Raw genomic sequence first — 115343 nt, 5'->3', positions numbered from 1 at the left:
AAGTGGTGCCGTTCAGCACCATTGAAGGCTTTAAAGCATTTTACGATGCCAGCAACGGCGATTTCGTCGCCGCCACCAAATGGCTGGCCGAGCAGGTCACCGCAGCGGAACCGGAAGTGCACTTCCTGCTGCAGCTGGATAATCCGGCCAATCCGGCGGTGCATGAGCGCACCACCGGGCCGGAGATCTGGCGCGACAGCGGCGGCGAGCTGGATATCTTTATCGCCGCCGTCGGCACCGGCGGCACGCTCTCCGGCACCGGACGCTATCTCAAACAGCAACATCCGGGATTACAGGTGATCGCCGTCGAGCCGGGCGTGGGTTCACAGCCGAGCGAACTGCGTCCGGATCCACTGGAAATTACCGGCGTGCATGCGTTCAGCAACCAGACGCCTGAGCGTATTCCTGCCAATCTCGATCACCGCGTTTACGATGAAGTGATCGCGGTGGAAACCTGGCAGGCGTACACAGCAGCGCGGCAGCTGGCGCTGAGCGAAGGTGTGCTGGTGGGGGATTCCTCCGGGGCAGTGTTGTGGGCGGCCCAACAGGTTGCAGCGCGACTGGAGAACCGCGGCAAGCGCATTGTGGTGTTGCTGGCCGATGGCGGCAGCAGTTATTTAACCACCCAGCTTTTCGCGCATCAGGTACCAGCCGAATCGCTGAAGCTGGCGAGCGCCGTGCAAACCTCCAGGAAAATCGCCTGAAATAATGCGCGATAAATCGAGCCGCTACAGAATCCTGCATGTATTCGTAGCGGCGCGATTTCAATTTAAACCAGCACGTTGCTGGTAATCCCCTTAGCAAACAACAGCGGATCGGTTTCCGGTCGTAACACGTTGATCGCCTTTAAATCACGCGCATACACGTCGATCTCATTCACAAACGCGTTCCCCACCGAATAGTGTCCGTGCGTATGTGTTTTCAGCACGCTGGCGATCTCTTGCGGCGTGGTGTTGAGTGCCTGGCCGTTAAACTCGCTGCCAATCGCTTCGGGATGTTTGGCCGCATAAGCATGCGCCTGCAAAATCGCGTGGGTGATCGCCGCCGCCACTTCCGGCTGCTCGCGAATCAAACTGCCGCGCGTGCCCACCACACAGCAACTCAGTCTGGCGTACTCGTCCATTAAGTTGGTGCCAATCTCACGGTAGCCCGGCTTCTGGGTTAAGCGCCACATCACCGGATCGGAACCGCTGGCGGCCTGAATCTCGCCCTTCTCCAGCACCATCGGCAGCAAATCCTGCGGGAACACGCGCCAGTCGACATCGGTATTGGGATCGACGCCGTGCTTTTTCAGCATCAGCGAGAAGAAGAAGTTTTTATCCGCGCCCGCCATGTCGGTGACGCCAATGGTTTTGCCTTTCAGTTGCTCCAGCGTGGTCGGCCCGCCATCGCGCGCCAGTAGGCGCATACAGCCGCCGTGCGTGCCGGCGGTGAGTTTGACGTCAAAGCCCTGCTCCAGCGCTTTCAGCCAGCGCAGCGCCATGCCAATCGCGGCTTCGGCTTTGCCGGTGGCGATGGATTCCAGCAGCAGTTCGGTGGAGTTGCCGAAGTTAACGAACTCCACTTCAAGGTTGTGCGCTTTAAAGAAGTTATGCTGATCGGCCACCACTACCGGCGCAAGGCAGATGGCGTTGAGATTGACCGCCAGACGCACATGCGTCGGCTTTGCCAGCGCCCATTTTCCGGGGCCATCTTGCAGTAAATCGCCGGGCATCTGCATGCCCGCCATATGATCATCGGCAAACACGCGGCCCGGTAACGTTGCCGCCATCGCCGCAGCGGCGGAATATCCCAAAAAATGCCGACGGGAAACTAAATAATTATTTGGCATTAAATGACTCCCAAAAATAAATGCAGGTGAAGGTGTTGACCCTAATTAATGGCTCGCACAGAAACAGCCATTGCAAATTAACACTTCCACCGGCGGCAGAATTATGCCGATTCCGCATGTATATAGCCGGTTTATTGCTTTTACAGCGGTGGCAGAACAGGAAACAATTAAGCCTGATTTAATAAGGGGATTAATAACGCATGACAAATAACCCGCCCTTTCTGGCTGAAATATTGCCGGTGATTATTCAGGCCTTAGAAAAAGACGCTGAAGAGGTTGATCGCAGCGGCGAATTTCCCAAAACCGCTTTTAGCGTGTTGCAGCAGCATGGCTTGCTGCACTTTGTATTGCCGAAGGCGTCGGGCGGCAGCGGCGGCGATCTGCTGGCAAGCCAGGCGATTATCCAGGCCGTGGCGCGCGGCGAACCTTCTGCGGCGCTGATTCTCATCATGCAGTATCTCAACACGCGTCGCCTCGACGACAGTTCAAACTGGCCAGACGCGGTGCGCCGCAGGGTGGCGGAGAGCGTGATTCGCGACGGTGCGCTGATTAACGCATTACGTGTCGAACCCGAATTAGGCACGCCCGCGCGCGGCGGATTGCCCGCCACCCGCGCACGCCGCACCGCCGAAGGCTGGCGCATCAGCGGCGAGAAGATTTACTCCACCGGCAGCTATGGGCTGAGCTGGTTTCTGGTGTGGGCCAGCAGCGACGATGCCGATCCGCTGGTCGGCAGCTATCTGGTGCCGGCCAACGCGCCCGGCATCCACATTATTGATGAGTGGGATCACCTCGGCATGCGCGGCACCTGTAGCCATCGCGTGGTGCTGGACGAGGTGCTGATCCCGCTCGATCACGCGGTCAACGTCGCGCCGTGGAGCACGCCGCGACCCGGCCTCAACGAAGAGGAATCGCTGTGGATGGCGGTGCTGCTCGGTTCGTTGTACGACGCCATTGCGCATAGCGCACGCGACTGGTTTATCGCCTTTTTGCAGCAGCGCGTGCCGGCCAATCTTGGCGCACCGCTGGCATCATTGCCGCGCTTCCAGGAGCTGGTTGGCCGCATCGATACGCTGCTGTTTACCAGTCAAACTATGCTAAGCAGCGCCGCTCACGGCCACATCGCCAGCGTACATGCCGCGCAAATCAAACAGGTGGTGACTGAAAATGCCATTCGCAGCGTGCAGCTGATGGTGGAAAGCATTGGCAACCACGCGCTGACGCGCCACCATCCGTTACAACGTCACCTGAGAAATGTGTTGTGCGGTCGCATACATACGCCGCAGGACGACGCCATTTTCACTTCCGTGGGCAAATCCGCCCTTTCTGCTGAGAGGAGTAAATCATGACGCTGGAATTTATTGGTCTGGTTGGGGCGCAGGAGAGCAGCGAATCGCTGGCGGCGCATGGGCCGACTGTCGATGTGCCGTTTATCAAAGCCTTTTCCCACGCGCAGCAGTACGCCGGTTTTGACAAGGTGCTGCTGGCGGTGAATACCCGCGCGCCGGATTCGATGATCATCGCCAGTTATGTGGCGGCTTTTACCGAAAAATTGGGCTTGCTGGTGGCGCATCGACCCGGCTTTCAGGCACCGACTTTTGCCGCCCGCCAGTTTGCCACGCTCGATCAGCTCAGCCAGGGACGCGCGGCCATCAATGTGATCACCGGCGGCGACAGCGGCGATTTGCAGCGCGACGGCGATTTCCTTAGCAAAGATGAGCGTTACGCGCGCACCGGCGAGTATCTCGACATCATGAAACTGACGTGGGAATCACGTACGCCGTTCCGCTATGACGGCAAGTTTTACCAGGTGGAAGATAATCTCACCGAGGTTAAACCCTGGCAGCAGCCGCGCGTGCCGGTTTATTTCTCCGGTGCTTCAGAAGCCGCCATCGATATCGCCGCGCGTCACGCCGACGTGTATATGATGTGGGGCGAACCGCTGGAGCAGGTGAAAGCGAGAATTGAGCAAGTGCGCGCGGCAGCGAAGAAATATGGCCGCGATAAACATATTCGTTTCAGCCTGTCGCTGCGCCCGATTCTCGGCGATAGCGATGAACAAGCCTGGGCGCGCGCCAATCGACTGCTGCGGGATGCGCAGGCCAACATTGGCGGCAAGGCGATTCAGCCTGATAGCAATACCGGATCGCAGCGACTGTATCAGCTCGCCACCGCACGCAAAGTATACGATAGCTGCCTGTGGACGGAGATTGCGGCGCTGTCCGGCGCGGCGGGCAATTCCACCGCGCTGGTGGGTTCAGCGGATACCGTGGCCGATGCCGCGCTGGAGTATTACAAGCTCGGCATCACCACGTTCCTGTTCCGTGGATTTGATCAGCTGCGCGATGCCACCGATTACGGACAACATTTGTTGCCGCGTATCCGTGAGCGGGTGAAGACGTTAGCGGCCGCGGCGGCGTAGAAGGCCAATGGCGCGCGATAAATCGCGCCGCTACGGAGGTGCGCAAGGGTCCGTAGCGGCGCAATTTATTGCGCCATTGCGGATTAAGATGCGACGCCGCACCAGCGCACTAACGTCAATGCTATGGCTTTGGTGCAGGCTACCAGATCGGCGATTGGCACATGCTCGTTGGGTTGATGCGACATCGCCGGATCGCCCGGTCCAAAGTTAACCGTTGGCGTCTGCCCTAATGTGCTCGGCAAACCAATGTCGCTGTGCGCGCCGAATCCGGCCAGTTGCGGATTCAGTGCCGCATCACTGACGCCCTGCTGGAAGGTGGTGACAAACGGGTGATCCGCTTCGATTTCGGCGCAATCGGCATCCAGAATCCATTCCACTTTGGCCGGATGTTGCGCCAGATAAGGATCTAACGCACAGACTTTAGCAACGTGCGCCTCAATCTCTTTTTTGACGTGTCCGCCCAGCCCCATCTCATCTTTCTCGCCCGGCAGATATTGCACATCAATCACAATCTCGGCGCGGCCCGCAATCGAGGCCGGATGTTCACCCACTTTCAGCTGCGTAACGATAATCTGGTTTGGTAATTCCATCAGCGGATGGTTTTTGCTCGGCTGCGTCTGCCAGCGGCGATTCAGCACATCCAGGCCATCGAGCATCTGGCGGCACAGCGTCACCGCATCCACCGGGCCGCTGCTGTCCCAGCTGTTGGGCGTCAGCTCCGCGTGGCCGCCGATGCCGTCGAGAATAATGCGGCCCCACAAAATGCCGTGGCAGATTGGCGAGATGCGGTTGGCGGTCGGTTCCGTCATGATGCCCGCATCGGCTCTGAATCCGCGATCGACCATCGCCAGCGATCCCATGCCGCCGATCTCTTCATCCACCACGGTGGTAAACACCACGTCGCCCGCCAGACGAATGTTGAGATCCTGCAACAACTCGACCGCCATCAACATGCAGGCCACGCCGCCTTTCATATCCACCGCGCCGCGACCGTACACCGCTGCGTTTTTGATCTCCGGCACAAAGGGGTCGGTGAGCCAATGTTCCGGCGGCCCCGGCGGCACCACGTCGATATGACCAGTCAGCATCAGCGATTTGCCGCCGCCCGCGCCAGTTAACGTGCCGCCGAGATTGGGGCGACCTTCAAAGGTGCGGCCTTTATTGGCGCCCGGTCGGCCCTGATATTTGGCGTAGAGCGCCGGACCATCCGGATCCCACAGATCGGTTTCCATGCCCAGCGATTCCAGACGCTGCTGCAGATAGCGCTGGCAGTCGCGCTCGCCCGGCCCAGCTTCGCGCGGATCAACTTTGACGATCGAGGGAAACGCCAGCAGATCGCACAGCGTGTTGGCGATGCGTTCGGCGCTCGCCTCAACGTGCGCGCTGATTTGTTCAGTCAGATTCATTAGTTATCTCCGATAGATAAAAAGTCGTTGTGCCATCAATACGATAATCAACAGAATGCCCACCACGCCGAGTTGCCAGACGCTGTTCAATCCCAGCTGCAACATGCAGGTTTTGAGGGTGACCAGCATCAGCGCGGCGGCTAACACGCCGATTACGCTGCCGCGTCCACCAAAGATCGCCACGCCGCCGAGCAGAGCCGCGGTAAGGGATTCGAGCTCCAGATTGACGCCGATTTCCGGGCGCGCGCTGCCCAGCCAACTGAGCGAAACGAATCCCGCGCAGCCCGCCAGCAAGCCGCTCAGGCAGTACGCGAGAAAGCGCAGGCGATCGACCGGAATGCCGACCAGCCGCGTGGCGTGTTCGTTGAAACCACAGGCGTAGATCCATTTGCCCCATGCACTTTTGCTGAGAATCAGCCAGGCGATGAGGAATGCCGGAATCACGCAGGTGAGAAACGGCAAAGGAATAAAGAACTGCGCGCCGCGTCCCCATTGCGTCAGTTGCGCAGGCACGCCGGCGACGGCGGCGCCGCCGGTTAGCGCCAGCGCCAGACCGGAAAACAAGTAGAAGCTGCCGAGCGTGACAATCAACGGCCAGAGACGCAGCCGCGCGATCAGCCAGCCGTTAATCGCGCCTGCCAGCGTGCCGGTGATCAGGCAGATCGGCGGCAGCCAAAGCGGATTGATGCCCTGATTGAGCGCCAGCATGCCGATCACCGCTGAGAGCGAAACGTTGCCGCCCACCGAGAGATCGATACCGCCGCCGCCGCTCATCACCACCAACGATTGGCCGAGCGCCACCAGCGACAGCAAGGTCGCGAACTGCAGTATCGAGGTGATTGACCAGCCAGCCAGCATATGCGGCAGCACCAGCACAATGCCGATGGCCAGCAGCAGCCACAGCGCGCTGAGCAGCGTCAGGTCGGGAGATTTGCGCCACAACCTCATGCGATCCTCCTGAAGGCAAAAACGCGACCGCTTGCCGCTTCACTGCTCAGAACGATGAGCAGCACCGCGCCGGTGACCACGGTTTGCCACAGCGACGGAATGCCCACCAGCAATAAGCCGTTTTGCAGAATGCGCAGCAGCAACACGCCGAGCAGCGTGCCCAACAAACTGCAGGCACCGCCGGTAATGCGCGTCCCGCCGAGCACCACCGCCGCGATGGCTTCCAGCGCCAGACTGCCGCCGACCGTCATTTCGACGTTGCGATAGGTAGCGATGTAACAGGTAGCGGCGATGCCGCACAGCAGGCCGCTGATCATAAAGGTCGCGATGCGCACCTGAGTGACCGGAATGCCCGCCAGCCGCGCTCTCTCCTCTGAGTTGCCCGCCGCCAGCAGCCACAAACCGTACGGCGTGTGACGTAACACCAGCCAGACGCTCGCCCACACCAGCACGATGACCCACGCCATCACCGGTAAACCCAGCAGCGGATGCATCAGGCCGCTGGTTAAGCTGCCGGGCAACCCGGATAACCACTGTCCGCCCAGCAGCGCAAACAGTCCGGTGCGCCATACGCCGAACAGACCAAGCGTGCCAACAATCGCCGGAATGCGGCCTATCACCACCACCAGCGCGGTCATCAAACCCAGCAGCAAACCGAGCAGCGGACCGGCCATTGCTGCCAGCCACGGCGATTGCAGCAGCAACAGCTGGCCGACGCCCCATGCGGCAACGCCCATCACCACGCCCACCGAGACATCCACGCCGCCCATGGCGATCACCAGCGTCATTCCCAGCGCAATCAACAACAGTTCACTGCTGTTGCGCAGAATAGTGAGCAGGTTATCGACGGTGGCGAACCAGGGTGAAAACCAGGAAAAACCGGCGATGGCTAACATGGCAATCGCCAGCAAGGCGATCTCCCGTGAAGTCATGTGCATGCGAAGCCCCGTTAGAATTTGAACTGATCGACATTCTCTTTGGTGAATACCGCTGGCGAACCGAGCAGCAGCACGCCGGTTTTGCTGTCAAACTTCACCGCTTCGGCGAAGCCCGGCACGCGGTTTTCCGCGCTGAAGGCTTTGCCATCAATCAGCTGTTTGCCTGCCCAAACGGTGAGATAACCGAGCTTCTCCGGATCCCACAACACGGTGTAACCAAAGGCGCCGCTTTTCAGGTAGGCGCGCGCGGTGTTCGGGCTGCAGAAACCGCTGCCGATCACTTTGCCATTTTTGCCTGCGGTCTCAATCGCCTGTGCCACGCCAGGGCAAGTGGTGGAGGCCATAGCGATCAGGCCTTTGATATCCGGATTCGCCGACATCAAATCGGTGGCGATCTGCGCCGCGCGGCTGGCGGAACCGCCGGCATATTGCGGTTTCAGCAAAGTGATATGGGGATATTTGCTCTTCACCCGCTGCTGCATAAAGCCAATCCAGCTGTTGAGGTTGGAGGCGGTGGCTTCGCCGGAGACGATGCCGATTTTGCCGTGATCGCCGACGCGCTTGACCATCTCATCAATGATGGTGTCACCCAAACCCTGATCGGTGGCCTGCGCCACATAAACCGGGCGTCCGCTGTCGGGCGCGTCGCTGTCGCTGGTAAACAGATGCACATTGTTGGCTTTCGCCTGCGCCAACACCGGCGCGATGCTTGAGGCATCGAGCACGCTGATGCCAATCGCATTCACTTTCTGCGCGATCAGGTTCTGCACAATCTGCAATTGATCCATGGGATTGGTATCCACCGGACCGCTGTAAACGAACTCGACGCCCAGGTCGCTGGCCGCGCGTTTACCGCCCGCTTCCATCGCCTGAAAATAGGGAATACCGATGATCTGCGGCACAAAGGCCACTTTCTCGGCGGCGAGGGCATAACCTGAAAACAGTAATGAGAGAGAACAGACTGCAGTGGTAATTCGACGCATCTTTATTTCCCCTGGGTTAATGAGACAACAATTACTGATTCTCAAAGGCGCGCGCATCGGGATGCGCACCGGTAATTAATGAAACGATTTCATCGGGCGAGGTTTCGGCGTGACGGCGCTCAGCAATTTTTCGCCCCCGGCGGAACACCACCATGCGATCGGCTACCGCGAACACATCGCTGATGTTGTGGCTGATCAGCACCACCGCGCAGCCGCGTGCGGCGAGTTTGCGGGTGAGCTGTAACACCTTCTGCGTTTCAGCCACCGCCAGCGCGGCGGTCGGTTCATCCATGATCACCAGCTGCGCGTTAAGGTTGAGCGCACGACAGATCGCCACCGCCTGGCGCTGTCCGCCCGAGAGGCTGCCAACCGAGGCTTCGGCATCGGAGATATGCGCGTCGAGATCCTTTAACAGCTGATCGACCTGCTCGCGCATTTCCCGGCGACGCAAGAACGGTATGCCCAGCACGCGCCGCTTGAGCTCACGGCCAAGAAACACGTTTTCCGCGATGCTGAGGTTCTCCGCCAGCGCCAGCTCCTGATAAATGGTGGCGATGCCGTGTTCAGATGCCTGGCGCGGCGAGGTGAATTTCACCGCTTTACCATCGATCCACAATTCGCCGTCGCTGGCGCTGTAGGCGCCCGACAACACTTTGGTAAAGGTGGATTTGCCCGCGCCGTTATCCCCCAACAGCGCCAGTACTTCACCGCGATGGATGCTGAGATTGACCTGATTGAGGGCGGTTAAGGCGCCAAAACGTTTGCAAATGTTGCGCGCTTCAATAAAACAGCTGCTCATCTCGCCTCCCCGCTGCTGAGATAGGCGGCGCTGTGGAAATCGATTTCCCACTGCAGCACCTGCGCGTAGAGATTGGATAAGCGCTGCTTCTCCTCTTGCGTCAATGCCAACGCGGCGCGATCCAGCTCAGCTTTCAGCCACCGCGCCTGCTGGTGAAACTCCTCTTCGGCATGCATATCGACCCAATGGCGAATGTCGTCATCCAGCAGCGGCTGGGCACTAACGCGCGCGCACCAGTGGTAATACATCCACTCGGCACCAAACATCAGCGTGAGGATCTCGGCGAAACTGCCCTGCTTTGCCACGTTAAACATGCCATCGCGAAAGGCGGTGACGCCGGGCAGATCGTCGGGATAATCCAGTGGGTTAATATTGCGGCGCGCCAGCACCGCTTCAAACCAGGCGATTTGCGTGTCCACCAGCGCATTCAGCACGCCGATTAACCAGCGCTGCTGACGGATATCCGGCGCTTTGCTTACCGCCAGCGCGAAGATGTTGATGGCGGTGGCGACAAAGTTGCCTTCGAATACCAGATAGCGATTGAATACCGCGTCGGGCAGCTGATTGCGCTCGATATCCAGCACAAACGGATGCTGCTGCATCGCCTGCCACAGCGTGTGGTGCTGCTGCAAAAGCTGGTCAGTGAAGCTGTTCATTACGCCTCCTCCAGCGCCGCTTGCGCCACGGACATAAAGTGCTTCACGCGTTCCAGCTCGACCTCATTCCACCACACGCCATCAAATTTCAGGGTGCTGGCGACGATCACGCCTTGAGTACGACCAAGAATCTGGCAGACGTTGGCAGGCGTGACGCCGGAACCGACCAGCAGCGGCAGCTCGGTGGCGGCGCGGATTTCGTCGATCTCATCCAGCGTGGCGCTGTCGCCGGTGCGTTGCCCGGTAGCGATCACCGCATCGGCTTCAAAGAAATCGACGTCGCGCGTCAGCTCCTGAATCGAGCGATCAGCCACAATCGCGTGGCTGCCGTGTTTGACGTGGCTGTCGGCAAACACGCGAATGTGTTCGGCGCGCAGCTGACTGCGGTAGCGCAGCGCTTTCGCCGCCGCACCTTCAATAAAGCCTTCGTTGGCGATATAGGCGTTGGCCCACTGATTGACGCGCACAAAATCCGCGCCGCCGGCTAAAGCGGTGGCAAAGGCGGGAATCGCGGCGTTCGCCAATACGTTAATGCCCAACGGCACGCCAAAACGCTCGCGGATCTTTTCGGTGATCACCGCCATAAAAGCGGCAGTTTCCGGCCCAATATCGTCTGGTTTGGCAAACGGAATATCGCCGTGGTTTTCGATAATTAACCCATGCATGCCACCGGAAATATAATTATCGGCATCACGCAGTGCGCGCTCAATAATAGCCGAGAGCGGTTTACCGCGATATTTAGGTGCACCCGGAAAAGCATCACAATGCACTACGCCAATCACTGCTTTCTTTCTGGAAAAAATATCTTGTATTGCGCTGGTTTTTCCTGCTGATATAGAAACCATCTTCTCCACCTTATTAACGAGAACCATTATGCAAATTTATGTTGCAGGGAATATTGTTGTTGATGAAACCTGGTCGATTGGCGATCTGCCGCAAAAAGGCGCATCGATCCACGGCGTAAAAACCTCGCAGGATATTGGCGGTAAAGGCGCGAATCAGGCGATTGTTATTGCACGCTGTGGTCTCGATACACGATTAATTGCCGCAATCGGTCACGACAGTAACGGACAATGGCTGCGTGAGAAAATAGCGCATGAGCCGGTTAAGCTATTTCCCACTCAATATTCTTCACCACACAGCGACTCCTCAATTATTCTTAACAGCAGCGATGGCGATAACGCCATTATTACTACCACCGCTGCGGCAGATGCATTAACCGTCGAACAGATGCTGCCTTATTTAGCCGATGCAAAGAAAGGCGATATAATGCTGCAACAGGGCAACTTCTCGGTTGAGAAAACCCGTGTTCTTTTTATCTGGGCAAAAGCCAACGGCATGAAAACGGTCTTTAATCCTTCGCCGGTCAATGCTAATTTCGCCCAACTTTGGCCGCTAGTGGATATCGCGGTGGTTAACCAGCTGGAAGCTGAGCGGCTGCAACCGGCTGGCGTCAGCACCTTAGTGATCACCCAAGGCGCACAAGGCGCGTGGTTGATCACCGAAACCGAGCGCCACTTCTGTCCGGCAGCGCCGGTAAACGCGGTGGACAGCACTGGCGCGGGCGATACCTTCCTCGCCGTGCTGCTCGCCTCCTCGCTGTTACGCGAAGTGGAGCCCGATGCGCTTGCCCTGCAGCATGCCAGCCAGGCCGCCGCTATTACCGTGAGTCGTACCGGCACCGTTAACGCTTTCCCCACACAACAGGAACTCGCTGCGCTGCTGGCTACGCGCAGCGAGTGATCGGTTACTTAAACAGCGAACGGTAACTGTCGACGTTCGCTTTGGTGACCACGGTGGCCGGCACCAGAATAGTTTTGTTCACCGTTTTGCCTTCGGAGAGCGCGTTGAGTGCTTTCAGCGCCTCTTCACCCATCTTTTTCGGATCCTGCTGCAATACGGCGGTGACGTAGCCGCCATCGATCCCGCTGATGGCTTTGGCCGTCAGATCCCAGCCAAATACTTTGATATCTTTCTGACGGCCCTGGTTTTCCACCGCCGCAATCGCACCCAGCAATGCCGGTTCGCCGGTGGCGTAAATTGCGGTTAAATCAGGATTGCCAGTGATCAGATTTTCTGCGGCCGTCATGGCGTTGTCCTGAATATTCTGGCCATCTACCACATCGGCAACGGTGATTTTGCTGTTGGTTTTGATAGTCTCTTCGAAGCCTTTCTGACGCTGGTTCTGAATCGCCGAGTTCAATGCACCAACAATGCCGAGACGCGCTTTGCCGCCCATCTCTTTCGCTACGTAATCGACGAAATATTTACCGAGGATTTTGCCGCCTTCGAGATTATCTACGCCAACCTGCGCTGCTTGTGGACCGGCCGGTAATACAGCATCAATGGCGATGACCGGAATGTTAGCCGCTGCGGCTTCTTTAATGGCGGGCATAATGCCGTTGACGTCAATGGCATCAACCAAAATACCTTTCACACCTTGCTGAATATAGTTTTCAATTGCATCGTTCTGCGCCACTGGATTATCGGTGGCGTTAAAGATAACCAGATCTTTTCCGCTGGCTTTTGCGGCTTCCTGTGCGCCCTGATTCATCAGATTAAAGAACAGCGCCTGCTGATTAATTTGCACCAACGCATACGTCGGCGCAGCCTGCGCCAGCGAGAAAAATGAACCCGCAGTAATTAAGGTGGAAGCCAAAACCAATGAACGCAGTTTTCCGGTGAAAGATAACATCATGGTGTTCCTCGTCGGGAATAAATAATAATCAGCGTTTCCCAGCGTTAAGCACTGAGATTATTTTTGGCGGGCAAATATCGATGACGTGATATACACACTGCATAAGTGCAGTGTTTTTATAGCGACCTGCTTAAGTTTGTTTCGGTAACCCATCCGCTAGGAATACCCGGTGAAATAACTTAAGTCGGCTTGGGAAGTGATTCCCGGTAATGCGGTAAACTGTGCATACAATTCGCTGAGTAAATATTTTTGTCAAGTGTTTATTTGGTTGGCGATGTGTAATGATTAACGCGTAAGGTCGCCATTCATGGCGACCTTGTAACCACCACACGATGATCCCGATGTAATAATGGCGAGGAACATGAATTCAAAACGCGTGTTGTTATCCGACGTGGCACAATTAGCCGGGCTCTCTAAAGCCACGGTCTCTCGCTATATGAATCACAGTATCGTGTTGCCGCAGGAGACAATTGACCGCATCGAAGCGGCGATTCGCCAGCTCGATTATCGCGGCAACAGCCTGGCGCGACGCCTGAGCAAAGGCGGCAGCGAAACCCTGGGTTTGGTGCTGCCCGATATCACCAACTCCTTCTTTGCCGAACTGGCTGATGCCGCAGAAGAGGCGGCGTCGGCGCGCGGTTACAGTTTGGTGCTGTGCATCACCCGCAACAATCCCGACAAAGAAGCGCAGTTCATTCGCTGGCTGGATACGCGCCAGGTGGATGGCCTGCTGTTCACCACCAACCGACCGGATAACGGTTTGTTGCGTAAAGAGATTCAGCGCCATCAGCATATTGTGTTGCTTGATGAAGATATTCCCGGCAGCAGCGTGCCGAAAGTGTTTGCCGACAACGTGCAGGGCGGACGCATCGCCACCGAACAGCTGATCGCCGCCGGACATCGCCACATCGCCTTTATCGGTGGCCCGGAACAGTTGATGAGCGTGCGCGAACGTTATCTCGGCTTCTGCACCGCCATGAAGCAGGCCGGTTTATCGGTGCCTGCAGAATGGGTGATGTACGGCAACTACGAGCGCGAGTTCGGTCAGCAGGCTTTGCAGCGGCTGTTCAGCCAGTCGCCGCGCCCTTCCGCAGTGTTTGCGGCCAGCGATTATCTGGTGCTGGGATTGCTGGACGGTTTACGCGCCAGCGGCTTGCAGGCACCGGATGCCCTTTCGCTGGTCGGCTTTGATGATGCTAACTACACCGACCTGACGCAGCCGCGCATCTCCACCATCCGCCAACCCGCGCGCGAACTGGGTTATACCGCCGTGGACATCATGCTGCGCCTGCTGAATAACGACGTGAATATCCCGCTGGAAACACGCTTACCCGTTGAATGGGTGGGACGCGATTCGATTCAAATCCGCCTACCCTGATCCACCGTGGCGCAAAATTGCACAGCTTTGGCGCAAAAGTTGATCAATCAAGTGAAGTTCAGTACTTCGAGGTAAACCGGTTTACTGAACAATAAAATTTTAACCTGCTGAATTTTCTCGCATTTGATGCAGGCCAAACTGACTAAATTCTAACCTGGCACAGAAGCTGCAACGTTCCCAGCGGCAAACAAATATCGTTGTAACCCATTGCTCTGGAAGTGCGGCCAGTGTTTTAACTGACAGGTAAACCGGTTTACTAGAGGGTAAATCGTGTCAGTTAAAGCATTGCTGCGCTAACAGGCCAAGTTCCCGGTAACCGATTGGGAGTGTTCAGATGCAGCAGCCTCATGCTACCCCAGCGCGGGTAGAGATGATTAACATCACCAAAACTTACGGTTCGATACGATCCCTACGCGGCGTCAATCTTCAACTGGCACCGGGCGAAGTGCTGGGCTTAGTCGGCGACAACGGCGCGGGTAAATCGACGCTGACCAAGGTGCTCTCCGGCGCGGTGGTGCCCACCAGCGGCACCATTCGCATTGACGGTGAACAGCAACACTTCACCAATCCGGCCGATTCGCGCCGCTGCCATATTGAAATGGTCTATCAGGATCTGTCGCTATGCGACACGGTGGATGTCGCCGGCAATCTGTTTATGGGACGCGAGCCGATGAAAAGCGTGCTCGGCATTCCCTTTCTCGATCAGGCAAAAATGCACGCCGAAGCGCGCGAGATGCTGAAAGGTTTGGGCATTTCGATTCCGGATACGCGCTTGCTGGTGCGCAATTTGTCAGGCGGACAACGCCAGGCTATTGCCATTGCGCGCGCCGCCGCCTTCGAACCGAAAGTGCTGATCATGGATGAACCGACCGCTGCCTTAGCGGTGGCAGAAGTGGAAGCAGTGCTGGAGTTGATTCGCCGCGTCTCGGCGCGCGGCGTCAGCGTTATCCTCATCACCCATCGCCTGCAGGATCTGTTCCTGGTGTGCGATCGCATCATGGTGATGTACGAAGGCACCAACGTGGCGGACCGGCGAGTGGCGGATACCAGCTTAAGCGATATCGTTAATTTGATCGTGGGTGAGAAATTTACCGCTCACTCAGCGGCTGCACACTGAGGTAACGGGATGAGCATCATGAATTTAAGCAGTTCGCGCATGATCCAGCATTCGCTACCGCGTCGCCTGTTGCACAACCATTCGGGCGTGGTAAGCATTGCGCTGTTTTTCATCTTTTGCTGCGTGGTGTTTTCGCTGATCACCAGCAATTTTCTCTCCAGCACCAACTGGCTGAACATCATTCGCCAAAGCGCCCCGCTGCTGATCGTCGCCACCGCGATGACGCTGGTGATCACCACCGGCGGCATTGATTTATCGGTGGGTTCAACACTGGCGCTGGTGGGCGCGCTTTCGGCTATCGCGCTGAATAACTGGGGATTGCCGTGGCCGGTGGTGTTAATTGGCGGACTGCTGCTGGGCGGATTGGTTGGCGCCATCAACGGCTTCTTTATCGCCTTTGAGGGGATTCCGGCGTTTATCGTCACCCTGGCGACGTTAGCAGTGGTGCGTGGGATCGCGCTGCTGGTCACTCAGGGTTATTCGATTCCGGTGCCGGCCGACAGCCTGTTTACCTTTATGGGACGCGCGTGGGTGCTGGGCATTCCGATGCCGGCGCTGATTGGCATTGTGGTGCTGTTCGCCGGGCATATTGTGCTCAACCACATGCGCTTTGGTCGCTACGTGACGGCGATTGGTTCGAATGCCGAAGGCGCGCGTCGCAGCGGCATCAATACTAAATCGGTCACCATGAAGGTCTACATTATCAGCGGCATGGCGGCGGCGCTGGCCGGGATGATTATCACCGCGCGTCTCGGCAGCGGCTCATCCAATCAGGGCGAAGGCTTTGAGTTGCAGGTGATCGCCGCCGTGGTGCTCGGCAGCACCAGCCTGTTTGGCGGCTTCGGCACCATTATCGGTACGCTGCTGGGCGCGCTGTCGATTGCGATTATCCAGAACGGGCTGATCCTGTCGCACATCTCGCCGTTCTATACGCAAATCGCAACCGGCACCATCATTCTGCTCGCCATCTGGCTCAACACCCGCATTCTCAATCCCACTCGCGCACCGGCAAAAGGATAGCTCATGAAAGGATCGATTTTTCGCCATGCGGATCCGTTACCGCTCGGCGTGAGCAGCGGACATGTGATGACGGTTTTAGGGCCGCTGCCGCTGGCCGAGATGGGCGTTACCTTGATGCATGAACACATTCTGTTGGATGCATCCGGCAAGTGGGTGCCGCCCTGCTGTTGCAGCGATCGTCATATCGCTGAGATGCCGGTGAAAATGGAGAATCTCGGTGAACTCAACATGAACCCGCTGATGAGCCGCGATAACTGCCAGCTGTTTGACGTCGATATGGCGATTGACGAGCTGATGAAGTATCGCGCGCTGGGCGGCGAAACCATCGTCGATCCTACCAACATCGGCATTGGCCGCGATCCCAAAGGGCTGCAACGCATCGCGCGCTTAACCGGACTCAACATCGTGATGGGCACCGGCTTGTATCTGGAGCCGTCGCATCCGGAATGGGTGAAGAGCATCAGCGTTGAGCAACTCACCGAGAAGCTGATTTTTGACCTTGGCGGCGCAGCGGAGAAACCCGAGGTGATCGCCGGATTGATCGGCGAGATCGGCATCTCCAGCCGCTTTACCGCCGATGAAGAGAAATCGCTGCGTGCCGCCGGACGCGCCAGTGCGGCAACCGGCGTGCCGATTCAGGTGCATCTGCCGGGTTGGGAACGTTTGGGTCACAAAGTGCTGGATATTCTGCAGCAGGAAGGCGCCGATCTGCGTCACACCGTGCTGTGCCATATGAATCCCAGCTTTGCCGATAAGACCTATCAGCGTGAACTGGCCGACCGCGGCGTGTTCCTGGAATACGACATGATCGGCATGAACTATTACTACGCTGATGAATCCGCGCAATCGCCTTCCGATGAAGAGAACGCGCGCGCCATCTGCGAGCTGATTGATGACGGCTACATTCAGCAGATTTTGCTGTCGCAGGATGTGTTCCTGAAAACCATGCTGACGCGCTTTGGCGGCCACGGTTATGGCTACATCCTCAAACATTTTGTCCCGCGTCTGAAACGTCACGGCGTTAGCGGCGAACAACTCGAAACCTTAATGATTGCTAACCCGCAGCGCGTATTTGGCGGGTAAAAGGGAAAATATCATGCAGAAACAAGTCTTGCTGGTGGGCGAATCCTGGACCAGCACCTCGAACCACATCAAAGGCTTTGACCAGTTCTCCACCGCCACCTGGCACAGCGGTGCCAGCGATTTTATCGCGGCGCTGAAGGATAGCGATTACGCCATTACCCACATGCCAGCGCATGCCGCCGCCACCGATTTCCCGCTGACGCTCGAAGGGCTGCAAAAGTGGGATGTGATAATTCTTTCGGATATTGGTGCCAATACGCTGCTGCTGCATCCCGATACCTGGCTGAAAAGCCGTCGTACCGCCAATCGCCTGGCATTGATCCACGATTACGTCGCCGCTGGCGGCAGCCTGATGATGATCGGCGGCTACTTCAGTTTTCAGGGCATCAACGGCGGCGCGCGATTCCGCAATACGCTGGTGGAAAAGGTGTTGCCGGTGCGCTGCCTCGCCTGGGATGACCGCATTGAAACGCCGGAAGGTTCTACGCTGGAGATGACGCAATCACATGCGCTGTTCGATAACATCTCCGGCGAATGGCCGTGGATGCTGGGCTACAACGAGGTGGAGATGCAGCCCGAAGGCACGCTGCTGGCGACCGTCGCCGGAACAGCGCATCCTTTATTAGCGGTGCGGGAATATCAGCAAGGCCGTTCGCTGGTGTGGACTAGCGATATGTCGGCGCACTGGCTGCCGGAAGAGTTCACCCAATGGCCCGGCTATCGCCAGCTGTGGGTTAACTGTTTCGACTGGCTGACGGAGCGCGCCTGATGCATCCCGCTTCACTGGCACTTGCTCAGCAACTGCTCGGCTTCGACACCATTAATCCACCGGGCAACGAAGCCGCATGCATGGCGTTTTTTGCCGCGTGGCTCAGCGATCAGGGTTTTGAGGTGCAGCTATCGTCGTTTGGCGAAGGTCGCTGCAATCTTGTGGCGCAGATGCGCGGTACCGCTGCGGGCAAACCGCTGGCATTTACCGGACATCTCGACACCGTGCCGCTCGGCAATCAGCCGTGGCAGCACGATCCTTTTGGTTCGAAGATTGAGGACGATCGGCTTTATGGGCGCGGTTCGAGTGACATGAAAGCGGCCATCGCCGCTTTTGCCCACGCCTGCATCGAGCAGCAACCGGCGATTCGCGCCGGGCGTGGCGTGGTGTTGCTGATTACCGGCGGTGAAGAGACCGGCTGCGATGGCGCACAGGCGCTGATTGCGGCCGGAACGTTGCCAGAGATTGGCGCATTGATCGTTGGTGAACCCACCGCCAACTATCCGGTAATTGGTCACAAAGGCGCGCTGTGGCTGCGCTGCGAGACGCGTGGCAAAACCGCGCACGGTGCGATGCCGGAATTAGGCATTAACGCCATCTATCTCGCTGCCGATGCGTTAGGCAAAATCCGCCACTTCTCGCCGGGCGCGCCGCATCCTTTAATGAAGCAACCGACGCTGAACGTTGGCCGCATTCAGGGCGGCCTGAATATTAACTCGGTGCCGGATCGCACGGCGTTTGATGTTGATATCCGCAGCGCGCCAAACCTGCAACACGCCGCTATTCGCCAGCGGTTAGGCGAATTAATGGGCGAAGCAGTGCACATCACCACTTTGGTCGATCTGCCTGCGGTGGTGAGTTCCGAAGAGAATCTGTGGATTCAGTCGATCTATCGTCATTGTCAGGCGTTTTTCGAGCAGCCGTTGCAAGCGCGCGTGGTGCCCTACTTTACCGATGCATCGTTGCTGTTGCCCGCGCTGGGTGATCCGCCGTGCATTATTTTAGGTCCGGGCGAACCGACGATGGCGCATCAAACCGATGAGTATTGTCTGGTGAGTAAGCTGGGGGAAGCCGAGCAGCTGTATGGGCAGATTATTGTGGAGTGGATGAAGGGTTAATATCGGTCGCCATGAATGGCGACCGCCGAGAATTGCTGGGTACACAGTCCTGCGCACCCAGCATCTTTATCAGAAACGATAGCTCGCCGAGACGGAGAAATTACGTGGATCGCCGTACACGATGCCGCCGTTGCTGACGTTGGTGTCGTACTCTTTGTCGAACAGGTTGTTGATGTTTGCCTGCAGTGAGACGTTTTTGGTGACGTCGTAGCGTGCGAACAGATCCACCACCGAGTAGCTGCCCTGACGTGCGCGCCAGGTGCCTTCGCCGTCTGGACCGCCAATGTCGCCGTAGGTTTTCGACTGCCATGTCACGCCACCACCCAGGGTCAACTGATCCAGCATCGGCAAGCGATAGCTGGTGAAGAGGTTGAATGAGGTGCGTGGCAGCTGAGAATTGTAATTCTCGCCTTCGCGATCTTGCGCCACATAACTGGTACCGCCGAAGGTCATCTGCCAGTTATCGGTTACCGCACCGTTGACTTCAAACTCCACGCCACGGCTCACTACGCCACTTTTACCCACATAAATGGCATTGCCCGTTTCCGGGTTGGTTTGTCCGGTCGCTTCGCCAACGTTATCCAGTTCAGTGCGGAATACGGAGATCGAGGTAGTCAGACGGCTGTTAAACCAGTCTGATTTCACGCCCGCTTCGTAGTTTTTACCAATCACCGGCGCCAGGAATGCACCTGAGGCATCCTGATAATCCTGCGGCTGGAATACCGAGGTGTAGCTGGCATACGCCGACCAGTTGTCGTAGAAGTCCCAAATCACACCACCGTACGGCGTGATGTTGTTCTTCTCCATCTCTTCGCTCAGCGTCTGACGATTCCAGTTGGTATAACGCGCGCCCAGAATCACATGCAGCGGATCGGCCAGCGAGATGCGTGTTGCCAGATAAGCAGATTTCTGACGTACCAGCTGTGTATCTGAAGCCGGTTCGCGCGGATCCCAGTTGGATTCCGGGAAATCGCCGTTGTAGTTATTGAAGTTACCCAGCTCTGCTGATGAGATGTTCTCCCACGAGCTGTAGTACTTGTTGTCCTGACGACTGTAGTTAACGCCAATCATCAGCTCATGCTGACGTCCCAACAATTCGTATGGGCCGCTGGCGAAGGCATCCACCGCATCCACTTTACGTTTGCCGGTGTTATAGCCGGTGCCGCCGATAACCGGATAGCCGGCGTAAGAGGAAGAGCCCGCGCCGGTGGTTTTATCAAAGAAGCCATCGATATACAGCTGTTTGCTGTCGAGGAACATTTCGTTGTGCGTGCCGTTAAGCGTGATGTTCCAGCCGTTATCGAAGTTTTGCTGCAGGTTAACAAAGACCTTTTTGTTTTCTTTGTTGTTGTAAGCCCAGTCTGGCGCGGTGTTGTAACCACGACGCGCTTTGATCTGAGAACCGTCGGTATACCAGCGCGGGGAACCGCTCCACATTGGCGAATCGGTGTTTACCTGGGTAAATTCGTAACCAACCGACAATTTGGTGGAGTCGGTCAGATCAGCGTCAACCACGCCATAAACGAACTTTTTGTCTGCGCCGTAGCGTTCGATAAAGCTGTTTTTGTCTTCATAGCCCGCAACTAGCCGACCACGTACGTTCCCTTCAGGCGACAGCGGTGCAGAGAGATCGGCAACGTAACGCTGCTTGTTCCAGCTGCCGTAGCTGGCGGAAACATCACCGGTGAACTCTTTGCTATCGGCGTGCTTGCGCACCATGTTGATGGAGGCGGAAGGATTACCTGGGCCAGTCAGCAAGCCGGTGGCACCGCGCACCACTTCGACGCGCTCATACAGCGCCATGTCGCTCTGCGCGTCGCCAAGGTTCCAGCGTGAGGCGAAGGCAGTTGGAATACCGTCGACCATATAGTTGTCGATCAGGAAACCGCGCGAATAGTAGTTGGTGCGGTCCATATCGGAAGAGACGCCGTGGATACCGGTGGTGTTCTTCAGCACATCGTTCAGCGATTGCAGCTGTTGGTCTTGCATACGCTGCTTGCTGACGATTGAAACCGATTGCGGAATATCGCGCGCGGTGAGCGCCATTTTGGTACCGGCACGCGTCACCGGTACGCTGTAATCCTGTGCCGCCTGCTGTTGCTGATCGGCGTTGGCGCTGGCATCCACGTTCAGCGTCTGTTCGATGGTGGTGGTCTCTGCTGCCTGCGCGATACCTGACGCAACCATCACAGCCAGTAAAGAGAGACGTAACGCACGCTGAGGCGCACTGCCGGGTTTCCTGACGCGCAAATCACTGAAAGACATACGATTCCTCAATCAACTTATCGTTATTTTTTTGCGGCACCGCTGCTGACGTCGGAAAGAGGAACGACAGTAAGGAAGCCGTTAAGAAAGCAAATGAGAAATATACGCATTAAGATTTCCAATGCAAGAAATTGTTACCAGTTTACTGACACTTTTACACTTGGTGAAAAGCCTTATTCTTCAACGAGTAATAGTTGACTTACGTTATTTTCAGGAAGGTTCATGGCGGGGCTTTCGGCAACTATGTGAAATTGAACAGATTCTTATGTGTACGGTAACCATTTATGGCGACCTTCACACGCACCGCATACACACGCATATTAAATCACCCACTATTATTCTCCTTACTCTCACGCGTCACGTGAATAAGCCAAATAGCTCGATAAAGCGTCACGGAATATAAAGGAATCTCTGATCACCCGGATATTTTACAGACAATTCCGCCCACGTTTGATTATTTTAATTTGGCAAAAAATCTCGTAGAATGCTTCCCTTTACACCAGTCAAATAAGTAATAAGGATTAATACATGAGCGATGCACTTAAAGCATTGAACAATCTTCGTACGCTGCGTGCCGAGGCGCGTAATATTGACGTCGCAGCATTAGAAGAGATGCTGGAAAAATTCGCCGTGGTCGTCGCAGAGCGCCGTGAAGAAGCGGAAGCAGAAACTGCAGCCCAGCGCGAAAAAGAAGAAAAGCTGGCGCTTTATAAAGAGATGTTGTTGAAAGACGGTATTGATATTAGTGACCTGGCGCAATTAACTACCCAGGAAAGCAAACCCAAGTCGAAACGTGCTCCGCGCCCCGCGAAGTATAAATTCATCGACGAACAGGGGAACGAGAAATTGTGGACCGGCCAGGGCCGTACGCCATCACCGATTAAAGCCGCACTGGAAGCGGGCGGTTCAATGGATGATTTCCTGATTTAATCGGTGACTTGCTGTACAGCGCATGAACAGTAAAAACGCAGCGTAAGTGCTGCGTTTTTTCGTTATTACTTCTGAGCGTTAATCTGTTTGATATACGCTTTTAAAACGTCGTAAACATAATCCTGGCAAGCGATACCGTATTGCGCATCATACTTGCCGTTAAGTCAGATAATCCCCCGGAAATATCTGACGTCTTTTACTAATAAGCTTATTTCAGAACCGCACAGGCCTGCGCAATTCTGCGGCCCGCTTCACGTACCGTTTCAATGTCGGTGGCAATCGACAAACGGAAATAAGGTGATAATCCGTACGCGCTGCCCGCCACGCCAGAGACACCGCTTTCCAGCAGATAATTCATCACATCCTGCTCGCTTTCGATCTTCTGACCATCGGGACGCGTTTTACCTAATAAACCGGCGCAGCGACAGAAAATAAAGAACGCGCCATCAGGATTAAGCACGTCAATTTCCTGCACCGGCTTTAACAGCGCCATAATCGCATCGCGGCGATCCTGATAAGCCGTGCGTTGCGGCGGCAGGAAGTCGAGTCCACCGTTATACGCCGCCACCGCCGCAGCCTGGCTGATCGCGCTGGCACCGGAGCTGTTTTGCGACTGCACCACCACCATCGCGTCGATCAACGCTTTAGGCCCGGCACCGAAACCGATGCGCCAGCCGGTCATGGCGTAGGTTTTCGACACGCCGCCCACCAGCAGAATACGGTCGGCTAAATCCGGCGCAACGTGCAGCAGGCTAATATGTTCACGGCCATCAAACAGAATATGTTCGTAGAGTTCATCCAGCATGATCAGCACATCAGGATGATCGCGCAGCACCGTCGCCAGCGCGGTCAGCTCATCTGCGCTGTACACCATACCAGAAGGATTGCCGGGATTGTTCAGCACCAGCCAGCGGGTTTTGGCGGTGATCGCCTGCGCCAGCTGTTGCGGCTGCAACTTGTATTCCTGCTCCAGCGGACACGCCAGCAGCACCGCTTCGCCGCCGTTGAAACGCACGCTATCCGGGAACGTCGGCCAATAAGGCACAGGCACAATCACCTCATCGCCTTCATTCAGCGTGGCGGCAAAGGCGTTGAAGATAATCTGTTTGGCACCGTTGGCGATGCAAATTTGCGCCAGCTCATAATCGAGCTGATTTTCATTTTTCAGCTTAGCCAGCACCGCTTTGCGCAGCGGCGTGGTGCCGTTGGTCGGCGTGTAGCGCGTTTCACCGGCTTCCATTGCCGCCACCGCCGCCTGGCGAATATGCGCGGGCGTATCAAAATCTGGCTCACCGGTGGTGAGATCGAGAATATCCACGCCCTGCTCTTTCAGCTGGCGCGTCAGTTGACGCGCCGCCGCATTGGCAGAGAGCGACACGGACTGCACACGCTTTGATAAGGTGACCATGTTGAGCTCCTGAATGGGTTAGACCACCGGCAAGCCGAGGTTTTCACGCAGCGTGGCGAACTCGTAATCGTCACGGAACAGGCCGCGACGGCGCAGTTCAGGGATCACCAGCTCAACAAACAGATCCAGCTGCTCGGACATGATCGCCGGCATAATATTGAAACCATCCGCGCCGCTCTCGTTCATCCACAGCTCGAAATCGTCAGCGATATCTTCGGCGGTACCGACAATCACGCGATGTCCGCGTGAACCAGCAGCCACCGCCGCCAGCTCGCGCAGCGTCAGATTTTCGCGTTTCGCCATATCGGTCATCAGTTTAACGCGGCTCTGGTTGCCCTCGCCCAGAGGCACTTCTGGCACCGGACCATCCAGCGGGAACTGGCTGAGATCCATGCTGAAACGCAGCGACAGCTGACGCAGACCGTTTTCGATGTCCACCAGCGTGTTGAGCTCTTTCCACAGTGCTTTGGCCTCTTCACGCGTGCGGCCCACAATCGGCATCACGCCCGGCATAATCACCACATGATCCGGATTACGACCAGCGGCAATGACCTGATCTTTCTGCGAACGGTAGAAGGTTTGTGCTTCTTCGAGGCTGGCAGCCGCGGTGAAGATCACTTCTGCGGTTTCCGCCGCCAGTTTCTGACCATCGGCGGAGGAACCGGCTTCGATGATCACTGGACGACCCTGCGGCGAACGGGTGATATTCAGCGGACCCTGCACCTGGAAGTGCTCGCCTTCATGGTTAATCGGCTGGATTTTTTCATCAACAAAGTACGCACCGGTCTCTTTGTTCGGCTGCACCGCGCCCTCTTCCCAACCGGCCCACAGCTTGTCAGCCACTTCGAGGAATTCGCGCGCACGCGCATAACGCTCGGCATGGTTTGGCATATCGTTGCGGCTAAAGTTACGCGCTACATCGGTAGAGAACGAGGTCACCACGTTCCATGCCGCGCGACCACGGCTGATGTGATCCAGCGAAGAGAAGCTGCGCGCCATGGTGAACGGATCGCTAAAGGTGGTGGACGCCGTTGCCGCCAGACCGATGCGTTTGGTATTCACCGCCAGCGCCGACAGCATGGTCAGCGGCTCAAGGCGCGCCATGGTCGAGGGCAGACGATACATGCTGGTGGCCAGCGCATCGCCTACGAAGAACAGATCGAATTTACCGGCTTCGGCTTTTTGGGCGATGGTGATCAGCCAGTCGATGTCAGTTGGATCGCCGAGCTTTTCCGTCAGACGCCAGCCGCTGACGTGTTGTCCTACCGGCTGCACGAAAAGGCCTAAACGGATGCGGCGTTGTTGTTTTGAGTTAGCCATTAATTTGTCCTGGTCAATAAAAAGTGGTGCGATTTAAAACGTGTTCTCGGTCGCCAGCAGCGCCTGTTCCAGCGCATCGGCAGAGATGCGGAATGGCAGACGTTCGGCGCTGGCCGCCGGGAATTTAATCTGTTCTGCGATGGTGCGAATCGTCGCCGCGCGGTCACCGGTTAACGGCGCTAAGGTCAGCGGCATGTCGTACGCACGCAGCAGCGTCAGCAGATCGGCATCCGGCACGCCGTCATGCTCAATCAGCGATTGCACCAGCAGGCTGTAACCCACTTTTTCACCGTGCAGCCATTGATGCAGATCCGGCAGATGCGTCAGACGATTGTGAATGGCGTGAGCAAAACCTGGCGTCGGCAGCACATCGCGCACGCTGTTGGCTAATCCGGCCAACACGATATTGGCATCGATGATTTTCACCAGCTCCGGCGTGACCTGCTGTTGCTGGTTAGCGGCTACCGCCGCCGGGCCCAGCTCGCGATAAAGATCCAGCGCGCGTTTGGCGGTCATCACTTTGAGATCCAGCGCCAGATCGTTGGGATTGTTACGCTGATACGGATAGAACTCATAATATTTTGCCAGCGCATCAACGATGCCGGCCTTCAGGTAACGCACGTCGCTGCGCGCGATAATCTCGCTATCGACCAGTACCAAATCCGGCATTTTGCCCAGCGGCTGGCTGCGCACATGGCCGCCCTGCTCGTTGTAAACAATCGCCACCGGCGACCAGGCAGCGCAAGTCGCGGCAACCGTGGCGAAGTTGATCACCTTGAGATCGGGCAGCTGGCTACCCACCGCTTTTGCCGCATCCAGCACGCGCCCGCCGCCAATCGCAAACAGCAGTTCAGCGCCCTGCTGCTCGACATTGTGCTTCAGGGTTTCAATCGCGGCATCGGTGCATTCACCGGTCAGAAACTCTATTTCCCAGCGAATATCATTGGCTTCAAGGCTCTGGGTTAATTCCGGATTAACGGCCTGCCAGGCGCGGGGGGAAGTAAAGACGCGAATATGGGAAGCGTAAGGTTTGATTAATTCACCGGCGTGCGCACGCAAACCGGGTTCATGTGCATATGCACGCGGAGATTTGATCGCTAACACGGCGTCACCCTGATTAAGAATAAGGCTATAACGGATTAAATTAAGATAATTCAGAGGGTTAATACAGAATAGTTATAGCGCTATGTATTTTCTGCATACTACGGTAAATAACGATTTAAGCAATGCAAAAGGGGCGATTTCATTTTCACAAATTCGCATTAGCTTAGTTATTTTTCACATATAGCGGGGAATGGCTTTGCTGGTAATCTGAACCCTTATAACAGACGAGCACCTTGCGTAGCGGCGCAATTTATTGCGCGATGAATCGCGCCGCTATGGAAGGTGCCTGTTTTTTGATTCTCCGCCTGATGGCGGTTTTTTCCCGGGGATGTCTATGTCACTTGAATTTCGTCAGGTTAGAGAAGACGAGGTGGAAACCTATCAGGCGCTGATGCATGCCGCGTATGCACCCACGCTGGCGCTCGGTATTAAATTTGATGCAGCCACCGCCGATCTTGCCAAAACGCTGCGTCATCTGCAGAGCCACGGTGTTTATGCCCTGTATGCCGATGATGTGATGGTCTCATCCGTTACCGTACGCTATCCGTGGGGACCGCTGCCCGGCCCGTTTGGCCTGCCGCATATCGGCTGGTTTGGCGCGCATCCCGATTATCCCGGCCAGCAATTTGGTCGTCAGGTGCAGGATCGTCTCGAGCAGGAGATCTTGCTGGGCCAGTTACGCGCGCCTGCGGTGTCGCTCGGCACCGCCACTAGCCATCCGTGGCTGATCGAGATGTACAAAAAGCGCGGTTTCCAGCTGATGCACACCACCGATCTCGGCAAAGGGCATATCACGCAATATATGAAGAAAGTACTGGATGAAAGCGCCCACGATGCGTGGTTAACACGCCAGGCGGCACAACAAGGAGTAAAAGCATGAGCCAATCTCTCGACACCTTAGGCGAACAGCTGATCGCTTTCCGCCATGAACTGCACCGTTTTCCCGAGCTCTCCAATCAAGAGTTTGAAACCACCGCACGAATTCGTCAGCAATTAGAGCAACACCAGATTCGCGTGCTGGATCTCCCGCTCAAAACCGGTTTAGTGGCGGAAATCGGGGCGGAAAAAGGCCCATTGATGGTGTTACGCTCCGATATTGACGCGCTGCCGATTGAAGAGCAGTCAGATGTGAGCTTCCGATCTGAACGGCCCGGCGTGATGCACGCCTGCGGCCACGACTTTCACAGTTCGGCGGCGCTGGGGGCAGCGATTCTGCTCAAACAGCAGGAAGATACGCTGCCAGGTCGCGTGCGTATTCTGTTCCAGGCCGCTGAAGAGACCGGCCAGGGCGCGCCCGATGTGATCGCGACCGGCGCGCTGGATGATGCGGTGGCAATCTTCGGCATTCACAACGATCCGTCTCTGCCGCCAGGCGTGATTGGCAGCAAAGCCGGTCCGCTCACCGCAGCGGTCGATCGCTTTTATATCAGCATCACCGGCATGGGTAGCCACGCCGCCAAACCGCATCAGGGTAACGATCCGATTGTGATTGCCGCGCAAATTGTCTCGGCCGCACAAACGTTGATTAGCCGCAATGCCCCATCCGGCGATAACGCGGTGGTCTCGATTACCCAGATTCACAGCGGCAGCACCTGGAACGTGATTCCTGATAGCGCCTGGCTGGAAGGCACGGTGCGCTCCTTCTCGCAGGAAACGCGCGAACGTCTGGAGCAGCGCTTCCGTGAAATCGTGCAAGGTATCGGCGCCGCTTTCGCCGCCGAGGTGAAATTCAACTGGCACGCGGGTCCGCCATCGGTGGTAAATGATGCGCATTGGGCGGATTTTGCCTTGCAGCAGGCCAGCGCCAGCGGCTTTGAGGCGCGCGTGGTGGAAGCCAGCCCAATCGGCGAAGACTTCGCGTTCTATCAGCAACAGCTGCCGGGCGCGTTTATGATGATTGGCACCGGCGAGCCTTACGCGCTGCACCATCCGGCGTTTCGCATCAATGATGATGTGCTGTTGCCGACGTCGCGCTATCTCGCCAATCTGGCGGTCGCAGCGCTGAAGAGCGTGAGCTGATGAGCCTCACTGCCGCGCTGGCTGAGCGCATTGTTCACAGCCAACCGGACGCCGCCGCACGTAATGCGGCGCGCGAAGGGGTGCGTGATTTCCTCGCTGTCAGCTGGCCGGTACTGCAAGGTCAGGTGCCAGACAGCGGATTACCGGCGCTGCGCAGCGTATATGGCGACGGCAGCGCGCGAGCCAACGCCCTGCTGCTCGGATATGCCAGCCACGCGCTGGATTACGATGATTTCCATGCGGATTTTCGCGGGCATCCCAGCGTGGTGATTCTGCCTGCGCTCTTTGCCTGGCAGCAGTTGCAGCCCTCTGAGCTGGATCAGTTTCTTGATGCCTATGCGGTCGGCGTGGAGGTTGCCGGACGTTTAGGCCTCGCCGTCAGCCAGCAGCATTACGCCTTAGGTCATCACAATACCGCGACGCTTGGCACAGTCGCCGCTGCCGCCGCTCTGGCGCGTTTGCTGGCGTTGGATGTGGCTGCCACCGCAACGCTGCTCGGCATCGCCACCACGCAGGCCAGCGGCTTACGCGCGCAGTTTGGTTCGGCGGTAAAGCCGCTGCATGCCGGGTTTGCAGCTGAACGCGCGGTGAGCGCCGCACAGCTGACGCTGGCAGGCTTTGATGGCAAGCAGGACGGCGTGATTGACGCTTTCATCTCCGCCACCAGCAATGGCCAGGCGCAGCCGGAAAAACTGATTGAGCATTGGGCGCAGCCGTGGCGCATCGTCGCGCCTGGGTTGGAATTTAAACCCTTCCCCACCTGCGCCGGTACGCACAGCGCCGCCGAAGCCACGCGCATCTTGCGCAATCAATGGCTGGCGAGCGGTAAATCACTGGAAAGTTTGCTGGAAAACATTAGCGAAATTAGCGTGGCGTTTCCGCCGGGCGGTGATATTGCGGCATCGGTGCGCGTTCCAACCAACGGCATCGAAGCGCGTTTCAGTCTGGAATATGTGATCGCCGCGATGCTGATGTATGGCGATTTGCGTTTGCAGGATTTTGCCGAAGGCGAGTTGAATCAAGAGGTGATGCCGCTGGCAGCAAAGGTGCGTCGTACGCCAGATGAAGGTGCGCCACCGGATGCGATTAACCCGGCGCTGCGTTTTCATCTGGTGACGATTACGCTACGCGACGGCTTGCAGATGCAGCATCACCGCACTCGTCAGCAATCGCTGGCCGATGCGGTGGATGTCGCAGGCAAGCTGCGCGCGGCACTGCAGCAGGAGTCTCCGCTGCGTCAGCAACAACTGCTGAACAGCAGCGAGTTGGCTAACAGCGCGCATCTGGCGCAGTTAACCCAACTGCTCGCTTAAAGCGTTTCAACCGGCTCCAGCGCATCCTGAATGGCATCGGCCAGATTTGCAATCTCATTGGCAACCGCCTGCAAATCCCACGATGCCTTTGATCCGCTGGCAGAGGTTGAGGCGCTAACTGACTCTTTTGCCACCGCTAATGCCGCCGCAACCGCAACGGTGCGTTTATGCTGCTCAACCGTGACGCCAATCGGTGGCTGTGTGAAATAGTCGTTGACCATCGTATCTCTCCCTTAAGTGTTAAAAAAATAAATGAATCCTGGAGAGGTATTATGGGGGAATTACAGCAGAGTGCACTCTAAATAGTGAGCCGCCAGCGGCGGCTCGACCGATTTTCAGATTTTAGGTTGCTGATCTTCAGGGAATTCAGTATCGCGGGGTAAATCATCATCTTCGTCGGGTAATGTTTCATCATCACCTGGCAGTGGAATTACATCATCATCTGGACGTTCTGACATACGTACCTCCGTAAACCCGAATTGGGTTAATTAAAGTGTAGTAATGAAATAAATTAAACATCGCCCTTCTTTTCATTATGTGAGTTAAGCGTAAGAAATCGCGCAACAATAATATCTTCATTTCTTTGCACCGCTTCACTTAAATAAGCAAAACTCACGCTGGGCTTATTTTCTTTTCAGCTCAGCCATTTGCGCTAAGCCAAAGCGTGGTTATAATTCGAATTAGGTTCAACAGTCGATTTCCCTGGTTGCCTTAAATGGCGCCCCTATAACACGATTAACTTCTTTTATTTATTGCTATTTCCTGAATGTTATTCCGGGGGAACATCATGTCGCCATTTTCCAGCTTTTGGCAAGCCGGTTATGAGGGAGCGGATCATATCAATCCCTTCGGCGAGCGGCTTTCAATGAATGCGTTGACCGACCATTTATCGCAATACCCTAACGATTACGCCGCGCTGCAGCAGTTTGGCATTACCTCCGCCCGCGAAAGTATTGGCTGGCGACTGGCGGAAATGGAACCGCAAACCACGCTCGAAAGTTTAAAAAAACGCATGAATTCGGCGCGCTCCTTTGGCGTGCAAATTAACTGGACCTTTTGCCATTACGGCTGGCCGGATGACTTAACCTTATTTTCCAGCGAATTTGTGCCGCGCTTCGCCGCTTTTTGTCAGCGCATGGCGGGCTTCCTCGCGGAATATTATGAAGACGCACCCATTTATTCGCCGATGAATGAAATCTCGTTTTTGGCGTGGGGAATTTCTGTCGGCCTGTTTGGTAATAATGCCCATACCGATCCCGATGAGATTAAACGTCAATTGATTCGCGCCACGCTGGCGGGTTGCGCCGCCATTCGCCTTGCAGATCCGCGTGCGCGTTTCCTGCACTGCGACCCGATTATTCACGTGGTGCCGGATGAAGACAGCGATGCATGCCGGCAGCGCACCCGGGATATCAACGCTTCGCAATATCAGGCGTGGGACATGATCGTCGGTTTGCGCGAGCCGGAACTCGGCGGCAAACCGCACTATCTCGATGTGGTTGGCGCCAATTATTACCACGGCAATCAGTGGCTCACCGGGTCCGGCTGCCGGCTGGAGTGGCATCTGGGCGATGCGCGCCGCGTGCCGCTGCATCCGCTGCTGGCGCAGTTAACTAAGCGTTATCAGCGGCCCATTTTGCTGGCGGAAACCAGCCACGTCGGCAGCGGACGCGCCGCCTGGATTGCCCAGGTCACCGCCGATGTCGCGCAGGCACAGCTCAATGGCTGTGATATCCGCGGCATCTGTCTTTATCCGATTATCGATCGCCCACTTTGGGAAGATCTCGAACACTGGCCACGCAGCGGATTGTGGGATGTCGATCCCCACAAAAAGCGTCTACTGAACCCGGTTTATGCCGCGTCATTACAGCAATCACAACGATTATTAGCCCGTTTTCAGGGTCTTATCACCGCGGCCAGCAGGCCAGAGGAAAGCGTCATGAAACAATCCGTATTAGTGGTATTCAGTCATTTACGTTGGGGATTTGTCTTTCAACGTCCACAGCATCTATTGTCGCGCCTCGCCCAGTTCCACCGCATTGTGTTTATCGAAGAGCCGATTTATCAGCCCGGTGAAGCCGCGTTACGCCAATATCAGCCCGCACCAAACGTGACGGTGATCGAACCGCATACCGATGTGGCCGCGCCTGGCTTTCACGATAGCCAAATCGCCGTGCTGCAACCGCTGCTGGCTGAACTGCTTGCTGACGATGAAACGCCGATGGTGTGGTTTTATACGCCGATGGCGCTGCCGCTGCTGGCCTGCTTTACACCGAGCGCGATTATCTATGACTGCATGGATGAACTCTCCGCCTTTAACCAGGCGCCGCGCCAGCTTCAGCAGCGTGAATCGGCGCTGTTGAGCCGCGCCGATTTGGTGTTCACCGGCGGCACCAGCCTGTATGAAGCGAAGAAACATCGCCATCCGCAGGTTTTCTGCTGCCCAAGCAGCGTCGATGCGGGACATTTCGAACAGGCGCTGGACCGCACTAACAGCCATCCGCTGCAGGAAAACCTGCCAAAACCGCGCCTCGGCTATTACGGCGTAATTGATGAACGCCTCGATTTGACGCTGATTGCCGCGCTGGCCGATGCGCATCCCGACTGGCAGATCGTGATGGTCGGTCCGGTGGTGAAAATTGATGCCGCCAGCCTGCCCCAGCGCAGCAATCTGCACTGGTTCGGCCAGCAACCGTACGCCGCCTTGCCGCACTTTCTCGCCGGCTGGGATCTATGCCTGATGCCGTTCGCGCTCAATGCTTCGACGCGCTTTATCAGTCCTACCAAAGTGCTGGAGTACATGGCAGCGCAGCTGCCGATTGTCAGCACCGCGATTGCCGATGTGGCGCGACACTATGCCGACGTGGTGAGCATCGCCGACTCGCATCAGAGCTTTGTTCAGGCCTGTGAAGCGGCGCTCAGCATGCCGGTGGAAACCCGCTATCAGCTAGCGAAAAACATGGCGACACGCGTTGCGGAAACCTCGTGGGATCGCACTGTCGATGAGATGCAGGCGCATATCGTGGCACTGACCCAACGTCAGATTTCCCATCCCGAAATAGCCGCCGCCCCTCCGCCCGCGCTGGCGCACAACACCGTTGCGTGCTTGATTTTGGGGGCCGGGCCAACGGGGTTGAGCGCCGGTTATCACTACGGCGCGGGCGCAGTGGTGCTGGAGAAAAATGCCACCGTGGGCGGCTGGTGCCGTTCGGTCGAGGATCAGGGATTCACCTTCGATCACGCCGGCCACATTATGTTCTCCAACGATCCTTACGTGTTGCGCCTGTACGATATCCTGCTGGGCGACAATCAGCACTGGCAAACGCGTGAAGCCTGGGTTTACAGCCATGATGTTTACACCCGCTATCCGTTTCAGTCGGCGCTGCATGGTTTGCCTGCCGAAGTGATTGGCGAGTGTGTGTTAGGCGCGATTGAAGCGCGCTATGCGTCGCCTCCCGCTTTACAGGCGGTGGCCACCGAGGCGCGGCGTGATTGCTGCGCCGATGGCGCCATCCCGGATGGTGAAAGCCTGGTCTGTCAGCCGGAGAGCGAAGATTTCGAAAGCTTTATTTTCCGTACCTGGGGCAAAGGCATCGCCCGACATTTCGCCCTGCCGTATAACCAGAAACTGTGGAAAACCCCGCTGGTGAATATGGAAACCTCATGGCTCGGCGGACGCGTGCCGCTGCCGGATTTGGAGCAGATCATCTCCGGCGCGCTGGCGCCGCTGGATAAGCCGGTCGGCCCCAATGCGCGCTTTGGCTATCCGCTGCGCGGCGGTTTTCAGGCGCTGATGGAGGGATTTCTGCCACATCTGGACTGCACGCTGGAGATGGAAGCGGGCGTCAGCGAAATTCAGCCGTTGCAACGGCGCGTGCTGTTAAGTGATGGCCGACAGTTTCATTATGACCAGATGATCAGCACCTTGCCGCTGCCCGAACTGGTGCGATTGATGGGCAGCTTTGCACCAGAAGCGGTGCAGAAAGCAGCGAAGCAACTGCGTCATATCTCGGTGCGCTGCGTCAATCTGGGCATTGGCCGCGCCAATATCAGCGACAAACACTGGATTTACTATCCCGGCAACACGCTGTTCCACCGCATCTTTTTACAGGGCAACGCCAGCCCGCACTGCAATCCAGAAGGCGGTTTTGGCCTGACCTGCGAAATGACCTATCGCGACGATCAGCCGCTTCCTTGCGAAGGCGATGCGTTGATTGAACGCTGCATTGCGGATTGTATTCGGGTCGGCATCATTAATGCCGATGATGAGATCGTTACCGCCAGCGAAGTGGATATGCCGTACGCCTATGTGGTTTACGACCATCAACGTACCGCCAACGTCACGCTGATTCGCAGCTGGCTGGCAACGCAAGGCATCCATCTTTCCGGGCGCTACAGCGAATGGGAATATTACAACTCGGACCACGCGTTCCTTGCCGGTAAACGTGCAGCGGAAACGGTGAAAGATTTGACCCATAACCGGAAAACCACGGCGTGAGATGAAAAAGCTAGTCAGTTAGGGTGAACGGGGCGGCATTCATGAGTGGCTGCCCTACGATTGTCATCGTGATTTTCGTAGGGTGCGCATTCAGGTTTTTAACGCGGATCAATCAAATCCACTACCATCGACAGGATTTCATCCATGACGTGCGATTCAACTTTCGCGGCGAAACTTGCCTTCCGCGCGGTCAGGTCAAGAGAACGAAGTTGGTAGCACAACGCTACGCCAGTTACGCTGCCGGTATCCGTGCTGCTGCCATCCAGATACACCGCAACAGCCCTCGAGCGTGATGCGCCGCCACCGCTGGTTACCGGAATGCAAACTGCTGTCCCTAAAGCAGCGACGAGTTCCCGTCGTGAAATCACCAGATAATAATGCGGCCCTTTAAACTCCCTGCCTTCAACGGGATCACCGTTGACGTGCCAGATTTCACCTAACTGCGGAACTCTGCGCGATAACATCAGATAGCCTCCTTGCCCTGCGGTTTATCCTGCAAATCATCGCTGACGGCTTCATTAAACTGGCGAATCTCTTCCTGATCAATGCCAGCTAACAGTTGGTCCATCGTTTTCCTGCCGCGTGCGAGCCGGTTAACAGGTTTGATGTTGATTGACTCGTCAGTTGCAGTGACATCTAGCTCAATCCCCACATGCCAACCCGCTTTGGTCGCGATGTCACTGGGAATCGTTAGCACAACGGCTCCGCCTTGCTGACGCAGTTTGGTTAAAGCCATACATCCTCCAAAGTGTAACTTTGTCTCACTGAGTCTATCACTCGGTGAGACAAAGTCACACTTTGATTTATTGAGATGCGTCTGCTTTTAGGCAGGCGGAATAAACGCCTGTACAGGCGTCACTTCGCCGCGATATTTACGCACCTGCACGACGGTGATTTGTCCGCTGCAACCTTGTGCCAATGAAGACGTGCCGATATCCAGCGTCAACACATTGGGATTACCGTGACGGCACAGCGGACGCAGCGCGGTAGGATCGACCGGATCATACCAGGCGCCGGTCGGCAACTGCACCACGCCGCGCATGATGGTTTCGGTGAGACGCGCACTGGCGAGCACGTGGCCGCGCGCGTTGTAGAGCTCGATAATATCGCCATCATTAATGCCTGACGCCGCCGCATCCGCCGGATGCAAACTGCACACTTCGCGGCCATGGCGTTTGCCGCTCAGGCTGTAATCACCAAAATCGAGCTGGCTGTGCAAGCGCGTCGCCGGCTGATTGGCGATCAACCAAAACGGATGATCGGAATTCGGTTTTTGCTGCGGTTCACGCCACACCGGATGTCCCGGACAGTTTTCGTAGTTAAAGCTGGCGATGGTGGCAGAGAAAATTTCAATTTTCCCGCTCGGCGTCGGCAGCGGCGACGCTTCCGGGTCGGCGCGAAACGCGTTAATCATACGGCCGCCGTCTTTCAGCTGCGGCAACTCCAGCACGCCTTGTTGCCAAAACTTCTCGAAGTCGGGGATCTCAACCTGATGCGCCGCCAGCTTTTGCTGCAGCTGGGCGTAATGATGCTGCAACCAGCCGCGCGTATCGCGCCCTTCGGTGAAGGCCTCTTCGCGGCCTAAACGGCGCGCCAGCTCGGTGAAAATCGCGTAATCATCTTTGGCTTCACCGAACGGTTGCGCCACCGGTTGCATGGCAAACAAGTGGCGATCGGTGGGTGCGCCGCCAATGTCTTCGCGCTCCAGCGTCATGGTGGCGGGCAAAACGATATCGGCATGGCGCGCGCTGGCGGTCCAGGCGATCTCATGCACGATCAGCGTATCCAGCTGACAAAAAGCCTGACGCAAGCGCGCGAGATCCTGATGATGATGGAACGGATTGCCGCCGGCCCAATATGCCAGACGGATGTGCGGATAGGTTAAACGGCGGCCATTGTAATCAAACGGCTTGCCGGGATTGAGCAGCATATCGGAGATACGCGCCACCGGAATCAGACGATCGATACCGTTTTTACCCTGCGGTAGCGCCGGAAAACTCACCAGATTGTGATGCTTACCGTAATGGCCCAGCGCACCCAGCGCATAGGTGTAGCCGCCGCCCGGCAAGCCCGGCTGACCAAGTGCGGCCGCCAGCACCAATCCCAGCCACACCGGCTGTTCGCCGTTTTCGGCGCGCTGCAAGGCATGCGCCACCGTCACCAGCACGCGTTTGCCGTGCAGCTGGCGAGCAAAATCGCTGATGAACGCAGCACTCACGCCGCAAATTTCTGCTGCCCACGCCGCATCGCGCGGCGTGCCATCCTCTTCGCCACGAATGTAGGCCGCCATTTCTGGCCAGCCCACGGTGTAGCGCGCGAGGAAAGCCTCATCGGTCAGCTGTTCAGCGATCAATACCGATAACACGCCGAGGATGAAGGCCGCGTCAGTGCCCGGACGCAGCGCCAGCCATTCGCCCTGCGCTTCTTCAGGGAGATCGCTTTGCAGCGGGCTGACCGAGATAAAGCGAGTGCCGCGCTCAGCCGCCTGCTGCATAAAGCCGCGCTCGGTGTGTTCGCTCAAACCGCCGCTGGCGACCTGCGAGTTTTTCAGCGCCAAACCGCCAAATGCCACCACGATTTCGCTGTGCTGGGCGATCTCTTCCCAACTGACGCCGCGACGGGCAATTTCATTCATGTCGCCGACGATATGCGGCAGCAACACCGATGCGGAGCCGGAACTGTAGCTGTTGACTGAACGCACGTAGCCGCCGAGCGTGGTGTTGAGGAAGCGATGCACCTGACTTTGCGCGTGGTGGAAGCGCCCCGCGCTTGACCAGCCGTAAGAGCCGCCGAAGATGCCTTGCGGGCCGTACTTATCGCCGACGCGTTGCAGTTCGCGCGTGACCAGCGCGTAAGCTTCATCCCAGCTCACCGCGACGTACTCATCGTTGCCACGACGATCGTCCGCGCCCGGGCCGTTCTCCAGCCAGCCACGGCGCACCATCGGACGGGATACGCGCGCCGGATGGTTTAACGCAGTGTGGAAATTTTGCAGCAGCGGGCTGGGATCGGGATCGCCCTTGAACGGTTCGATGGTGAGCCGATCGCCCTGTTGCTGGGCATGAAAAGCGCCCCAATGGGCGCTGTGCATTACCGGTTTTTGTGTCATCACTGTTCCTGGCATCAAAAAAGAAAAACGGTGCCTAAAGCACCGTTGCAATAAAGTTTCTTACGCGCCCGTTTTCCGGGTCGTCGAGCACTTGCTGGGTTGGCCCCGCCGCCACGATTTTGCCGCTTTCCATAAACACAATGTTGTCAGCAACCTCGCGCGCAAAACCAATCTCATGCGTCACCACCACCATGGTAATGCCGGAGTGCGCCAGCTGTTTGATCACCTGCAGCACTTCGCCAACCAGTTCGGGATCGAGCGCTGAAGTGGGTTCATCAAACAGCATTACGCCGGGATCCATCGCCAGCGCGCGGGCAATCGCCACACGCTGCTGCTGTCCTCCGGAGAGATTCTGCGGCCACTCATCTTCGCGGCCAGACAAACCCACTTGCTTCAGAAGCGACAGCGCTTTGCTGGTCGCCTGCTGACGACTCTGCTTCTTGACGCGCATCGGCGCATCGACGATGTTTTGCAACACGGTACGGTGCGGGAACAGGTTGAATTGCTGGAACACCATGCCGATTTCGGCACGCTGACGCGCAACTTCACCGCTGCTTAACTCGTGCAGCGCCTGGCCTTTCTGCCTATAGCCGATGATCTCGCCGCCGATGCGAATGGTGCCGCCATCCAGTTTTTCCAGGTGGTTTATGCAGCGCAGCAGCGTGGATTTCCCCGAACCCGACGGCCCAAGGATCACCGTGACTGAACCGGCCGGAATATCCAGATTCACTTCATCCAGAATGGTGACGCCAGAGAAGCGTTTAGTGACTTTACGTAAGGCGATCGCTTCACCCATTGCTGACGCTCCTTTCTGCTTTTGGCGCTGAGAAGCCCGGCAGCGATTTCAACAGGCTGCGTTTTTCCCGGCGCGAAACGCCACGGCCAAAATAGCGTTCCACATAGAACTGACCCACCGACAGCACCGAAGTCATCAGCAGATACCACAAGGTAGCCACCAGCAGCAGCGGAATCACTTCATAGGTGCGCTGGTAAATAATCTGCGCCGAGAACAGCACGTCCTGCAGCGAGATCACTGAGACCACCGCCGTGGTTTTCAGCTGACCAATGATTTCGTTGCCGGCGGGCGGCATGATGGCGCGCATCGCCTGCGGCAGCACGGTGTGACGGAAAATCTGCGAAGGGCGATAGCCGAGCGCACGCGCGGCTTCCAGCTGGCCGTTGCCGACGCTTTGGATACCCGCACGCACAATTTCGGCGGCATAGGCAGATTGGTGCATCACCAGCGCGATCACTGCCGCACTAAATGGGCTCACCAGCGCGTTCGATTGCGTGCTCCAGATTTCGCCGAGGCCCGGAATCGACAGAGCGATGGTGGGATAAAGCGCCGCGATGTTGTACCACAGGAACAGTTGCACCAACATCGGTACACCACGGAAGAACCAGGTGTAGAACCAGCTCACGCCCACCAGCACCGGATTGGAGGAGAGGCGCATCAGCGCCAGCACCGTACCGAAGGCAAAACCCAGCACCACAGAGATCGCAGTGAGCTGCAGCGTCATTAATACGCCTTGCAGGATCGATTCGCCGGTAAAGTTCTCCGCAATCACGCTCCATTCGAAGCGTGGATTGTTAATCATCGAGTTCGCCATCGCCACCACGCACAACAACACGACCAGCGCACTCAGCCAGCGTCCGTAGTAACGTTTGCCGACGATTTTCAAGTCGCCAGTGTGGTCGTGAATGTCACTCATTGAAAGATTTCCTGATTGCGTTTGGCTTGTTTAACAGCACCAAAGCCGATGCCCCAGTTGTCGAGGATCTTGTTGTAGCTGCCATCTTTGATCAGCGAGTTAAGCGCGGCCTGTACAGCGGGCTCCAGCGCGGAATCTTTCGGGAAAGCGACGGAAACGGGTGCGTCATGGACGGTGATCTCACCGCTCATGGTCAGCGGTTTAATCACCTTCACCTGCCACAGCAAACCTTCATACGGGCCGAGGAACATTGGCACGCGACCGCTTACCACCGCCTGCACGCCAGCTGGACGATCCGGGAAGACGGAGACTTTGATTGGCTTTTTACCTGCCGCTTCACAGGCTTTGCTGGCGTCTTCAAGGCGCGTAACCTGGGTGGTACCGGAACCGGCGCCCACTTCTTTACCACAGACATCGGCCAGTTCTTTGAATGGCGCGATGTTGGCATCTTTGCGCGAGATAATGCCGAGGCGGCTGGCATCGTAATAACCCACGAAGTCGATGATTTTGGCACGCGCTGGCGTGGCGTTGATATTGGAGAGCGCCACATCGTAACGACCGGTTTTCAGGCCTGGAATGATGTTGTCGAAACCGCCGGTGTCGCGCCACTGAACCTGGATTCCCAGACGCTCGCCCACGGCATTCATGATATCGATTTCACGGCCGGCCAGCGTTTTGTTGTCTTCTTTATAGAAGGTGGTTGGCGGCGTGTTGGGGTTGGTTCCGGCAACAATGTAGCCACGTTTCACCACATCCGCAGGCAGCAGGCTTTTCAGCGCAGGATCGGCCTGCACATGGATTGAGCTGTCAGTTGGGACGTTTTCATCGGCGGCGAACGCGGTGTGTGCACTCAGCGCGAGCGCAAGAAGAGTCATGCCTTTGGCGAATTTCACTGGAACCTTTCTCCTGATTTATAAAAAGTTTCCCCACAGGGAAAAGGCGTTGAGGTAGCGATGGTTTTGTCTCCTGACTCACCTCGCGCGAGCGACGTGCGGTGAGTGGAATTGTCATCCTCATATACGCTAAATAATTCCAGCTGCAACAAGGCGGCAAGTGTGTGAATCCCCGGGAGCTTACTTAAGTAAGTGACTGGGCTGAACACGCGGAGCCAACGCAGTTGCGGCTGAAATTATGACGGGTATTTACGTCCCGATTAGCATTCTCTGGAAGATAGATAACAATCACAAATGCGAAAAAAACATATCTATTGCCGAAATATGGCAATAGCCGCAAGCACGGTTGCAAGGCGGGATTTCCGCCCCAGATTTGGCACGTAACACTCAGCAGAATTCAGAATTTGCTAGTGAATCAATAGTCTGCTTATCCAGTATTCATCGACACATTTCTTCTTACTCATAACGGTTTCTTCTAAGCAAATGAGAAATTCCCCTCTCCGCAACTCATACCTCGCAACCGAACAACCTTTGTAAAGGTTTGTATTGTCAGGCATGTTGCCGTCTCACTGAATGGACAATGAGAAACGTTATCATTATCATGCGCATTTACTTGCAATTGTTAACGTTACAGGGAGAAAACTTAAGTGAATGTAACCATGCGTGGCAAAAAGCGTCCAATTGCGCTTTTTTTAGCGGGAATGCTAACGTCGCCTGCCTTTGCAGCTGAAACCACCGAAAAGCTGGCTGACGATGAATCAATGATCGTCACCGCCGAGCAGGAGCTGAAACAGCAACCGGGCGTGTCCACCATCACCGCTGAAGACATCAAAAAAAATCCCCCTGTTAACGATCTCTCCGACATCATTCGCAAAATGCCCGGCGTAAACCTTACCGGTAACGGCGCCAGCGGCAGCCGCGGCAATAACCGGCAAATCGATATCCGTGGCATGGGCCCGGAAAACACCCTGGTGATGATCGATGGCGTGCCGGTTTCCTCTCGTAACTCGGTGCGCTACAGCTGGCGCGGCGAGCGTGATTCACGCGGCGATACCAACTGGGTGCCAGCTGAAATGGTTGAGCGCATTGAAGTGATTCGAGGCCCGGCCGCTGCTCGATACGGCTCTGGCGCGGCGGGCGGCGTGGTGAACATCATCACCAAGCGTCCCACCAACGACTGGCACGGCTCGCTGTCGCTCTATACCAGCCAGCCGGAAAATAGCAAAGAAGGCGATACCCGACGCGCTAACTTCAATCTCAGCGGCCCGCTGGCCGGTGATGCGTTGACCATGCGCCTGTACGGCAACATCAACCGCACCGATGCCGATGCGTTCGATATCAACACCGCAGAAAACGGTTCATACGCGGCGGGCCGTGAAGGCGTGCGCAACAAAGACATCAATACCGTGCTGTCCTGGAAAATCACGCCGCTGCAAATCATCGACTTCTCCTGGGGCTACAGCCGTCAGGGCAATATTTATGCCGGTGACACGCAGAACAGTAACAGCAACGCCAGCACCGACGGTTTAGTAGAGTCGCTGTACGGTGATGAAACTAACCGCATGTATCGCCAAAGCTACGGCATCGCGCACAACGGTATCTGGGATTGGGGAACCTCGAAGCTCAATTTCAACTACGAGAAAACCAATAACACTCGCCTGCAGGAAGGCACTGCCGGGCGTACTGAAGGGATGATTAACAGCGATACGTACGCCACCAGCCGCCTGGAAAGCTATCGCGCGGGCGGAGAGATCAACTTCCCGCTGCAGCTGCTGGTCGATCAAACCGTGACGCTGGGCGCGGAGTGGAACCGCGACGAGCTGAACGATCCAGCATCAATGCTTGCGGCCAGCGCGAGCGGCGTGAATTTGCCAGGCAGTTCTGGCGATCCATCGCAGCGCAGCAGTAAGAACAGCGCCACCATCAGTTCACTGTTCTTCGAAGACAACATTGCCGCCACCGATAGCACCGAAGTGATTCCTGGCCTGCGCTTTGATTATCACGATCAGTTTGGCGCCAACTGGAGCCCAAGCCTGAACCTCTCGCAAGGTCTGGGCGACTATTTCACCCTGAAGGCCGGTATCGCACGGGTGTTTAAAGCGCCAAACCTGTATCAATCAACGCCGGGTTATCTGCTCTCCACGCGTGGCAACGGCTGCCCGATTGGGCTCAGCCAATGTTATCTGCTGGGGAATAACGATCTCGATGCAGAAACCAGCGTCAACAAAGAGATTGGACTGGAGTTCAGCAACCAGGGCTACGTCGCGGGCATCACCTGGTTCCGCAATGACTACAAGAACAAGATTGTGTCGGGCACCGAGCCGGTTTATTCCAGCACTCGCCCGGTTTACAACGTGCTGCGCTGGGAAAACGGCGGCAAAGCGATTGTGGAAGGACTGGAAGGAAATCTGACTATTCCTTTGATCGCCGATACGCTGGAATGGCGCTCCAACGCCACCTACATGTTCCGCTCCGAGAGCAAGAAAACCGGCAATCCGCTGTCGGTGATCCCGGAATTCACCATCAACTCGCAGCTGGAGTGGCAGGCGACGCAGGATCTCAGCGCCAACATCAACTGGACGCAGTATGGCCGCCAGAAACCGCGTCAAAATGTTGAGACCAATATCGATACCTCGAGCATGACGACGCAGGAAATCAGCCCGTATTCGGTGTTTGGTTTGAACGTCAATTACGACATCAGCAAAAACCTGCGCGCCAATGCCGGTATCAATAACCTGTTTGATAAACGCATTTACCGCGAAAATTCGGGTGCATCAACCTATAACGAACCGGGCCGCGCCTATTATGCCGGTGTGACGATGTCGTTTTGATTGAGCGGTGTTTAGTCGCCAGACATGGCGACCTGACGTTTAATTAAAAAACTCACTCAACGCCTCTGCCAGCGCCTGCGGTTGCTCATCCGGAATGAAGTGACCGCAGTGCGCGATCTTAATTCCCGTCACATCCGCAGCGAATTCTCGCAATGGTAAGGCCATATCCGGAATCGAACCCTGATCGGCGCTGATCGCCAGTAACGGCAACGCTAATTTGCCGCGTTCTTTCAGCAACGCACGGTTTTGCGCCGCCGAAACCGTCACTTCACGATAAGTCGCCATTCCGGCGCGTATCGCGCCCTTCTGCTGTAACAAACGGGTATATTCCGCCATGTCCTCATCGCCAAACACCATCGGACTGGCCGCTTTGCGTTTCAGGAACCATTCGAGATAGATCGCTTCGCGCCCTTCTATCAGCGCCTCTGGCAAATCCGGTAAGAGATGAAACGCGAAGTGCCAGGTTTTCCACGCTTTATCCGGCGTGGCGGGCAGCGATTCTGGCAACGTCACGCCAGGAATACCGGCATCAAGCAGCGCCAATTTCTTCACCTGATCGCTAAACAGCGTGGCATACGGCCAGGCAACCCACGCGCCGACGTCGTGCGCGGCGAGGTAATAGCTTTCATGACCCAATTGCTGCATCAAGCCCTGTACATTCTGCGCCAGCGATGTGGTGTCGTAGCCGCTGAGCGGTTTATCCGAGTCGCCCTGACCGGGTAAATCCGGCGCGATAATGAAATAGCGATCGCCCAGCAGCGCCATCACCTGGCGCCAGGCGAACCAGCTTTGCGGAAATCCCGCCAGCAGCAGCAACGTTTCTCCATTTGCATTGCCACCGCTGACGTAGTGCAAACGCACGCCGTCTACCGTGGCGTAATAATGGGAAAATCCGTCTAACGCGTTGAATGGCTGCGTCCAGCCCTGTGCGTTTTTGATAACTGATGCTGACATTTTCGCTCTCCGCTCATTTAGGAAATGATCAATTCCTAAATACTACCTGATGATTGCGCTGCCTGGGAATATTTCTGCAAAGCGGTAATCAGTCGCCGTTAATAACGGCCCGACGGAGCGGGTTATTTGCTATTCTGTGCGCGACTCTTTCTTAACAATTGTGAAACTTATGCGAACATCGGATTTGTTGCGGCTGCTGCTTTTAGCGGGGATTTGGGGTGCCAGTTTTCTGTTTATGCGCATTGCGGTACCGGCGCTGGGCGCGGTGAACACCGCGTTTTTACGCGTGTTTTGCGGCATGTTGGGTTTACTGATCATCATGGCGATGATGCGCATTCCACGCCGCTTTGAGGGCAAATTAGGTTGGGCGATGCTGCTGGGCGTTATCAACTCAGCGATTCCGTTCCTAATGTATTGTCTGGCGGCGCGCGTGCTACCGGCGGGCTATTCCGCGATTCTTAACGCCACCACACCGTTAATGGGCGTAATCATTGGTGCGGCATTTTTCGATGAAAAACTGACGATCACCAAAGTTCTCGGCATGATAGCCGGATTCAGCGGCATCATTATCATCAGCACCACCGGCGAAGCGCATCTGAGCAGCACTTTAATCGGGGGGATTTTGGCTTGCCTGGTTGCCACCGCCTGTTATGGATTTGCCGGTTTTCTGACTAAGCGCTGGATTGGTGCACGCGGCGGACTGGATGCCACCAAAGTGGCTTTTGGCAGCCAACTGGGTGCATCGCTGTTTTTACTGCCGGTCTTTGCCTTTAGTGCTCCGCAAACGCCCGCCAGCAGCTGGCAAATCCCGGAAGTGTGGGCTTCTATTTTGGCGATTGGGTTTATCTGTACCGCGCTGGCCTACATTATTTATTTCCGTCTGCTGGCCGATATTGGCCCGCTGCGCACGCTGACCGTCACTTTTATGATTCCGCCGTTTGGGATTTTATGGGGCTGGTTAGTGTTGGGCGAGCAGATCAATCAGGGCTTTATCGGCGGTTCGCTGCTGATTGTCTGCGCGGTGTGGCTGGTGACCAGCAACGGCTTTGGCAAACGCGCCGCTGTAAACAGCAGCGCCAGCAAATAGCGTTACTTTTTGCCGGATGGCTTCAGCGATCGATTGAGATCCTGAATACGCTTCATGGTTTTTACCGTACGCGATGAGGTCGCGGAAGCCACCGACAATATCAACATCTCCAGACACACCAACACCGTTCCGTGCAGCGGCATGCGACCATTCTCGCCACCGCGCGGCACGTTAATAATGACATCCGCCTGTTTAGCGAAAGCCGAATCAAGCGCATTAGTGAGCAAAATCACCGGCATGCCGAGACGCTTCGCCTCTTTCAGCGCGGTCATGCCTTCACGATGCGCCGACTTCTGCGCCATCATAATCAGCACATCGCCGCGTTGCAGCCCAATCAACTGTTCCGCTAGCGCAATCCCAGAGCGATTGAGCGTTACCGCCGGAATACCAATGCGCGTGAACAGACGCGCGCTGTAATCCGCCAAAATCCCGGAGGCATTAATGCCAAATAGCGCCACCTGACGCGCGTCAATCAAGTGCGTTACCGCTTTGGCGACGGCTTCACGATTGTGCGGTTCAGACAGCGCATCGCAGGCATGTTTATGGCCGCTCAACACAAAATCGATGCCGGAATTGATATCGCACGACAGTTCGCTGACGGTGGCGCTCATCTTCTCTTCAGAGTTCATCGCCGGTCCAAACCAGGCGTTTAACGTGGTTTTTAAATCGCGCAAACCGGCAAAACCTAATGCCTGCACCGCGCGCACCACCGTCGCATCCGAGGTGTTAGTGGCCCTGGCAATTTCCAGCGCCGTGGCATCCAATACCACCTCGCGATGGTCGTGGATGTAACGCGCCACCGCTTGCAGACCGGATGATAATGTCGGTGCGCGTAACCGATAGCGTTCACCCAGCACATCCACACGACTTTTAATGCTATTTCGACTCATCTGCTGATTGCTCTTTAAAGTGTCAGAGTTTTACTGAAGGTTTGTAGTGAATTACCCATTTACTACTTAGATCTAAGATGTAAGCCAATGAATTTAAGATAATAAAAATGTAACGGCTTCGTAATCATTTCCATTTACTACTACATTACAACATGGTTGAATGATTCTCAATTGCATTGCACCAGGTTAATAAAGAATGAATAACAACAAGCCGTCGGCTTTTAAATCTCAACGCCATCCCGCCATTCTGGCTGCGATTTACGGCGTCAGCATTTGGGGTTCCACCAGCAGTTTTGCCGCCGAGGAGAGCAACACGCTCACCGTTTCGGCGCAGGAAGATAACGCACAAGGTTACAACGTCACTAATAGCGCGATCGGCAGTAAAACCTCTACGCCGCGCATTAACCAGGCGCAGTCGGTCAGCGTGGTTACGCAGCAGCAGCTGGAGGATTATCAGGCGTCGAGCCTTGCCGATGCGATGCGTTTTGTCAGCGGCGTTACGGAAGGCAACACGCTGGCCGGCACCGAAGATGGCTTCGTGCGTCGCGGCTTTGGCAGCAATTCGGATGGTTCGATCTATCGCGATGGCGTGCGCAGCAGCCAGGGTTTGAACTTTGATGCCACCACCGAGCGCGTTGAAGTGTTGAAAGGCTCCGCATCGCTGCTGTACGGCATCCAGAATCCGGGTGGCGTAATCAATGTGATAAGCAAAAAGCCGCAGTATGAGTGGCACAGCAAAGTCAGCGGCCGAACCTCCAGTGAAGGCGGTGGCGCGGGCACGGTGGATGTCACAGGACCGCTTGGCAACGGCTTCGCCTTCCGCCTGATTGCGGAAAAACAGAATCAGGATTACTGGCGCAATTTCGGCAGCGAAAAGCACACGCTGATCGCGCCCTCGCTGCAGTGGTTTGGTGAGCAAGCCAGCTTCCTGATTAGCTATTCAGATTATCAGTACGACATTCCTTACGATCGCGGCACCGCATTCATCAACGGTAAGCCGCTGAATATGGGCTACAAAAATCGTCTGGATGACAAAGCCAACCATGCATGGGGCCACAACAAAACCCTCAACGCCCATTATGACTGGCAGTTTAATGATGACTGGAGCACGCGCGTCACGCTCGGCTGGAACCAGCGTCAATACGATAATAATGAAGTGCGCGTCACGGCGGTCAATGCCAACACTGGCGTGGTGACGCGTCGTGCCGATGCCAATCGCGGTTTTAACCATAAAACCAAATACGTTTCGTGGGACGTGATCGGCTCACAGCAAGTGTTAGGGATGACGCACGATCTGGTGCTGGGCACCGATTACGAGATGATCCAAACCTATCGCGCGCATCAGTATCAGGGCAAAGCCAACACCGGTTTCAACTTCACAGATCCGCAGTACGATATTCTGTCGCCTGTTACCAACAGCAGCACCGAAAACAGCGCCAATGCCAATAACCTCAACCGCACGCACAGCCGTTCAATCTATGCCAAAGACAGCATCAGCCTGACGGAAAACTGGATTGCAGTGCTGGGCGGACGCTATCAGCATTACGAGCAACGCGCCTCGAAAGGTTTTGATCCGGTGGTGCAAACGCTCGACAGCGAAGGCAACAAATTCCTGCCGCAGGCCGGTTTGATCTACAAAGTGACGCCGGACGTTTCGCTCAACACCAGCGTGAGTAAATCCTTCACACCATCGACCGATGTTGATGATGATGGCAACGTCGGTAAACCGGAACAGGGCACCACATGGGAAGTCGGCAGCAAGTGGCAGATTTCACCGAAGCTGTTTGCCAGCGTCGCGCTGTATCGCATCAACGAGCGTGATATGTCGCTAAGCATTAACGGCACCACGCGCGCCATCAATAAAGCGCGCTCCAGCGGCGCGGAATTTGAGTTAAATGGCGAAGTGCTGCCGGGCTGGGATCTCAGCGCCAACTACAGCTATGACAAAGCCGAGATCGTGGATGACGGTGTTAACGCGGCTAATAACGGCAATCGCCTGCAGAATGCGCCGCGCCACGCAGGCGCGCTCTATCTGAGCCATAATCTGGCGATCTCCGGCATTCCGGGCGATTTCCGCGTAGGCGGCGGTGCGCGCTATGTGGGAACGCGCGCCGGCGATCCGGAAAACAGCTTTACCCTGCCCAATTATGTGGTGGCGGACAGCTTTGTCGCCTGGAACAATCAGCTGTTTGGCGAGAAAACCCAGCTGAAGCTCAATCTGAATAACCTGTTCAACAAACATTATTACACCTCCAGCGGCGGCAATCTGCGCGTGCGTGAAGGAGAAACCCGCAACCTGATGCTCGAGGCCAGCGTTGAATTCTGATTCGATATTTGTACGACGTGCGCCAGGCTTGTCCGGCCCGATGTTGGTGGTGCTGGCCTGTTTTCTGCTGGTGCTCAGTAGCGTGGCCTGGGCAAAAACCATCACCGATATCGACGGCAATCGCGTTGAGATCCCCGATCGTCCGCAGCGTATCGTGCTGGGTGAAAGCCGCATGCTGTATACGCTGGCGTTACTGGAGCCTGGCGATCCGTTTCAGCACATTGTGGCGTGGCCGCAGGATCTGAAGAAGTACGACAGCCAAACCTGGAACAGTTTTGCCCGTCACTTTCCCCAGATGCTGAAAATCCCGTCGCTGGGTGCTGGCGGGCCGAACGCCATCAATCCCGAGCAGATTCTGGCGCTGAAACCGGACGTGGTGATTTTGCCGAGTCTGGCACGCTACGATGATGCCGACCTGCGCCTGGTCACCATGCTGAAAGCGGCGCACATTCCGGTGGTGAAGATCGATCTGCGCGTGCATCTGCTGAAAAACACCCGCCGTAGCGTGGAGATATTTGGCGAAGTGCTGAATCAGCAGGCGCGGGCAGAAGCGTTTAATCGTTTCTACCAGCAGCATATGCAGGTGATTTATGATCGCTTAGCCAGCTATCAGGGCGCGAAACCGTCGGTGCTGCTGCAACTGCATCTTGGACGCCGTAACGAATGTTGCGTGACGGCGATCAACGGCAGCCTCGGCGAATTACTCAACGCAGCGGGCGGCGACAATATCGCCAACAAAACGCAGCACGGCGTGTTTGGTCGCCTGAGTGAAGAGAGCGTGATTGCCGCTCAGCCGCAGTACTATTTTGCTACCGGCTTTGACGATAACGCCTCGCAGGGCTTACTGAAATTAGGGCCAGACGTGGCACCCGAAACCGTGCTCAGCAGTTTCAGACAGCTCACCGCGCAGCAAAACGGTTTACGCGAATTATCAGCATTGAAAAATGGTCACTCGGCGGTGATCTGGATGAATTTCTACCTCAGTCCGTGGCACATTGCGGCGACAGAATTTATGGCTAAAACACTCTATCCACAGCTGTTTGCGGACCTGGAACCCGAAAAGACCCTGCAGCAGATTTTTCGTGATTTCTTACCGATTCCTTATAGCGGCACTTATTTTATTAACATCCCGCCAGCGAGCAATAAATAATCACTTCCGCTCCGCTTGTGATTAATCCGAACCTCGCTAATCTTAAATTGCAGCACGGGCATGGCGTTGAAGCCCTTATTTCCGCCATGCAACAACAACTCACGAGAGGATGTTTTATGGCTGAGCATAGAGGCGGTTCCGGTAATTTTGCTGACGATAAAAAGAAAGCATCAGAAGCCGGTAAAAAAGGCGGAGAAAAAAGCGGTGGTAGTTTCAAAGATGACCCCGCTAAAGCATCAGAAGCAGGTAAGAAAGGCGGCAAGAAGTAGCCAACCATGTTTTAAATAGCACATAGCACCTTGGAAATCCGCCAGGGCACGGACGCCCTAAGCATTATCCCCTTCTGCAATCGCACCTCGATAAATATTGTTAATTACCTCACGTTACTGCTGCACTTTTTAACCCCCCTTTCGTTTACCGTTTCGTCTTAATAAATCTGATTGCTCACTTTCTAACGTGACAAACATCACATTTATGCCAGGCTTAGTTTATTCACCTCATGCGACAAGGAGATATATATGACATCGCAAACCACAAATAAAACCCTTATTACTGAAACGTATCCGGTTCCGCCATTTAAAAAGCAGACGCAACCGATGCCGGGTTTGGCGAGCAAAATGGATCCCCGTCCCGATCATGGTGAAACCAGCTATCGTGGTACCGGTAAATTGACCGGTCGTAAAGCGCTGATCACCGGTGGTGATTCCGGTATTGGCCGCGCCGTGGCAATTGCTTATGCCCGCGAAGGTGCTGATGTCGCCATCAACTTCCTGCCGGAAGAAGAGGCTGATGCGGCAGAAGTGGTAAAACTGATTGAAGCCGAAGGCCGCAAAGCGGTGGCGATTCCGGGTGATATTCGTTCGGAAGAGTTCTGTCAGAAGCTGGTGGATCAGGCTGCTGAGCAGCTAGGCGGATTGGATATTCTGGTGAATAACGCCGGACGTCAGCAGTTTAATGAATCCATCCTGACACTCTCTACTGAAGATTTTGACGCCACCTTTAAGACCAACGTCTATGCGATGTTCTGGATCACCAAAGCGGCGCTGAAATATCTGCCAGCTGGATCGTCCATCATCAACACCTCGTCGGTGCAGGCGTATCAGCCAAGCGCGATCCTGCTGGATTATGCGCAGACCAAAGCGTCGATTGTCGCGTTTACCAAAGCGCTTGCGAAACAGCTGGGTGAAAAGCAGATTCGCGTCAACGCGGTTGCGCCTGGCCCATACTGGACCGCGCTACAGGTGAGCGGCGGACAACCGCAAGAGAAAGTGGAGAAGTTCGGTGAATCCGCACCGCTGGGTCGTCCGGGACAACCGGCTGAAATCGCCCCGCTGTACGTCACTTTTGCCGATGTGAAAAACAGCTTCACCTCCGGCCAGGTGTGGTGCTCTGATGGCGGCACCGGCACGCTGTAATCATCTTTGGGGTCGCCATTCGTGGCGATCCCGCTCTACCCGTTCAATCGTTCAGGAAACACGTCCCTCAGCCATCCGATAAACACCCGTAATCGCTGCGTAAGATGACGATTCTGCGGATAAACCACATGAAAAGGATAATTCCCCGGACGCCACGCCGCCAGAATCTCAACCAATTTCCCTGCCTGTAAATCTGCTGCCGCTGCATAGCGGAAGGTCTGAATAATCCCTAAACCCGCAACCGCTGCCGCCAAATGCGCGTTACTTTCATTGACGCCAATCCGATGCTCACTCTTAATCTCAAGCTGCTCTTCGCCCTGGGTAAAACGAAACGGAAACGCCCTGCCGCTCTGCGGTGACAAATAGCTCACCATGCGATGTCCATTTTTCAGCTCCTGCGGATAAGCCGGTACGCCATAGGTTTTCAGATAGCCCGGCGCGGCGCAGGTAATCATCTCCGCATCCCCCAAATGACGCGCCACCAGCGACGAATCGCTAAGCGGACCGCCGCGTATCACGCAATCGACGTTACCGCTGATCAAATCCACCGCGCGATCCGCAACGCCAAGATCGATACGAATGTCCGGATAGCGGGCAATGAAATCGGGCAGCGCCGGAATCAACACATCGCGCGCGGTTGAGCCGCCAATATCAATACGCAGATAGCCGCCAGGTTTGGCGCTTTCCGCATTAAACGAGTGATCGATATCTTCCAAATCGCGCACGATGCGCAGCGCTTTTTCATAGTAATCGCGCCCTTCTGGCGTCACCGTGACGCGCCGCGTGGTGCGTTGCAGCAAGCGAACGTCGAGATGCGCTTCCAGTTCCTGCACCAGTTTGCTCAGCGTGGCATTCGGCATATCAAGAGAATCCGCCGCACGCGTAAAGTTGCCCGCTTCGACGACGCGCGCAAAGGCCTTTATCGCCAATAACTGATCCATGCTGTTTTCCGCCGCCTTTAATTATCCACACACAGAAATAGTTATTTCGATTTTACACCATTTATCAGCAAACGCCGTGAAGATAGATTGCTTCTCATGCACTGCAACGCAGTCATCAAAACCTCATCACCCATTGGAGAAGCAAACATGAACGCACTCAACGGCAAAATCGCATTGGTAACCGGCGGCACAACTGGCATTGGTCTGGCATCCGCGCAGGAGTTGGCGACACAAGGCGCACGCGTGTTTATCACCGGTCGTCGTCAGGCGGAGCTTGATGCGGCAGTCGCCAGCATCGGTGCCAGCGCCAGCGGTATTCGCGCTGATGCTGCGGTGCTAAGCGACCTCGACAACGTTTACGCAGAAATCGCCAAACAAGCGGGCCGCCTCGATATCCTGTTCGCCAATGCCGGTGGCGGCGACATGCTGCCGCTTGGCGCCATCACCGAAGAGCATTTTGACCGTATCTTTGGCACCAACGTGCGCGGCGTGCTGTTTACCGTGCAGAAGGCGTTGCCACTACTGAGTGACAATGCCTCGGTGATCCTCACCTCGTCCACCACATCGGTTCAGGGTACTGCCGGATTCAGCGTATACAGCGCCAGTAAAGCCGCGGTGCGCAACTTTGCCCGCTCATGGGCGCTGGATGTGAAAGATCGCGGTATTCGCGTTAACGTTGTGAGTCCCGGCCCGGTGCGCACGCCAGGTTTGGGTGGTTTGGTGCCGGAAGATCAGCAGCAAGGATTGTTTGATGCGCTGGCGGCGCAGGTGCCGTTAGGTCGTCTTGGCGAACCTGACGAAATTGGCAAAGTGGTGGCGTTTTTAGCGTCCGATGCGTCCAGCTTTATTAACGCCGCTGAGCTGTTCGTCGATGGCGGTATGGCGCAGGTCTGAAAGCTATTGTGTAGGTCGCCATTTATGGCGACCACGCTCTCAAGCCGCACTGGGTTCCGCCTCCACATACAAATAACCAATCCCCAGCACCTGCCGCGACCGATCCAGCTGACCAAAATGCACATTGGTGCCTTTGCTTTTCAACGCATCACGCGGATCGAACGGATTGAAATCGATCTGCCGCACAATGGTCTGCAACCAACTGTCACCAAAGGTACAGCTGCGACCATATAACCAAATCTGATTAATATTCAGCGTGTTGAGAAAATTATATAAGCTCATACCAATCGCTTCGGCGGCGCGCTGTGCCCACGCTACAATCCAGGGTTCGCCCGTTTGCCACGCTTGCAATAACTGCGTGCTGCTGGGCTGCGGCGCTTCGGGATCGCGCTGATGAGCCGCCTGTTTTAAGGTGCTGAGTGAGGCCACCGTTTCCAGACAACCCTGACGTCCGCAACTGCAGCGCTGGCCGTTAGGCTCAATGATGGTGTGGCCGATTTGGCCGCTGCCGTACAAATTGCCGCGAAAAATCTCACCGTTGATCACAAATGATGAGCCGATACCGTAATCCACATTGATGACGCAGAATTCGCTGAGCGCATTGCGATTTAACCACTTCTCAGCCAGCGCCAGCATCACGCAGTCGTTATCTACACGCACTTCCACGCCGAGCTTCTCCTCCAGCAGAAATTTCAACTGCAACGGCGTTTTCCACGCGGCCTGCGGCATATGCTGTGACACACCGGTTACCGGATCGACCTGACCATGCACTGCCAGCGCCAGATTAATGCGTCGCTTCGGCCACTGTTTGCAGGTTTTCCGCCACACCGCCTCAATCTCACTGAGCAATGCTTCCGGCGTTTCCGCTTTGATGGCGACTTGCTCAAATTCTCCCTGCGCTACCAGCTGCGCATCGGCCAGTTGCCGTTCAATGCTGCTCGGTTTGACGCATAAACACAGCGTCCAGGCTCCGTTGGATGGCAGCTGAAAACTGCCATTGCTGTTACCGCGAGCGCTCATCAGCGCCTCAGAGTGTTGCAGTTTTCCTTCATCCAGCAGCGCCTGCAAAATTTTGCTGGTGGCTGGAATGGTTAAGCCGCTGAGGTGTGCCAATTGAGATTTACTGAGTTGCTTATGCCGCCACATCAGCGACATAAACAGCGCCTTATTATGTTTTCGCACCTGCAAATTGTTCAAACCAACCGGCTTCATTTTGTCTCCATTACACTCCATCCGCCCCGTTTACTAAACAGAGTTTACTGTCTTTTGTGATGGTTTCGCCATCCTCTTTACTACCGTTGCCTTAAAGTTCGTGCTCATCCCAATAACAAAAAATTACCTCACCTTTTAAGAGACATTGAACATGACAACATCACCTGCAAACCATCCGTGGCTGATCCGCCTCGGCATTCCACCCGCGCTGGCCTGGGGCTACGTCGCTGTATTGCTGTTTATGATTGGCGATGGCGTGGAGTCGAACTATCTCGCGCCTTACCTGCATGAAAATGGTTTCTCACTCAATATCGCGGCGGCGGTGATCGCCTTCTACGGCGTCACCGTTACGCTCGGTTCGTGGCTGGCCGGTTCACTCTCCACACTCATTGGCCCGCGCAAAGTGATGCTGGCAGGCGGTGTGATCTGGATTGTGTTTGAAGTGCTGTTCCTCGCCATCGCCTTGCCTTCCCATAGCGTGGCCTTGCTGGCGTTAACCTACGGTTTGCGCGGCGTTGCCTACCCCATGTTTGCCTATGCGTTTCTGGTGTGGATTCAGGCCGCCGCACCCGCCGATATGCGCGGTTCAGCAACCGGTTGGTTCTGGCTGGCGTTTACCGGCGGCTTGCCCACGCTGGGATCGCTGGTGGCGATCTTCTCAATACAGTTGATTGGTGAATACGCGACTTTCTGGCTGTCGCTTGGGCTGGTCGCGTTGGGGTTGCTGGTCATGGTGATCGCGCTGAAAGAACGCAGCGGCTATCAGTCGTTGCTCGATAAGCAACACCGTCAGCAGAGCGTTGCGCGCACGCTGATGGGCGGCATCGATATTTTGTGGCGTGAACCGCGCATCGCCGCCGCTGCCGTAGTGCGCATCATCAACACCACGCCTTACTTCGGCTTCTTTATTTTCCTGCCGGGCTTTTTCACCGAGCAGATAGGATTTACGCAAACCGAATACCTCAGCCTGATCACCATCATGGGTTTAGTCGGCATGAGTTTTAATCCCATTGTCGGCAAGCTCAGCGATCGCATCGGCTGGCGCAAAGTGCTGACGGTATTTGGTGGACTCGGCTCTGGCATCTCAATGTTGCTGATGTATTTTGTGCCGCAATGGAGCCACGGCAGCTTTGTCCTCAGCGTCATCTGCGCGTGTTTATATGGCATCACTTTGTGCGGCTATGTTCCCGCTGCCGCGCTGTTCTCTTCCCTGTGCCAGCCAAAAGATAAAGGTAACGCGATGGCGATTTACTGCTTTGCTGCCGGGCTTTCCACTTTCTTTGGCCCGGCACTCTATGGTGCCTTCAACGCACTGTTTGGCACCTCGGGCGTGGTGTGGGGTTACGCCGCTTTGTACTTGATCAGCGCTCTGGTTTCCTGGTGCTTCCTGCTCAGCCCGCTGGATCCCGGCGAGCAGCATAATCCCGAGGCGCAGCGCCTGCGTCGTTTAGATTCTGTCGCTTCAGAGTAAAGAGAGAACCATGAAAGAGTTTGATTACATTGTGGTGGGCGGCGGCAGCGCCGGTTGTATCGTCGCCGCCAGGTTAGTCACGGAAGGCAACGCGCGCGTGCTGCTGCTGGAAGCCGGGCGCGATGAGTGTCACCCGGTGCTAAAGATGCCCGCAGGTTACATGAAGTTTCTCGCCAGCGACAAATTCCTCACCATGCACCAGACCGAGCCGCAGCCACAGCTCAACGGACGCGGCGTGATTGTGCCGCAGGCGAAAGTGTTGGGCGGCGGTTCGACGGTCAATGCGATGGTGTATATGCGCGGCCATCGCCAGGATTACGCCGACTGGAACAGCGCGCTCGGCAATCAGGGCATCGACTGGTCGTGGGATGCGCTGCTGCCGCACTTTACCGCCATCGAGGATAACGATCATCTCGGCGCGCCCCATCACGGCGTCGGCGGGCCAATGAAAGTGTCGCATCTCGGCCACTTCAGCCCACTGAGCCGAGCCTATGTGAAAACTCTGCAGGGATTGGGGATTCCTTACACGCCGGATTTCAATACCGGCAATCCGTTTGGCGTAGGCTTTATGCAGCACACCATTAACGGTCAGACGCGCCAGCGCTGCAGCGTGGTGGATGCCTTTATTACGCCGCTGCGCCAGGACGCGCGCTTGACCATCGTCACCGGCGCGCAGGTAGAAGAGATCCTGTTTGAGGGCGCAAATGCCAGCGGCGTACGCTACACACAGGATGGCCATCCGCAACGTGCCTGCGCGCGTAAAGAGGTTATTCTGGCTGCCGGTGCCTATCAAACGCCGAAGCTGCTGATGCTCTCCGGCATCGGTCCACAAGCCCAGCTAAAACAGCATGGCATCACGCTGCGTCAGCATTTGCCGGGTGTCGGCAAGAATTTGCAGGATCACTATGAAGTGCCGGTGGTGGCCAGCACCAACGGTGCCTTTGGCTATTACGGCCAGGATCGTGGCTGGCCGATGGTCAAAGCCGGCTTGCAATATATGTTGTTCAAAACCGGTCCGGTCACCACCACCGGCGTGGAAACCTGCGCCTTCTTTGATCCGCTCGATTTCAGGGCCACGCCAACGATTCAGATGTTTTGCGTGCCTACGGTGTATCTCGACCGCGACGTGATGGGCGCCGATCCCGGCCATGGCGTTACCGTCAATTCGCTGCTGCTGCGCCCCAAAGCGACCGGCGAGGTCACGCTGCGCGATAGCAGCGCCAGCAGCTTGCCGATTATCGATACGCAAATCTTTGGTCATCCCGACGATTTGGCGCGCACCATCGCCGGTTTCCGTTTTGCGCGTAAGGTCATCACCGCGACGCCCATCGGCGCGATGGTGCAGCAAGAGATCTTCCCCGGTGCAGAGATTACTTCAGATGAAAAGATTGCCGAACACTGCAAGCGCATGGTGAAAACCGGCTATCACCCGGTCGGCACTTGCCGCATGGGCCACGATAACGATCCGCTGGCGGTGTTACACGACGACCTGCGCGTGCGCGGCGTTAACCGCCTGCGCGTGGTCGATGCCTCAATGATGCCCAACATTATCAGCGGCAATACCAATGCCATTGTGATGGCGGTGGCCCATCGTGCTGCTGAATTGCTATTGCATACGCAGCAGAGCGAGAGCAAGGAGCACGCTTATGAGTGAAAAATTATCCCGCCTGCAGCGCGTACTTGCCTCCTGGCAACTCGATGGTGTGCTGCTTACCCGGCGCGATAACATCGCCTGGCTGACCGAAGGTGCCAGTTTTTACGTAGTGGAACGCGCCGAAGTCGGCGTGGCCAGCTTGCTCATCACGCAGGACAAGGTTTTACTGCTCGCCCCTGAAAATGAGATGCCGCGTATCCTCGCCGAAGAATCGCTGCCGTTTGCCTGTGAAACGCTGAGTTACCCGTGGTTTCAATCGTTAAATACCCTGTTGCCTGAGGGCAAATTCGGCAGCGATACGCCGCAAAACGGCATGTCTGATATTCAACAAGCGATGGTCGCACTGCGACAGGGCCTGAACAGCAACGAGCAGCAGCGATTTAAAGCGTTGGGGCGTGAAGCCGCGCAGATTGTCGAAGGCGTGGCGCGTCAGTTACAAGCAGGCGTGACGGAATGGCAGGTAGAGGCCGAGATTGTCGCAGCCTGTCTGGCACGCGGTATTCGTCCGATGTGCACCTTAGTAGCGGCCGATGAGCGTATTAGCGCGTTCAAACATCCGGTGCCCACGCAGAAAAAGCTGCAGCAACACATGCTGATCACGCTCGGCGCCGAGCGCCACGGGCTGCACGTGAGCCTGACGCGGTTAGTGCATATCGGCCAACCTGGACCCGCATTACGCCAGCGCCTCAACTCGTTGTGCCAGATCCACGCCGATATTCTCTGTGCAACGCAGCCGGGCCAAAGCTGGTCAACGCTATTTCAGGCAATTAAAGATGCCTATCAGCGGCACGGACATGGCGATGCGTGGCGCGATCATCATCAGGGCGGCCCGGCGGGTTATGGTTGCCGCGACGTGATCCTAACGCCAGATACGCGCGGCGATATTCATTCTGATATTGCCGTGGCGTGGAATCCCACGCTCAGCGGCGTAAAAAGCGAAGATACCTTTTTGCTTACCGCTGAGGGCTGCGAAGCCTTAACGCGCAGTGGCGAATGGCCAATGATTACCGTGAAGCGCGGTGAGCGCACGTTGTACTTCCCAGACTGGCTGGCATTACCGGCATCTTCATAAGGAAGCGATATGTCATCACGATTACCCAATAAAAACGCGATTATCACCGGCGCTGGCAGCGGCATAGGCAGCGCGATCGCTACACTGTTTGCGCAACAAGGTGCTCGCGTGGCGCTCTTCGATCTTGACGGTGAAACCACCGAAGCGCTGGCGGCAGAGTTGCAGCAGCAAAGCGGCCAACACTGTTTTGCCTATAGCGCAGATGTCACGCAACCCGAGGAGGTGCAGCGGGCGGTGAGCGAAGCGCAGCAAGCGCTGGGCCCGATTGATATTCTGATCAACTGCGCGGGCGTGAATGTGTTTCGCGATCCGCTGGCGCTGGAAGATGACGACTGGCAGCGCTGTATGGAGGTCAATCTGAAAGGACCCTACAACCTGATCCGCAGCGTGCTGCCGGGCATGCTGGCGCGCCAGTACGGCAATATCGTTAACGTCGCGTCGGTACACGGGCACAAAATCATTCCCGGCGCGTTTCCCTATCCGGTTGCCAAGCACGGTTTGATTGGCCTGACGCGTTCGCTGGGCGTGGAGTACGCCAGCCAGGGCATTCGCATTAACAGCATTTCTCCGGGTTTGATTATGACGCCCGCCGCTGAAGCCTGGCTGGCAAGCTGTCCCGATCCGCAAGCCGAGCGTGAACGGCAGGCCGCTTTGCTACCGTGCAAACGTATTGGTGAACCGCAGGAAGTGGCATATACCGCGCTGTTTCTCGCCTCGGACGAAGCGCGCTTCATCAATGCCACCGATATCCTGGTTGATGGCGGACGCAGCCAGATTTATCACGAGTAATAAATGATATTTTTATCGGGTCGCCATTCATGGCGACCACGCTTAATCTAACGCTCAATCACCGGAATCTCATCCAGTTGGGTAAAGATCGCCATCCCCCGCTCCTTGCCAATCCGCACATCGTTATCAGCCCCCAGCGACGCGCCCGGAATGCGTAAAATAGCATCGCAACAGTGAATCAAACGATGCGCCACCGGATAGAGAAAAGATTCACTGATTTCATCGCCAATTGTCTGCGAACCGGCGGCGCTCGCCAGCGGCAACGCCAGCCACTCACCGATCACCGGCGTATGTCCGCGCTGGTAGACCTGCAGGGCAATCTGGTCTAATTTCTTAATGTTTTCATGAATTAACACTTGATTGCCGTTGGTGCCGCTGCGTACGGGCCCTGCTATAAGAATCAACATTGCGTTTCTCCCAAGGTTCGATAGTGTGGGCAAGCGTTTTTTTGCACGATTTGCCCGGCGATAGGTGACAAAATCTACGCTAACATGCATAATCGTGCAGATACAAGCAAAAACATGAATGAGAAAAGAATGCTCTCCAGCCAACGTAAACAGCAAATCCTCGCCATTCTGAGCGAAGAAAAACAGGTGATGTCGAGCGAGCTTAGCCAGCGCTTTGCGGTGTCGGAAGACTCAATCCGCCGCGATCTGCGTGAGTTAGCCGCCGAAGGATTATTGCAACGTGTACACGGCGGTGCGCTGCCGGTTTCTGCCGCTATCGCACCGTTTGAAACACGCAAAAGCGTGCAGATTAGCTCTAAACGCCTTATCGCGCAGAAAGCGGTCCAGCTGATCCAGCCCGGCCAGGTAGTGATTATCGATGGCGGCACCACTACCGCCGAGATGGTGAAATTGCTGCCGCCGGATCTGGCATTTACCGTGGTGACGCACAGCCCAAGCATTGCCGTGGCGCTGGTGGATTATCCGCAGGTTGACGTGATCATGATTGGCGGCCTGCTCTATCGCCATTCGGTGGTGGCGGTGGGTGCGGCGGTGCTGGAAGGCATTGCGCGGATTAATGCCGATCTGTTCTTCATGGGCGTGACCGGCGTGCACAAAACGGCGGGATTAACCACCGGCAACTACGAAGAGGCCGGGGTGAAACGTGCGCTTTCCGCACGCGCGGCGGAAACGGTGGTGATGGTGTCGAATGAGAAGCTGAATTCCGCTTCGGCGTTTGCCATCGGCGAATTATCACTGGCCAGCACCTTGATCGTTGATGCTCAACCCGATGACGAAATGTGCCAACTGCTGCGGAAAAAGCACATAACTGTGCTGTAAACGGCTATTCTTCGCTGCTAAACAATTAAGGTCATCGTACGCTTTCCAATCAAAGCCTATCCCGTAGCGGCGCGATTTATCGCGCAATGAATCGCGCCGCTACGATCCCTGCAAGCATTTTGATAATCAGGAGCTTAATGAGATGTCTGAGAATCCTACCATCGCCCTTATTGGACCGGGCGCGATTGGCACCACCATCGCGGCGGCGCTGCATGAAGCTGGACGCACGCCCACGATTTGCGGGCGTACCGCACATCCGCAGCTGGAGTTGCGTCACGACAGCGGCAAAATTATTGTTCCCGGCCCGGTGCTCACCAATCCCGCTGAGATCGCGCAACCGTTCGATCTGGTGTTTGTGGCGGTGAAAACCACCCAGGTTGAGGATACCGCGCCATGGCTGGCGGCGCTGTGTGATGAAAATACCGTGGTGTGCGCGCTGCAGAATGGCGTGGAGCAGAAAAGCCAACTCGCGCCCTATGTCAATGGCGCGACCGTGCTGCCATCGGTGGTGTGGTTCCCGGCCCAGCGCGAACCGGACGCCTCGGTGTGGCTGCGCGAAAAGCCGCGCCTGACGCTGCCAGAAACACCTCACGCTGAGTTGGTGGTTGCGGCACTGCGCGACACACGCTGCGCGGTCGATCTCTCCGCCGATTTCCTGACCATTGCCTGGCGCAAACTGCTGCAAAACGCGGTTGCCGGTTTAATGGTGCTGTCGAATCGTCGTGCGGGTATGTTCCAGCGCGACGACATCAGCGCGCTGGCGCTGGCCTATTTGCAGGAGTGCCTGACGGTAGCGCGCGCTGAAGGTGCCGCGTTAAAAGATGAGGTGCCGCAGGAGATTGTAGAACGATTTCACCGCGCACCGACTGATTTAGGCACCTCGATCCTTGCCGACCGCCAGGCCGACCGTCCGCTGGAGTGGGATATCCGCAACGGCGTCGTGCAGCGTTATGGCCGGGCGCGCGGTATTCCCACACCAATCAGCGATGTGATTGTGCCGCTGCTGGCGGCCGGTAGTGAGGGGCCGGGCTGATCATCTACATTCACGGTCGCCATCCATGGCGACCACCCTCAAGCATGCTTTCTACCCGTGTTTTATCCTGCCAACTTGCGAGATGTTAAAATCTTTACTAGGGTTTGCGCTTCTTCTGCCTCTTATAGCTTTCTTTTCCATTTATGAAATTACGGCTGCGAAAGCTATAAGATCGCGCCATTTTCTCAACTGGGGAATTTATGAGCACAGGAACGGATACAACACACTCAGCCACAGCCAGTGGCTTAACCGTTGATGACATCACCGTTATCGACAACAAATTGCTGAAACGCGCGGTCGGTGCCGCCGCATTGGGTAATGCGATGGAGTGGTTTGACTTCGGTGTTTACAGCTATCTCGCCGTGATCATTGGCCAGGTTTTCTTCGCCGATGCCAGCGCTGCCGCGCAGCTGATCGCTTCGTTCGGTACCTTCGCCGCGGCGTTTTTGGTGCGTCCGATTGGCGGCATGGTGTTTGGTCCACTCGGCGACCGCATTGGACGTCAGAAGGTATTGGCGTTAACCATGATCATGATGTCGATCGGTACGTTCTGTATCGGTCTGATTCCGAGCTATGCCAGCATTGGTATCGCTGCGCCGATTCTGCTGCTGCTGGCGCGCTTGCTGCAAGGGTTCTCCACCGGTGGTGAATATGGCGGTGCCGCGACCTTTATCGCGGAATACTCCACCGACAAACGTCGCGGCTTTATGGGTAGCTTCCTTGAGTTCGGTACGCTGGGTGGCTATCTGCTGGGCGCCAGCCTGGTGACAGCAATGATCGCTTTCTTACCGCATCAAACCATGATGGATTGGGGCTGGCGTGTGCCGTTCTTTCTCGCCGCGCCGTTGGGTCTGTTCGGTTTGTATATCCGCTTAAAGCTGGAAGAGACGCCCGCGTTTAAAGATCACATGGATAAGCGCGAAGAGATGGAGCACAACAAGCCGCGCCTGAGCGTTTGGCAGATGCTGCGCGATCAACGTAAACCGCTGCTGAAATGTATTGGTCTGGTGCTGTTGTTCAACGTCTCCAATTATATGCTGACCGCCTATATGCCGAGCTATTTAACCGGCGTGCTGGGAATGAGTGAATTATCCGGCCTGATGTTGGTGATGGTGATTATGTTTATCATGATGCCGCTGACGTTAATGTGGGGATATCTCACCGACCGCATTGGTCGCCGTCCGGTGATTGGTTTAGGCGCGTTGGGCTTAATCGTGCTGGCGATTCCGAGCTACATGTTGATTGGTTCCGGCAATATGCTGCTGGTGTTTGCCGGACTGGCGATTCTGGGCTTATTGCATACTTGTTTCAGCGGCACCATGCCGGCAACGTTACCGGCGCTGTTTGTCACCGATATTCGTTATAGCGCGCTGGCAATTGGTTTTAACTTATCGGTTTCGCTATTTGGTGGCACCACGCCGCTGATTACCGCATGGCTGGTGGATACCACGCACAATAATCTGATGCCGGCGTATTACATGATTGGTGCCGGGATTATTGGTTTACTGACGGTTTTGACCTTGAGTGAAACGGCACGCAAACCGCTGAAAGGTTCATCACCTGCGGTGGCAACAGAAGCGGAAGCGCATCGTTTGATCGATAAATTGCGTAAACGTAAGGTTAAGCATAAACCGGCGTAGTTTCGAGTCAGCATTAACAAAGGTCGCAGTCCTGCGGGATTTAAAGCGATTTTGAGTTAAGAATACGCACGACTGCTGCAGCGCGGATGTCGCCTCAACATCCACGTTGCAGCAACTATGCATTAACCTGACTCACCATCGCTACAAACCCCGTAGGGTCGCCATTCATGGTGACCTGGTGCGCATGAACGCGCACCCTACGAAAAACCCGTTCGGGCACTGCCATCACAGACGGCGCTGTTGCGCGCCATCCGCAGCGCCGAGCGCAGAGTGACGGCCAGGATGAGCCGACAGGACGTCGGCGAAAGCGCGGCATGAGCCAGGAAGGTGAATCCGCGCGGTCCGTCAGGACGGAGCGATAAGCGAGGGAATAGCGAGGACGGCGCAGGCGCGGATTGCTAAGGTCCGCGCCTTCGGACCTTAGCCCGGCCGCCTGCTTCCAGCATTCTGAAACTACCAGATGCTTAGCGGGCGGAACCCCTGCGATGTCAGCGCGCTGCACATCTGACAAACATCACGCCTTTTTGGCGACCTCATCTAACCGAAGCGTAAAAATCCCCCGCTAATTCGATAATTTCTTAAACCCACCTGAAATCCTCTCGCGCGCGCCAGAAAACGCCAAAATATCGACTATGATTTGTTGTCCGACCTAACTTTCATCCCAAATTATTTATCGTTTTCAGCCAGTAGCGAATCGCTTGATGTCGTCCATTGCCCCTGCGTGGGCTAAACGAGGCAATTGAATGGAATTCAGATCATTTGAAAAATCCTGGGGCGCTGAGATTCTTGCTGATGACAGCGTCCGTTTTCGTGTTTGGGCACCAGGGCAGCAGCACATCACCTTAAGACTTGCCGATAACGACACCGCCATGCTCGACGCAGGCGACGGTTGGTTTGAGCTGCAAGTCAGCGGCGTGGCGCCCGGTGCAGAGTATAACTTTGTGCTGGACGATGGGACGGTGGTGCCGGATCCCGCCGCGCGTGCGCAAAAGGCTGATGTTAACGGCCCTTCACTGGTGGTCGATCCGCAAAGCTATCGCTGGCAGCACACCGAATGGCAAGGTCGTCCGTGGCATGAAACGGTGGTGTATGAAATGCACATCGGTACCTTCACGCCCGAAGGCACTTTCCAGGCGGCGATAGCTAAATTGCCGTGGCTGGCCGAATTAGGCATCACGCAGTTGGAAGTGCTGCCGGTGTCGCAGTTTGGTGGCAATCGCGGTTGGGGCTACGACGGCGTGCTGCTCTACGCTCCGCATGCGGCTTACGGATCGCCGGATGATTTCAAAGCCTTTATCGATGCCGCGCACGCGCACGGTTTGTCGGTGGTGCTGGATATCGTGCTCAACCACTTTGGCCCGGAAGGCAACTACCTGCCGCTGCTGGCGCCGGCGTTTTTCCACCAGGAGCGCATGACGCCGTGGGGCGCAGGCATTGCATATGATGTCGATGCTGTGCGGCGCTACATTGTCGAAGCACCGCTCTACTGGCTGCAGGAATTTAATCTTGATGGCCTACGTTTTGATGCCATTGACCAGATTGAAGACAGCTCCAGTAAGCATGCGCTGATTGAGATTGCCGAACGCATCCGTCAGGACATTCCCGAGCGCCCTATTCATCTCACTACCGAAGATTGCCGCAACGTTATCTTCCTGCATCCGCGTGACAAACAGGGCAACGCGCCGCTGTTTACCGGTGAGTGGAACGATGATTTCCACAACGCGGTGCACGTGTTTGCAACCGGTGAAACTCACGCCTATTACGAAGATTTCGCCGACGTGCCGGAGAAGCTGGTGGCGCGCGTACTGACTGAAGGCTTTGCTTATCAGGGCGAACTTTCACCGCAGAGTGGGCAGCGGCGCGGCGTGCCAAGTGCCAGCCAGCCGCCGGTGGCGTTTGTTGATTTCATCCAGAATCACGATCAGGTGGGTAACCGCGCGCAGGGCGATCGTTTGATCAGCCTGGCGGGCAGCGATCGCACCAAAGTGCTGCTGGCGACGCTGCTGCTGTCGCCGCATATTCCGCTGATATTTATGGGCGAAGAGTATGGCGAAACGAATCCCTTCCTGTTCTTCACCGATTTCCACGGCGATCTGGCCAAAGCGGTGCGTGAAGGGCGCGCGAAGGAGTTCACCGGGCACGCCGGGCATGACGAAGAGGTGCCGGATCCTAACGCCGAGCAGACCTTTACCCGCTCAAAACTTGACTGGGATAAGTTACAAACGTCTGAAGGCCAGAGCTGGCTGGCGCTAACGCGCGAGCTGCTGGCGCTGCGTCAGCAATATATCGTGCCGCTGCTGGCCGATGCGGGCGGCAACAGCGGCAAAGTGCTCGCCACCGCTGAAGGCTTTGTGGCCGTCAGCTGGCATTTCCCACAGGGCGAACTGTCGCTGGCGCTGAATATCGGCAAGCAGACGCAACCTTTACCCGCCACGCCAGGTCGCACGATTTTCGCCTGGCCGCAAGAAACTGAAGCATTATCACAAAACGCCATCGTGGTGCGTTTGGATCAGGGAGCAACAAAATGAGTATTCCAACCGCGACGTATCGCATTCAGTTTCGCAACGGCATGACGTTTGATCGCGCCGCGGCGCTGGTGCCCTATCTGCAACGCCTTGGCATCAGCCATCTTTACGCGTCGCCGATATTTAGCGCCACCGCCGAATCCACCCACGGTTACGACGTCATCGATGCCAATGAGATCGAACCGGCGATTGGCGGCCGCGACGGCTTTAATCGTCTGGTTGAGGCGTTGCAGGACGCGGAGATCGGCTTGATTCTCGACATCGTGCCAAACCATATGGCGGCCTCGCTGGAAAATGCCTGGTGGCGTGATGTGATCGAGTATGGCGAGAGCAGCCGCTATGCCAATCATTTTGATATCGACTGGACGCGCCGCCTGACGCTGCCGTTTCTCGGCGACAGCTTCGAGAACGTGCTGGAAAACGGTGAGCTGAGCATTAAAGCGCATCCGCAAACTGGCCATCCCGCGTTGGCGTATTACGACAGCTTTTACCCGCTGACGCCCGCCAGCTGGCAGGATCGCGCCGACGAGGTGCTGGCGATGACTGAAGCCAAAGCGATTGCTGAACTGCATGAGCAGCAGCCCTGGCGTTTGATGAGCTGGCGCGATGCACGCAGCGAGCTCTCTTATCGCCGCTTCTTTGAGATCACCGGTCTGGTCGGCGTGCGCGTTGAAGATGAAGCGGTGTTTGCCGATTCCCACCGGCTGATTCTTGAACTGGTGCGCTCGGGCGCGGTCAGCGGCCTGCGCGTCGATCACGTTGATGGCCTTGCCGATCCGCAAGGCTATTTACGCCAGCTGCGCCAGGCCACCGGCCCGGATTGCTATATCACGGTGGAAAAGATCCTCGCCGAAGGGGAAAAGATCCCTGACGATTGGCCCATTTCCGGCACCACCGGCTACGAATTTATTGCCGCGCTGTCGCACGCGCTGGTGGATGATTCGCAGATCGATACGCTGCATCTGGCCTATGAAGCCACCACCGGACAACGCAACGATGTTGAAGGCGGACTGCGCGTGGCGCGTGAATTGATGGTTGACCGCAATTTTGCCGGTGAGTTTGCGCGTCTGCTTAAGCTGGCGACGCAGATTGCCGGTTCTGAACATCGCAACCTTGGCGAAGCGGAACTGCACGTCGCACTGCGCGAAATCCTCATCGCCTTCCCGGTGTATCGCACCTACGGCCAGCAGGACGGCATGCCGCTCGAAGGCGAAGAGCTGCTGCAACAGGTGCTGGAAACGGTGAAAAACAGCGCGTCGCCAACGGTGTTGAGTTTGCTGCAGGCGATGCTGCTGGGCGCGGTTTCCGAAGAGAGCGAAAAAGACGCGCACGAATTCCGCATGCGCTTCCAGCAGCTGACCGGACCGCTGATGGCGAAATCGGTGGAAGACACGCTGTTCTTCCGCAATCACGTCGCGTTAGCCATCAATGAAGTGGGCGCAGAACCGCTGCCGCACGCCTTCTCGCTGGCGCATTTCCACAGCGAGATGCAAACGCGGCTGCAACAGCAGCCCGATGGCATCTCTTCCACCTCAACCCACGACACCAAACGTGGTGAAGATGCGCGTGCGCGGCTGTATACGCTAAGCGAAGCACCCGCGCTGTGGGCGGAACACGTAGCGCGCTGGCGGCAGATTAATCAGGCGCAGGTAGTGGAACTGGACGATGGCGCCGCACCGGAACCGGCAGTGGAATGGATGCTGTATCAGGCGTTAGCTGGCGTGTGGCCGACCACCTTGCAACCGCAGGATGCCAGCCAACTCGAAGAGCGCTTTATTCCTTTTGTCGAAAAAGCGTTACGCGAAGCCAAACTGCGCACCGACTGGGCAGAGAGCAACGACGCCTACGAAAAAGCGGTGCTGGATTACGCGCGTCATCTGCTTTCACCGGCCAATCAGTTGTTCCTCAGCGATTTCAGCCACGCGTTGCAACCGTTTATTCAGGCCGGATTAATCAATAGCCTGACGCAAACGGTAATTAAACTCACCGCGCCGGGCGTGCCGGATATCTATCAGGGTAGCGAAGCGCTGGATTTCAGCCTGGTCGATCCCGACAACCGCCGCACGCCGGACTTCGCGCTGCTGGAGCAGCAGCTGGAAGAGTCTTCTTCGCCCGACTTCAACGACGCGCAAAACTGGCTGAGCGGCAAACTGAAACAACAGGTGATTGCACGCCTTCTGCATCTGCGCCGCGATTATCCGCAGCTGTTCCGCGTGGGCGATTATCAGCCGCTGGACGTCAGCGGTGAACATCAGGAGAAAGTCATCGCCTTTGCGCGTCAGGACAGTAACCACGCGCTGCTGGTCATTCTGCCGCGCCTGAGTTTTGACAACGCGCAGTGGACGCAAACCGAAGTGGTACTGCCCGAGTCACTCGCCCATCGTCACTATCGCAACTTATGGAGTGGCGAAACCGTGACGATTGGCGATTACATCGCGCTGGATGAGGCGGCCTCAAGTGCGCCGTTAGTGCTGCTGAGCAGCTGATGCATTACCCGATTAATCTGTGTGGAGAATAATGGATGACAAGTAAGCCTCTAGAAATTACAGCAGGTTCGGGACAAGTGCTTGGCGCTAACTATGATGGCCAGGGCGTGAACTTTGCGCTGTTTTCGGCCTGCGCTGAGCGAGTCGAACTGTGTTTGTACGATGAGAGCGGCGAAAACGAAATCGCCCGCTTCGATTTGCCGGAATACACCCATGAAGTGTGGCACGGCTACATTCCCGGCTTGCAGCCCGGCGCGCTCTATGGCTATCGCGTGCACGGCCCGTACGAGCCGGAAAATGGCCATCGCTTTAACCCTAACAAACTGTTGCTCGACCCTTACGCGCGTGAACTGGCGGGTGAATTGCAGTGGGACGAGTCGCACTTCGCGTATGACCTGCTGCATGAAGATAAGGATTTGAGTTTCGATACCCGCGACAGCGCACCGTTTACGCCCAAATGTGTGGTCATCGATCCCAATGAATTTGACTGGCAGGATGCTAATCGACCGAATATTCCGTGGTCGAAAACTGTCATTTATGAAGCCCACGTTAAAGGTTTTAGCCAGCTTAATCCGGCGGTGCCCGAAGAGATGCGCGGCACTTACGACGGTTTAAGCAATCAGGCTTCGATCGATTACATCAAAAGCCTGGGCGTAACCACCGTGGAGCTGCTGCCGGTGCACGGTTTCCCGGACGATCAGCATCTGCTGGATCGCGGTCTGAAAAACTTCTGGGGCTACAACACATTGGCGTTCTTCGCCCCGGCCACGCGCTACTTTGGTCCGCGCGGGATTCAGGGCTTCCGCGATATGGTGCGCGCCTTCCACGATGCTGGCCTCGAAGTGATCCTCGACGTGGTTTACAACCACACCGCCGAAGGCAATGAACTCGGCCCCACGTTGTCGTTTAAGGGCATTGATAACTACTCTTATTACCGCACGCTGCCGGATCAGCATCGCTACTACATCAATGACACCGGCACCGGTAACACCGTGAATACGTCGCATCCGCGCGTGCTGCAGATGATTCTCGATTCGCTGCGTTATTGGGCCGAATCCATGCATGTTGATGGCTTCCGTTTCGATCTCGGCACCGTGCTGGGCCGTGAACCAGAAGGCTTTGACCAGCGTAGTGGCTTCTTCGATGCCATCATGCAGGATCCAGTGTTGTCCAAACTGAAACTGATTGGTGAGCCGTGGGATATCGGGCCGGGCGGTTATCAGGTTGGCGGCTTCCCGCCGGGCTGGGCGGAGTGGAACGATAAGTATCGCGATACGGTGCGTGAGTATTGGAAAGGTGACATGGTCACTAATGACTTTGCCGCGCGCCTGCTCGGTTCTGGCGATCTCTACGATCAGCGCGGTCGCCGTCCCTGGTCCAGCATTAACTTCCTTACCGCGCATGATGGCTTCACGCTCAACGATTTGGTTTCGTACAACGAGAAACACAACGAAGCCAACGGTGAAGATAATAATGACGGCCATAACGAGAACCGTTCGTACAATTACGGTGCGGAAGGCCCGACGGACGATGAAGGCATCAACGCGGTACGTGAGCGGCAGAAACGCAACTTCCTCGCCACGCTGCTGTTCTCGCACGGCACGCCGATGTTGCTGGCGGGTGATGAGTTTGGTCGCAGTCAACTCGGCAACAATAACGGCTACTGCCAGGACAGCGAAATTTCCTGGCTGCATTGGGAAAACCTGCCGCCTTCTGCTGATGCGCTGCGCGACTTTACCCGGCATATTCTGGCGTTACGCGCTCAACAACCGTTGCTGCGGCGTGAAAGCTGGCGCGATGGTATGGAAATCAAATGGTTTAACGCCGGTGGCGGCTTCCAGCAGGATGATCAATGGGATGATGGCACCACGCTCGGGGTGTATCTCGGTCGCCCGGATTTAGTGCCGGAGGAAGGCATCTGGCATGACGTGTTGATGCTGTTTAATCCATATGAAGGCAATGTGCCGTTCAGTATTCCACAGTTTGGTGAAGGCGGCTGGGTGCTGGAGCTTTCGACGTCTGACAGCGTTGAGAAAGGGTTAGTGATTACCAAAGAGAAGGATTTCGAGCTGGAAGGCCGCAGTATGGCGCTGTTCCGCAGGCCGTAATTATATAAATTTGCGCAATAAATTGCGCCGCTACGGCAGCATGCACGCATTCGTAGCGGCGCGATTCTTCACGCAATTTGTGTTATCAGAAATTAACTTTCACGCCCACCATCGCGCTGGTATCGCTGTAACCCTTATCTCCCATCTGCTGACCCATATTGCCCCACAGATTAACGGTTTTATTCAGTTTCGCATCGACGCCCAGCTTCACTTCACCGAGGTTACGCGCCCCGGCTTGCTGCACGCTGATGCCATTCATGCTGCTGCCAAAGGTTTCGGTGTTGTGCACCCAGTTGGCTTCGATAAACGGCTCGAAGGTGCGGTTTTTACCATCATCAATGGCATTGTGGCCTTTGATGTAAGCGCGAACACCCAGACGCGTTTGCAGGTTGTTGTCGCCTTGACCCACCACGCGCGTGCCGTTTTGCTCTTGATGATCCTTCACTTTCACGCCCATCCAGGTCGCATGCGCCTTCGGCTGCAGATAGACGCTGGAACGCTCGCTCATCTCCGCGACTTTGAAGCTGTAACCGGCTTCCACTGACGTGGTGATGCCTTTCGATTTGTAGCTCTCTTCCGCGATGCCATCACCTTTCACGCTGTTATCAAACCAGTTGTAGAGCATCCAGCTGTCAACATAGGCACCGGTCTTGTCAGCGTTGTCCTGCAACCAGGTCGCGTAAACGCCCGTGCTGTAACCGTGCACCTGACCTTTTGCGGTGTAACCCGTCACGTTGGAGTGTGTGTTACTTTGCGCATTAGCGTAGCCGCCCATGACACCCAGATGGAAGCGGTCCGCACCATTACTGCTCCACTGGGCGATATCGCCGCCTAACTGCATCACATAACGGTTACCGGTGGATTTCAGCTGGCCGGAACTATCGCTGAAGCGCGTGTGTCCACCTGCGTTACGCAACCACAAGCTGGTGGCGTGTTTCTTACCGTCTGCGCCAATGTAGTGAGTCTCACCCAGACGATCATCCAGCGAGGTGGTAAATAAGGTATTCGCCGCAGCGAGGTTAGCCGCATAACTGCCCGCTTCCGGACGCGTAATCGGGAAGCCTTTAACCGGCTTGCCCACATCGCCCGCATTACCTGAGCCACTGCCCGGCGTGCCGGTATCATCGCCTGGCGTGCCGGAGCCGTTGTCAGGATCGCCAGGATTAACCGGATTGCTGCCTGGATTGCCCGGTGCCACGTTGTTGCTGTTGCTCTCCAGTACCCATTTATTGGCATCCTGCACCAGATGATAATCGTAAGCACCGGCCACAATACGGCCCTGCTGGGTGAACGTACCGTTTACGTTGCCATCGACGCGAATCAGCTCGATACCATCGATGGTTTGCGCGCCGGTGCCGCCGGCGTTCTGCACCACCACGTTGCTGTTACCGGCGTAATCACCGGTGATGTGCAGGTGATCGGTCTCTGAGTGGTCATCCATCAGATGGGTTTTGAAGTCGATAGTACCGTTGGTGCTGTTCAGGCTGCTCAAGGTCACCTTGCTAAAGCCGGTGCCGGCCGCGGTCATATTCAGCGTGGCGTTATTCAGCGTCAGATTATCCACCGCAGAGCTCGACGTAACATTCCACTGGCTGCCATTCGCCAGGTTCAGATTTTCCAGTGAGCTGGTCGCACCACTCCAGACGGAGTTGTTATCGAGGTTGATGATGTTAGTCGCGGTGTTGGCGCGATCGATGATGACATCACCGTTAAATACTGAGCCGTTATCACCGGTCAATGTCACATTGCTAACCGTGCCGCTATTGCCAATGCCTGCGGATAACAGCGTCACGCCGGTTAATGCGGTACCGGAGGTGGTGACTTTGGTATCGGCGGTGCTGGAAATCACCATTGCACTACCTTCACTCGCAGTAACCGCGCTGTTGCTCAGCGACACGGAGTTATTGCTGACCGCATCAGACTGGAACAGCATACCCGCACTGTTCGCACCGGTGAGCGTGATCTGTGAATTGGTTAAATCGACGCTGTTGTCGCCATCACGCATCCCCATCCAGATACCCGAAGACATGGCTGCGCCATCCTGACCCGCGATGTTAACGCTGACACGGTCGCCCGTCAGTGTACCGTTTTTCAATACGACCAAACCTGCGCCGTTGGATGCGTGATTAAACTCAACGTTGTCTAACTTAATGCTGGCGCCGTCACTGACGCGCGCTCCGAGCAAATTGCCACGCGTACTGTTGACCTGAACGTCTTTCAGGCTGATTAATCCGCCGGCGTAACGCGATGCGACAGCAGCACCCAAGGTTGTCAAATCATTGGTGACCATCGTATCGGGCGAATGTGCACCATCATTATTGATAATGGTGTTTTCAGCGGTCACTTTGCCATAGGTTGCAGCCAGCGCTTTCACACCGGTATTGATAGTGGCATTACGAATGTTAACTTCACTGCCTGCATACAAAGCCTGAACGGAATCAGTTGCGCCGGACGTGGTAATGGTTCCGCCATCGAAGTTGACCGATGCGCCATTGCCGCTGGCACGCAGCGCATAGGAGTTGATTTGGTCGGTATTAATGTTGGTGTTGGTGAGATTCACCGTGCCTCCATTTAAGGCATAAGCTGCCTCGGATGACGAGCCGGTGGTGTTTAATGTGCTGCCATTGATGTTGACAATACCCGCTGCACCCGTCGCTCTGACGGCATTGGTCAAATGACCTGCGGAACTAATGGTGCTGTTGTTAACAGTAATCTCGCCGCCGGTGGCATTGACCGCATGAGCATTGTTACCCGTGGTACTGATGCTGCTGTTACTGATAGAAAGATGGCCTGCGCCCGCGGCCGCAAAGGCACCGAATGAATTTGTCCCGCTGGTTTTAATGGTGCTGTTGGTCAGCGTGACATTACCATCGCTGGTTTGAATCCCGTATGAACCTGAGCCTGTAGTGTTGATTTTGATGTTATCGCCAGTGATTGAACCGGCACCGCGCGCATAGAGTCCATGCGACGTGGCTGCAGAGGTTTTGATATCGATATCTTTTAAGGTCACCCCAGCGCCAGTATCTGCGAATGCACCGTGCCCATAGGTATTTGAAGTGGTGATGGTGCCGGTGGTGAAATCAACTGTCCCATTATTTGTGGCGCTTACGCCGCGCACATATTCGCCGGTTCCCGCACCTATAATATCCTGATTATTTACAATGACCGGATTGCCATTAGCAATGATGGTTCTGGCAGCGATTGCCGTAGTAGCATGCAGAGCCACTGTAATCGCCAGCGCCACACCTGTTAACGCCATGGCTTTGCTTGCGGACGGCGTTAACACCGAAGAGGAATGGGATTTAACCTTGCCCTTAGCCAGCTCAGAGGCCACCACATAACGCTGCGTTGCAGCATGCCAAATCACACGGAATATTTTATTCATGGGATTTTACTCTCTCTAAGTTCAGAAACTTTCACGATTTCCGAAATGATAGAGAGCGGGTCTGTAAGGCAATATCGGAGGGAGCGCGGAGTTTTGTAGTCCTTTACTTATCCGACGCAATACAGCACTGGTATCCGGCAAAAATTTTAAAAATTAGCGTGATAACCAGTTTAAGACTTAAACCCTGAATAAAAAAATTAACTAAATTCCTCAATCTGCCGATGGTTATTAATCTGCCCTCTTCCCTACGCGGCTTTTGCCGGGACGCTTTAAGATTAAGGATAATAAAATGAACATCTCTCAACGTCTGTTTGCCACCTTTTCCATACTGTTTGGCGCCATCATCCTGCAAGCGATACTCGCCATTTCCTTACTCTCTGGTTTTCAGGATCGCTTTGAATATGTACAGGCCAATGCGATTCCCTCGATCAAAGATCTGGGGAAACTGATTGATGGCAGTAACCAGTTGGCGTTAACGCTCTACAAACACAAAAGCCAGACCGACGACAGCAAAATGCCGGCTATTGAGGACGAGATCCAGAAACAGCTGGCGGATTTGAAGGCGCAGACCGATTACTACATGGCGCACGATATCTCCAGCGATGAAGATAAGCGCTTAACCGAAGTCGCTTATGCCAATATTCAGCACGTCACCGCCGCACTGGCGCCATTTATCACCGCCTCGCGTGCGCATCAAAATGATATCAGCCTCAATCTGATTGATGGACAAACCGGTATCGGAGCCGCCATTCGCCAGCTGATTAGCGATTATCAAAAACAGCTGCAGCTGAATATCGCCATTGGCGATGAACTGCGCGCCACCAACCGCAGCACGTTCCACTCCGTGTTATGGACCACCATCACCGGCGTTATCGCCACCGTGCTGATTTTTGGCGTGCTGTCGCTGTTCACCGTATTGCGCATTCGTCGCAGCTTGTCTGCTGCGGGCAAAGTGATGATGACTGCCAGCGAGAACCTCGATTTAACCCTGAAAGCAGATGAGAGCCGTCGTGATGAAGTGGGCAACATGGCGCACTCGTTTAACGTCCTGATGGATCGCGTATCAGGCGCGCTCTCTTCGGTGCGTCAGGCGTCACAATCAGTGAGCAGCGCATCGGTACAGATTTCCGCGGGCAATGAAGATCTCTCATCACGCACCGAGCAACAGGCGGCATCGCTGGAGCAGACCGCGGCCAGCATGACCGAGCTGAGTGAAACCGTACGTCAAACCGCCGATAACACGCGCCAGGCCAGTCAGCTTGCCGCTAACGCCAGCGGATTGTCGGAGAAGAGCAGCACGTCACTGACCACCATGCTTTCAACCATGGATAACATTCGTGGTAGCTCGCGCAAAGTGACGGAAATCGTTTCGATCATTGAAGGCATCGCCTTCCAGACCAACATTCTGGCGCTGAACGCCGCCGTTGAAGCCGCACGTGCCGGTGAACACGGCAAAGGCTTCGCCGTAGTCGCCGGTGAAGTGCGCAACTTGTCGCAACGTTCAACCACCGCCGCGCGCGAAATCAAAACGCTGATCGAAGAGTCACATCGTCTGACCGAAGCCGGTGCTGCGCAGGCCAGCGACGTAGGGCGTAATATGAGCGTGATGAACGATGCCATTCATCAGGTAAGTCAGTTGGTGGAAGAAATCGCCGCTGCCGCAGTCGAGCAGAGTCAGGGCATCGTGCAGGTGCAGCAAGCGGTGAATCAGATGGACGACGTTACGCAGCAGAACGCCGCGCTGGTGCAAGAAGCCTCTGCCGCTTCGCAATCGCTGCAGGAGCAGGCCGGGAATTTGAATCAGCTGGTGGGTAAATTCCATGTCGCGGCGGCTGGCGAAGTTCAGCAAAAGCAGGCTGTGGTGCGTACGGCTTCATTCGTTAAACCTTCGCGCGTTGCGGTGGTGAATGATGCGGATTGGCAGAGTTTTTAAGCTGATTTAGCCGGTGCGCATAAATGTGCACCCTACGAAAACGCTGGGTCGCCAATCATGGCGACCACGCTGCCTTTATCAGGCAAATGCTGCCATAATCTCCCTAAACTCTCCAATAGTTAACCCGCTATTAGTGGTTCCACTCCTCTCTTTTGAACAAAAAATAGCGTTCATCACATTGTAATCTGGCCGCCTGTAATTCAGGGAGGATGATTATGGATACGGTTGAGCAGCTTAATGGGACGTACTTTTACAAAGGAGTCAGCAATGTTTCAGCTGGTGAATTATTTTTTTGGATACTTTTGGACAAAATTGATGAGCATGTAGGTGGCATCAATAACATTGTTGCGGTGAGCAGCATCATTCTTGGTCTTCCTATTCTGGGTACAAGAGGTAAGCCCGGCAATGCTACACCTGGTACTTCGATCGCCTCTAAATATTCGCGTCAAATTCTGAATGTGAAATTGCCCAGACCTTTGCCAACGTTCACTAATACCAGCATTAAGTTACTCAAGCCGATGTGGACAAACAATCTTGGGGCTTTTGTTGGCCGAACTGTGCCGGTTGTAGGATGGGTCTTACTGGCAAATGATCTTTCTCAAATAGTCTATAAGACTGTTTCAACCTACAACATGATCGTGAGAGAAGAAGATCGAGTATGGTAGACGAACATCAAATATTAGATTTTTTTCGTGGCGAGTTATCTCTCATGACTACATGGAGTTTAAAACCCATTCCAATCGAATTTGATACTCCATTACAAGGCTACGCCGGATGGGATGAGTTGCCCTATGCCATTCAGGATTTTGGTAAAAAATATCATGTCGATACAACAGTTATAAATTTTGATGCTTATTATCCCTGGAAAACAGAAACAGTTTTCCGAAAATACTTTTCTAAGGATCCAATTCAACAAGACGTTAAACCACTAACTGTACGTATGTTTGTGGAGTCGGCTAAAGCTGGACGCTGGTTGTATGACTAACTAAGGAGATTCACATGGCTATACCCGTTCATATGTTTATTAAAGATGATGGCGGCGCAGTAATCAGAGGCGGTTCAGACGTGATGCACCGTGAGGGCAGCATTGAATTACGGGGTGTACAGCATCTTCTCTCTATTCCCACCGACAACAATACCGGCAAGCTAACAGGCACACGGCAACATGCTCCATTTATGTTTGAGAAAGAAATTGATTCTGCGTCACCTTATTTATACAAGGCTGTGGCAACAGGTCAGACGTTAAAAGAAGCTGAAATCAAATGGTACCGCATCAGTGATGCTGGTCAGGAAGAAGAGTACTTCAACATATTAATGGAAGACGTAAAGGTCATCTCGATATCGCCGATCATGCATGACACGCGTAATTGTCCAGGAACCGGGCATATGGAAAGCGTTGCGCTGCGTTACGCGAAGATCACGTGGAAATATGTTGATGGAAATATTCAATTCACCGACGCATGGAACGAAAGGCCAACGGCATAATTAATGCGGAAATCCTGCGTGAGGATTTCCGCTGAGAATTAATCACAATATCTTCACACCTTAAGCATTTTCACCGTGGCATCAATATCAATTTCATCCGCCGTGAAAATCAAAGTCGTTCCCTGAAAGGTGGTTACCGCCAGTTTTTTCAGTGAGCGCGTTTCATCCGGCTTAACGTCTGTTTTCGGCTTGATGCTATTCATCAGAATACCTACCGACAGCACGGTATTCTCTTTATCGATGCGCGTTTCAACCGGCACGTCTTCGCTGTAAACCACATAAGATTTGATCGAGGTGAGCTTCAGGCGCTCGCCGGCAATATAGATGTATTTGCTCTCAGGTGAGACCTTCACCGCATACGCGGACAAACCTTTGTTATTGGTGGTGGGTTCAAAGGTCACCGCCGCGTCTTTCTTGATCAGCTCAGGGTTAGCGACCTTAATCACATGGAAATAGCGGTTATCGCCATTTTCATCTTTGATAAATCCAAAACCTTTATCCTGAAACCAGGTTGTGATCGTTCCGTTCATCGCCATTGCCGCCTACCTAATCGTTATCTACTCAGTTTTTTCAGCGCGCAGTGTAAAGCACATTGCCTGCGCAGACCACGTCTTTGCTTTAAGTCTGGACGATAAATTTCGCCTGAGCGAATAGACACATGCCCGGATTCGCCAGTTGCCGCAAAATTCGCTATTATCCGCATCCCTTCGCCAGCCGGGCAGCCTGATGTCTACGATTATCGATACCTTTATTGCCCCGCAATGTCTTGAAGAGATTGAGATTCTCTACCAGGACGATCATCTGCTGCTGATCAATAAACCTGCTGGTCTGCTCAGCCTGTCGGGGAAAAATCCGCTCAATCTCGATTCTGTGCATCATCGGTTAGTGAAGCTTTTCCCCGGCTGCACGCTGGTGCATCGTCTGGATTTCGGCACATCAGGGTTAATGGTGATTGCCCGCAATAAGGCGATCAATGCCGCACTTTGCCAGCAGTTCAGCCAACGCAGCGTGACCAAGATTTATCGTGCACTGTTGTGCGGGCATCTGCATGAAGACGAAGGTGTGATTGACGCGCCGATTGCCAAAGATCCGACGCTATTTCCATTGATGTCAATTTGCCCAATCAATGGTAAGCCAGCTCGCTCACGCTATCGGGTGATTGAGCGCACTCATCACCTATTGGAAAATAAGACGTTCATGCCATTAACGCGGGTGGAACTTACGCCAGAGACTGGACGCACCCACCAGCTGCGTATCCATTGCCAGCTGTTGGGCCATCCGATTTTGGGTTGCGACCTGTATGGTGGTCTTATGCTGGCGGGGACCGAACACGCCCCGCGTCTGATGTTACACGCCAGCGAGTTGAAGTTTGTTCATCCGGTCAGCGGCGAGTGCCTAAACGCCCGGTGTGCCTGCCCGTTCTGACAGCGCAACCGGCATTGTGCTTACCACATTAAATCATCAGGCACTTTGAAATCAGCGTACGGATCGTCTTCATCCTGCGCTTCCTGACTCAATGCACTATTCAACACGATGCTGTTCGCATCACGCTGCGCAATTTTATCGGCGACGCTGGCAGGAATAATCGCGTATTGGCTCTCGCCTTTGCTATCGACGGCCAGGCGCGCAATCGCCAATCGGCCATTAATCAGTTGTGTCTGCGTTTGCTTATCAACGTCGATTTTTTTAATCAGATTATTGTCGGTGAAATTAAAACCAATATTGCCTTTAGAGATATCGATTTTGTTCATTTCGATCAGCTGCTTAACCTGCGCTTTGTACTCTTTCGATAACGCCGCTTGCTTTTGCTGTTCGCTCAACTGCTTATCACGCTCAAGCTGGGCCCTTTTGTTCTCTTCCACCGCTTCTCTGGCCTCACGAGCCTGAACGCGTGATTTCTTAGCGGTTCTCTGGACCTTGTCCATTTTTTTGCTGCTGACTAAACCTGCTTTCAGCAGCTGCTCTTGTAAGGTGAGTTTTGCCATTGTCGTGTCTTAACCGGTTAAAAATTTGTGGAAGAGTATACCTTTAATTGTAGATCCTCTGCCAGGTTGAACAGGCTGGCTACTGTGAGCGCCGTTCATCCTCCTCTCCTCATCATGAAATTCCTTCATGTTCGATGAAATTAAATCACTTTTTTTCAACCAGTGACTCAGGCATAAAAGTACCATTGTTAATAACTTAAAATAATATCAAGCCTGCTGAATGAAAGTACCCTGCAAAAGCATCGGGAAATCCTGAAATTCATCGACAGCAAGGCTTTTTATTAGTAAACGGGATAGCAGACAAAAATGAACAACGCCTTTACTTTTACGGTTAAGAGCCTTCGTTTCGACGAAAATTACAACCCTTCTGGCAATACACGCATCACCACCAATTTTGCCAATTTGGCGCGTGGTGAGAAGCGTCAGGAGAACCTGCGCAACGCCTTAGTGATGATTGATAACCGTTTCAATTCACTGGCGCATTGGGACAACCCTAAAAGCGATCGTTACGCGGTTGAGCTAGAGATTATTTCTGCTGAGCTGAATCTGGGTGCTGAGGGCAACAACAGCACCTTCCCGGTGATCGAAATATTGAAGACCAATATCGTTGATAAAAAAACCAACGAACGCATTGAAGGGATTGTTGGAAATAACTTCTCTTCTTACGTGCGTGATTATGATTTCAGCGTTTTATTGTCTGAACACAATAAGAACCATACTGAATTCCGCACGCCAGATAATTTTGGCGATCTGCATGGCAACATCTTCAAGCATTTCGTTAACTCAGAAGCTTACAAAGCGAATTTCAATAAAGCGCCGGTTATTTGCCTGAGCGTATCCAGTAAAAATACCTATTACCGCACCGGTAATGAACATCCGGTATTGGGCATTGAATATCAACAGGATGAACTTTCTCTGACTGACGAATATTTCGGCAAAATGGGCCTGCGGGCGCGCTATTTCATGCCGGCAAACAGTGCTGCGCCTCTGGCCTTCTATTTCCATGGCGATTTACTCAGTGATTACACCAATCTTGAGCTGATTAGCACCATCAGCACCATGGAGACGTTCCAGAAGATTTACCGCCCTGAGATTTACAATGCGAATTCTGCAGCTGGTAGACACTATCAGCCAAGCCTGAGCCATCAGGATTATTCTTTAACGCGAATTGTTTATGATCGAGAAGAACGTAGCCATCTGGCTATTGAACAAGGAAAGTTCACGGAAGAGCGCTTCATCAAGCCATATCAAACTCTTCTTGAGCAATGGTTTACTCCCGTTCTTTGATTACCGATAAAAATATAAGGTCACCTGCTATGAAAAAATTATTACCGACTTCCACTGCTGGTAGTTTACCGAAACCATCGTGGCTGGCTCAGCCGGAAACGTTGTGGTCACCGTGGAAATTGCAAGATCAGGAATTAACCGACGGCAAACAAGATGCGCTGCGTTTGTGCCTGGACGATCAACAGCAGGCAGGAATTGATATCGTCAGTGACGGCGAGCAAACCCGCCAGCACTTCGTCACCACTTTTATTGAACATCTCAACGGCGTAGATTTTGAGAAGCGCGAAATCGTTAAAATCCGCGATCGTTATGATGCTAGTGTGCCAACCGTTGTGGGTCCGGTGAGTCGTCAAAAATCAGTATTTGTTGAAGATGCGAAGTTTTTACGTCAGCAAACGGATCGTCCTATTAAATGGGCGCTGCCGGGTCCAATGACCATGATCGACACGCTTTATGACAATCACTATAAAAGCCGCGAAAAACTGGCATGGGAATTCGCTAAAATTCTCAATGAAGAAGCGAAAGAGTTAGAAGCGGTGGGCGTCGATATTATTCAATTTGATGAGCCGGCATTTAACGTCTTCTTCGACGAAGTGAATGATTGGGGTATCGCAACCTTAGAAAGAGCCATTGAAGGGCTGAAATGCGAAACCGCAGTGCATATTTGCTACGGCTATGGCATCAAAGCGAATACCGACTGGAAAAAGACGCTGGGCACAGAATGGCGTCAATATGAAGAGATATTCCCTAAACTGCAAAAGTCGAATATCGATATCATCTCACTGGAGTGTCAAAACTCACATGTGCCGATGGAGTTGATGGAACTGATTCGCGGCAAAAAAGTGATGGTTGGTGCCATTGACGTGGCAAGCAATACCATTGAAACGCCAGAAGAAGTTGCTGCTACGCTGCGTAAAGCCCTGCAGTTTGTCGATGCTGATAAACTCTACCCGTGCACCAACTGCGGCATGATTCCCCTGCCACGCGGTGTGGCAAGAGGCAAGCTGGATGCATTGAGTGCAGGTGCAGAAATTGTTCGCAAAGAACTATTGAATAAATAACACCAGATAAAAGCTCAGTCCGGGATTATTATCGACCCGCAACCGGACTGAGCCGTTGAATTAAGATTTATTGATCTGCTCACCCGATTTTCTAAAATCAATCACCATCGTTTGCCCATCCTGAAAGGCGTCATAATCGGGTCCCTGCGCCAGAACCTGACGCGGTTTAATTACTCTCATTTCATCCGTTGCTTTCACCGCTTTCAATCTCAAACCTACATGTTTAATCAGCGCCAGCCATATCCACGGTTCAGACTCACCCAACATTTTCATGCGGATATGATCGATGATGGGGAAGTTACGAATATTGGTTTGTACTTCTGGAGCATCATTCAACTGCCCAATAAAGGCGAGTGAATCAATCGATTGGGCAGCGGGAGCAGAAAGCGTGATTTTGATTTGATTCATCACCTCCATTTGATAACGTTGATCGTTAACTACAGTGTTAAAAGTGACCAGCATCACCACCAGATGATAAAACAGCAATATCGCACTCAATCCCGCCAGCCAGTTTCTTATTGCAGGTAATGAATAAACGGCTACATAGAAAGAGAACAGGAAAGTAATGCTGCATGCGCCCAGCATACGCGGTGCAAATAACGGCGTGGCTAAGGCCAATGAAAGCCCGGGGATGGCGATGATGACGATCAATCCCGCACTGAACAGCATTAAGACCGCACTTAGCGTCAACTTCTGCTGCTGTTTTAAGTTTCGAACCATCAAAACAAGGCCTGAAAACATTATCAGCATAGGCAGCCCTATAAATACCATCATGCCGCGCGGATAGGCGCTGAGAAAAAGGTCACTGAACGCCTTAATAGTGTTGATAAGTACTTGCAGAGAATCGGAATTCAGTGATAACAGCTTGCTGTGTTTCATGCTGTACCAGTCGATCTTCACCGGCAATAAATAATTCATCGCGAGTTTATAAACCAAGATGGCAATGCCCAGCGCCACTATTTTCCCGCACAGCCACTTCCAGCTGGATTGATCATTTACCAGTCGAGAGACGACCAGCAAGGCTACGCAGGCAATATAGACATTGAGCCCTGGCTGATAGAGTGTCTGAATCAGCAATAATATCAGCGCCGTGTAAACGATCTCCTGAAAAGGCTTTGCGCGATTAACCATGCTTGCCAGCATGGCGCCTGCAAATGACAGAAGTATGGTGAGACTGTCATAGGTATAGAGCATTCCCTGCGTCAGAAAGGGATTAAGAATGACAAATAGCGGCGGGAGAAATGACCAGAAACCCGCAAGCGGAATTCTCAATCTTTCCGTGAAAAATACCGCAGCAATACTTAGCGCCAGCAATCCGAGCAGTAAATTAAGCGGAGAAATATCGCTGACCGTATCACCAAAAGAGATCAGGGATTGTAATAACCAGGTCCCCGGCCTCCCGTTACTTAGCCATGTTGACCTATCTCCATCTAATATCCGGTAAAGATCATCCCGATAATAAATTTTGTTGGTCCATAGAGGAATCGTGGCCAGCAATGCCACCATCATAGTCAAAGCAATACGTTGCATCCGGCTTACCGACGGAGAATCATTAACGGGCATCATTTTATGAGTGAATTTCCATCGAACGGGGTCGGGCGGCCTTTTATTTCCGCGTAGTTACAAACTAGTGTAGGCGGTTTTTTTAGAACGGATGCTCAGGAATGATAAACATCATTGGCAGCTGCGGGATGTGCAGATAACATGTCGCTTTATCTCTTTCAAACAGGCAACGTCGGCAATGGCTCTGATCCCTAAAAATTACTCGCGGCTGGAAAGCGGCTATCGAGAGAAAGCATTAAAAATCTATCCGTGGGTATGCGGCCGCTGCTCGCGTGAATTTGTTTATTCCAACCTGCGTGAATTAACCGTTCACCATATCGATCACGACCATACCAATAACCCGGAAGATGGCAGTAACTGGGAGTTGTTGTGCCTCTATTGTCACGATCACGAGCACTCGAAATACACCGAAGCGGATCAGTACGGCACGCGTGTTGTGGCGGGTGAAGATGCGCAGAAGGATGTTGGTGAAGCCACCTATAATCCTTTTGCCGATTTGAAGGCCATGCTGAATAAGAAAAAGTAAGGCTAGTTTCAGAAATAGCGATCGCCATTTATGGCGACCGCGTTACGCTTACTTATTGGTCTTTGTACTATTGCTGAACTGCTCGGTGAGATAGTTGCTGGTGTTATTCAGCACGCTGACCATCTTATCCAGATTGGTGAACTGCTTTTTATACCGCGCAATCGTGTCATCAATACGTTTGCTGGCGGTATTGTACTGATCGGTTAGCGTATTCAGTTTTTTACTGATGGAATCCGTCGCGCCCTGCAACACACCTTTACTGCTGAGAAATGCGGTGAATGTGGTGTTCAGCACCGTCGAAACACCGGTTTTTTTGCCATCACCGACAAACATGTCCCGAATCGCTTCTGGTTTCACTTGCAAGCTGGTGGTCAGTTTGGTGGCATCCAGCTTAAGTTGGCCGTTAGTGGGATCGGTAGTAATGCCCGCCTGAGATAGCGTTTTATAAACACCTGAACCCGAGCTGTTGGCCAGAATACTTTTCAGTTGCACCTGAATATTACGCAGTGTGCCATCACCGAGTAGCGCTCCATTCTTCCCGTCCGGATCTTTACCCGCATCCACTGGCGTGTATTTAGTCAAACTCGCCATCGTATCCTGCAGCGAGTTATAGGCATTCACCCAATCGGTAATGGCGGTTTTCGCCTTGTTGGTATCGCTGCTCACCGTCAGCGTTTGGTTGCCGCTGGTTTCATCGTTAAGCTTCAGCGTGATGCCTTCCACCGCGTCGGTGATAACGTTGCTGCTGCTCTCAATCGCCACATTGTTTACGGTCAGCTTGGCATTCTGCGCCTCGACGCTTTGCGCCATGCCGCTGCTGGCCGCATCTGATGCATCAAAGCCGATAAAATCCTGCAAGGTATCATCGCCGGTCACGCTCAGCGATTTCACCGCATTGGCGGTGCCGGATGCCGATGATGTCAGCGACAAACGGTATTCCGTGGCGGAGACCTTGATCAGGCTTGCAGTAACGCCAACGTCGGATTTGTTAATGGTGTCACGAATCGCCGAAAGCGAAGTCTGATCTTTGGTTAGCGTAATGCTTTTCTCTTTACCTTCCGCGTTAACAAATTTCAGGGTTCTGGACGCGGCATCGCTACCTATCGCCGCTTTGATATCGGTTTTTGTCTCGCTGGTTAGCGTCTGGGATTGCGCCAGCTTCTGCACGCTGATGGTGTATTTTCCCGCCAGCGCATTGCCGTTGGAATCGGCGCTAAACGCACTGGAACTGGATGCTGTGGTCGTCGAAGTATAAAGCGCGGCATCGTTTAATTTATTGTTTGCCGTCTGGAAGGTCTGAATTGCGGTTTTAAGGGTGCCGTAGGCGGACAACTTCGCGGTCGCAGCGGATTGTTGTTTGGAAATCGGTGCCAGCGATTGTTTTTCTGCCGCGGTCAGTTTGTCGAGAATGGTGCTTAAACCCAGTCCTGAACCGACGCCTAATGTTGAAATCCCAGTCATGTACGCAACTCCTGTTAATTTAACGTTACGGTACTATCGGCAGCCTTAACGCAAACTTTATAGAAATCTGATCATTTCCTTACGCTATCCTTACATTCATTAAATTGCGCCATCAACGCATCTGATTAATTGCGCTGGAAATATGATGCGTTTCACATTTAACTGTCGCTCTGCTTGTCGGGAAAGCAGAGCCGATTATGATCTGGCGAGATTGTTACTGCGTTAAGCGCAGGCAAAACCTGACACGCCGTCCTCCCGGTGGGTCAGGTTTTTTATTTTCAGGGCAGATAAAAATGAAAATCGCGAAAATCCTCAACAATAATGTCGCGGTGGTGCTGGGCGACAACGGCAAAGAACAGGTGGTGATGGGACGCGGTTTGGCGTTTCAGAAGCGCGTGGGCGACGAACTGGATGCACAGCAGATCGAAAAAGTGTTTGCGCTACAAAGCGACACCTTAACGGGCCGGCTCAGCGAACTGCTGTCGGATATCCCGCTCGAGGTGATCACCACCAGCGAACTGATCATTGCCAACGCACGTCAGCAGCTGGGCCAGCCGCTGCATGAAAGCCTCTCCATCGCACTGTGCGATCACTGCCATTTTGCGATTGAGCGCCATCAGCAAGGCATCCCGATTCGTAACGTGTTGAAGTGGGAGATCAAAACGCTCTATCCGAAAGAGTTTTCATTGGGTATCGAAGCGGTGGAACTGATTAACCAGCGGCTGGGCGTAGCGTTGCCGGAAGATGAGGCCGGATTTATCGCGCTGCATCTGGTGAATGCGCAGCTTGGTAGTGATTTCGCCGATGTTTCGCACATCACGCAATTTATGCAGGAAATCCTGCATATCGTGAAGTATCGCCTGCAGCTGGATTACCGCACAGAGAGCCTGAGCTACAACCGTTTCGTCAACCATCTGAAGTTCTTTGCACAGCGCATGTTGGGCAAACGCGGCGTGTGGAGCGAGGATGAATCTTTACATGATGTGGTGCGCGACAAATATCCGCTCGCCTATCAATGTGCAGTGAAGATTGACCAGCATATTCAGCAGAAATACCTGTATCAGCTCTCCAGCGAGGAACGCATGTTTCTCACCATTCATATTGAACGGGTACGAAAAGAGACGCTGGCGTTGCAGGATGATGCGGACGAGGCATAACCAAATTTGTATCGCACACGTTGCGTAGCAGCGCAATTTATCGCGCATTTCAATGGCAGCACCGTGCCCATCCCGACAATGCGCAATAAATTGCGCCGCTACGATATGTGCGGCGCTTAATTATTCACTGGCTATTTCAACGCTGCACCATGGCTACGAATCACGTCCTGATACCAGAAGAAACTCTTCTTACGTGAACGCGCCAGCGTGCCGTTGCCCGCATCATCGCGATCCACGTAGATAAAGCCATAACGCTTGGAGAACTCGGCTTTTGACGCGCTGACCAAATCAATCGGTCCCCAGCAGGTATACCCCAACACCTCGACGCCATCTTCAATCGCTTCACGCACCTGCACCAGATGATCGTTGAGATATTGGATACGGTAATCGTCGTTAATTTGCCCGTCCGCTTCCACCACATCTTTGGCACCAAGCCCGTTTTCCACGATGAACAGTGGCTTCTGATAGCGGTCATAGAGGATGTTAAGCAGAATGCGCAGCCCTTCAGGATCGATCTGCCAACCCCAATCGGAACTCGGCAGATGTGGGTTCGGCACCATCGAGAGAATGTTGCCGCGCGCTTTCTGATTCTCCTCTTCGTTAGTGGTGACGCAGCCGGTCATGTAGTAGCTGAAGGAGATGTAATCGACGGTGTTTTGCAGGTCACGCTTATCGGCATCGGTGATCTCGATGCTGATGTTACGATCGGCGAAGAAGCGCTTCATATAGGCCGGATACGCGCCGCGCACCTGTACATCGCCAAAGAACAGCCATTCGCGGTTCTGTTGCAGAGTCTCCAGCACGTCCGCCGGACGGCAGCTCAGCGGATAGAGCAGCGCGCCCAGCAGCATGTTACCGATTTTGCCGTCCTTAACGATTTCATGGCAGGCTTTCACCGCGCGCCCGCTCGCCACCAGCTGATGATGAATCGCCTGATAGATTGCCTGCTGATCGCTCTCTTCCGCCAGACCTACGCCGGTGAACGGCGCGTGCAGCGACATGTTGATCTCATTAAAGGTCAGCCACAGCTTCACCTTGTGCTGGAAGCGGGTGAACACCGCGCGCGCATAGCGTTCAAAGCAATCAATGGTGATGCGATTGCCCCAGCCACCGTACTTTTTGATCAAGCCGTACGGCATTTCGTAATGTGACAGTGTCACCAGCGGCGTGATATTGTATTTAGCCATCTCATCGAACAGGCGATCGTAATAGGCTAATCCCGCTTCATTAGGTTCCACTTCATCGCCCTGCGGGAAGATGCGCGTCCAGGCAATCGAGGTACGCAGCACGGTAAAGCCCATTTCGGCGAACAGTTTGATGTCCTCCGGGAAGCGGTTATAGAAATCGATGGCGGTATCCTTGATGCCAAAATCGTTATCGCTGCGCTCGACGCGTGCACCAAATATGCCCTTGGGTTGCAGGTCGGAGGTCGATAAACCTTTGCCACCTTCCTGATACGCGCCTTCAACCTGGTTTGCGGCAACGGCGCCGCCCCATAAAAATCCGTCCGGGAAACGTTTAGTCATCTGTTTGCTCCTCTATTATTTCAGCACGGCCAACAACGGAGCGCCTTCGCTCACGGCCGTGCGGCTCAGGGTTAACACATCCACAAAGTCATCGCTATTACTCACCAGCACTGGCGTAGTGAGGTCAAAGCCTGCGGCTTTAATCGCATCGAGATCGAACTCCAGCAGCAAATCGCCCACCTTGACCGGCTGATCGTTCACTACTTTCGGAGAGAAATAGTGTCCATCGAGCTTCACGGTATCGAGGCCAACGTGGATCAACACTTCTGCACCCTGCGCCGATGTCAGGCCAATCGCATGGCCGGTGCGAAACATTGACGACACCACGCCATCGATCGGCGATACCACACGGCCCCGCTGCGGGATAATCGCCGCGCCTTTACCGAGCAATCCGCTGGCAAAAGTTTCATCTTTAACCTGATCGAGCGGAATGACATCGCCCGCCATCGGACTGACCACGCTTTCGCGGCGCGTCAGGCTGGTGGGCGGAGCAACCGCTGCCGGCGGCGCAACCGCTTCGGTTGCGGGCTCGGTCAGACCGAACAGATAGGTGCTGACGCAAGCGAAGATCAGCGCCACCGCCGCACCGGCAAATGCCGCCAGCACGCTGGCATCAATGCCGCTGTTTGGCACCACCTGAATAAAGGTGAAGACACTCGGGAAACCAAAGGAGTAAATGGTGGTGTGCCAGAAGCCAAGGATCGCCGCGCCCAGGGCGCCACCGATGCAGCCGAAGATAAACGGACGACGGCGCGGTAGCGTCACGCCATATACCGCCGGCTCGGTGATGCCGAAGATGCTGGCGGTAAAGGCTGATCCCGCCATCGCTTTCAGTTTCGCTTCGCGGGTGCGCAGGAAAATACCAAGCGTGGCGCCCGCCTGGCCCAGCACCGCAGGCATCAGCAAGGGCAGCAGCGTGTCGTGACCAAAGTTGGCGAGGTTGTTCAGCATGATCGGCACTAAACCCCAGTGCAGACCGAAAATCACGCACACTTGCCAAATCGCGCCCATCACCGCACCCGCGATCATGGGGCTCAGGCTGTAAATCCACAGATAACCTTCGGCCAACATGCGGCTCAGCCAGGTCGCCGCCGGACCAATCGCCAGAAACGTCAGCGGCACGGTGATCAGCAGGCAGCACAACGGCGTAGTGAAGTTACGCACCGCGCTGGGCGAACGCGGATGCACCCAGCGTTCAATCAGGCTGGAAACCCAGGCCGCGAAAATAATCGGAATCACCGACGAGCTGTAGTTCAGCACTTCGAGCGGGATGCCGATGAAGGTCAGCGCATTGCCCTGCTGCTGCTGTTGCAGCACTTCGAGAATCATTGGATGCACCAGCGCAGCGGCAATCGCCATGCTGACAAACGGATTACCGCCAAATTTTTTACCGGCGCTGTAGCCGAGCAAAATCGGCAGGAAGTAGAACAAACCGTCGCTGGCAACAAACAGCACTTTGTAGCTGCCGCTGTCGGCACTCATCACGCCGAGCACCAACGCCAACGCCAGCAACCCTTTGATGATGCCGGTGGCGATCATCACGCCGATAAAGGGGGTGAAGATGCCGGAAACCAGATCGATAAAGCGTGCAAATAAGCCTTGCCGTGCAGCGTTATCTGCGGCCTCGCTCTGATTATCCAGCCCGTGACGTGACGTGAGTTCGCGATACACTTCCGCTACCTGATTGCCAATCACCACCTGATATTGGCCGCCGCTCTCCACCACCATGATCACGCCAGGATTGTCTTTTAACGCCGCAGTTTGCGCTTTTTGACTGTTTTTTAGTTTGAAGCGTAAGCGCGTGGCGCAGTGCATCACGCTGATGATGTTCTCTTTGCCGCCAACACCGGCAAAGATGTCATCCGCCAGTTCCTGATATTGCATCACTCTTTCTCCTGAACAATGCCCTAAACTCATGCCCTGAATTTCGCGCAAAAAAAAACCTGAGACGCGCCCTCTTCAACTGAAAAAGGGCGCGTCTCAGGTTTTGCCTGCCGAACAGTAACAATCCTTAACGGGCGCTATCATGCTAACAGCGCGGAAAAAGTGGCAAGCAGTTTTAGCGAACGATGCGGAAAACTGTGAAGCTGCTCACCGATCAGATCCGTTTCAGTGCCGCTAAAGCCAGCACGCTGAGCAGCGCACCGATCACCATCAGCAACAGATAACTCATCCACTGCAGCAGCCAAATCCCCAACACACCGCCGCCCAAAAACGCCAGCACGGTGTAAAAATGCAGCTTAAGCCGCTCAATGTAGAGCGGCGCATCTTTGGGGGATTCTTTGCGGCGCAGCACATCAAACAGCATCGCCAGCTCAATGCCGATATCGGTCGCGGTGCCAGAAACGTGCGTGGTGCGCACGCGGGCGTTGGAGATGCGCGTCACAACGGCGTTTTGCAATCCCATCAAAAAACTCAGGCTCAGCACCAGCAACACGCCAGAGCCGCTAAAGCGAAACCAGCTTTCAATCACGCCGAGCAGCAGCAAAGCGATGCCTTCAATCAGGATGTTGATGGCGTAGATGCCGCGAATCTGGCGCCGTCTGCCGGAGTTGATTATCAGCGTTGAGACGGAAGATCCGGCGATAAACAGCAGCACGATGAGCAGAAAAAACAGGCCGACGTGCAGATTAGCTTTGGCCAGATGGTCGGAAAGTGAGGAGACATTGCCGGTCATGTTCGCCGAGAAGAAGCCGACCGTTTCAAACGCTGCGGTGTTAAGTGCGCCCGCAACGGCGGCCAGCGTGCAGGCCAGGCGAATGTCGGTATTGAAGGTGCGCGTGTTCTCGGCGGTGATTAACATGGGAAATCCTGGCCCGGTGAAAGATGCGTATCTTCCTCCCGTGACCAGGAATTCTCAAGCGCCGCTACGCGGTTTGCTGATCCTGCTCTTGCTCGCTGAACCGCTCGCGCATCTCATTTTCGATCTGCTCGAGCGATTTGCCTTTGGTCTCCGGCAGCATAGTGATTACGAAGATCAGCGAGCCGACGTTGATGGCTGCAAAGATAAAGAACGCGCCATTGCCGGTGGCGGAGAGCAGCGGCGGGAAGGCAAACGCCACCGCCGCGTTACAGATCCACTGGAACGAAACCGCAGCGCCGGTCAGCACGCCGCGCACTTTCATCGGGAACAGCTCCGACATCAGCAGCCAGTAAACCGGCGAAATGCACATCTGCATAAAGAACAGGAACACCAGGATCGCCGCCAGCGCGAAGATGCTTTGCGTCATGTCCTGTGGCATCAACAGCAGCACGCAGCCCAGTGCCAGCTGCATGGCGATCACTACCGACAAACCGGTCATCAGCATGGTACGACGACCAAAACGTCCCACTGCTTTGATGCCCACCATGGTCGCCAGCACCGAAACAATCCCGTTACCGATGGTCGCCGCAATCGAGGCGTTGGTGCCCATGCCGGTGGTTTTCAGAATCACGGGTGTGTAGTACATAAAGGCATTCACGCCGGTGAACTGGATAACAATGCCGAGCCCCGCGCCCACCAGTAACAAGCGAAGAATCCATTTCTCTTGCAGCAGTTCACGCGCTGAGGGCCCCTGACGCGCCGCTTTAGCGTGCTGGCGCATCTCCGTCATCTCCTTTTTCACTTCGCGCGGCGTTTCACGCAGTTTGTGCAGGATACGGCTCGCTTCTTTGATGCGCCCTTCTGCCACCATCCAGTGTGGCGACGCTGGCACAAAGAAGGTGCCGATAAACAGCAACGCGCCAGGAATCATCGCCATCGCCAGCATATAACGCCACAGATGCGGATCGTTGAGCGTGAAACTCATTACCGCGCTGACCACATAAGCCAGCAGCTGACCGGAAACAATCATCAGCTCGTTGCGGCTCACCAGCGGCGCACGCCGTTTTGGCCCGGCAATTTCGGCAATAAACACCGGTACGGTTGAGGAACCGCCACCCACCGCAATCCCCAGCAGAAAACGCATCGCCACCATTACGTGCAGGTTTGGCGCTAACGCGGTACCAATCGCGCCCAGCACAAAAATTAGCGCCAGAGAACGCAGCGTAATGCGTCGGCCAAAGCGATCGGAGAAATAACCACTGAGGAAAGCACCCAGCGCGGCACCGAAGATCAGGGATGAAGTGACTAAACCTTCGGTGAACGGTGTGAGGTCAAGACCGCCCTGATTAGGCGGCAAGGTCATAAACGGCAAGGCACCCGAGATAATCCCGGTGTCATAACCAAAAGCCAGAGCACCCATTGTCGCTACGAGTACCACAAAGAAGATGCGCTGTTTAACGGTGAGATTACTTAGCGCTGAATCGTCGTCACTGTTTTGCTGCGATGTGTCCATTCCTGTTCCCTGCATATTGAACGCGCCTTGTAGCGCAAAGGTTGAAACCCAAAAGGCAGAAGTATAGTCAGGAATTGTAAATTGTGACGAAGGTCACTATTAATTCGACAAATTTCCTCGCGCTTAATGATCATTTTCAATGATCGGCGTTTACGGCCTGGCTTTAACGCAACGGCGAACTAAAATTGCAGCGTGACTAGCTAGTCCTCAAATCTAACGGAACATTGATAAGAGGTCTTCCTATGAACAAACAGAGCTACAGAGGCGGCGCAGGGAATTTTGCTAACGATCCAGAACGTGCGAAAGAAGCTGGCAAGGCGGGAGGCAAAGCCAGTGGAGGCAACTTCAGAAACGATCCTGAACGCGCCGTTGAAGCGGGACGGAAAGGAGGCAAAATAAGTCGTCGTCCTCCAACGAAGTCTGAGTAAGGCGCCTTAGGATTTTGTCCGCCATGGATTGGCTTCACCCCCTTTTTGCATATCCCAGCCTAAAACGGTAACCTATATACATATCACATACGATTCATATATAGGTTGCACCATGGGCATCGTAAAAATCTCTGACTTAATGCATGAGAATCTGCGCATCGCCAGCACGGCGATGAGCCGTTCCATCAACGCGCAGGCGGAACACTGGATGAAGATCGGCATGCTGGCCGAGATTTATCCGTCACTCAATCATCAGGAATTGACGCGCTTGCTGATGCGCGTTGAACGCGACAGCGGCGCGGATTTAGCGCAACTGCTCGACCATCCTTTATTCACCTCGCAGGGAATCGCGTAATGAGCATCAAACTGCACACCGCTGAAGAGATCGAACTGGCGCGTGCCGCTGGACACGCCGCCGCTAAAGTGCTGGAGATCATCACTCCGTACGTTAAACCGGGCGTCACCACCGATGAACTGGACGCGATTTGTCATGATTACGTGGTAAACGAGCTAAAAGTGGTGCCAGCAAATATTGGCTATCACGGTTACAGCAAAACGACCTGTACGTCAGTGAATCACGTGGTGTGCCACGGCATTCCGGGCGAGAAAAAGCTCAAGGATGGCGACATCGTCAACATAGACGTCGGCATCATTAAAGATGGCTGGTACGGCGACACTAGCCGCATGTATTACGTTGGCCAGCCGTCGGTGCGCGCCAAACGTTTGGTGGATATCACCTACGAATCGATGGTGGCAGGTATCAAAGTGGTAAAACCGGGCGCGACCTTAGGCGATATCGGGGCGGCCATTCAGCAGGTAGCGGAAAAAGCCGGTTTCTCGGTGGTGCGCGAATATTGCGGTCACGGCGTTGGCGAGGTGTATCACGGCGATCCGCAGATTCTGCATTACGGCACGCCAGGCACGGGATTGGCGTTACAGGCGGGCATGATTTTCACTATCGAACCGATGATCAACGCGGGTAAAGCCGGCACCAGTGTACTGTCCGATGGCTGGACGGTGGTCACCAAAGACCGCTCGCTGTCAGCGCAGTGGGAACACACCATCGCCGTGACCGAAACCGGCTTTGATTTGTTGACGCCGTGGCCAGAAGGTACCGGCGAATATCCGGCAATTTAAAAAAAGATCCAGAACGCACATGCCGTTCTGGATCACACTCGCATTAAGCGGTTTGACGCAGCGTAAACACGCTTACGCTATTCACCATATTCGCCGCCTGCTCGCTCAGCATCGCCGACGCCGCCAGCGATTGTTCCACCAGCGACGCATTCTGCTGCGTGGTGATATCAATCTGGCTAATCGCGGTGTTGATTTGGCTGATGCCGTCGGCCTGCTCGCTGCTGGCCTGGTTGATCTGCACCAGCAACTCTTTCATCTCAGCCACGTTCGACATCATGCCGTTCATCAATTTATTGGCATCCGTCACCATATCGCGCCCATCGGCAATACGCGTGGACGACTCCTCAATCAAATTACGGATCTCATGCGATGAGGTGGCGGTTTTCTGCGCCAGCGCGCGGACTTCCTGCGCCACCACGGCAAAACCGCGACCATGTTCACCCGCGCGCGCGGCTTCTACCGCAGCATTGAGCGCCAGAATGTTGGTCTGGAAAGCAATGGAATCGATCAGGTTGATGATCTCTGCCATGTGGCTGGCAGAATCATTGATTTCGGCCATTTTGCTGGCGACGTTGTCCATCATGCTGGCATTGCGTCCTACCGTGGTTTCCGCCTTAGCGGAGAGATCGGCGGCAACGTGGGTATTGTTACGCGTATTGCTAATGGTGGCACTGAATTCCTCCACCGAGGCCGCCGTTTGCTCTACCGAGCTGGCCTGCTCTTCCGTACGCGCCGCAAGATCGTTGGTGCCCGACATGATTTCGCTGGCGCCGCCGGAAATCTGTTCTGCGCTAATGCGAATATGACTGACAATATCCGACATCTTTTCCTGCATCTGCTGGATGGCGTTAATTAACTGCCCCATTTCATCCTTTCGCTGTTCATGAAAATCAGAACTGAGATCGCCATCCGCCACTCGGCCAAGAAAGGCGATCACTTTTTTCAATGGCACTGTAATCGAGCGAATAATAATCCAGCCAATAAATGCTGAAAGTAAAATAGCCACTACAAAAATAATCAGCATGGAAATTTTAGTTTTGCCGTATGACGCCATAAAATTATTATAGGAGCCATCCATTTGCTGCTCTTGCAGGGTAATAAACCCCTCAACCTCATCGATATAATTTCTTTGCGCTAATGCAAGCGTAGAAAAATAGAAATTCACTGCTTTCGTTACATCACTATTCACTAAATCGAAGAATACATTTCGCTCTTTAAGGAATTCAGATCGCTTCACTTCCACACGCTTGAGAAATGCGATTGATTCATCATCGGTAGCCAGCTTATTTAACTGCTTATAGGTTTCGGTAATTTTCTTCGAGGCATCCTGAAGATTGCTCTGAATCGTTGTCTGGCGTTGCGCATCAATCGGGCTCAGCAGCAGCGCCTGCTGCTGCACCGTTACGTTGATCTCATCAATTAATCGGTTGCCCAATGCAATAGTGGGATAATCGTCTTTCATCATGCCGTTAACGCCGGTTTCAGCTAAGAACAGCGAATTTAATCCGAGTAACGCCACTAAAAGTAGCATCGCGATATTGAGCATAGAGGATATTGTAAGTTTGGTTCGCAACTTTACATTACGTGAAAATCTTTGAACTACGTCCATTTAGAAACCTCAATGATTTTGATTGAAAAGTAGTGAAGACAATAATGTTGTTTTAAAAAGCAGAAGAGGCTACGGGCGTTAATCAGCAGCATCTCTGCTGTTATCGTCAGCAATTTCATTAACATTAGAGACGATGATTGATAGGGTCACATTTCAAATATCAGACGCGGAGTGTTATTTTGCTGAAATCGATTTCATTGATCAGTTCCATTTACTGATAGGGAATAACATAAAATTCTAAGCCTGGTTTTTTTACTTAATTTAGAATAAAGGTTCTCGCCAGGCTAACAAATAGCAAAGAATGATCCTGATTTTATTAGTTGCAGCAATTTGACTAAGGGAAAACAGTTAGTTTCTCTGTAGCATTTAACATTCAAGCCAAATTGAGCGGTCAGCAGAGCAAGGCTGCCGACCGCTTATAGTTATCCGTCAGACTGTGGCTACCGCGCTATGCAAAATGGCCTCATTCGCCACGTCCGGCAACTGATGAAGAAGCCAATCTGCCATCTGGATTTCATGTTGCAGGATCAGCTGGAAAGTCTTAATGCCTTTGCTGTCCGCCGCCTGCTGCGCTGCGGCCAGTAATGCGGTGTAGGTTGCCACTTTATAGTTACAGAACACGTAGCTACTCACCGCAATGCGCACGCCCTCTTCATTGCGCAACATATCGCTCGCAGCTTGCCCAACGATCGACAATCGTCCTAACGCGTCTTTAAGCGCTGACCAGTTACTGTCGTAGCGTTTCAAAACGTCTTTCACCCACTGCTGCTGTTCAGCGGTTTGTTGTGCATATTGCTTCATACGTGCCTGCAACAGCGGGAACTCCTCCAGCCGCAGCGTAGCTGCCTGCAGCAAAGGCTCTGCATGTTTTTCCATCGCATGTGCATCGCGCAGCCAATCCAGATATACAAATTCCTTGGTCATCAATTTGCTCCGGTAGTGAGAAGAACATCGACAGTTAGCTGCCTGATGGGTATGACATCAGCTCATTTAGGCTAATTGAGCAAAATAAGCGAAGCGTTAATTTAGGCTAAACAAGAAGATTAATTAAACGTAGCAAGCAAGCGTCAAGCTGCAAGTAATGTGCGCAAGAATTGCGATTGAGGTTATAAGTAAATGTGCTTACCGCTTCGCTTATTATCTGGCTAGAGAAGCTTTCTTTTTAATGTTAAAAATCTTAAGCAAGTAACTAATGGTAGTTACATTTAGAGAGAAGTGAAAATTTAACTGGAAGTAACATAAGCAAGCCTCTTAGAATTAAGACTTAAGAGAAACCCAGGCTTGAAACTGGAAAAAATGGCACTACATTTATTTTGCATCATGTTGGTATTTAAAAAAGAGGAGAACCAATGACGGACGCTAAGAAGCTACCCGATGAGGAAGAAAAAAAGCCGCAACGTCGTGGTGGTGCAGGCAACTTCGCAGAGAACAAGGAACGCGCGGCTGAAGCCGGGCGCAAAGGCGGTCAGGCTAGCAGCGGTAACTTCAAAAACGACCCGGAGCGCGCCATTGAAGCAGGAAGAAAAGGAGGGAAAATCAGCCGACGCAAATAACATTCTTCCCAAAAGAATAATCATCTAACATCATTTTACTTCTGCACAACACTCTCCTGATACTGTATTTACGCTTCGCTTAAATACAGATTTATCCATGTCAGGAGGGTTATTTCCAGCTAAAAATCGGTATAATCGATTATTTCTTGATCAACTTCAATTTATTTACCGCTTCGCTTATCCAGGCTTTACCCTTCGCTTATTCACCACAAAATTACATTTGCAAGCTAATAATAAATGCCTGACTCAAAATTATATATGTACATGTTACTTAAGCTGGTACAACTTTTAGAGAAGAATTCTGACAGATGACTCAGAATAATCGGAGGTGGATTAGCCTAGTTGTCGCTCGCTGGTAATTAAATTAACCGCCATTCGTACTGAGGGAGTGACAACAACAATCACCTGCATTCCGTATGCTCGCCCTTCATGGCAACCAGGTTTGCATCAATGCCCGCTAAGATGTCAGCACTTGGTAGATTGCTCGTCAGATCTCAGAAATTTCACATTTAGTCTTATCAATTATGATTTTGTTGTCGAAGCATCCAGGATTGCAGCACATTCACCTGCTTAAAAAGGATGTTTTAATGAAAACTCTCTTTACCTCAGCCAGCGCCATCCTGATTGCGACCAGCCTGTCAGCGGGAGCAGCACAACCGGCAGCACCAAAAAATCCGCTCAGCGTACATGTTTTAAACCTGCAAACAGGCTCGCCGACAGCGGGTATTGAGGTTGAACTCGACCAGAAACAGAACAATAACTGGGTGAAATTAGCCAGCGGCAAAACCGACAGCAACGGCAGAATTAGCGCGCTATTCCCGGAAGATAAAACCGCCAGCGCAGGCAGCTATCGCGTGGTGTTTAAAACCGGTGACTATTACAAAATGAACAACCAGAAAACCTTCTTCCCGGAAATTCCGGTCGAGTTCAATATGGAAAGCAACGGCGAGCACTACCATATTCCGCTGCTATTGAGCCCGTTTGGTTATTCGACTTATCGCGGGAATTAAATTTAAAACGGTCGCCTTAAATGGCGACCCACGGAATCTATTGTGTTATCCCTCTGTCACTAAATGACTTGCGCCAGTTGGTCGGCGTAGTGTTGAGCCGCTGTCTGAAGTGATGACGTAGTGTTTCTGGCGATCCAAATCCCGCCTGTTCAGCAACCTGATCAATGCTCAGCTTGCCGCTCTCCAGCAGTGCGCAAGCTTTTTCCAGCCGCACGCTCAACATCCATTCTCCCGGCGTGGTGCCGGTAGGGTCATGGAAACGGCGTAAAAAGGTGCGGCGGCTCATGCCAGCTTGCCTGGCGAGTTGATCAATAACCAATGGCGTATTGAGGTGATTACGCAAATCATCAAGTAACGGCGAAAGATTTTTTGCCGCACGCTGCGGCACCGGCTGCTGAACCAACTGCGCCTGATTGCCTTCGCGCAGCGGCGGCGTCACCATGCGACGCGCGGTGCGGTTTGCCACTTCAATACCATAATCACGGCGGATCAGATGCAGGCACAAATCCACGCCCGCTGCGCCACCCGCTGACGTAATGATGCTGCCCTCATCAACATAAATCATGCCGTGCTCAACCTGCACCTGCGGGAAGCGTTGCGCCAGAATCTCGGTGCTGTTCCAGTGTGCGGTCGCGCGCTTACCATTCAGCAACCCGGCAGCGCCCAACACGAAACTGCCTGCACAGATCGAAACAATACGCGTGCCGTTGCGATGGGCTTTTTGTAACGCGGCGATAAGCTGATCCGATGCCGGTTCATGTACGCTGCGCCAGCCGGGAATTACGATGGTGCCCGCCTCTTCCAGCAGCTCAAGTCCGCCGTCGACCACCAGCCGCACGCCACCTTGCGCGCCGAATACGCCCTCTTCCACCGACGCGACGTTCAAATCATACAAAGGCTGGCCGAACACCTCGTCAGCGCGCCCGAAAGCCTCAACGGCGATGCCGAACTCAAAGGTACACAGACATTCATACGCCAGCAAAACCAGTCGGCGGTTGAACGGTGCAGGCGAACGGCCATGAAGCGGAGCAATCATTTGCATTTAAGGGTCACCGGAGAAATTGGCACGATCTTGACGATATATGGCATGCAGGCAGATTTCCACTCGCACGCCAATCTTTCATGCTGGCACGCTCTTAACGTATCGCAGGGATTGAATATGAAGAACATGTTGGCGCTGATGGCGGTTTGTCTGGCCGCATTGATGTCGGGACTGGAGATATCCAGCGTACCGGTGATTTTACCGGTGCTGGAAAGGGAGATGCACGCTAGCTTCCGCGAACTGCAGTGGATCATGAACGCCTATACGCTGGCCTGCACCGCAGTGCTAATGGCCACCGGCACGTTGGCCGACACTTATGGACGCAAGCGCATCTTCATCATCAGCATCATCTCCTTCGGCGTGACATCGGTGGTGTGCGGACTGGCGGGCAATGCGCTGTGGCTGATTGTCGGACGTTTGCTGCAAGGATTAAGCGGTGGCGCGATGTTAACCTGCCTGATTGCGATTCTGTCGTTCCAGTTTCCGCAGGGCAAAGCGCGTAGCCGTGCGTTCGCCGCGTGGGGCATTACCTTTGGCTTTGGGCTGGGATTCGGACCCATCATCGGCGGCATGCTAGTTGCCTGGTTTAGCTGGCAATGGGTGTTTCTGGTACACGGATTTATCGCGTTGCTGACGCTGATCCTCGCGCTGAAAAATGTGGTCGAATCGCGCGATGCTGAAGCCCAAAAGCTCGATCTCAGCGGCCTGATTACCTTATCGCTCAGCGTGGTCGGTGCCACCTATCTCATTACGCAGGGCGGCAGCCTCGGCTGGAACAGCGTCGCGGCACAACTGATTTTGCTGGTTACACTACTGAGCGCGCTGCTGTTTGTATGGATTGAGAAGCGCCATCCACATCCGATGTTTGATTTCTCCGTGTTCCGTATCCGCGCCTTTTCCGGGGCATTGATGGGCTCGATTGGCATGAACTTCAGCTTCTGGCCGCTGATGATTTATTTGCCGGTCTATTATCAAAGCGGCCTTGGCTACAGCAGCATGGCAACCGGTTTGGCGCTGCTGGCTTACACTTTACCAACCTTACTGATGCCGCCGCTGGGCGAGAAACTGGTGGTGCGCTTTGGCGCGGCGCGCATGATTCCGCTGGGATTATGCACCATTGGCGCGGGCTTCATGTTGATGAAGTTCGCCGTGGCGCAGCAGATGAGTTTACTGCCGGGCGCGCTGCTCGCTGGAATGGCGCTCGGATTGACCAACACGCCAGTGACCAACACCACAACCGGATCGGTGCCGGGTAATCGCGTTGGCATGGCGTCGGGGATTGATATCAGCGCGCGCCTGATTACGCTTGCCATCAATATCGCGCTGATGGGCAGTTTGCTGGTGGCGGGCATTGCGGCGAGTTTGCAACGCATTATGCCGGGACAAAGTGATTTGCATACGCTGGCCGAGCGCATCGCCGGCGGCGGCGAGGTTTCATTGAACCACGATATTGCCGCGCAGGTGCTCACCGACGGTTTTTCCGACGTGCTGTTGTATGGCGCGGCGGGCGTTTGGGGATTGGCGCTGGCAAGTTTTCTGCTGTTTAACGTTCGTCGCAAGGCGCCGCAACAATGCACGCCATAGCTACGGATGCACCCTTTTGCTGCTGACTAGCGCGCCGTCGTCGGTGTAATTCAGCAACGCTCTTTGATTATCTTCCCGCGCCAGCAGGCACCAATCCAGTTGGGTAATTCGGATTAGCAACACGCCAAAATTATCCTCGGCGTTAGCGACATGATTGGATTGGTGGTCAATGTCACTTCCCGGCGCAGCGCCAGCATAGGTTTGCTGCGTCCGGCGCGATAATCGTTGCCACGCCGCTTCAGCTACTGCGCTGTGCGCGGCGTGCAGCTCGACCTTTCCCTGCAACCGCAGTTGCGTTTTTGCGCTGTATCCCAGAACCGTAACGTCTGGATTAACCGCCAGCGCCTGCCATTTCGGGCTACGCATATCGGTGTGCAACTCCAGCGTGCGTTTGACGCGGTCAACCGCGCGCAGCACCAGCGTCCTTGCCTGCGGCTTGCCCTGTTGATCAACCGACGCGAGCGTTAAGAAGTGAAAACCGGCATCGGGATCGCTTGCGCCGGTTTCCAGTTGTTGCCAGCAATCGCTATCAATCTCGCGTAATGACATCTGTTGTTCCTGTTGGCTGGATAAAAGGTTACTGGTGACGTTCCACCAGCGCCAGAATCAGCGCCTGAAGTTCGGCTAATCCTTGCTGCTGGCTGATGTCACCGCACACCACCGCATGGGAAATCGCATCGGCGGCGCCTAACATTCCCCACATGCTGGCTTGCGGCAACGTTGCCTCCGCAAACCAGCTGCGGAATTTTTCAATGAAATCGAGCTGATATTTACGTTTCACTTCCGCCAGTTCCGGCGTGCTATCGAGCGCCGACAGCACATCTGGAATTTCACGTCCCTGCGTTAACACGCAATCGACGTAACTCGACGCCACCACATTAGCCCGCTCGGCAAGGCTGGCACCGGCAGCATGCATCGCCGCCTCGATAATCGCGTTCTGGCGCAGATCAAAATCTTCATACAGCGCCGCGAGCAGACCGTGGCGCGTGCCAAAATGATCGTAGACCACCGGTTTACTGACGCCCGCTTCTTCCGCCACGCGTCCTAACGTCAGCGCATCGCTGCCCTGCTCGCGCACCAGGTTCCACGCCACGCCAATCAGTTGCTGACGACGTGCCTGATGCGACATGCGCTGGCGAGTGTGTTGATTCATGCCATTTCCTTCACGTTAAAAAGTCGCTGTCCGAGTTGGTTTGCCAGCGTGTAATGCGCGTCGGGATAATGTTCATCGGTTGGCAGCAGCAATTCGCTGGTCACCACCGGCGCGCCGCAATAGCCAAAAATCCCCTCATCGATCTGCGTGCGCATGCTGCTGAAATAGCCCCGACGCACATAGGTGCGCTGGCTCGCCGCGCCCAGCGCCAGCAAATGCACCTGCAAATGGCCGAGCTTTTTCACCACAGTTTGGCCATCATCATCGTACGCCCAACCTTGAGTGAAAACGCGATCGATCCAGCCTTTCAGCTGCGCCGGAAACGACCACCAATAGATGGGATAAACCAGAATCAATGCATCGGCGCGATCCAGACGTTGCTGTTCCGCCAACACATCTGTCGGCGATGGCGCACCACTTTTGAACTGATCGAAATCGGCCTGATTGAAGCGCGGATCGAACTGCTCCGCCGCCAGATCGGCAATTTCATAGCTGTGGCCACCAGCAGCAATTCCTTGTGCCACCTGCGAGACGATGTGGTGCGTGTGTGAATGTTGGTCCGGATGAGCAGTAACGATCAGAGCATGCATAGCGACAACCTCCGTGATGGGTAAACTACTAGTAGTAACTTACCATTAGTAGGTTGTCAAACTCACAGCGTTTTAGCAAAACAGATCGATGCGTTTCTGCCGACGTAAGGTTCGTAGTTCTGGATTTGCGCGTAGCCGCAACGGTGATAAAAAGCCACGGCACGGCTATTGATTACGCGGGTCGATAGCCGGATTTCGCGATATCCCATACTTTTGGCCCGTGTTTCCAGATACTCCAGCAGCGCAGCGCCAACGCCCGGCACGCTACGATCGGAGTACATACGTTTTACTTCAGCAATGTGTTTTGCAAGTGGTCTCAATGCTCCGCAGCCCACGGCATTGCCCGCTTCATCTCTGGCAAGCACCCACAAAGAATGCTGATTGTTGAGCTCCTGGGCGTTGAAATGACTTTTGCCGTTATCGCCGGTTATGACGGCGAGTTCGGCTGATAACTTCTCTACCATTAATTGGGATTCTGATGAGAGAGGATCGGATTGCTGGATTTTGATGTTCATGAAAAGCGTCACCTCCTGATTTTGTTACAATATAACATACTTTAAACTTAGCAACAGTTGAACTCCTTCCCAGTCCCACCCTCTCACTTAAGGTTGTCAATTTTTAGGCAAGTGATTGAGTTGTTTATTATAAGAACGGGGAACACATGTTTATAAAGGGTTGGGTTAAACAGTTTTATCTACCGGCGTTTATTTCGCTCTATATCGGCGTATTGCTTAATATTCCGATTTTTATCCGGCGCTATACGCAACTGCAGTTTGATAATACCCTTTCATTAGTGACTGAGGTCATCGCTGCATTTTGTTTGGTGATGCTGTTAACGTTGTTAACCTCATTAACCGGAAAATATCTGTCGCGCGTATTGATGACCATGCTGGTGATTTTCTCCAGCGCGGCCAGTTATTACATGATTTTCTTTAATATTGATATTGGTTATGGAATCATCGCCGCCGTTTTAGCCACCGATTCACTGGATCTTTCTAAGGAATCGGTGGGTTGGCACTTTGTGCTGTGGATGGTAATTATCAACGTCATTCCGCTGTGGCTAATCTGGCGCGGAATGCGCAGTAAACCCGTTTCAAATATCAGCAAAAAGCGTTACTGGTCTTATAAAACCATCGCCATTGTGATTGCCGCATTAGGTTGCTGGTTACCGTTGAATTTAATGGGCAAGGTGCAGGATGAACAGGACAAGAAAAATAACCGCATGATGGCCAGCTACGGCGGCATTGTTGCCGGTACTTATTCACCGTCTAACTGGTTATCAGGCGTTGGCTTGCTGGCATACAGTTCATTCAGTCAGGCTGAAGACAACCGTAATCTATACGATCCCGCTGAACACTTTAAATACGTCCCACCGAAAAATGCCGATAACTTGTATATCGTGTTTGTGATTGGTGAAAGTGCCCGCCGCGATCATATGGGTTTATACGGTTACAATCGCGACAACACGCCTTATCTCGATCACGAAAAAAACCTCGTTCACTTGCAGGGTTATTCCTGTGATACCTCAACCAAGCTCTCGCTGCGCTGTATGTTTGTCAGAGAAGGCGGCGCCTCAGAAGCTCCGCAGCGCACCCTGAAAGAGATGAATGTCTTTACTGTGATGAAGAAGCAAGGTTTCTCGGAAGATCTCTATTCCATGCAGAGCGAAGCCTGGTTCTATAACAAAGTCATGGCCGACAGTTATTCAATGCGCGAATCTATTCAGGCGGAGAAGCGTAATGTCGGTAAGCCGGTGGATGATATGGCGTTAATTAATGAACTGCAGGACTCCATTCAGCGCCATCCGCAGGGTAAACATATTGTAATTCTTCACACCAAAGGTTCACATTATATGTATACCGAACGCTATCCACGGGCATTCGCGCGTTACACACCGGAGTGTCAGGGCATTGATGATGCCTGCAGCACGCAGGAGATGATCAACTCTTACGATAATAGTCTTTTGTATACCGATTATTTTCTTAAGCAGACGTTCGATAGCCTGAAAGATAAAAATGCCATCGTGTTTTATGCCTCCGATCACGGAGAATCGATTTCCGACAATCTGCATTTCCACGGCACGCCACGCGATCATGCGCCGATGGCGCAGCGCACGGTGCCAATTATGGTTTGGGCATCCGATAAGTTTTTAAGTGACAGTAATAACAAAGCGTCATTTGCCAAACTGCAGCAATTGCAGAACGACAAAACGCCGGTATTCCATGAGAAGTTATTCGACTCGATATTAGGCTGCGCTGGCTTTACCTCACCAGATGGCGGAATTAATTCGCTCAGGAACTGGTGCGCGCATTAAAGCACAATCCAGGCGGCAGTTTTAGGTCCATTAAACATGGATGTTCAACTGCTGCTGACCTTATTTGAGTACTATCACCGCATAGCGACAAGGTTGTTCCGAGTCATTCCTGAAAATACAGTCGGCGGGATCGCCCAGTTCAAGACAATCACCCGTCTGCATTTCAAAGATTTTTTCGCCTTCATGAAAACTCAGTTCGCCCTCTAAAATCCAGATAAGCTGACGGCGCGACAGATAGGAAATTACCGGCATCGGCACGCTAACGCCGGGCGGCAATTCTATGCTGACAAGATCGAGCGGTATTTGCCCCGGCGAAACATGTCGTCGGATATATCCCGTCTCAGGATCCTGCCAAATCGGTTGCTGATGCTGTTTCAGTAATGTGCCAGTCTGCACTTCGCTCAACGCGATCAATTGCGACATGCTCAGATCAAACGAACCCGCCAAACGTGCCAGCAACGTCGCCGTAGGACTGCTTTCGCCACGTTCAATTTTATGGATCATCGCCCGTGAAACGCCAGACTGCTCAGCCAATTCGGTAAGTGACCAACTGCGCTTTTCCCTTTCAGCTTTCACTTTTTTGCCAATTCGCGCGTTTAAATCATCTTCTTTAGTGGATTTTTCGTCTGACATAGTAGATATATAAGATAGTGTACGGAGCGTCTACTTTAGTGGCATACAAGCGAGGTGTCTATGGTGAACATACGTTCGGCAGTTGAAAAAGATGCACCAGTAATCACGGATATTTATAACGATGCAGTGCTGAACAGCACAGCCATCTGGAACGATAAAACGGTAGATATTGCAAACCGAATCAAATGGCTCTTGGATCGGCAATCAGCAGGATTCCCGGTTCTGGTCGCCGTAAATGAAGAGGATATCGCGCTCGGTTACGCTTCCTATGGTGACTGGCGTCCCTGGGATGGATACCGTTATACGGTCGAACATTCGGTCTATGTCCATAATGCCGCTCAGGGAAAAGGTATTGGATTAGCCTTAATGCGGTCACTTATCACCTACGCAACCACGCAGGGAAAACACGTGATGGTGGCGGGTATTGAGTCTGAAAACACACCTTCAATCGCGTTACATCGTAAGTTAGGATTTACCGACGCCGGACAGATTCATCAGGTAGGAACGAAATTTCACCGCTGGCTGGATCTGACATTCATGCAATTACGGCTGGATAACAGGGACAATCCTTAATTGACGATGACGTGCTAAATGGAGGAACTATGACGCCAGAAATCAAAACGCAACGATTAATCCTGAAACCTCTGGAAAGCGGTGATGGGCAGGCGATACAAATCGCCTTTCCGCGCTGGGAGATCGTGCGTTATCTCAATGCTGCCGTGCCCTGGCCTTATCCTGAAGGTGCCGCACAGGATTACGTTGATAACGTGGTGTTGCCCGCCGTTAAGGAAGGTCGAGGCTGGTGCTGGAGTATCAGACGTCAGGAGAAGCCAGAGGAATTAATCGGTCTGATCGAACTGCGCGATGCAGAAAATGATAACCGCGGATTTTGGCTGGTACCTGAGTGGCAGCAACGTGGCTATATGAGTGAAGCCTGCAACGCCGTGAATGATTTCTGGTTTAAAACGCTGGGCCGCGAAGTATTACGTGTGCCAAAAGCGGCGGTAAATACTGGCTCAGTGAAGATCTCACTTAAATCCGGCATGCGTCTGATTGAAACTGGCAAAAAAGAGTATGTCGCGGGTGTTCTCGATTATGAATTGTGGGAATTAACCCGCGATGAGTGGCTATCACATTAACATCAAGAGGGAACGTGTTCCCTCAATGCCGTCAGTAAGCGGCTGACCAGCGGTTTGGCCTCATTTCTCCGCCATACCGCATAGAGATTCACATACAGCGCCAGCCAGGGTACTTCAACAACAATGACAGACGACGAAGCAAGCCGCGCAAGACTTCGCTGAATAAAGGTAAATCCCAGCCCTGCTTCAACACAGGAGAGCGCCGCCAGTGGTCCGCTAACCTCAAGCCGAATATCAGGCGTAAACCCACTCACTTCACACACCTCAAGCAAGCGGTTGGACACTGCCGTATTTAGACTTTGCTTATCGGCGATCCAGCGCTTCATGTGTAACTGCTCAGGTCTGGGATCCCTAATTGCCTGTTCTATTGGCATAGCCAGCACCACCGGCTCAACTAACACGCTTTGAAAGGCAAAACAGTCATCCTCTTCCGGCTCGTTATAAACCAGTGCCAGATCCAGCGCATGATTCGCTAGCGCATCGATTTGTGCCTGTGAGCGTAAGGCATGGAGCTGTATATCAACTTTTGACGAGCAATTTAACCGGGCAAGGCTTTCAGGAAGTAGAAGTGAGTGAATGGCCGCTTCGACATAGCCAATATCAAGCCTGCCCGACTGACCATTCTTCAAACTTTTACCCAGTCCATTCAGACGATCATGGTGCAAAAGCAATGCCTTCACTTCTGTCAGGAACTGCTTGCCCTCGGCGCTGAGATAGAGGCGTTTCTTTTCCCGATGAAAAAGTGCCACACCTAACTCATCTTCCAGTTGCTGAACCTGGCGGCTCAAAGGGGATGCTGAAATATGCAATTTCTCAGCTGCCTGACCGATGTGCTCGAGTTCGGCGACGAGAGCAAAAGAGCGCAATAACTTAATGTCCATAACTTTTCCGGTCACAACTCAGTCGAGAATGATGATAGCCACACAATAAATATTGCCGCAACATCTTAAGTAATGCGACGTTTAATTAAGCAAACAGAGTCATCTTCTATTTTTATTATCTACATTTGACGAGGTAATTTTGACGAATTTATTCAGCGCAAGGGATATCGGAAATTATAAGGTCACTGCGCTTAGTGATGGCGTGATGAAAGCCAGCCTGAGTCTGTTATCTGGAATAGAACCTGAAGCAGCGGTAAATATACAGCAACAAGCCGGAATAAAAGCAGCGGATGATATCCAAATTAATAGCTATCTCATCCGTGGAGCGGGACGAATAATATTGATCGATTCGGGTATGGGAAACCTCAATCATATCGGTGGAGAATTAAGACGAAACCTCCTTTTATCCGGCATCATGCCTGACGAGGTTGATACCGTGTTGTTGACCCACGCACATCCCGATCATATTGGCGGTCTGCTGGGTGAGAATGGGCGACCCGCTTACCGAAATGCAGCACTCTACATTAGCAAAGCAGAAGCAAACTTCTGGCTGGATAATGAAAAATTAACTAGCCTGAGTGAACGCGCACTGATGAATGGTTCGCTGTTTCGTCGCACGTTCGAAGCTTATTCAACTGTTCGATTTACGGAAGAAACAGCGATTGCTGAAGATATCACCGCAGTCAGCCTACCGGGACATACGCCTGGTCACAGCGGCTACCTGATAGATTCCCGCGATGAAAAATTACTGATTTGGGGTGATATTACGCATTATCCGCATATTCAAATTGCCCATCCGCAAGTTTCAATCGCCTTTGATTACGATCCTGACCAGGCAGAGCAAACACGAAGAGCAATTCTTGAGCGCGCTTCACGAGAAAACCTATTGATTGCAGGTATGCACTTGGGCGTGTCTGGGTTTGCATATATCCGCTCCCCTTCAGAGGGACATTATTTTCTGGAATATGTCTGAACCGCGAGCCGGTGTCCGCCTTAAACATACCCCATCATCCGCAGCATCGACTGCGCCTGATTCATCGCTTCCGCGCGGTGCGTCACGCCGAGTTTTTGGTACAGATTGCGAATATGCGTTTTGATGGTGGTAGCAGCGACATCCAGCTCGCCAGCAATTTGGTCGTTGCTGTATCCCGAATAGATCAGCCCCAAAACCTGCCATTCACGTTGGGTTAGCGGGCTAGTGCGAATCAGCTCCGGCACATCAGGATGATTAATCAGGCGGCTAACAAAGCCCTCATCAAAATGGGCAAACTTATGACGATGATATTTATTAATCTCACTGAGAATGCGTCTGGCGCGATGATTATCGAGTTCATCCAGCGTGTTGAGTTGAATCAGCTGACGCAGCTGCTGCGCCATCGCTTCACCTTCGATCACAAAATGGCTGACGAAACCGGTGCTGCGCGCCAGTTTCAGCGCTTCGGTCAGCGCCTGCTGCGCTTCCGCTTTGCGCTGGGTTTGCCAGTAAATCTGATTTAACAGCAGCAGATTGCGATTCATATCGCTCATCAGGTTGAGCGCGCGCGCATTGTCATTCAGCTCATCCAGCACCACTTCGGCCTGGCTCATATTTCCCAGCAGAATCTGCGCACGCGCGACATTGCGCCACTGGCCTTGCAGAAAATGATTGTTGGCAAACTCTGGTTTCACCGTCTGGCGCATCCAGCTGCTGGCGCTTTGGCTGTCGCCGGTCATCTGCCAAAAAATCACTCTCACCTTATCGGCATTGGCGATCCAGTCGCTGTGCAGCGATCCGTTGTTAAGCAGATTCTCCAGCCGACTCAGGTGGCTGCGCGCGTTATCGAGATTGCCGCGCGCCAGTGAACACTGCACCAACAAACCGAGGCACTGAATTTGCTGCTGCGGCTGATAGCCTTTCAGCACTTTTATCCCTTCGCGCGCCGCCTGTTCTGCTTCGTCAAGCCGGCCCCACGCCCACAACAGTTGCGCGCGAATTCGCAGCAGGAATTCATGCATCGGGAACTGCGTCAGATGCTGCTCTTTCACCAGCACAAATGCCCGCTCCTGTATCTCATATGCGGACTGTAAAAACCCCTGCGCAAAGAGAATCTCACTCTGCTGAATCAGACTCCACAACGCGTAATTCCACGCTTCCTCGCGGCGCGCCATCTGCTCGGTCTGGCGCATCAGCTTCAGCGAACTGCTCAGCTCGCCTTTGCAGTGCATCACTTCGCCCAATACCGACGTCGCCACGATGCAGCTGTATTGACGGCTTTCCGGCAGCGCATCGAGCGCCAGCAACGCCAGCCGCTCGGCTTCTTCGGCGTTACCATCATTTATCGAAACCTGCGCCAGCAGCGCGTTGAATTCGCCGCGCAGCACATCATCAATCTGTTCGCTGCAGGAGTGCTCAAAGCGCGTGAGCAAACTGCTCACCTCGGAAAACCGGTGCTGGCTTTGCATCAGCCACGCCTGTAACAGCACTAACTTTGGATTTTCCAGCAGAATTTCCCACGGCAGCGCCTTGAGAGAATCTTCCAGTAGCGTGAGTTCGCTCTGATTAAACAGCGTCCAGGCGTATTGCAGCAGCACATCGCGCAGCATCAACGCATCACCAGCCGCCAGCGCATGATGGATCGCTTCGCCAGGGAAACCCAGCCGCATCCAGCTTTCAGCCGCCGCGCGATGCAGCGCAGGCAGTTCCGCCGCCAGTTCCCACTGACAGCGCTGACGCAAAAAACTGCCAAACAGCGGATGATAGCTAAACCACTCGCCCGAGTTATCCATGCGCTGCAAAAACAGGCCCTGACGTTCAATCTCTTCCAGCCGCATCTGCCCTTGTTCTTCGCCGGTTACGCAGGCGATCAGCGTGTCGTTCATCGATCGCAGCAGCGCGCTTTTCAGTAAAAAATGTCGTGTGGCGCTATCCACGTTATTCAGCACCTCCTCAACCAGATAATCCGCCAGATGGCTGGCGTTAATGCCGGAAAGACGGCGCGCGGAATCCTGAGCGGAGCTCGCGCCCTGACGCGTCGAGAGCGCGATCAGCTGCAGCGCCGTCGCCCAACCCGCCACGTCATCGCACAGACGCCCGCTCTCTTCCGATTCCAGCGGCGTTGTCAGGCGGCAATCAAAAAACTGTTTGGCTTCGTGATGGGTAAACGCCAGCTGCTGGCTGCCTAACTCAATCAGCTGTTCGCGCACGCGCAGGTTGGCAATGCCGAGCTGCGGCAAATTACGTGACAGCAAAATCAGCGTCACATTTTCCGGCTGATTGCGGAGAAAGAAGCGCATCGCGTCGTGAATCGCGGGATTAGTGATGTGATGATAATCATCGATGATCAGCCAAATCGGTTGCTGCCACGCTGCCAGCTCACTGAACAACTGGGCGAATAGCGCGTTCAGATTGATGTACTGCCGTTTCTGCGCCAGCGCTTCGCTGGAGGCGCAGCCGCCCTGCGTTGCCTGCTGCAGCGCTGCGATGAGGTAATCGACGAAGCGTTCAGGCTGATTGTCGCCCTCATCCAGTGAATACCAGCCCAGATTGGCTTTCCCCGCCGCCCATTGCGAGATCAGCGTGGTTTTGCCATATCCCGCCGGACTGGTCACCAACACCAAACGGTAATTGCCCGCCGCGCCGAGTTTTTGCATCAGGCGCTCGCGCGCAACCGTGTTCTCAAGGCGGACCGGTCGGCTAAGTTTGGAGGGTATTAACATCGGTAAACGCTTCTCCCTAAACGTGGCGCATCATTATTTTACGCTTCGTAATTAATAGTCACATACGTTCAGATATTCGTTTACCTAATGCAAGCTAACCCATTAAGCAGTCTTAACAAAAGCGACGGTTATCACATTCCTGTCACACTTTAAGATTTCCCTCAGCCTCTCCTCCCCGCTCATCCTCCCCGCTGAATTTGGTGCAGGAGGAGGAGCGCGTCATGGCTGACGCGCAGAATGAAGCACATTCACCTCCGCCCTGACAGGACTGATTATGAAATTTGATCGCACCCGTTTTAAACACGCGCTAACCCGACAATGGCAACGTTTTGGTCTGCACGATGCGCAAGAGATGACGCCCAATCAATGGTGGCAGGCGCTGAGTGGCGCACTGGCCGACATGCTGGCGGAGATGCCTGCGCCACCAGCGGCCACGCCGCAGCGTCACGTTAACTACATCTCGATGGAGTTTTTGATTGGTCGTCTCACCGGCAACAATCTGCTCAACCTTGGCTGGTATGACGAGGTGAACGAGGCGCTGGCCGAGTGGAATATCACGCTGAGCGACGTGGAAGCGTGTGAGACCGATCCGGCGCTGGGCAACGGCGGTTTGGGCCGGCTCGCCGCCTGTTTTCTCGATTCGATGGCAACCGTGGGACAACCCGCCACCGGCTACGGACTCAGTTATCAGTACGGTCTGTTCCGCCAGCACTTTGTTGATGGTGCGCAACAGGAGATGCCGGATGACTGGCAGCGCGACAGCTATCCGTGGTTTAACCATAACGCGGCGTTAACTGTGCCGGTGCATCTCGGCGGCAAAGTCATCACGCACAATGGCGTTGCGCGCTGGGAGCCGGCGGTGCAAATTCTCGGCGAAGCCTGGGATCTGCCGGTGGTCGGTTATCAGAATGGCGTCACTCAGCCGCTGCGCTTGTGGCAGGCGAAACATGCGCAGCCGTTTAATTTGCAGCGCTTCAATAACGGGGATTTTCTGCGCGCCGAGCAGCCGGGCATTGAAGCTGAAAAACTCACTAAAGTGCTCTACCCCAACGACAATCACGACAACTGCAAAAAGCTGCGCCTGATGCAGCAGTATTTCCAGTGCGCTTGCTCGCTGGCGGATATTCTGCGCCGTCATCAGCGCGCCGGCCGTAGCATTGCCAGCTTGCCGGATCATGAAGTGATTCAGCTCAACGATACCCATCCCACGCTGGCGATCCCCGAGCTGATGCGCCTGCTGTTGGATGAACACGCGCTGAGCTGGGACGAGGCGTGGCATATTACCCAGCGCACCTTTGCGTACACCAATCACACCTTGATGCCTGAAGCGCTGGAGTGCTGGGATGTGCGCATGGTGCGCGCCCTGCTGCCGCGCCATATGCTGATCGTTAACCAACTCAATGCCCAATTGAAAAAGCAGGTTGAAGCGCACTGGCCGGGCGACGAAGCGACCTGGGCGAAACTGGCGCTGGTTCACAATAACCAACTGCGCATGGCCAATCTCTGCGTCACCAGCGGCTTTGCGGTGAACGGTGTGGCGGCGCTGCACTCGCAGCTTGTGGTAAAAGATCTGTTCCCGGAATATCACGCGCTGTGGCCGGAGAAATTTCACAACGTCACCAACGGCATAACGCCGCGCCGCTGGATTAATCAGTGCAATCCGGCGCTGGCGGCGTTGATCAGCCAAACCCTCGATCAGCCGTGGCTCACCGATCTCGATCAGCTGAAAACGTTAGAAACCTACGCCGATCACGCCGCATTCCAGGCGCAGTATCGCGCCATCAAGCAGCAGAACAAGGTTGCGCTGACGCAATGGATCGCAGAACGCACCGGCATCCAGGTGAATCCAGAGGCGATGTTTGATGTACAGATCAAGCGCCTGCACGAGTACAAGCGTCAGCATCTGGCGCTGCTGCACATTATCGCGCTGTGGCAAACGCTGGTGAGCGATCCGCAGGCCAACCTGACGCCGCGCGTGGTGCTGTTTGGTGCCAAGGCCGCGCCGGGTTACGTGCTGGCCAAAAACATCATCTATGCGATTAACAAAGTGGCGGCCACCATCAACAACGACCCGCGCATTGGCGATCGCCTGAAAGTGGTATTTGTGCCTGATTACAACGTTACGGTTGCCGAGCGGCTGATCCCGGCGGCGGATCTCTCCGAGCAGATTTCTACCGCTGGCAAAGAGGCATCCGGCACCGGCAACATGAAGCTGGCGCTGAACGGCGCCTTAACCATCGGCACGCTGGATGGCGCCAATGTGGAGATCGCCGAACAGGTTGGGCGCGACAATATCTTTATCTTTGGTCATACCGTTGATCAGGTCAGCGCGTTGCAAGCAGAAGGTTACTCGCCTGACGCGTGGCGCAAAAAAGATGCGCAGCTGGATCGGGTATTGAAAGCGTTAGAAGACGGCACCTTTAGCGACGGCGACGTCACCGCGTTCGAGCCGCTGCTGCACAGCCTGAGCGCCAAAGGCGGCGATCCTTATCTGGTGCTGGCCGATTTTCGTCACTACCTCAACGCGCAGGCGCAGGCAGAAACCTTGTGGGCCGATCAGCATGGTTGGACGCGCGCCGCGATCCTCAACACCGCGCGCTGCGGCATGTTCAGCGCCGACCGCGCCATCCGCGACTATCAGCAACGCGTCTGGCAGGCCGCGCGATGAACAGCACCATGACGCCAACCGCCGAAATCGCCAGCGAATACATTGACGCGCACGGCCAGCTGCAATCGGTTTCTGCCGTTACCCGCCAGCGTTTGCTGGCGGCGATGCATCCCGCGCAACCGCACGCTTCGCCGCTGCCGCCGGTATTGATCGTGCAGGGAGAACAGGCGGAGATTGTGCTGCCTGCGCCCTGCATAACAGGCGAATGGCAGCTGATCGCGGAACAGGGCGAACGCTGGCAAGGGCGCGCAATCGCCAACCAGTCGATCGTTTTGCCTGCGCTGCCTTTGGGTTATCACCAGCTCAGTTTCACTGCGCAGCAGCAGGCGTTTCACTGTCGGATTATTGTCGCGCCCGTGCGCTGTTACGAGCCGCCAGCCATCCAGCAAGGGCAATCGCTGTGGGGTGCGTGTATTCAGCTGTATACGCTGCGTTCGGCGTCCAACTGGGGAATCGGTGACTTTAGCGACTTAAAGCAGATGCTGGTTGAGGTTGCGCAGCGTGGCGGGGCCTGTATTGGGCTGAACCCGCTGCATGCGCTGTTCCCGGCAACGCCGGAAAGCGCCAGTCCGTACAGCCCTTCGTCGCGGCGCTGGCTCAACATGCTGTATATCGATGTCGCCGCCGTTGAGGATTTTACGCTGAGTGAAGAGGCCCAGCGTTGGTGGCAGGCGACCATCACGCAGCAGGCGCTACAGGCGGCGCGGGACGCTGAGTGGGTCGATTATTCAGCGGTTACTCACCTCAAGCTGGAGGCGCTGCGTCTCGCCTGGCAGCAGTTCAGGCAGCGCGGTGCGGATGATGGCCTGGTTGTCGCCTTTGAATGTTTTATGCAGCAAGGCGGTGAAAGTCTGCTGCATCAGGGCGTGTTTGATGCACTGCACGCTGCGCAGATCGCCGAAGCCCCTCAGCGCTACGACTGGACAACCTGGCCTGCGGCGTTGCAGTCGCCAGACAGCGCAGCGGTGCGGGCATTCCGCATCGAACACACCTATGAAGTGCGCTTTTATCTGTGGCTGCAATGGCTGGCCGCGCGCCAGTTTGCTGATTGCTGGGCGGTGTGCCAGCAGCAGGCGATGCCGATTGGCTTATACCGCGATTTGGCGGTGGGCGTGGCGCAGGGCGGCGCGGAAACCTGGAGCGATCGCGAGCTTTACTGCTTGCAGGCCAGCGTCGGCGCGCCGCCGGATATCCTCGGCCCGCTGGGCCAGAACTGGGGATTGCCGCCTATGGATCCGCAGATTATGCAGGCGCGCGCCTACCAGCCATGGATTGATCTGCTGCGCGCCAACATGCACGACTGCGGCGCGCTGCGCATTGATCACGTAATGGCGCTGCTGCGACTGTGGTGGATCCCGCAGGGCGAAAGCGCGGCCGAAGGCGCGTATGTGCATTATCCCATCGACGATCTGCTGGCGATTCTGGCGCTGGAGAGCCAGCGTCATCACTGCATGGTAATTGGTGAGGATTTGGGTACGGTGCCGGAGAAGATCATCGGCAAGCTTTACCAGGCGGGCGTTTACTCCTACAAAGTGCTCTATTTTGAGCAGACGTCCAAAGTGGCCTTTCGCGCCCCCGCCCGCTGGCCACGTCAGGCGATGGCGGTCGCCACCACCCACGATATGCCGACCCTGCGCGGCTGGTGGCAAAGCGACGATTTACGGCTGGGCAGCGAGTTGGGGCTTTATCCTGATAAGCAAATTCTTGCCGGTCTGAGTAAGTCACGCTTAGCCGCGCGCCGCGCGCTGTTTAAGAGCCTGCAACGCAGCAATTGCTTGCCCGAACAGGCCGAACCGCAGGTGATGGATCGCGCGTTAAGTGCGGCGATGCAGCGTTATCTGGCCGACAGCAATAGCGCGCTGCTGGGCCTGCAACCCGAAGAGTGGCTGGATATGGCTTCCCCAGTGAATATTCCCGGCACCACCCGCCAATATCCCAACTGGCGCCGCAAACTCAGCGCTTCGCTGGAGGCGATGTTTGCTGACCCGCAGATCAATGCGTTGTTGGCGGATATCGATCAACGGAGGCGTAATGTTTAGTCGCTATTGGTTGCCTTGCATGGTTGCAGGCCGGGGTCACTTTCGGTCCGGCAGCCTTCGCGCCGCATGCGCGGTACCTTCACTTCACTCGTCTGCCTGACGGACCGGCGGAGACGGGACTTCCCTGTCCCGGCTCCGCCTTTCGCCCGCGTCCTGCGGGCTCTCCTGGCTTCCTCGCTTCGTTCAGCGCTGCGGATCGCCTGCCCGAAAGTGACCCCGGCCTGCCAATGAGCTCGAGTGCCTGCTGTTAAATGGGCACATTGCTAGCAGCACTGGCGTATCTGCTTCGGCATAAGGGCTATCCGCAGCGCTGAGGCTTTTACGTTGAGCCAGGAGACTCACGCATGGATGCGTGAGGAAGTTCGGGGCCGGCCAGGAAGGCCGATCCCCGAATGGTCCGTCGGCACGACGTGAAAGCTGAAGGCACCGCGCTAGCGGCGCGAGGACGGCCCGTGACGAAGCAGATACGCCAGTGCCCACTCCTGAAAAAAAGGTGCGCCGAAGCGCACCAGATGGGACAAATCAGCACTGCCGGGGCGGATTACCCCTTGCCTTTAACACTGCTGATAAACACCTGTCTGGCCGACGTTGAGCCTAGACGCTCAGCCTCATCCAGCAGCTTCAACGCCTTATCGATATTGCCCTTCTCAACGGCTTCGCGGATGTTCTGATTAAAGTAAC

The 115343-nt window shown here is 54.6% G+C and carries 99 protein-coding genes (2 of these 99 cut by a window edge); 53 read left to right on the top strand and 46 right to left on the bottom strand.

The genetic code is table 11. The features are described from left to right. On the top strand, positions 1-704 hold the 3' portion of the coding sequence (locus tag DEU53_RS11990) for a PLP-dependent cysteine synthase family protein (RefSeq protein ID WP_110867220.1). The gene continues 346 nt to the left of window position 1, outside the view; only the last 704 of its 1050 coding nucleotides appear in the window; its start codon lies off the left edge, out of view; the stop codon is at positions 702-704. Between the two features lie 65 nt (positions 705-769). Here DEU53_RS11990 and DEU53_RS11985 read toward each other — a convergent pair whose 3' ends face one another. Further along, positions 770-1831, bottom strand: coding sequence for an ABC transporter substrate-binding protein (locus DEU53_RS11985; RefSeq protein ID WP_110867219.1), 1062 nt, complete (start codon positions 1829-1831; stop codon positions 770-772). A gap of 200 nt (positions 1832-2031) precedes the next feature. On the opposite strand from DEU53_RS11985, the gene DEU53_RS11980 reads away from it, so the two are divergent. Together DEU53_RS11980 and DEU53_RS11975 are read left to right on the top strand one after the other, a co-directional pair. Then, positions 2032-3180: an acyl-CoA dehydrogenase family protein gene (locus DEU53_RS11980; RefSeq protein ID WP_110867218.1), complete on the top strand. Its 1149-nt coding sequence runs from the start codon at positions 2032-2034 to the stop codon at positions 3178-3180. Further along, the gene (locus DEU53_RS11975) at positions 3177-4253 is read left to right on the top strand and encodes an LLM class flavin-dependent oxidoreductase (RefSeq protein WP_110867217.1); all 1077 of its coding nucleotides are present in this window, start codon (positions 3177-3179) and stop codon (positions 4251-4253) included. Before DEU53_RS11980 ends, DEU53_RS11975 begins: the two co-directional genes overlap by 4 nt. Before the next feature lie 83 nt (positions 4254-4336). On the opposite strand, the gene DEU53_RS11970 is transcribed toward DEU53_RS11975, so the two are convergent. From DEU53_RS11970 to DEU53_RS11940, 7 genes are read right to left on the bottom strand one after another with little or no spacing between them, the layout of a single operon-like run. Beyond that, entirely contained in the window at positions 4337-5659 is a 1323-nt protein-coding gene (locus DEU53_RS11970; RefSeq protein WP_110867216.1) for a M20 family metallopeptidase, read from the bottom strand. Positions 5660-5662: 3 nt separating this feature from the next. Beyond that, positions 5663-6607, bottom strand: a complete 945-nt coding sequence (locus DEU53_RS11965; RefSeq protein ID WP_110867215.1) for an ABC transporter permease — start codon at positions 6605-6607, stop codon at positions 5663-5665. After that, on the bottom strand, positions 6604-7545 hold the full coding sequence (locus tag DEU53_RS11960) for an ABC transporter permease (RefSeq protein WP_110867214.1): 942 nt from the start codon (positions 7543-7545) through the stop codon (positions 6604-6606). The genes DEU53_RS11965 and DEU53_RS11960 overlap by 4 nt, the downstream gene beginning before the upstream one ends. 11 nt (positions 7546-7556) lie before the next feature. Further along, entirely contained in the window at positions 7557-8528 is a 972-nt protein-coding gene (locus DEU53_RS11955) for an autoinducer 2 ABC transporter substrate-binding protein (RefSeq protein WP_101761368.1), read from the bottom strand. A gap of 31 nt (positions 8529-8559) precedes the next feature. Beyond that, positions 8560-9327 (bottom strand): ATP-binding cassette domain-containing protein, encoded by a 768-nt coding sequence (locus DEU53_RS11950; RefSeq protein WP_101761367.1) that lies wholly within the window; start codon positions 9325-9327, stop codon positions 8560-8562. Continuing rightward, positions 9324-9983, bottom strand: a complete 660-nt coding sequence (locus tag DEU53_RS11945) for a TenA family protein (protein WP_110867213.1) — start codon at positions 9981-9983, stop codon at positions 9324-9326. The genes DEU53_RS11950 and DEU53_RS11945 overlap by 4 nt, the downstream gene beginning before the upstream one ends. Next, positions 9983-10828, bottom strand: coding sequence for a BtpA/SgcQ family protein (locus tag DEU53_RS11940; RefSeq protein WP_110867212.1), 846 nt, complete (start codon positions 10826-10828; stop codon positions 9983-9985). The genes DEU53_RS11945 and DEU53_RS11940 overlap by 1 nt, the downstream gene beginning before the upstream one ends. Positions 10829-10856: 28 nt before the next feature. On the opposite strand from DEU53_RS11940, the gene DEU53_RS11935 reads away from it, so the two are divergent. Further along, the gene (locus DEU53_RS11935) at positions 10857-11726 is read left to right on the top strand and encodes a PfkB family carbohydrate kinase (RefSeq protein ID WP_110867211.1); all 870 of its coding nucleotides are present in this window, start codon (positions 10857-10859) and stop codon (positions 11724-11726) included. A gap of 4 nt (positions 11727-11730) precedes the next feature. Here the strand turns inward: DEU53_RS11935 and DEU53_RS11930 are convergent, their stop codons facing one another. Next, entirely contained in the window at positions 11731-12681 is a 951-nt protein-coding gene (locus tag DEU53_RS11930; RefSeq protein WP_110867210.1) for a substrate-binding domain-containing protein, read from the bottom strand. Between the two features lie 349 nt (positions 12682-13030). On the opposite strand from DEU53_RS11930, the gene DEU53_RS11925 reads away from it, so the two are divergent. The 6 genes from DEU53_RS11925 (at position 13031) to DEU53_RS11900 (ending at position 19166) form a co-directional block, all read left to right on the top strand. Then, on the top strand, positions 13031-14059 hold the full coding sequence (locus DEU53_RS11925; protein ID WP_110867209.1) for a LacI family DNA-binding transcriptional regulator: 1029 nt from the start codon (positions 13031-13033) through the stop codon (positions 14057-14059). 370 nt (positions 14060-14429) lie between these two features. After that, positions 14430-15176, top strand: a complete 747-nt coding sequence (locus DEU53_RS11920) for an ATP-binding cassette domain-containing protein (protein ID WP_176972170.1) — start codon at positions 14430-14432, stop codon at positions 15174-15176. An 18-nt stretch (positions 15177-15194) separates the two neighbouring features. Beyond that, positions 15195-16196 carry an ABC transporter permease gene (locus DEU53_RS11915; RefSeq protein ID WP_199559706.1) on the top strand — a complete coding sequence of 334 codons (1002 nt, stop codon included), beginning with the start codon at positions 15195-15197 and terminating at the stop codon, positions 16194-16196. A 3-nt stretch (positions 16197-16199) separates the two neighbouring features. Continuing rightward, the gene (locus DEU53_RS11910; RefSeq protein ID WP_110867206.1) at positions 16200-17279 is read left to right on the top strand and encodes a phosphotriesterase; all 1080 of its coding nucleotides are present in this window, start codon (positions 16200-16202) and stop codon (positions 17277-17279) included. 13 nt (positions 17280-17292) lie between these two features. Then, entirely contained in the window at positions 17293-18048 is a 756-nt protein-coding gene (locus DEU53_RS11905; protein ID WP_110867205.1) for a glutamine amidotransferase, read from the top strand. Continuing rightward, complete coding sequence (locus DEU53_RS11900; RefSeq protein ID WP_110867204.1) at positions 18048-19166, top strand: M20 family metallopeptidase; 1119 nt, start codon at positions 18048-18050, stop codon at positions 19164-19166. Before DEU53_RS11905 ends, DEU53_RS11900 begins: the two co-directional genes overlap by 1 nt. A gap of 69 nt (positions 19167-19235) precedes the next feature. On the opposite strand, the gene fhuE is transcribed toward DEU53_RS11900, so the two are convergent. After that, positions 19236-21431 (bottom strand): ferric-rhodotorulic acid/ferric-coprogen receptor FhuE, encoded by a 2196-nt coding sequence (gene fhuE / locus DEU53_RS11895; protein WP_110867203.1) that lies wholly within the window; start codon positions 21429-21431, stop codon positions 19236-19238. 528 nt (positions 21432-21959) lie between these two features. Here fhuE and DEU53_RS11890 point away from each other — a divergent pair. Further along, on the top strand, positions 21960-22361 hold the full coding sequence (locus tag DEU53_RS11890; protein ID WP_101761355.1) for an H-NS family nucleoid-associated regulatory protein: 402 nt from the start codon (positions 21960-21962) through the stop codon (positions 22359-22361). A 208-nt stretch (positions 22362-22569) separates the two neighbouring features. On the opposite strand, the gene DEU53_RS11880 is transcribed toward DEU53_RS11890, so the two are convergent. Genes DEU53_RS11880 through DEU53_RS11870 form a run of 3 tightly spaced genes read right to left on the bottom strand, consistent with a single transcriptional unit; the run spans position 22570 to position 26193 of the window. Further along, positions 22570-23769 carry an aminotransferase class I/II-fold pyridoxal phosphate-dependent enzyme gene (locus tag DEU53_RS11880; RefSeq protein ID WP_110867202.1) on the bottom strand — a complete coding sequence of 400 codons (1200 nt, stop codon included), beginning with the start codon at positions 23767-23769 and terminating at the stop codon, positions 22570-22572. 18 nt (positions 23770-23787) lie between these two features. Further along, a complete protein-coding gene (locus DEU53_RS11875) occupies positions 23788-25089 on the bottom strand; it encodes an LLM class flavin-dependent oxidoreductase (protein ID WP_110867201.1) in 1302 nt (433 codons plus the stop codon). 33 nt (positions 25090-25122) lie between these two features. Next, positions 25123-26193 (bottom strand): iron-containing alcohol dehydrogenase family protein, encoded by a 1071-nt coding sequence (locus DEU53_RS11870; RefSeq protein WP_110867200.1) that lies wholly within the window; start codon positions 26191-26193, stop codon positions 25123-25125. Between the two features lie 334 nt (positions 26194-26527). Between DEU53_RS11870 and DEU53_RS11865 the strand changes: the two genes are divergently transcribed. The 3 genes from DEU53_RS11865 to DEU53_RS11855 are packed head-to-tail and all read left to right on the top strand — an operon-like array spanning position 26528 to position 29525. Continuing rightward, a complete protein-coding gene (locus DEU53_RS11865) occupies positions 26528-27073 on the top strand; it encodes a GNAT family N-acetyltransferase (RefSeq protein WP_101761773.1) in 546 nt (181 codons plus the stop codon). Then, positions 27070-28212, top strand: coding sequence for an amidohydrolase (locus DEU53_RS11860; protein ID WP_110867199.1), 1143 nt, complete (start codon positions 27070-27072; stop codon positions 28210-28212). Before DEU53_RS11865 ends, DEU53_RS11860 begins: the two co-directional genes overlap by 4 nt. Then, a complete protein-coding gene (locus DEU53_RS11855; protein ID WP_110867198.1) occupies positions 28212-29525 on the top strand; it encodes an MmgE/PrpD family protein in 1314 nt (437 codons plus the stop codon). The genes DEU53_RS11860 and DEU53_RS11855 overlap by 1 nt, the downstream gene beginning before the upstream one ends. On the opposite strand, the gene DEU53_RS11850 is transcribed toward DEU53_RS11855, so the two are convergent. Both DEU53_RS11850 and DEU53_RS23275 read right to left on the bottom strand, forming a co-directional pair. After that, positions 29522-29746: a hypothetical protein gene (locus DEU53_RS11850; protein ID WP_007890034.1), complete on the bottom strand. Its 225-nt coding sequence runs from the start codon at positions 29744-29746 to the stop codon at positions 29522-29524. The genes DEU53_RS11855 and DEU53_RS11850 overlap by 4 nt on opposite strands. A gap of 114 nt (positions 29747-29860) precedes the next feature. Then, the gene (locus DEU53_RS23275) at positions 29861-29983 is read right to left on the bottom strand and encodes a hypothetical protein (protein WP_255421536.1); all 123 of its coding nucleotides are present in this window, start codon (positions 29981-29983) and stop codon (positions 29861-29863) included. 329 nt (positions 29984-30312) lie between these two features. Between DEU53_RS23275 and DEU53_RS11845 the strand changes: the two genes are divergently transcribed. Beyond that, complete coding sequence (locus DEU53_RS11845; protein WP_110867197.1) at positions 30313-34023, top strand: FAD-dependent oxidoreductase; 3711 nt, start codon at positions 30313-30315, stop codon at positions 34021-34023. Between the two features lie 98 nt (positions 34024-34121). Here the strand turns inward: DEU53_RS11845 and DEU53_RS11840 are convergent, their stop codons facing one another. The 6 genes from DEU53_RS11840 to DEU53_RS11815 all read right to left on the bottom strand — a co-directional run bounded on the left by DEU53_RS11840 (position 34122) and on the right by DEU53_RS11815 (position 39737). Beyond that, entirely contained in the window at positions 34122-34487 is a 366-nt protein-coding gene (locus tag DEU53_RS11840) for a type II toxin-antitoxin system PemK/MazF family toxin (protein ID WP_110867196.1), read from the bottom strand. After that, positions 34487-34759, bottom strand: coding sequence for an antitoxin (locus DEU53_RS11835; protein ID WP_110867195.1), 273 nt, complete (start codon positions 34757-34759; stop codon positions 34487-34489). Before DEU53_RS11835 ends, DEU53_RS11840 begins: the two co-directional genes overlap by 1 nt. A gap of 87 nt (positions 34760-34846) precedes the next feature. Then, on the bottom strand, positions 34847-37132 hold the full coding sequence (locus DEU53_RS11830) for a molybdopterin-dependent oxidoreductase (RefSeq protein ID WP_110867194.1): 2286 nt from the start codon (positions 37130-37132) through the stop codon (positions 34847-34849). Positions 37133-37166: 34 nt separating this feature from the next. Next, a complete protein-coding gene (locus DEU53_RS11825) occupies positions 37167-37928 on the bottom strand; it encodes an amino acid ABC transporter ATP-binding protein (RefSeq protein ID WP_110867193.1) in 762 nt (253 codons plus the stop codon). Beyond that, a complete protein-coding gene (locus DEU53_RS11820; RefSeq protein WP_110867192.1) occupies positions 37921-38844 on the bottom strand; it encodes an amino acid ABC transporter permease in 924 nt (307 codons plus the stop codon). Before DEU53_RS11820 ends, DEU53_RS11825 begins: the two co-directional genes overlap by 8 nt. Next, the gene (locus DEU53_RS11815; protein WP_110867191.1) at positions 38841-39737 is read right to left on the bottom strand and encodes an ABC transporter substrate-binding protein; all 897 of its coding nucleotides are present in this window, start codon (positions 39735-39737) and stop codon (positions 38841-38843) included. The genes DEU53_RS11820 and DEU53_RS11815 overlap by 4 nt, the downstream gene beginning before the upstream one ends. Before the next feature lie 659 nt (positions 39738-40396). On the opposite strand from DEU53_RS11815, the gene DEU53_RS11805 reads away from it, so the two are divergent. Then, positions 40397-42568 (top strand): TonB-dependent siderophore receptor, encoded by a 2172-nt coding sequence (locus DEU53_RS11805; RefSeq protein ID WP_199559712.1) that lies wholly within the window; start codon positions 40397-40399, stop codon positions 42566-42568. 39 nt (positions 42569-42607) lie between these two features. On the opposite strand, the gene DEU53_RS11800 is transcribed toward DEU53_RS11805, so the two are convergent. Next, positions 42608-43522 carry an alpha/beta fold hydrolase gene (locus DEU53_RS11800; RefSeq protein ID WP_110867188.1) on the bottom strand — a complete coding sequence of 305 codons (915 nt, stop codon included), beginning with the start codon at positions 43520-43522 and terminating at the stop codon, positions 42608-42610. Positions 43523-43691: 169 nt separating this feature from the next. Between DEU53_RS11800 and DEU53_RS11795 the strand changes: the two genes are divergently transcribed. Then, positions 43692-44609: a DMT family transporter gene (locus tag DEU53_RS11795; protein ID WP_110867187.1), complete on the top strand. Its 918-nt coding sequence runs from the start codon at positions 43692-43694 to the stop codon at positions 44607-44609. A 2-nt stretch (positions 44610-44611) separates the two neighbouring features. On the opposite strand, the gene DEU53_RS11790 is transcribed toward DEU53_RS11795, so the two are convergent. After that, positions 44612-45499, bottom strand: a complete 888-nt coding sequence (locus tag DEU53_RS11790; RefSeq protein WP_110867186.1) for a MurR/RpiR family transcriptional regulator — start codon at positions 45497-45499, stop codon at positions 44612-44614. 196 nt (positions 45500-45695) lie between these two features. Between DEU53_RS11790 and DEU53_RS11785 the strand changes: the two genes are divergently transcribed. From DEU53_RS11785 to DEU53_RS11770, 4 genes are all read left to right on the top strand, one after another. Then, complete coding sequence (locus tag DEU53_RS11785) at positions 45696-47825, top strand: TonB-dependent siderophore receptor (RefSeq protein WP_110867185.1); 2130 nt, start codon at positions 45696-45698, stop codon at positions 47823-47825. 40 nt (positions 47826-47865) lie between these two features. Next, the gene (locus tag DEU53_RS11780; protein ID WP_110867184.1) at positions 47866-48975 is read left to right on the top strand and encodes an ABC transporter substrate-binding protein; all 1110 of its coding nucleotides are present in this window, start codon (positions 47866-47868) and stop codon (positions 48973-48975) included. Positions 48976-49091: 116 nt separating this feature from the next. Continuing rightward, the gene (locus tag DEU53_RS11775; protein WP_101761338.1) at positions 49092-49244 is read left to right on the top strand and encodes a general stress protein; all 153 of its coding nucleotides are present in this window, start codon (positions 49092-49094) and stop codon (positions 49242-49244) included. Between the two features lie 249 nt (positions 49245-49493). Next, positions 49494-50390 (top strand): SDR family oxidoreductase, encoded by an 897-nt coding sequence (locus DEU53_RS11770; RefSeq protein ID WP_101761337.1) that lies wholly within the window; start codon positions 49494-49496, stop codon positions 50388-50390. Positions 50391-50425: 35 nt separating this feature from the next. Here DEU53_RS11770 and DEU53_RS11765 read toward each other — a convergent pair whose 3' ends face one another. After that, on the bottom strand, positions 50426-51331 hold the full coding sequence (locus tag DEU53_RS11765; RefSeq protein ID WP_110867183.1) for a LysR family transcriptional regulator: 906 nt from the start codon (positions 51329-51331) through the stop codon (positions 50426-50428). 147 nt (positions 51332-51478) lie between these two features. On the opposite strand from DEU53_RS11765, the gene DEU53_RS11760 reads away from it, so the two are divergent. Further along, positions 51479-52225, top strand: a complete 747-nt coding sequence (locus DEU53_RS11760; RefSeq protein WP_110867182.1) for an SDR family NAD(P)-dependent oxidoreductase — start codon at positions 51479-51481, stop codon at positions 52223-52225. Positions 52226-52264: 39 nt separating this feature from the next. On the opposite strand, the gene DEU53_RS11755 is transcribed toward DEU53_RS11760, so the two are convergent. Then, positions 52265-53437, bottom strand: a complete 1173-nt coding sequence (locus tag DEU53_RS11755; protein WP_110867181.1) for an ROK family protein — start codon at positions 53435-53437, stop codon at positions 52265-52267. A 151-nt stretch (positions 53438-53588) separates the two neighbouring features. Here DEU53_RS11755 and DEU53_RS11750 point away from each other — a divergent pair, with 151 nt between their 5' ends. The 4 genes from DEU53_RS11750 to DEU53_RS11735 are packed head-to-tail and all read left to right on the top strand — an operon-like array spanning position 53589 to position 58423. Then, the gene (locus DEU53_RS11750) at positions 53589-54908 is read left to right on the top strand and encodes an MFS transporter (RefSeq protein ID WP_110867180.1); all 1320 of its coding nucleotides are present in this window, start codon (positions 53589-53591) and stop codon (positions 54906-54908) included. 10 nt (positions 54909-54918) lie between these two features. Beyond that, positions 54919-56562 carry a GMC family oxidoreductase gene (locus DEU53_RS11745; RefSeq protein WP_110867179.1) on the top strand — a complete coding sequence of 548 codons (1644 nt, stop codon included), beginning with the start codon at positions 54919-54921 and terminating at the stop codon, positions 56560-56562. Continuing rightward, positions 56555-57634, top strand: a complete 1080-nt coding sequence (locus DEU53_RS11740; RefSeq protein WP_110867178.1) for a Xaa-Pro peptidase family protein — start codon at positions 56555-56557, stop codon at positions 57632-57634. Before DEU53_RS11745 ends, DEU53_RS11740 begins: the two co-directional genes overlap by 8 nt. A gap of 9 nt (positions 57635-57643) precedes the next feature. Continuing rightward, the gene (locus DEU53_RS11735; protein ID WP_110867177.1) at positions 57644-58423 is read left to right on the top strand and encodes an SDR family oxidoreductase; all 780 of its coding nucleotides are present in this window, start codon (positions 57644-57646) and stop codon (positions 58421-58423) included. Between the two features lie 47 nt (positions 58424-58470). Here DEU53_RS11735 and DEU53_RS11730 read toward each other — a convergent pair whose 3' ends face one another. Beyond that, positions 58471-58830, bottom strand: coding sequence for an NUDIX hydrolase (locus DEU53_RS11730; RefSeq protein WP_110867176.1), 360 nt, complete (start codon positions 58828-58830; stop codon positions 58471-58473). A gap of 129 nt (positions 58831-58959) precedes the next feature. Between DEU53_RS11730 and DEU53_RS11725 the strand changes: the two genes are divergently transcribed. The 6 genes from DEU53_RS11725 (at position 58960) to glgX (ending at position 69501) form a co-directional block, all read left to right on the top strand. Next, positions 58960-59709 carry a DeoR/GlpR family DNA-binding transcription regulator gene (locus tag DEU53_RS11725; protein WP_110867175.1) on the top strand — a complete coding sequence of 250 codons (750 nt, stop codon included), beginning with the start codon at positions 58960-58962 and terminating at the stop codon, positions 59707-59709. Between the two features lie 142 nt (positions 59710-59851). Further along, positions 59852-60742, top strand: coding sequence for an oxidoreductase (locus DEU53_RS11720; protein WP_101761327.1), 891 nt, complete (start codon positions 59852-59854; stop codon positions 60740-60742). 200 nt (positions 60743-60942) lie between these two features. Next, positions 60943-62382 carry a glycine betaine/L-proline transporter ProP gene (proP, locus tag DEU53_RS11715; RefSeq protein ID WP_101761326.1) on the top strand — a complete coding sequence of 480 codons (1440 nt, stop codon included), beginning with the start codon at positions 60943-60945 and terminating at the stop codon, positions 62380-62382. A 743-nt stretch (positions 62383-63125) separates the two neighbouring features. Further along, positions 63126-64910, top strand: a complete 1785-nt coding sequence (gene treZ / locus DEU53_RS11710) for a malto-oligosyltrehalose trehalohydrolase (RefSeq protein WP_110867174.1) — start codon at positions 63126-63128, stop codon at positions 64908-64910. After that, positions 64907-67393: a malto-oligosyltrehalose synthase gene (gene treY, locus DEU53_RS11705; protein ID WP_110867173.1), complete on the top strand. Its 2487-nt coding sequence runs from the start codon at positions 64907-64909 to the stop codon at positions 67391-67393. The genes treZ and treY overlap by 4 nt, the downstream gene beginning before the upstream one ends. A gap of 35 nt (positions 67394-67428) precedes the next feature. Next, positions 67429-69501 carry a glycogen debranching protein GlgX gene (gene glgX, locus DEU53_RS11700; RefSeq protein ID WP_101761322.1) on the top strand — a complete coding sequence of 691 codons (2073 nt, stop codon included), beginning with the start codon at positions 67429-67431 and terminating at the stop codon, positions 69499-69501. Positions 69502-69586: 85 nt separating this feature from the next. Here glgX and DEU53_RS11695 read toward each other — a convergent pair whose 3' ends face one another. Then, positions 69587-72886, bottom strand: a complete 3300-nt coding sequence (locus tag DEU53_RS11695; RefSeq protein WP_110867243.1) for an autotransporter outer membrane beta-barrel domain-containing protein — start codon at positions 72884-72886, stop codon at positions 69587-69589. Between the two features lie 289 nt (positions 72887-73175). Between DEU53_RS11695 and DEU53_RS11690 the strand changes: the two genes are divergently transcribed. From DEU53_RS11690 to DEU53_RS11675, 4 genes are all read left to right on the top strand, one after another. After that, positions 73176-74819: a methyl-accepting chemotaxis protein gene (locus DEU53_RS11690; RefSeq protein WP_110867172.1), complete on the top strand. Its 1644-nt coding sequence runs from the start codon at positions 73176-73178 to the stop codon at positions 74817-74819. Positions 74820-75034: 215 nt separating this feature from the next. After that, positions 75035-75484 carry an STM2901 family protein gene (locus DEU53_RS11685; RefSeq protein ID WP_101761320.1) on the top strand — a complete coding sequence of 150 codons (450 nt, stop codon included), beginning with the start codon at positions 75035-75037 and terminating at the stop codon, positions 75482-75484. Further along, on the top strand, positions 75478-75804 hold the full coding sequence (locus DEU53_RS11680; protein WP_101761319.1) for a DUF1493 family protein: 327 nt from the start codon (positions 75478-75480) through the stop codon (positions 75802-75804). Before DEU53_RS11685 ends, DEU53_RS11680 begins: the two co-directional genes overlap by 7 nt. A 14-nt stretch (positions 75805-75818) precedes the next feature. Continuing rightward, entirely contained in the window at positions 75819-76304 is a 486-nt protein-coding gene (locus DEU53_RS11675; RefSeq protein ID WP_101761318.1) for a type VI secretion system tube protein TssD, read from the top strand. Between the two features lie 53 nt (positions 76305-76357). Here DEU53_RS11675 and DEU53_RS11670 read toward each other — a convergent pair whose 3' ends face one another. Next, entirely contained in the window at positions 76358-76840 is a 483-nt protein-coding gene (locus DEU53_RS11670) for a cold-shock protein (RefSeq protein WP_101761317.1), read from the bottom strand. 190 nt (positions 76841-77030) lie between these two features. Here DEU53_RS11670 and DEU53_RS11665 point away from each other — a divergent pair, with 190 nt between their 5' ends. Further along, positions 77031-77729 (top strand): RluA family pseudouridine synthase, encoded by a 699-nt coding sequence (locus DEU53_RS11665; protein WP_110867171.1) that lies wholly within the window; start codon positions 77031-77033, stop codon positions 77727-77729. A gap of 20 nt (positions 77730-77749) precedes the next feature. Here DEU53_RS11665 and DEU53_RS11660 read toward each other — a convergent pair whose 3' ends face one another. Next, positions 77750-78289: a DUF2058 domain-containing protein gene (locus DEU53_RS11660; protein ID WP_110867170.1), complete on the bottom strand. Its 540-nt coding sequence runs from the start codon at positions 78287-78289 to the stop codon at positions 77750-77752. 306 nt (positions 78290-78595) lie between these two features. Here DEU53_RS11660 and DEU53_RS11655 point away from each other — a divergent pair, with 306 nt between their 5' ends. Together DEU53_RS11655 and DEU53_RS11650 are read left to right on the top strand one after the other, a co-directional pair. Beyond that, entirely contained in the window at positions 78596-79576 is a 981-nt protein-coding gene (locus DEU53_RS11655; RefSeq protein WP_110867169.1) for a DUF1852 domain-containing protein, read from the top strand. A gap of 29 nt (positions 79577-79605) precedes the next feature. Further along, positions 79606-80637: a methionine synthase gene (locus tag DEU53_RS11650; protein WP_101761313.1), complete on the top strand. Its 1032-nt coding sequence runs from the start codon at positions 79606-79608 to the stop codon at positions 80635-80637. Positions 80638-80697: 60 nt separating this feature from the next. Here DEU53_RS11650 and DEU53_RS11645 read toward each other — a convergent pair whose 3' ends face one another. Beyond that, positions 80698-82167: a glucosyltransferase domain-containing protein gene (locus tag DEU53_RS11645; RefSeq protein WP_110867168.1), complete on the bottom strand. Its 1470-nt coding sequence runs from the start codon at positions 82165-82167 to the stop codon at positions 80698-80700. A 211-nt stretch (positions 82168-82378) separates the two neighbouring features. Here DEU53_RS11645 and yajD point away from each other — a divergent pair, with 211 nt between their 5' ends. Then, a complete protein-coding gene (gene yajD, locus DEU53_RS11640; protein WP_101761311.1) occupies positions 82379-82726 on the top strand; it encodes an HNH nuclease YajD in 348 nt (115 codons plus the stop codon). Between the two features lie 48 nt (positions 82727-82774). On the opposite strand, the gene fliD is transcribed toward yajD, so the two are convergent. Next, on the bottom strand, positions 82775-84187 hold the full coding sequence (gene fliD, locus DEU53_RS11635) for a flagellar filament capping protein FliD (protein WP_110867167.1): 1413 nt from the start codon (positions 84185-84187) through the stop codon (positions 82775-82777). Positions 84188-84480: 293 nt separating this feature from the next. On the opposite strand from fliD, the gene licT reads away from it, so the two are divergent. Further along, on the top strand, positions 84481-85344 hold the full coding sequence (licT, locus tag DEU53_RS11630) for a BglG family transcription antiterminator LicT (RefSeq protein ID WP_110867166.1): 864 nt from the start codon (positions 84481-84483) through the stop codon (positions 85342-85344). 131 nt (positions 85345-85475) lie between these two features. Here licT and DEU53_RS11625 read toward each other — a convergent pair whose 3' ends face one another. The 4 genes from DEU53_RS11625 to DEU53_RS11610 all read right to left on the bottom strand — a co-directional run bounded on the left by DEU53_RS11625 (position 85476) and on the right by DEU53_RS11610 (position 91186). Continuing rightward, positions 85476-86870, bottom strand: a complete 1395-nt coding sequence (locus tag DEU53_RS11625) for a glycoside hydrolase family 1 protein (RefSeq protein ID WP_110867165.1) — start codon at positions 86868-86870, stop codon at positions 85476-85478. A gap of 15 nt (positions 86871-86885) precedes the next feature. After that, positions 86886-88754 carry a PTS beta-glucoside transporter subunit IIABC gene (bglF, locus tag DEU53_RS11620; protein ID WP_110867164.1) on the bottom strand — a complete coding sequence of 623 codons (1869 nt, stop codon included), beginning with the start codon at positions 88752-88754 and terminating at the stop codon, positions 86886-86888. Between the two features lie 214 nt (positions 88755-88968). Beyond that, positions 88969-89673 carry a YoaK family protein gene (locus tag DEU53_RS11615; RefSeq protein ID WP_110867163.1) on the bottom strand — a complete coding sequence of 235 codons (705 nt, stop codon included), beginning with the start codon at positions 89671-89673 and terminating at the stop codon, positions 88969-88971. A gap of 64 nt (positions 89674-89737) precedes the next feature. Continuing rightward, positions 89738-91186, bottom strand: a complete 1449-nt coding sequence (locus DEU53_RS11610) for a sugar porter family MFS transporter (protein ID WP_101761306.1) — start codon at positions 91184-91186, stop codon at positions 89738-89740. A gap of 242 nt (positions 91187-91428) precedes the next feature. Here DEU53_RS11610 and DEU53_RS11605 point away from each other — a divergent pair, with 242 nt between their 5' ends. From DEU53_RS11605 to map, 3 genes are all read left to right on the top strand, one after another. Beyond that, entirely contained in the window at positions 91429-91614 is a 186-nt protein-coding gene (locus DEU53_RS11605) for a general stress protein (protein ID WP_101761305.1), read from the top strand. A 112-nt stretch (positions 91615-91726) separates the two neighbouring features. Next, positions 91727-91969 carry a ParD-like family protein gene (locus DEU53_RS11600; RefSeq protein WP_008106304.1) on the top strand — a complete coding sequence of 81 codons (243 nt, stop codon included), beginning with the start codon at positions 91727-91729 and terminating at the stop codon, positions 91967-91969. Beyond that, the gene (gene map / locus DEU53_RS11595; RefSeq protein WP_110867162.1) at positions 91969-92751 is read left to right on the top strand and encodes a type I methionyl aminopeptidase; all 783 of its coding nucleotides are present in this window, start codon (positions 91969-91971) and stop codon (positions 92749-92751) included. Before DEU53_RS11600 ends, map begins: the two co-directional genes overlap by 1 nt. 43 nt (positions 92752-92794) lie before the next feature. Here map and DEU53_RS11590 read toward each other — a convergent pair whose 3' ends face one another. Further along, on the bottom strand, positions 92795-94360 hold the full coding sequence (locus DEU53_RS11590; RefSeq protein ID WP_110867161.1) for a methyl-accepting chemotaxis protein: 1566 nt from the start codon (positions 94358-94360) through the stop codon (positions 92795-92797). 429 nt (positions 94361-94789) lie between these two features. After that, complete coding sequence (locus tag DEU53_RS11585; RefSeq protein ID WP_110867160.1) at positions 94790-95284, bottom strand: DUF892 family protein; 495 nt, start codon at positions 95282-95284, stop codon at positions 94790-94792. A 425-nt stretch (positions 95285-95709) separates the two neighbouring features. On the opposite strand from DEU53_RS11585, the gene DEU53_RS11580 reads away from it, so the two are divergent. Beyond that, positions 95710-95913, top strand: coding sequence for a general stress protein (locus DEU53_RS11580; RefSeq protein WP_064740224.1), 204 nt, complete (start codon positions 95710-95712; stop codon positions 95911-95913). 587 nt (positions 95914-96500) lie between these two features. After that, positions 96501-96923 carry a hydroxyisourate hydrolase gene (gene uraH / locus DEU53_RS11575; RefSeq protein ID WP_110867159.1) on the top strand — a complete coding sequence of 141 codons (423 nt, stop codon included), beginning with the start codon at positions 96501-96503 and terminating at the stop codon, positions 96921-96923. 37 nt (positions 96924-96960) lie between these two features. On the opposite strand, the gene DEU53_RS11570 is transcribed toward uraH, so the two are convergent. After that, positions 96961-97965 carry a helix-turn-helix domain-containing protein gene (locus tag DEU53_RS11570; protein ID WP_110867158.1) on the bottom strand — a complete coding sequence of 335 codons (1005 nt, stop codon included), beginning with the start codon at positions 97963-97965 and terminating at the stop codon, positions 96961-96963. Between the two features lie 117 nt (positions 97966-98082). Here DEU53_RS11570 and DEU53_RS11565 point away from each other — a divergent pair, with 117 nt between their 5' ends. After that, positions 98083-99549, top strand: a complete 1467-nt coding sequence (locus DEU53_RS11565) for an MFS transporter (protein ID WP_233501734.1) — start codon at positions 98083-98085, stop codon at positions 99547-99549. Here the strand turns inward: DEU53_RS11565 and DEU53_RS11560 are convergent, their stop codons facing one another. From DEU53_RS11560 to DEU53_RS11545, 4 genes are all read right to left on the bottom strand, one after another. After that, a complete protein-coding gene (locus DEU53_RS11560; protein ID WP_110867156.1) occupies positions 99550-100098 on the bottom strand; it encodes a pyridoxamine 5'-phosphate oxidase family protein in 549 nt (182 codons plus the stop codon). It abuts the gene before it with no gap. 28 nt (positions 100099-100126) lie between these two features. Beyond that, the gene (locus DEU53_RS11555; protein ID WP_110867155.1) at positions 100127-100702 is read right to left on the bottom strand and encodes a TetR/AcrR family transcriptional regulator; all 576 of its coding nucleotides are present in this window, start codon (positions 100700-100702) and stop codon (positions 100127-100129) included. Beyond that, positions 100699-101292 (bottom strand): NAD(P)H-dependent oxidoreductase, encoded by a 594-nt coding sequence (locus tag DEU53_RS11550; RefSeq protein ID WP_101761297.1) that lies wholly within the window; start codon positions 101290-101292, stop codon positions 100699-100701. Before DEU53_RS11550 ends, DEU53_RS11555 begins: the two co-directional genes overlap by 4 nt. Positions 101293-101354: 62 nt before the next feature. Further along, a complete protein-coding gene (locus tag DEU53_RS11545; protein WP_110867154.1) occupies positions 101355-101807 on the bottom strand; it encodes a GNAT family N-acetyltransferase in 453 nt (150 codons plus the stop codon). Between the two features lie 146 nt (positions 101808-101953). Between DEU53_RS11545 and eptB the strand changes: the two genes are divergently transcribed. Next, positions 101954-103606, top strand: a complete 1653-nt coding sequence (gene eptB, locus DEU53_RS11540) for a kdo(2)-lipid A phosphoethanolamine 7''-transferase (protein WP_110867153.1) — start codon at positions 101954-101956, stop codon at positions 103604-103606. Positions 103607-103666: 60 nt separating this feature from the next. On the opposite strand, the gene DEU53_RS11535 is transcribed toward eptB, so the two are convergent. Continuing rightward, the gene (locus tag DEU53_RS11535; RefSeq protein WP_110867152.1) at positions 103667-104239 is read right to left on the bottom strand and encodes an XRE family transcriptional regulator; all 573 of its coding nucleotides are present in this window, start codon (positions 104237-104239) and stop codon (positions 103667-103669) included. Positions 104240-104302: 63 nt separating this feature from the next. Between DEU53_RS11535 and DEU53_RS11530 the strand changes: the two genes are divergently transcribed. Then, positions 104303-104812, top strand: coding sequence for a GNAT family N-acetyltransferase (locus DEU53_RS11530; protein ID WP_304465974.1), 510 nt, complete (start codon positions 104303-104305; stop codon positions 104810-104812). Between the two features lie 29 nt (positions 104813-104841). Then, positions 104842-105378, top strand: coding sequence for a GNAT family N-acetyltransferase (locus DEU53_RS11525; RefSeq protein ID WP_110867150.1), 537 nt, complete (start codon positions 104842-104844; stop codon positions 105376-105378). 2 nt (positions 105379-105380) lie between these two features. Here DEU53_RS11525 and DEU53_RS11520 read toward each other — a convergent pair whose 3' ends face one another. Continuing rightward, positions 105381-106259, bottom strand: a complete 879-nt coding sequence (locus DEU53_RS11520; RefSeq protein WP_110867149.1) for a LysR family transcriptional regulator — start codon at positions 106257-106259, stop codon at positions 105381-105383. Positions 106260-106398: 139 nt separating this feature from the next. Here DEU53_RS11520 and DEU53_RS11515 point away from each other — a divergent pair, with 139 nt between their 5' ends. Further along, a complete protein-coding gene (locus DEU53_RS11515) occupies positions 106399-107232 on the top strand; it encodes an MBL fold metallo-hydrolase (RefSeq protein ID WP_370445565.1) in 834 nt (277 codons plus the stop codon). A gap of 20 nt (positions 107233-107252) precedes the next feature. Here DEU53_RS11515 and malT read toward each other — a convergent pair whose 3' ends face one another. Then, positions 107253-109955 carry an HTH-type transcriptional regulator MalT gene (malT, locus tag DEU53_RS11510; RefSeq protein ID WP_101761292.1) on the bottom strand — a complete coding sequence of 901 codons (2703 nt, stop codon included), beginning with the start codon at positions 109953-109955 and terminating at the stop codon, positions 107253-107255. Between the two features lie 274 nt (positions 109956-110229). On the opposite strand from malT, the gene malP reads away from it, so the two are divergent. Further along, positions 110230-112623 carry a maltodextrin phosphorylase gene (gene malP / locus DEU53_RS11505; RefSeq protein ID WP_110867148.1) on the top strand — a complete coding sequence of 798 codons (2394 nt, stop codon included), beginning with the start codon at positions 110230-110232 and terminating at the stop codon, positions 112621-112623. Continuing rightward, positions 112620-114662 (top strand): 4-alpha-glucanotransferase, encoded by a 2043-nt coding sequence (gene malQ, locus DEU53_RS11500; protein WP_110867147.1) that lies wholly within the window; start codon positions 112620-112622, stop codon positions 114660-114662. Before malP ends, malQ begins: the two co-directional genes overlap by 4 nt. 541 nt (positions 114663-115203) lie before the next feature. On the opposite strand, the gene malM is transcribed toward malQ, so the two are convergent. Next, positions 115204-115343, bottom strand: partial view of a maltose operon protein MalM gene (malM, locus tag DEU53_RS11490; protein WP_110867146.1) — the final stretch only. It continues 784 nt past the right edge of the window; only the last 140 of its 924 coding nucleotides appear in the window; its start codon lies beyond the right edge, outside the window; it ends in the stop codon at positions 115204-115206.

Origin of the sequence: Pantoea sp. AG1095 (genome assembly GCF_003208415.1) — a bacterium.
GTDB lineage: Bacteria > Pseudomonadota > Gammaproteobacteria > Enterobacterales > Enterobacteriaceae > Pantoea > Pantoea leporis.
This window is presented reverse-complemented; position numbering and strand designations above follow the sequence as displayed.

Coding starts and splice junctions, on each gene's coding strand:
- DEU53_RS11655 (WP_110867169.1), top strand. CDS start 78,596: ATGAACAACGCCTTTACTTTTACGGTTAAGAGCCTTCGTTTCGACGAA.
- malQ (WP_110867147.1), top strand. CDS start 112,620: ATGAACAGCACCATGACGCCAACCGCCGAAATCGCCAGCGAATACATT.
- DEU53_RS11670 (WP_101761317.1), bottom strand. CDS start 76,840: ATGGCGATGAACGGAACGATCACAACCTGGTTTCAGGATAAAGGTTTT.
- DEU53_RS11665 (WP_110867171.1), top strand. CDS start 77,031: ATGTCTACGATTATCGATACCTTTATTGCCCCGCAATGTCTTGAAGAG.
- DEU53_RS11550 (WP_101761297.1), bottom strand. CDS start 101,292: ATGCATGCTCTGATCGTTACTGCTCATCCGGACCAACATTCACACACG.
- DEU53_RS11775 (WP_101761338.1), top strand. CDS start 49,092: ATGGCTGAGCATAGAGGCGGTTCCGGTAATTTTGCTGACGATAAAAAG.
- DEU53_RS11565 (WP_233501734.1), top strand. CDS start 98,083: ATGAAGAACATGTTGGCGCTGATGGCGGTTTGTCTGGCCGCATTGATG.
- DEU53_RS11625 (WP_110867165.1), bottom strand. CDS start 86,870: ATGACTAAACGTTTCCCGGACGGATTTTTATGGGGCGGCGCCGTTGCC.
- DEU53_RS11905 (WP_110867205.1), top strand. CDS start 17,293: ATGCAGAAACAAGTCTTGCTGGTGGGCGAATCCTGGACCAGCACCTCG.
- DEU53_RS11590 (WP_110867161.1), bottom strand. CDS start 94,360: ATGGACGTAGTTCAAAGATTTTCACGTAATGTAAAGTTGCGAACCAAA.
- DEU53_RS11770 (WP_101761337.1), top strand. CDS start 49,494: ATGACATCGCAAACCACAAATAAAACCCTTATTACTGAAACGTATCCG.
- licT (WP_110867166.1), top strand. CDS start 84,481: ATGAAAATCGCGAAAATCCTCAACAATAATGTCGCGGTGGTGCTGGGC.
- DEU53_RS11695 (WP_110867243.1), bottom strand. CDS start 72,886: ATGAATAAAATATTCCGTGTGATTTGGCATGCTGCAACGCAGCGTTAT.
- malT (WP_101761292.1), bottom strand. CDS start 109,955: ATGTTAATACCCTCCAAACTTAGCCGACCGGTCCGCCTTGAGAACACG.
- DEU53_RS11520 (WP_110867149.1), bottom strand. CDS start 106,259: ATGGACATTAAGTTATTGCGCTCTTTTGCTCTCGTCGCCGAACTCGAG.
- fliD (WP_110867167.1), bottom strand. CDS start 84,187: ATGACTGGGATTTCAACATTAGGCGTCGGTTCAGGACTGGGTTTAAGC.
- DEU53_RS11535 (WP_110867152.1), bottom strand. CDS start 104,239: ATGTCAGACGAAAAATCCACTAAAGAAGATGATTTAAACGCGCGAATT.
- DEU53_RS11830 (WP_110867194.1), bottom strand. CDS start 37,132: ATGACACAAAAACCGGTAATGCACAGCGCCCATTGGGGCGCTTTTCAT.
- fhuE (WP_110867203.1), bottom strand. CDS start 21,431: ATGTCTTTCAGTGATTTGCGCGTCAGGAAACCCGGCAGTGCGCCTCAG.
- DEU53_RS11965 (WP_110867215.1), bottom strand. CDS start 6,607: ATGAGGTTGTGGCGCAAATCTCCCGACCTGACGCTGCTCAGCGCGCTG.
- DEU53_RS11585 (WP_110867160.1), bottom strand. CDS start 95,284: ATGACCAAGGAATTTGTATATCTGGATTGGCTGCGCGATGCACATGCG.
- DEU53_RS11820 (WP_110867192.1), bottom strand. CDS start 38,844: ATGAGTGACATTCACGACCACACTGGCGACTTGAAAATCGTCGGCAAA.
- malP (WP_110867148.1), top strand. CDS start 110,230: ATGAAATTTGATCGCACCCGTTTTAAACACGCGCTAACCCGACAATGG.
- DEU53_RS11680 (WP_101761319.1), top strand. CDS start 75,478: ATGGTAGACGAACATCAAATATTAGATTTTTTTCGTGGCGAGTTATCT.
- DEU53_RS11930 (WP_110867210.1), bottom strand. CDS start 12,681: ATGATGTTATCTTTCACCGGAAAACTGCGTTCATTGGTTTTGGCTTCC.
- DEU53_RS11720 (WP_101761327.1), top strand. CDS start 59,852: ATGTCTGAGAATCCTACCATCGCCCTTATTGGACCGGGCGCGATTGGC.
- DEU53_RS11860 (WP_110867199.1), top strand. CDS start 27,070: ATGAGCCAATCTCTCGACACCTTAGGCGAACAGCTGATCGCTTTCCGC.
- DEU53_RS11600 (WP_008106304.1), top strand. CDS start 91,727: ATGGGCATCGTAAAAATCTCTGACTTAATGCATGAGAATCTGCGCATC.
- DEU53_RS11845 (WP_110867197.1), top strand. CDS start 30,313: ATGTCGCCATTTTCCAGCTTTTGGCAAGCCGGTTATGAGGGAGCGGAT.
- yajD (WP_101761311.1), top strand. CDS start 82,379: ATGGCTCTGATCCCTAAAAATTACTCGCGGCTGGAAAGCGGCTATCGA.
- DEU53_RS11985 (WP_110867219.1), bottom strand. CDS start 1,831: ATGCCAAATAATTATTTAGTTTCCCGTCGGCATTTTTTGGGATATTCC.
- bglF (WP_110867164.1), bottom strand. CDS start 88,754: ATGCAATATCAGGAACTGGCGGATGACATCTTTGCCGGTGTTGGCGGC.
- uraH (WP_110867159.1), top strand. CDS start 96,501: ATGAAAACTCTCTTTACCTCAGCCAGCGCCATCCTGATTGCGACCAGC.
- DEU53_RS11835 (WP_110867195.1), bottom strand. CDS start 34,759: ATGGCTTTAACCAAACTGCGTCAGCAAGGCGGAGCCGTTGTGCTAACG.
- DEU53_RS11755 (WP_110867181.1), bottom strand. CDS start 53,437: ATGAAGCCGGTTGGTTTGAACAATTTGCAGGTGCGAAAACATAATAAG.
- DEU53_RS11880 (WP_110867202.1), bottom strand. CDS start 23,769: ATGGTCACCTTATCAAAGCGTGTGCAGTCCGTGTCGCTCTCTGCCAAT.
- proP (WP_101761326.1), top strand. CDS start 60,943: ATGAGCACAGGAACGGATACAACACACTCAGCCACAGCCAGTGGCTTA.
- DEU53_RS11790 (WP_110867186.1), bottom strand. CDS start 45,499: ATGAGTCGAAATAGCATTAAAAGTCGTGTGGATGTGCTGGGTGAACGC.
- DEU53_RS11945 (WP_110867213.1), bottom strand. CDS start 9,983: ATGAACAGCTTCACTGACCAGCTTTTGCAGCAGCACCACACGCTGTGG.
- DEU53_RS11975 (WP_110867217.1), top strand. CDS start 3,177: ATGACGCTGGAATTTATTGGTCTGGTTGGGGCGCAGGAGAGCAGCGAA.
- DEU53_RS11525 (WP_110867150.1), top strand. CDS start 104,842: ATGACGCCAGAAATCAAAACGCAACGATTAATCCTGAAACCTCTGGAA.
- DEU53_RS11840 (WP_110867196.1), bottom strand. CDS start 34,487: ATGTTATCGCGCAGAGTTCCGCAGTTAGGTGAAATCTGGCACGTCAAC.
- DEU53_RS11890 (WP_101761355.1), top strand. CDS start 21,960: ATGAGCGATGCACTTAAAGCATTGAACAATCTTCGTACGCTGCGTGCC.
- DEU53_RS11825 (WP_110867193.1), bottom strand. CDS start 37,928: ATGGGTGAAGCGATCGCCTTACGTAAAGTCACTAAACGCTTCTCTGGC.
- treY (WP_110867173.1), top strand. CDS start 64,907: ATGAGTATTCCAACCGCGACGTATCGCATTCAGTTTCGCAACGGCATG.
- DEU53_RS11605 (WP_101761305.1), top strand. CDS start 91,429: ATGAACAAACAGAGCTACAGAGGCGGCGCAGGGAATTTTGCTAACGAT.
- DEU53_RS11935 (WP_110867211.1), top strand. CDS start 10,857: ATGCAAATTTATGTTGCAGGGAATATTGTTGTTGATGAAACCTGGTCG.
- DEU53_RS11940 (WP_110867212.1), bottom strand. CDS start 10,828: ATGGTTTCTATATCAGCAGGAAAAACCAGCGCAATACAAGATATTTTT.
- DEU53_RS11795 (WP_110867187.1), top strand. CDS start 43,692: ATGCGAACATCGGATTTGTTGCGGCTGCTGCTTTTAGCGGGGATTTGG.
- DEU53_RS11740 (WP_110867178.1), top strand. CDS start 56,555: ATGAGTGAAAAATTATCCCGCCTGCAGCGCGTACTTGCCTCCTGGCAA.
- DEU53_RS11760 (WP_110867182.1), top strand. CDS start 51,479: ATGAACGCACTCAACGGCAAAATCGCATTGGTAACCGGCGGCACAACT.
- eptB (WP_110867153.1), top strand. CDS start 101,954: ATGTTTATAAAGGGTTGGGTTAAACAGTTTTATCTACCGGCGTTTATT.
- DEU53_RS11980 (WP_110867218.1), top strand. CDS start 2,032: ATGACAAATAACCCGCCCTTTCTGGCTGAAATATTGCCGGTGATTATT.
- DEU53_RS11950 (WP_101761367.1), bottom strand. CDS start 9,327: ATGAGCAGCTGTTTTATTGAAGCGCGCAACATTTGCAAACGTTTTGGC.
- DEU53_RS11970 (WP_110867216.1), bottom strand. CDS start 5,659: ATGAATCTGACTGAACAAATCAGCGCGCACGTTGAGGCGAGCGCCGAA.
- DEU53_RS11955 (WP_101761368.1), bottom strand. CDS start 8,528: ATGCGTCGAATTACCACTGCAGTCTGTTCTCTCTCATTACTGTTTTCA.
- DEU53_RS11765 (WP_110867183.1), bottom strand. CDS start 51,331: ATGGATCAGTTATTGGCGATAAAGGCCTTTGCGCGCGTCGTCGAAGCG.
- DEU53_RS23275 (WP_255421536.1), bottom strand. CDS start 29,983: ATGTCAGAACGTCCAGATGATGATGTAATTCCACTGCCAGGTGATGAT.
- DEU53_RS11730 (WP_110867176.1), bottom strand. CDS start 58,830: ATGTTGATTCTTATAGCAGGGCCCGTACGCAGCGGCACCAACGGCAAT.
- DEU53_RS11735 (WP_110867177.1), top strand. CDS start 57,644: ATGTCATCACGATTACCCAATAAAAACGCGATTATCACCGGCGCTGGC.
- DEU53_RS11900 (WP_110867204.1), top strand. CDS start 18,048: ATGCATCCCGCTTCACTGGCACTTGCTCAGCAACTGCTCGGCTTCGAC.
- map (WP_110867162.1), top strand. CDS start 91,969: ATGAGCATCAAACTGCACACCGCTGAAGAGATCGAACTGGCGCGTGCC.
- DEU53_RS11850 (WP_007890034.1), bottom strand. CDS start 29,746: ATGGTCAACGACTATTTCACACAGCCACCGATTGGCGTCACGGTTGAG.
- DEU53_RS11685 (WP_101761320.1), top strand. CDS start 75,035: ATGGATACGGTTGAGCAGCTTAATGGGACGTACTTTTACAAAGGAGTC.
- DEU53_RS11800 (WP_110867188.1), bottom strand. CDS start 43,522: ATGTCAGCATCAGTTATCAAAAACGCACAGGGCTGGACGCAGCCATTC.
- DEU53_RS11920 (WP_176972170.1), top strand. CDS start 14,430: ATGATTAACATCACCAAAACTTACGGTTCGATACGATCCCTACGCGGC.
- DEU53_RS11875 (WP_110867201.1), bottom strand. CDS start 25,089: ATGGCTAACTCAAAACAACAACGCCGCATCCGTTTAGGCCTTTTCGTG.
- DEU53_RS11570 (WP_110867158.1), bottom strand. CDS start 97,965: ATGCAAATGATTGCTCCGCTTCATGGCCGTTCGCCTGCACCGTTCAAC.
- glgX (WP_101761322.1), top strand. CDS start 67,429: ATGACAAGTAAGCCTCTAGAAATTACAGCAGGTTCGGGACAAGTGCTT.
- DEU53_RS11745 (WP_110867179.1), top strand. CDS start 54,919: ATGAAAGAGTTTGATTACATTGTGGTGGGCGGCGGCAGCGCCGGTTGT.
- DEU53_RS11785 (WP_110867185.1), top strand. CDS start 45,696: ATGAATAACAACAAGCCGTCGGCTTTTAAATCTCAACGCCATCCCGCC.
- DEU53_RS11915 (WP_199559706.1), top strand. CDS start 15,195: ATGAATTTAAGCAGTTCGCGCATGATCCAGCATTCGCTACCGCGTCGC.
- DEU53_RS11545 (WP_110867154.1), bottom strand. CDS start 101,807: ATGAACATCAAAATCCAGCAATCCGATCCTCTCTCATCAGAATCCCAA.
- DEU53_RS11650 (WP_101761313.1), top strand. CDS start 79,606: ATGAAAAAATTATTACCGACTTCCACTGCTGGTAGTTTACCGAAACCA.
- DEU53_RS11960 (WP_110867214.1), bottom strand. CDS start 7,545: ATGCACATGACTTCACGGGAGATCGCCTTGCTGGCGATTGCCATGTTA.
- DEU53_RS11780 (WP_110867184.1), top strand. CDS start 47,866: ATGTTGGTGGTGCTGGCCTGTTTTCTGCTGGTGCTCAGTAGCGTGGCC.
- DEU53_RS11615 (WP_110867163.1), bottom strand. CDS start 89,673: ATGTTAATCACCGCCGAGAACACGCGCACCTTCAATACCGACATTCGC.
- DEU53_RS11865 (WP_101761773.1), top strand. CDS start 26,528: ATGTCACTTGAATTTCGTCAGGTTAGAGAAGACGAGGTGGAAACCTAT.
- DEU53_RS11645 (WP_110867168.1), bottom strand. CDS start 82,167: ATGCAACGTATTGCTTTGACTATGATGGTGGCATTGCTGGCCACGATT.
- DEU53_RS11560 (WP_110867156.1), bottom strand. CDS start 100,098: ATGTCATTACGCGAGATTGATAGCGATTGCTGGCAACAACTGGAAACC.
- DEU53_RS11910 (WP_110867206.1), top strand. CDS start 16,200: ATGAAAGGATCGATTTTTCGCCATGCGGATCCGTTACCGCTCGGCGTG.
- DEU53_RS11555 (WP_110867155.1), bottom strand. CDS start 100,702: ATGAATCAACACACTCGCCAGCGCATGTCGCATCAGGCACGTCGTCAG.
- DEU53_RS11805 (WP_199559712.1), top strand. CDS start 40,397: ATGCGTGGCAAAAAGCGTCCAATTGCGCTTTTTTTAGCGGGAATGCTA.
- DEU53_RS11610 (WP_101761306.1), bottom strand. CDS start 91,186: ATGGACACATCGCAGCAAAACAGTGACGACGATTCAGCGCTAAGTAAT.
- DEU53_RS11855 (WP_110867198.1), top strand. CDS start 28,212: ATGAGCCTCACTGCCGCGCTGGCTGAGCGCATTGTTCACAGCCAACCG.
- DEU53_RS11750 (WP_110867180.1), top strand. CDS start 53,589: ATGACAACATCACCTGCAAACCATCCGTGGCTGATCCGCCTCGGCATT.
- DEU53_RS11725 (WP_110867175.1), top strand. CDS start 58,960: ATGCTCTCCAGCCAACGTAAACAGCAAATCCTCGCCATTCTGAGCGAA.
- DEU53_RS11580 (WP_064740224.1), top strand. CDS start 95,710: ATGACGGACGCTAAGAAGCTACCCGATGAGGAAGAAAAAAAGCCGCAA.
- DEU53_RS11675 (WP_101761318.1), top strand. CDS start 75,819: ATGGCTATACCCGTTCATATGTTTATTAAAGATGATGGCGGCGCAGTA.
- treZ (WP_110867174.1), top strand. CDS start 63,126: ATGGAATTCAGATCATTTGAAAAATCCTGGGGCGCTGAGATTCTTGCT.
- DEU53_RS11660 (WP_110867170.1), bottom strand. CDS start 78,289: ATGGCAAAACTCACCTTACAAGAGCAGCTGCTGAAAGCAGGTTTAGTC.
- DEU53_RS11925 (WP_110867209.1), top strand. CDS start 13,031: ATGGCGAGGAACATGAATTCAAAACGCGTGTTGTTATCCGACGTGGCA.
- DEU53_RS11690 (WP_110867172.1), top strand. CDS start 73,176: ATGAACATCTCTCAACGTCTGTTTGCCACCTTTTCCATACTGTTTGGC.